We start from the raw sequence: 115,343 nt of genomic DNA, 5'->3' as shown, positions 1-115,343 counted from the left end.
GTGCGTTGTCATATTGTCAGTTCCGGTTATCCTCACAATGGCTTGCTGGGTTTTCGCAGGCAGCGTATTACCGGCCCAGATAACCTCTTTCGCAGCCAGTATTCCCCACAGGAAAAACAGCAGGACTAATCCAGCGTAATGCATATATCGATGAGGAATGAGACAAAGCAGACACGCCAGACCAAATACCAAGCTGACACACAGCATGTCAGGTAATACGGGTAATACCGTCAGCGGGAGAATGCCGCATAACGCACACGTACTGATTGTTGTTAGTTTCATATGACACCTCCCTGTGACAGGGAGTGTGCAGGACAACTCAGCAGATGTCTGGCAACTATTTACCGGTAAACGAGGTGCGTTCCGATGTTATTTAACTGCAGATGTAACATACAAATATGTTGGGAGAGAGATTCCAGAACAGGGAGGTGAAAATGAAAAAAGCACCCATACAGGTGCTTTTCTCGGGGCTAAGTCTTGCTGAGGACTTAACCGTAAATATTGGCGCGATCGCGCAGTTCTTTACCCGGCTTAAAGTGCGGAACATATTTTCCTTCCAGATCCACTTTATCGCCAGTCTTCGGATTACGTCCGGTGCGTGGTGCGCGGTAATGCAAAGAAAAACTGCCGAAACCGCGGATTTCAATACGCTCGCCCTGCGCAAGAGTCGAGGCCATATGTTCCAGCATCTCTTTTACTGCATCTTCAACCGCTTTCGCGGGAATATGAGGTTGCTGGGTTGCAAGTCTTTCAATCAATTCTGACTTGGTCATGATTCCTCCGGTTCCTTAAAGGCAAAATTAGCTGCTGCATTGATTAAGGGCGGCCGTAGCCGCCCTTTGTCATTGATTACAGGACGAATCCTGTAATCTGTCAAGCTACTCGTTACCCTTTGTGCTGTTAACAGCACAAAGGATTTATACCCGTCATACTTCAAGTTGCATGTGCGGATATAGAGTACTCGATATTACTCGCCTTTAGCTGCTTTGAAAGCTTCAGCCATTGCGTTGTTAGAGAAGTTTGCATCTTCCTGTTTGTTAACAGTTGCGATTGCATCTTTCTCATCAGCTTCGTCTTTAGCACGAACAGACAGGCTGATTGCACGGTTCTTACGATCAACGCCGGTGAATTTAGCTTCAACGTCGTCGCCTACGCTCAGAACCAGAGTTGCATCTTCAACGCGGTCGCGGGAAGCTTCAGAAGCGCGCAGGTAACCTTCAACGCCGTCAGCCAGTTCTACGGTTGCGCCTTTAGCGTCAACTGCAGTGACTTTACCGTTTACGATTGCGCCTTTCTTGTTCAGTGCAACCCAGTTGTTGAACGGATCTTCTGCGAGCTGTTTAACGCCCAGAGAGATACGCTCACGCTCTGCGTCAACCTGCAGAACAACTGCTGCGATTTCGTCGCCTTTTTTGTATTCACGAACTGCTTCTTCGCCTGCAACGTTCCAGGAGATGTCAGACAGGTGAACCAGGCCGTCGATGCCGCCGTCCAGGCCGATGAAGATACCGAAGTCAGTAATAGACTTGATTTTACCTTCAACACGGTCGCCCTTGTTGTGGGTTTCCGCGAACTGCTGCCATGGGTTGTTTTTGCACTGCTTCAGACCCAGGGAGATACGACGACGTTCTTCGTCGATATCCAGAACCATAACTTCCACTACGTCGCCAACGTTAACAACTTTGGACGGGTGGATGTTTTTGTTGGTCCAATCCATTTCGGAAACGTGAACCAGGCCTTCAACGCCTTCTTCGATTTCAACGAAGCAGCCGTAGTCGGTCAGGTTGGTCACGCGACCAGTCAGTTTGGTACCTTCCGGATAACGCTTAGCGATAGCTACCCATGGATCTTCGCCCAGCTGTTTCAGGCCCAGAGATACACGAGTACGCTCGCGGTCGAACTTCAGCACTTTAACAGTGATTTCGTCGCCAACGTTTACGATTTCGCTCGGATGCTTAACGCGTTTCCATGCCATGTCGGTGATGTGCAGCAGGCCGTCAACGCCACCCAGATCAACGAATGCACCGTAGTCAGTGAGGTTCTTAACGATACCTTTAACTTCCATGCCTTCCTGCAGGTTTTCCAGCAGCTGATCGCGTTCTGCGCTGTTTTCGGATTCGATAACGGCACGACGGGAAACAACAACGTTGTTACGCTTCTGATCCAGCTTGATTACTTTGAATTCAAGCTCTTTGCCTTCCAGGTGCAGCGTGTCGCGGACCGGACGAACGTCTACCAGGGAACCCGGCAGGAACGCGCGAATACCATTCAGCTCAACAGTGAAGCCACCCTTGACTTTGCCATTGATAACACCAGTAACGGTTGCAGCTTCTTCGTAAGCTTTTTCCAGCGTGATCCAAGCTTCGTGACGTTTAGCTTTTTCACGGGACAGCAGGGTTTCACCGAAGCCGTCTTCTACTGCATCCAGAGCAACGTCAACTTCGTCACCAACCTGGATTTCCAGCTCGCCCTGGGCGTTTTTGAACTGCTCTGCCGGAATGGCGGACTCAGATTTCAGACCGGCGTCAACCAGTACTACGTCTTTGTCGATAGCAACAACAACACCACGAACGATGGAACCCGGGCGGGTTTCGATTTCTTTTAAGGATTCTTCAAACAGTTGAGCAAAAGATTCAGTCATGTTTAATCTTCAGGTTTCATATTTAACGTCCACCTGGCTCCATGCCGGATGGGGTTGTTTAACATACCCGCTGTCAATCCATTGCAACGGGGGTACTGCAAATTCGGTCGCACTTATGCGAGAGCCAGTTTTTGGCGCGCGTATTGTAACGCTTTTTCAATCACTTGCTCAATGCTTAATCGGGTTGAATCTAAAACTAAAGCATCAGCAGCGGGAACCAGCGGCGCTACAGCACGGTTACGATCGCGGTAATCACGTTCTTCGATCTCGGCCAAAAGGCGTTCAAAGTTAACACTAAAGCCTTTCTCCTGCAACTGTAGCATACGTCGATGCGCACGTTCTTGCGAGGAGGCGTCCAGAAAAATTTTTACTGGCGCATCAGGGAACACCACCGTGCCCATATCACGTCCGTCGGCAATCAGGCCGGGCGCTTCACGAAACGCGCGTTGGCGACGTAACAGCGCTTCGCGTACGCGAGGAAACGCAGCGACCTGAGAGGCGGCATTCGCCACTTCCTGGGTGCGGATTTCGCCGCTGACATCTTCGCCTTCCAGAATGACTTCCAGGTTGCCGTCCGTTGAGATAAAACGCACATCCAGGTGTGAGGCAAGCGGTACCAGAGCATCTTCAGAAGTGACATCAACATGGTGATGTAACGCTGCGAGCGCCAGTACGCGGTAGATCGCGCCTGAATCTAACAGATGCCACTGCAATGCTTCCGCCATTGCCTTGCACAAGGTGCCTTTTCCTGCACCACTTGGGCCATCAATGGTAATAACCGGGGCAATTGCCGTCATCTTTTTCTCCTTAAACGGGCATACGTTAACGTGAACGCCGCGCATTATACGCGCCAACGCTAATAATCGTTAACACAGAGTGTAAAAACCCGATTAGTCTGTAACGATATGAGGAAGAATTGCGCAATTATAGCGGGCTGGCGAGAAACCAGCCCGGAAGATGACACTGTTTTACTTTTTATCTGCAGCGATACGTTCACGCATATGCTGAGCACGATCGTCAGATGCCGGATGAGAATCCATCAGTGATTTTGCATGGCCTGCGTCCATCGTGGCAAACTTATCAAACGCAGTCACTAACCCCTGACGGTCAATACCGCGTTTTTTCAGCAAATCATAGGAAAAGTCATCCGCATCCGATTCCTGGCTACGGGAAAACGCTGAGTTAATCACACCTTCCGCCAGATCGCCCAACTGAGACTGGGAAAGCTGAGAAGCGACGCCGCTGGTCGCAGAAATAGCATCGCGCGCAGCGAGTGTGGCATACGCAGTCTGCATTGCTTTACGTGAGTGTCCTAAAGAAACATGGCCCAACTCATGACCCAGCACACCTTCAACCTCATTGTCGGTCATCTGGTCCATCAAACCCGAATAAACACGTACGCATCCATTCGCCATTGCCCAGGCATTGATATCACTGGTCATATAAACCTTATAGTTGACCGGCGTTCCATCAATGTTATTACCCAACGCTTTCGCAATTTTATTCAGACGCTTAGTGTATTTGCTTTTTGCGCCCGCTAGCTGGTTTTCGCTATCCATCTGCTTACATGAACTGTTAGAGAGAGATTTGACATCAGCGTCGGAAAGCGTCGCAGCTTTATAAGCCGCCATACCGGAACTGGCAACAAGGTCGCCATTTACGCCATTTTTACAACCTGCCAACAACGTAGCGGAAACCGTCAACGCCAAAAAGAGTGATTTATTTTTCATGCTAATCTTCCGATGATATTTATAATAAAAACAAATAAATAAGTTAAATCATCAACAAATTAGCATTAGTTGTAAGCGTAAAAACAGTGCGGTTACGGACATCGAAACGCCAGTCCAGGGACCGGCGTTTCGTGAGGATCAGGCAGGAGTACTAATACGGGCCAACTGTTCGAAATAATCCGGGAAGGTTTTGGCGGTGCATTTAGGGTCCAGAATGGTTACCGGCGTGTCAGACAACGCCACCAGCGAGAAACACATCGCCATACGGTGATCGTTATAGGTCGCAATATCCGCAAACTGCAGCTTAACCGGCGGAGTGATACGGATAAAATCATGCCCCTCTTCAACTTCCGCGCCCACTTTCCGCAACTCTGTTGCCATCGCAAACAGACGGTCGGTCTCTTTGACGCGCCAGTTGTAAATGTTCCGTAAAGTCGTTGTGCCCTTTGCAAACAACGCGGCGGTCGCAATGGTCATTGCCGCATCAGGAATATGGTTCATGTCCATATCGACAGCGTTCAACTCACCGCGAGTACAGGCAATAAAATCATCACCCCATGTCACGGTCGCGCCCATTTTTTCCAGCACATCAGCAAAGCGAATATCACCCTGCATGCTATGACGCCCAATCCCGGTAACCTTCACCGTACCGCCTTTGATCGCGCCAGCCGCAAGAAAATACGAGGCCGATGAAGCGTCGCCTTCTACCAGATAGGCGCCCGGAGACTGGTACTGTTGGTTGCCCTGCACGACAAAGCGCTGGTAGTTCTGATTCTCAATTTCAACACCAAACGTTTTCATCAGGTTCAGTGTGATATCAATGTAAGGTTTGGATACCAGCTCACCTTTAATGGCGATCGTCGTGTCCTGCGGCGCCAGCGGCGCAGTCATCAGCAATGCAGTGAGGAACTGGCTGGATACGCTGCCGTCTACCTCAACTTGCCCTCCGGTGAAACCACCGCGCAGACGTAGAGGCGGATAATTTTCCTGCTCCAGGTATTCAATGTTGGCTCCGCCCTGGCGTAACGCATCAACCAGATGACCAATCGGGCGCTCTTTCATGCGCGGTTCGCCCGTCAGCACGATGTCATTGCTGCCCAGGCACAGCGCTGCGGCCAGCGGGCGCATTGCGGTTCCGGCATTGCCAAGGAACAGCTCTACAGCGCCTTCTGCATGCAGCGCGCCGCCGTTACCGATTATCTCGCAACGCGTGCGATCGGCAGAAAGGGTATAGCTAATCCCTAACGCATTCAGAGCATTAAGCATATGGCGGACATCATCGCTGTCCAGTAGGTTGGTCAGGACAGTGGTGCCATTTGCTAATGCAGCCAGCAGCAAAGCGCGGTTAGAAACACTTTTGGATCCAGGCAGATTGATGGTGCCATCCACCCGCGCAATGGGTTGTAACGTCAGGGATTCCATGAAACTCAACTCTCAAAAACAGACATAAAAACCCCACAGACTGACTGTGGGGATGAAAATACAGCAGATTAGCCGCGGCGGCGCTCGAAATCGACCATGAAATCGGTCAGTGCTTTTACGCCTTCCAGCGGCATAGCGTTATAGATTGAAGCCCGCATTCCGCCAACTACACGATGTCCCTTCAGTGCATGCAGACCGGCAGCAAACGACTCTTCCAGGAAAAGTTTATCCAGCGCGTTGTCAGCCAACTGGAACGGGACGTTCATGCGTGAACGGTTCGATTTCGCCACATCGTTGCGGTAGAAATCGCTGTTATCAATCACGCCGTACAACAGTTCCGCTTTTTGCTGGTTAATTTTATCCATCGCGTTAACACCGCCCTGCTCTTTCAGCCATTTAAAAACCAGGCCAGACAGATACCAGGCAAAGGTCGGTGGCGTATTGAACATGGAGTCGTTGTCATTCAGCACGGTATAGTCGAGGATTGACGGGCAGGACACATGGGCCTTACCCAGCAAATCTTCACGTACGATGACAATGGTCAGCCCGGCCGGGCCGATGTTTTTCTGCGCCCCGGCGTAAATTACGCCATAACGACTAACGTCAAGCGGTGCGGAAAGAATGGTCGAGGACAGATCCGCCGTAACCACCACGTTGCTGGCAAAATTCGGCGTTTCATCAATCGCGATACCGTCGATGGTTTCGTTCGGACAATAGTGCAGATACGCCGCATTGTCAGAAAGCTGCCACTCACTCATCGGTTTAACAGCACGCAGTCCGTCAACGGTGACTTTGGCATCGATAACATTTGGCGTGCAGTACTTTTTCGCTTCTTTAATTGCACTGGCGGCCCAGTAACCGGCATCGACGTAATCCGCCGTGGTTTTGTCACCCAGAATATTTAATGGGATACCCGCAAACTGCCCACGGCCACCGCCATGACAGAACAACACTTTATAGTTGGAGGGGATACTGAGAAGATCGCGAAAATCCTGCTCCGCTTCCTCTGCGACCTGGATGAACTCTTTGCCACGGTGGCTAATTTCCATCACCGACGTACCAAGACCGTTCCAGTCGCGAAGATCCTGTTGAGCCAGTTTAAGTACTTCTGCCGGTAGCATTGCCGGACCTGAACTAAAATTGAAGACCTGAGCCATTTCCCCTCACCACGTTGTGTTGTTATCCGATCAACATCCTGTCGTTTACGATAATTCCTGTGACAGACATTGGGTATAAGTTATTCCTGTGGATATCGGTTTTATCATTCAGTGACACGCGCCGCAATGGGTAAAACTGGCCAGGGCAAAAATGAGCGGTGCATCACACAAAAGAATCTATCGGATTGACGGATAAAAACCGAGATTTTCGCTATCAGGAGGCGCATTTGGCCCAGCCAACCTTCGACCATTCTGGTTTTGCATAGCGCAGAGATATATAAAGAAAGAAGCCCCCTTCCCTTCAGCAGATAGTCCGCAGACATTCGACTGAACACGCTACGGTGTGAATCAAATGCTTTATTTACGCCGAGGCTCGGGCGGCGATAGCGCCATTCATTGAAAACCCGTATCATTGCGCGCTTTCCGTACGACAAAAGTGATTTTCATGACGCAAACATTTATCCCCGGCAAAGATGCCGCACTGGAAGATTCCATCGCTCGCTTCCAGCAAAAATTACTCGACCTCGGTTTTCAAATTGAAGAAGCCTCGTGGTTGAATCCCGTTCCTAACGTCTGGTCTGTGCATATTCGCGACAAAGAATGCGCGCTGTGCTTTACCAACGGTAAAGGTGCGACGAAAAAAGCGGCGCTGGCCTCCGCACTGGGCGAATATTTTGAGCGTCTGTCCACGAATTACTTCTTTGCGGATTTCTGGCTGGGCGACACCATCGCTAACGGCCCGTTCGTACATTACCCGAACGAAAAATGGTTCCCACTGACAGAAGATGATGACGTACCTGAAGGTTTGCTGGATGCGCGTCTGCGTGCATTCTACGATCCAGACAATGAACTGACCGGTAGCATGCTTATCGATCTGCAATCCGGCAATGAAGAACGCGGCGTTTGCGGCCTGCCGTTTACCCGTCAGTCAGATAATCAGACCGTTTACATTCCGATGAACATTATCGGTAATCTGTACGTATCTAACGGTATGTCTGCGGGTAACACACCGAATGAAGCCCGCGTTCAGGGGCTGTCTGAAGTTTTTGAGCGCTATGTGAAAAACCGCATTATCGCGGAAAGCATCAGCCTGCCGGAAATTCCGGCCGAAGTGATGGCGCGTTACCCGGCAGTCGTTGAATCCATTGCAAAGCTGGAAGCCGAAGGATTCCCAATCTTCGCATACGACGGCTCGCTGGGCGGCAAATACCCGGTTATCTGCGTTGTACTGTTCAACCCGGCTAACGGTACCTGTTTTGCCTCTTTCGGCGCGCACCCGGATTTCGGTGTTGCACTGGAGCGTACCGTCACCGAACTGTTGCAGGGCCGTGGCCTGAAAGATCTTGATGTCTTCACTCCCCCAACCTTCGACGATGAAGAAGTGGCTGAGCACACTAACCTCGAAACGCACTTCATCGATTCCAGCGGTCTGATCTCCTGGGATCTGTTCAAGCAAGATGCCGATTACCCGTTCGTTGACTGGAATTTCTCCGGCACCACGGAAGAAGAGTTCGCAACCCTGATGGCCATCTTCAAAGCGGAAGATAAGGAAGTCTACATCGCCGACTACGAGCATCTGAGCGTTTACGCTTGCCGCATTATCGTCCCGGGCATGTCTGACATCTACCCTGCAGAAGATTTGTGGTTAGCCAACAACAGCATGGGAGCGCACCTGCGTGAGACCATTCTCTCTCTGCCAGGCAGCGAATGGGAAAAAGATGACTACCTCAACCTGCTCGCACAGCTGGATGAAGAAGGATTTGACGACTTCACTCGCGTACGTGAGCTGCTGGGTTTGGCGACCGGTGCAGATAATGGCTGGTATACCCTGCGCATTGGCGAGCTCAAAGTAATGCTGGCTCTGGCGGGCGGTGACCTTGAGCAGGCACTGATCTGGACGGAATGGACAATGGAATTTAATGCATCCGTCTTTAGTGCTGAACGCGCAAACTATTACCGTTGCCTGCAAACTCTGCTGCTGCTCTCTCAGGAAGAAGATCGTCAGCCGCTGCAGTATCTTAACGCATTTGTTCGTATGTACGGTGCAGAGGCAGTTGAAGCAGCAAGTGCAGCAATGAGCGGAGAAGCGCCATTCTACGGATTACAAACGGTTGATAGCGATCTGCGGGCTTTCCCGGCACATCAGTCTCTGCTGAAAGCCTATGAGAAGCTGCAACGCGCGAAAGCAGCACACTGGTCAAAATAGTGGCAAACAGCCCGCGTTGAGTAGGCTAAACGTATTGTCTGGGCTATATTACGGGGCGCTCTAAGCGCCCTGTTTTTTTATTTTTGTGTACTCAAAAATAAATGTAAAAACAAGGTTAAATATTAGTAGTTGATATTAAAATTTTTGGTTTATTAATATCGCTATTTATCTCAATTACTCCATTTTAATTAACCGTCCGACTGGAGGCATAAAGAAAAATTTCAACTCACTTTATAATTTTTAAAATTTATTTTTACATGGATAATCAACAAGTTACACCGTAATTGCATAAAAACCATGCGTCTTACGGGCCTATAAGCCAGGCGAGATATGATCTATATCAAATTCTCATCTATAATGCTTTGTTAGTATCTCGTCGCCGACTTAATAAAGAGAGAGTTAGTGTGAAAGCTGACAACCCTTTTGATCTTATACTTCCTGCTGCTATGGCCAAAGTTGCCGAAGAAGCAGGCGTCTATAAAGCAACGAAACATCCGCTTAAGACGTTCTATCTGGCAATTACTGCCGGTGTGTTCATTTCAATTGCCTTTGTTTTCTATATCACTGCCACAACCGGTACCGGCACAATGCCTTTCGGCATGGCAAAGCTGGTGGGTGGTATCTGCTTTTCCCTGGGGCTGATCCTTTGCGTTGTCTGCGGCGCTGACCTCTTCACTTCAACCGTACTGATTGTCGTCGCTAAAGCCAGTGGTCGTATTACCTGGGGTCAGTTAGCGAAGAACTGGCTTAACGTTTATGTCGGTAACCTGATTGGTGCGCTGATTTTTGTGTTACTCATGTGGCTTTCTGGCGAGTATATGACCGCCAACGGCGCGTGGGGACTCAACGTCCTGCAAACTGCCGACCACAAAGTGCACCATACTTTTGTTGAAGCTGTAAGCCTTGGTATTCTGGCTAACCTAATGGTGTGCCTGGCGGTATGGATGAGCTACTCTGGCCGCAGCCTGATGGACAAAGCGTTTATCATGGTATTACCGGTCGCAATGTTTGTTGCCAGCGGTTTTGAGCACAGTATCGCAAACATGTTTATGATCCCTATGGGTATCGTAATACGCGATTTCGCCACCCCGGAATTCTGGACCGCTGTCGGTTCTTCTCCGGAGAATTTTTCTCACCTGACCGTGATGAATTTCATCACCGATAACCTGATTCCGGTTACGATCGGTAACATTATCGGCGGCGGTTTGTTGGTCGGGTTGACATACTGGGTCATTTATCTGCGTGGTAACGATCATCATTAATCTGTTGATGCTCATTACACGCAGTAAATAAAAAATCCACTTAAGAAGGTAGGTGTTACATGTCCGAGCTTAATGAAAAGTTAGCCACAGCCTGGGAAGGTTTTACCAAAGGTGATTGGCAGAATGAAGTAAACGTCCGTGACTTCATTCAGAAAAACTACACTCCGTATGAGGGTGACGAGTCCTTCCTGGCTGGCGCAACTGAAGCGACCACTGCACTGTGGGACAGCGTAATGGAAGGCGTTAAACAGGAAAACCGCACTCACGCGCCTGTTGACTTTGACACCTCCGTTGCTTCTACCATCACTTCTCACGACGCTGGCTACATCAACAAAGCACTTGAGAAAATTGTTGGTCTGCAAACTGAAGCTCCGCTGAAACGTGCGATTATCCCGTTTGGCGGTATCAAAATGGTTGAAGGTTCCTGCAAAGCGTACAATCGCGAACTGGACCCGATGCTGAAAAAAATCTTCACCGAATACCGTAAAACCCACAACCAGGGTGTATTCGATGTTTATACCAAAGACATTCTGAACTGCCGTAAATCCGGTGTTCTGACTGGTCTGCCAGATGCGTATGGCCGTGGCCGTATCATCGGTGACTACCGTCGCGTTGCGCTGTACGGTATCGACTACCTGATGAAAGACAAATACGCTCAGTTCGTCTCTCTGCAGTCCGATCTGGAAAATGGCGTAAACCTGGAAGCAACTATCCGTCTGCGTGAAGAAATTGCTGAACAGCACCGCGCTCTGGGTCAGATCAAAGAAATGGCTGCTAAATATGGCTGCGATATCTCTGGTCCGGCTACCAACGCTCAGGAAGCTATCCAGTGGACTTACTTCGGCTACCTGGCCGCGGTTAAATCTCAGAACGGCGCAGCAATGTCCTTCGGTCGCGTATCCACCTTCCTGGATGCTTACATCGAACGTGATATCAAAGCAGGCAAAATCACCGAGCAAGACGCACAGGAAATGATCGACCACCTGGTCATGAAACTGCGTATGGTTCGCTTCCTGCGTACTCCTGAATATGATGAACTGTTCTCCGGTGACCCGATTTGGGCAACTGAATCAATCGGCGGTATGGGCGTTGATGGCCGTACTCTGGTTACCAAAAACAGCTTCCGCTTCCTGAACACCCTGTACACCATGGGTCCTTCTCCGGAGCCGAACATCACTGTTCTGTGGTCTGAAAAACTGCCTCTGAACTTCAAGAAATTCGCCGCTAAAGTGTCCATCGACACCTCTTCTCTGCAGTACGAGAACGATGACCTGATGCGTCCGGACTTCAACAACGACGACTACGCTATCGCTTGCTGCGTAAGCCCGATGGTTGTTGGTAAACAAATGCAGTTCTTCGGTGCGCGTGCAAACCTGGCGAAAACCATGCTGTACGCAATCAACGGTGGCGTTGATGAAAAACTGAAAATGCAGGTTGGTCCTAAATCTGAACCGATCAAAGGCGACGTTCTGAACTTCGACGAAGTTATGGACCGCATGGATCACTTCATGGACTGGCTGGCTAAACAGTACGTCACTGCACTGAACGTTATTCACTACATGCACGACAAGTACAGCTACGAAGCCTCTCTGATGGCGCTGCACGACCGTGACGTTATCCGCACCATGGCGTGTGGTATCGCTGGTCTGTCCGTTGCTGCTGACTCCCTGTCTGCAATCAAATATGCGAAAGTTAAACCGATTCGTGACGAAGACGGTCTGGCTATCGACTTCGAAATCGAAGGCGAATACCCGCAGTTTGGTAACAACGACTCTCGCGTTGATGACATGGCGGTTGACCTGGTAGAACGTTTCATGAAGAAAATTCAGAAACTGACTACTTATCGTAACGCTATCCCGACTCAGTCTGTTCTGACCATCACCTCTAACGTGGTTTATGGTAAGAAAACTGGTAACACCCCAGATGGTCGCCGTGCTGGCGCGCCGTTCGGACCGGGTGCTAACCCAATGCACGGTCGTGACCAGAAAGGTGCTGTTGCCTCTCTGACCTCCGTTGCTAAACTGCCGTTTGCTTACGCTAAAGATGGTATCTCTTACACCTTCTCTATCGTTCCGAACGCGCTGGGTAAAGACGACGAAGTTCGTAAGACCAACCTGGCTGGTCTGATGGATGGTTACTTCCACCACGAAGCGTCCATCGAAGGTGGTCAGCACCTGAACGTGAACGTCATGAACCGTGAAATGCTGCTGGACGCGATGGAACATCCGGAAAAATATCCGCAGCTGACCATCCGTGTTTCTGGCTACGCAGTACGTTTTAACTCCCTGACTAAAGAACAGCAGCAGGACGTTATTACTCGTACCTTCACTCAGACCATGTAATTGGTTTTGACTGAAATCGTACTTTAAAAAGCGTACAATAAAGGCTCCACGTAAGTGGGGCCTTTTTAATAGCCTGCTTTGTCAGCTATCTATACTTATATACTCGATGGATTTCGAGTTGCATTGAGGCAGCAACGGAGTGAATCCCCTGGAACGTACAGAAGTACGTGACTGGGGTGAGCGAAGGAAGCTAACAAAGATGCAGCTTGAAAGACAAAAAGTATGGATAACAGCCAAAACAGACTCGACACAGTTAATAACTGTGCACTAACACTGGCCCCGGATGGGCCACACCTGGAGAAACACCGCAATGTCAGTTATTGGTCGCATTCACTCCTTTGAATCCTGTGGCACTGTAGATGGCCCGGGCATCCGTTTTATTACCTTCTTCCAGGGCTGCCTGATGCGCTGCCTGTACTGCCACAACCGTGACACATGGGATACGCACGGCGGTAAAGAAGTCACCGTCGATGAATTAATGAAAGAAGTCGTGACCTATCGTCACTTTATGAACGCATCCGGTGGTGGCGTAACGGCATCCGGCGGAGAGGCCATTCTCCAGGCTGAATTCGTCCGTGACTGGTTCCGTGCCTGTAAAAAAGAAGGGATTCATACCTGTCTTGATACTAACGGTTTTGTTCGCCGTTACGATCCAGTGATTGATGAACTGCTGGAAGTCACCGACCTGGTGATGCTCGATCTGAAACAGATGAACGACGAGATCCACCAGAACCTGGTCGGCGTATCTAACCATCGTACGCTGGAGTTCGCTCGTTACCTGTCTAACAAAGACATCAAAGTGTGGATCCGCTACGTTGTCGTGCCTGGCTGGTCCGATGATGATGATTCAGCACACCGTTTGGGCGAGTTTACCCGTGATATGGGCAATGTCGAAAAAATTGAACTGCTGCCATACCACGAACTTGGCAAACACAAATGGGTGGCAATGGGTGAAGAGTACAAACTCGACGGCGTGAAGCCGCCGAAAAAAGAGACCATGGAGCGCGTGAAAGGTATCCTTGAGCAGTATGGTCACAAAGTGATGTACTAAGCTTTGTGGTGGGTAACGAGCCTGTTACCCACCCCATTTCCCCTTAACGCCCTCTTCTTGCCAGCAGCGGGAAAATCAATCCCAGCCCAACCAGCACAAACGGCGTCACAATGTTCAACGTGAGCTGGAATGTCCACTCTGGAGTAAAGGCTTCCATTTTCGGAAAGATCCCCGTGAGGCAAGCAAACGCAGTAAACGCAAAACACCAAATTCCCACCGTCATCGCCAGAGAGCGGTTACGAATGAAGACATATTCCGGTTTATATTTCTGCGCCAAACGAATAACGGCAATAAATGCCACAAACACCCACAGATAGCGCAGAGGCATCACCACTGAATTCAAATTCAGTAGCCATTTATACAAATTGTTCATGTCTCCGATACCCAGCGTTGGCAACATAATCAAAATGGCCACCAGCACCAGTGTCAGAATATAGCCATTCACCGGTGTACCAGAGGCATTGGTTTTACACAGGCTTTCAGGGATATATTTGCGATCAGCATCGCCCAGTAAAACTTTAAGCGGAGCATCAATAGAAAACACCAAAGCCGCAATTTGACCTAACGTGTTGGCAACTGCATAAATAACCATCAATGTGTTACCCATGCCGTAATACTCCCCGAGTTTCTGGAAAGCGTAATACTGGCCATTAGTCATTAAGTCATCAGGAATATGCTGAGAGTCAAACATCATCCCCATTACCAGAGAACCCAGGATCGCGCACACCGCCACCATAACCGCCAGAACTAACATCCCTTTCGGGAACTCTTTGCCAGGGTTACGCGTCTGGTTAACGTATGGAGAGATTTTCTCCGCGCCACCGACCGCAAAGACCAGCATCGAGATCGTTGTGATATAGGTAAAATCGATGTGCGGGATAAAAGATTCCCAGGTGATATTGGTTGTGGCGATTTGCACATCAGTAATCGCCGGGGCGGTGACGGCCATTACGACATACAGAATGGACATCACAAACATCGCGATCCCCGCAACCGATCCAACGATTTTAAGCGATTTCATGCCACGGGATGCAACCCACATGAAAAAGACAAACAGCGCTAACGTCAGCCCCTGCAACGCCACCACGGTATACTCTTTAATCAGCGAACCATCGCCTTTCAGAGCCCATCCCAGCGCAATCAGAATAGCCTGTGGCTTTTGCGCCAGATAAGGGATATGCACCACCCAATAGGTCCACGCTGCGAGATAAGCCAGTCCCGGTCCCATTGTGTGTTTAATCCATGTACTAACCCCACCCTTACCGTCTTTAAACGTGGAGCCAAGTTGTCCGACAATCAGTGCATAAGGGATAAAATAGAGGGCGAAAATAAATATCCATGAAGAAACAACCACCAATCCCTGATTAGCATAGTTGTTTACAACGTTGCCGAATCCCCATACGGTAATAAAAGACATCAATGCGATGTTGTACCACCGCAATTGTTTTTCCTGCACACTTGCCATTGGCGATCCTTCGTAGACGCTATTTTTGATAATCAATAAATGAAGCGAGGGATTATGCGCGGTAAAATGGCCAAGCGGAAATGGCAGAATGTAAAACTATAATCTTCTGCACATTTTATTTTCAGGAAAGAATAGCGATGATTAAATAAAACAGGCTCCCATAAAGTATACATAAACAACATGTATGGGAACCTGTTTTTATCCTGTTAAATCAAATCAGATATGCGCCACAGAATTCGGTGTATGCCCTGTCTTACGCAGCAGCATCAGTAAATAAATAAACGATACGCCGGCAATCATGATAAACAGTAAACTGTCAGAATAATTTTGCATCAGCATGGCGGTAAATGACGGCCCAAGCAGGCTACCCACGGTATAGCTTAATAACAATGCCTGGTTCATAGCGACCAACTGATGATGTTCTACTTTCTCGCAGGCCCAGGCCATCGCAACCGGATAAAGGGTGAAACCTGCCGCGCCCAGCATAAACAATGCAGGTGCCATTGCCGCCTGATTCAGCATAGCGATACTCCCGACGATCACCACAAAGACCTGAACGCGCAAAACCAGCAAGCGACCTAACTTATCGGCCAGACGACCAATTGGCCATTGTCCCAGAATACCTGCACTGACCAGTACCGCCATCCAGAAACCAATGCTGGCATTGCTGACACCCTGATGGTTGAGGTACAGCGGCATCAGGCCATACAGCGACCCCAGCACAATCCCGGAAATAATGCAGCCATTCACGCCCAGACGCGCCTGGCGAAGCTTCAGCATAGAGACAATGGGGGTTGACTGTTGTTCATCACCCTGCTGATTCACAATGCGGGTAAAGAGCAACGGTAATACTCCGGCAAGGATAGTGCCGGTCACCCACGGCAGAACATTCATTAATTCTGTCGAGACTTTACTGACCAATAATTGTCCTAAAAACGTCCCTACGTAATAGACCATCATATAGGCGGCAAGTAAGCGTCCACGGTTACGCGACGTCCCGCTGCACATCAACGCACTTTCCACCACCACCCAGATCATGGCACAACCGATACCCGCAATAAAACGCCAGGTCATCCAGCTCCAAAAACCTACCATGACGCCCAGTCCGACACAGCCCGCAGCAAAAATAAGCGAGGCTATGTAATAGCTGCGGTTAAAACCGAGGTGTTTAATTAAGTACCCGGTCAGTAACGTCCCAACCAGATTTCCGGTGAAATAGGACGAACTGACCACTCCTACCTGCCAGGTTGGCAGATTTTCATGGGCGAGCCAAAGCGGGACGAGCGTGTTTAACACGGCGATCGCCAGGGTCAACAGAAGCAGCCCGCACAGCAATAGCATAACGGGACGGGTATAGGTGGACATGAATAAAAACCGTGAGGAAGTTCAAATTTCATGCGCATCATGCCACTGCAAAAAACATTGTCAATCGGCGCAATCAGGGGCCTGAGGCGCTTTCAGGGGGATCGATTCGTATTACTGATTCTTAATGCGGATTGATAAAAAATGGGAAAATACATCTATTTGTTTTAATTGATCTAAAACAAAATTGCCCCGCTACGTTCAGTCGAAAAAATTCATGGATAATAGGCATCTTTTATTTGTGGGATGACCATATTAACGCCTTATCCGACCTACACGTTCAGTACTGTAATGTGTAGGCCGGACAAGCGCGATGCCATTCGGCATTTTCAGGTTAGCTGGCGACCGCCATGCCGACCGTCATATGCAGACCATAGAACACGCCGCGGCCAATCAGCTCACCGACTAACAGCAGAATAAACGCGACGGAAAGCAGTGGTATTGCCGGCTGGTAACCTTTCACCTGCGGAACAATCCAGCAGCACAACGCTAAAGCCAGTGCCACAATCCGCCATGCCATCAGCGAACCGTAATCGGGCACCAGCGCAGATGCCTGCTGAATTGAGCTGTGGATTGTCGCCAGCTCGGCACCCTGCATCACGGACATGATGCCGCTCACAACCAGAGCAAGCACTGAAATAGCAGGCAGCAGTCGCATAGCCCAGCCGTCAATTCCGGCAACGCGTAATAGCAGATATCCCAGCAGCGGACCTCCCATGAACAACGTCAGGAAGAACCCAACCGGCGTCCAGACACTATACCAGGTAGGCACCGTATCAATAGTGTTATATACGCGCACCATCATCCAGACAAAAACTACGCCCAGCACCATGGTGAGAACTAACCACAGATTGCGTAATGCTGGTGACATTTTTTTCAACACCGCCAGTAACCAGCCAATACCACCAACGGCAAAGAAGATCGAGCCGCTGGCGATTTCGTTACTTAGCGCGGAAGAACCGACACGGTTGAGGGAGTTAAACGCCCGCATCGGTGAGCCCAGATGAAGCATGGAAGCAATAAAACCGATGCCCATCAATACCCACAGGCCAAACATGCAGGCAATCACACGCTGTTGTGAATCAGGGCGTAAGTCCCCTTTCATCAGCGCCAGCGCCAGAACGATAAAGCCACCCACAACACACTGCCCGAAAACAGTGAAGATCATCAGCGGCCATTCATGCCATCCACTTCCCATCTTACACCTCCTTCGGATTAGCCAGATAACCCGTGGTATCCCCGGTCGGGCGGCTATTGGCATTTGGTTTGATGACGATGCTCGGTTTGGTAAAGTGCGCGCCAGGGAGCGGCGCAACCGCGGCCAGGGTGCCGTGTTTTTTACGCAGTTCCTCTATCGGGCCGAAGTCCAGCGCACGCAACGGGCAGGATTCGACACAGATGGGTTTCTTACCCTCAGCAACGCGTTCATGACAGCCATCGCACTTGGTCATGTGTCCTTTGGCGGCATTGTATTGCGGCGCGCCATACGGGCAGGCCATGTGGCAATAGCGACAGCCAATGCACACATCTTCATCCACGACCACAAAACCATCTTCACGTTTGTGCATCGCGCCGCTTGGACACACCTTGGTACAGGCCGGGTCTTCACAGTGGTTGCACGCAATGGAGAGGTAGTAGGCGAAAACGTTCTGGTGCCAGACACCGTTATCTTCCTGCCAGTCACCACCGGCGTATTCGTAAATACGGCGGAAACTGACGTCAGGCGTTAAATTTTTGAAGTCTTTGCAGGCCAGTTCGCAAGTTTTGCAACCGGTGCAACGGCTGGAATCAATAAAAAATCCATACTGGGTTGTCATCGGTTACTCCTTACACCTTTTCAACCTGAACAAGGTTCGTATGTGATGGGTTCCCCTTAGCGAGAGGAGAAGGTCGCTGGGTCGTCAGCACGTTAATACAACCGCCCTGATCCACACGTTTCACATCCGGGTCATACCAGGCGCCCTCACCCAGCGCTACAACGCCAGGCATCATACGTGGGGTAACTTTAGCCTCAATATGCACTTCGCCACGGTCGTTAAAGATACGTACCTTGTCACCGTTGTTAATACCACGTCGTTGTGCATCCATCGGGTTAATCCACATTTCCTGGCGACAGGACGCTTTCAGAACGTCAACGTTGCCATAGGTCGAGTGGACGCGAGATTTATAATGGAAGCCCGTTAATTGCAGAGGGAATTTTTCCACCAGTGGATCGTTTAAGCTTTCAAAGCCCGGTGTATAAATCGGTAATGGATCGATCACATCGCCTTCCGGCAGTTCCCAGGTTGCAGCGATTTCTGCCAGCGCTTGAGAATAAATTTCAATCTTACCTGACGGCGTGGTAAGCGGATTGGCTTTGGGGTCCTCACGAAATGCTTTATACGCCACGTGATGTCCTTCAGGATCACGCTGCTTAAAGATGCCCTGCTTACGGAACTCTTCAAATGTCGGCAGTTCCGGTATAGCCTTGCGCGACTGTTCATACAGATGACGCATCCACTCTTCCTGAGTACGGCCTTCCGTGAACTGTTGCTCGACGCCAAGGCGTTTCGCCAGCTCGCTGGTCATTTGGTAGATAGTCTTGCATTCAAAGCGTGGTTTGATCGCCTGATCGGTGAAAATCACGTAGGACATATTCCCGCAAGATGCATCCAGCGCGAAGTCCATCTGCTCAGAGGCCGTGCAGTCCGGCAGCAGAATATCGGCATATTTCGCCGAGGAGGTCATATGACAATCAATAACGACGATCATTTCACACTTCTTATCATCCTGCAGGATTTCATGCGTGCGGTTGATATCAGAGTGCTGGTTAATCAAGCAGTTACCGGCATAGTTCCAGATCATCTTAATCGGAACATCGAGCTTATCCTTACCACGAACACCGTCGCGCAGCGCCGTCATTTCCGGACCACGCTCAATCGCATCCGTCCACATAAACATTGAGATACTGGTTTCGACGGGGTTTTCCAGCGTTGGCATACGCTCAAACGGTAAATCGTATGATCCCTCACGTGCACCGCTGTTGCCGCCGTTAATACCAACGTTGCCGGTGAGAATGGCCAACATCGAAATGGCACGGGTCGCAATCTCACCGTTGGCGTGACGCTGCGGCCCCCAACCCTGGCTAATGTAGGCGGGTTTCGCGCTACCAATTTCACGCGCCAACTTAACAATTCGTTCAGCAGGAATACCGGTTATCTGCGCAGCCCATTCCGGGGTCTTCGCGATACCGTCTTTACCCTGACCGAGAATATACGCCTTATAATGACCGTTCTTCGGCGCGCCCGCCGGGAGAGTTTTTTCGTCATAGCCCACGCAGTACTTATCGAGGAACGGTTGATCAACCATATTCTCGCTGATCAGTACATAGGCAATACCGTTAACCAGCGCTGCATCTGTACCCGGTCGAATGGGAATCCATTCATCTTCACGACCCGCACCGGTATCCGTGTAGCGGGGATCGATTATGATCATGCGGGCATTAGATTTCTGCCGCGCCTGTTCAAGGTAGTAGGTCACCCCACCACCGCTCATACGAGTTTCGCCTGGGTTATTACCAAACAGGACAACGAGCTTACTGTTTTCAATGTCAGACGGGCTGTTACCGTCAGCCCATCCGCCATAGGTATAGTTCAGTCCTGCCGCGATTTGCGCAGAAGAATAATCCCCATAGTGGTTCAGGTAACCGCCGCAACAGTTCATTAAACGTGCCACCAGCGTTTTACCCGGCGGCCATGAGCGCGTCATCGTGCCGCCCAGCGTGCCGGTACCGTAGTTCAGATAGATAGACTCGTTACCGTAGTCTTTAATCAGACGCTGCATATTGCTGGCGATGATATCGTAGGCTTCATCCCAACTGATGCGCTCAAATTTACCTTCGCCGCGTTTGCCGACACGCTTCATTGGGTATTTCAGACGATCGGGATTATAGACGCGACGGCGCATAGAGCGCCCACGCAGACAGGCGCGTACCTGGTGCAGACCGTCATAGTTGTCATCACCGGTGTTGTCGGTTTCGACATACTTTATTTCACCGTCTACCACATGCATACGCAGCGGACAGCGGCTACCACAGTTCACCGTACACGCGCTCCAGATCACTTTCTCATTAATCTGTGTTGGATTGAGGGCTTCTGCGGCATTTGCGATACGGGTAAATGGCAGGGTAAACGCGCTACTGGCCACCGCCAGTCCGCCTATCGCCGTCGTTTTCACCAGACCGCGGCGACTAACCTCAGCTGCCAGTACGGCATCGGGGATCTTAGTTTTCATAGTGGCTCACTCTGCTGCTCACAATAAACAAAAAGGGAATGTTCGTTGTATAGTCGTTTATATATCGATACTATCGTTATACAGACCGTTATATATCGAATTTATGCAAAGACAGAGATAAATACTGACTTTCATTCGAAGGCAGTATTACCACTAATGGAGTAAGGGTTATTGTCCGGCATCAAACGGGCGTAAAAAAAGCGCCCTGAGGCGCTTTTTTAGCAAGGAAAAATGACTTAACCGATGAATTCCAGACCATTCATGTACGGACGTAATACTTCCGGTACCTGAATACGGCCATCAGCTTGCTGGTAGTTTTCCATAACGGCAACCAGCGTACGTCCCACTGCCAGACCAGAGCCGTTCAGTGTATGCACTAAACGTGTTTTCTTGTCAGATTTGCTACGACAACGCGCCTGCATGCGACGAGCCTGGAAATCCCACACATTGGAGCAGGAGGAAATTTCACGATAGGTATTCTGTGCAGGGATCCACACTTCCAGATCGTAGGTTTTGCATGCGCCGAAGCCCATGTCGCCTGTGCACAGGATGATCTTGCGATACGGCAGCCCCAGCAGTTGCAGGACCTTCTCAGCATGGCCGGTCATCTCTTCCAGCGCGTCCATCGAATCTTCCGGACGAACAATCTGCACCATCTCGACTTTATCGAACTGGTGCATACGGATCAGACCACGAGTGTCACGACCGTAAGAACCCGCTTCGGAACGGAAGCACGGCGTATGCGCAGTCATTTTGATCGGCAGCGCATCTTCGTCGATGATTTCGTCGCGTACCAGGTTGGTCAGCGGCACTTCCGCCGTTGGGATCAGCGCATAGTTGCTGCTGTCAGCTTCTTCATCCAGCGGACGCGTATGGAACAAGTCACCAGCAAATTTCGGCAGTTGGCCAGTGCCGTACAGCGTGTCATGGTTAACCAGATACGGGACGTAGTTTTCGCTGTAACCATGCTGCTCAGTGTGCAGATCCAGCATAAACTGAGACAGCGCACGGTGCATACGCGCGATCTGCCCTTTCATGACAACAAAACGAGAGCCGGTCAGTTTAACCGCAGCGGCGAAATCAAGACCCGTGTGCATTTCACCCAAGGTAACGTGATCGCGCACTTCGAAATCGAACTCGCGCGGTGTACCCCAGCGGCTGACTTCAACGTTGTCATTTTCATCTTTACCCACCGGAACTTCGTCCGCTGGCAGGTTAGGAATGGTCAGCGCAATATCGCGGATCTCGGCCTGTAAGGTATCAAGTTCAGCTTTCGCGGCATCCAGCTCTTCGCCCAGTTTGTTCACTTCCAGACGTAAAGACTCGATATCTTCCCCGCGCGCTTTTGCCTGGCCGATGGATTTCGATCGAGAGTTACGCTCTGCCTGCAGGTTTTCAGTTTGTACCTGCAGAACTTTACGACGCTCTTCAAGAGCGCGCAGCTTATCTACATCCAGCTTAAAGCCCCGGCTTGCCAGTTTTTCTGCGACTGCGTCTGGCTCATTACGCAGCAGATTGGGATCGAGCATGCTTATCCTGTGCTTATCGAATTAAAATAGGAGAAAGTGACCACAGCCTGCGGTCACAGGGATACATCGACAACATTACCGCAACGATAACACTAACGGTAGCGTTTTATAGGGCTATTTTGATCCTGTCCGGCGAGCCAGGCGAGCTTTTCGCCAATCTTGCCTTCAAGACCTCTGTTTGTCGGGTGATAATAGCGCGTTTGCGCCATTTCCTGCGGGAAGTACTCTTCTCCGGCAGCATAGGCATTTGGCTCATCATGAGCGTAACGATATTCCTGACCGTAGCCCATCTCTTTCATCAGCTTCGTCGGCGCATTACGCAGGTGGACAGGCACGTCGTAATCCGGACGTTCCCGGGCATCAGCCAGCGCGGCTTTAAAGGCGGTGTAAACCGCATTACTCTTCGGCGCACAGGCCAGATAAACAATCGCCTGAGCAATCGCGCGTTCACCTTCCGCTGGCCCCACGCGGGTAAAGCAATCCCATGCGGAAATCGCCACCTGCATGGCGCGAGGATCGGCATTGCCTACATCTTCAGAGGCAATCGCCAGACAACGACGGGCAACGTACAGCGGATCGCCGCCAGCGGTGATGATACGCGCATACCAATAAAGCGCCGCATCCGGAGCGCTTCCGCGAACTGACTTGTGTAATGCGGAGATGAGATCGTAAAAACGATCGCCTTTATTATCGAAACGCGCGCTGCGTTCACCAGCAATTTCAGTGAGCAACTCTGCTTTCAATACGCGCTTGCCGGAATCATCAACTTCGGCCATATCGGCCATCATTTCCAGCGTATTCAGCGCCCGGCGCGCATCACCATTAACCAGTTCGGCAATCGCCCGACGCGTCTCCGGCGGCAGTACGATATCCTGGCCGCCGTAACCCCGCGCTTTGTCTGACATCGCCTGGTCCAGCACCTGTTCAATATCGTCGGTGGTTAATGATTTCAGTAAGTAAACGCGTGCGCGTGACAGCAGCGCCGAGTTCAGCTCAAACGAGGGGTTTTCAGTGGTCGCGCCAATAAACGTGATGGTACCGTCTTCAATATGCGGTAAAAACGCATCCTGTTGGCTTTTATTAAAACGGTGAACTTCGTCCACAAACAGGATCGTACGCCGGCCAGCGTTACGGTTCTGACGCGCACGCTCAATCGCTTCACGAATTTCTTTTACACCAGACGTAACCGCCGAAATACGTTCAACATCGGCGTTGGCGTAACGGGCAATCACTTCGGCAAGCGTGGTTTTGCCCGTCCCCGGCGGCCCCCATAAAATCATGGAGTGCAGGTGCCCGGCCTCAATAGCACGTGGCAAAGGTTTGCCCGCAGCCAGCAGATGCTGCTGGCCGATATACTGCGCTAAATTTTCTGGCCGCATACGCGCGGCCAGTGGCTGAAAAGTATTATCAGAAAAGTCGAGCGACAGATTGCTCACTCACACGCCTCTACTTACGTTGATCGTCAACCGTTACACCTTGCGGCGGGGTAAAGGTGAATTTGGAAGGTTCGATCGCACCATTCTGCTGAGATTTCAGCTGATAGCTGCTGCGCTGATCGTCTTGTTCAACGGCGCTAAACTGGTGGATCGTCCCGTCACGCCCAACATTGATCGTAAACTGCTTCAGGTTACCGCTGCTGGTTTTAGGTGTCAGCACGAAATCATCGCCGTTTTGCTTAATGTTGTACTGCTGCCAGTCGCTGGCCTGGTTACGCGCGATCAGCATGAACGGCGTATTGCCCGTGGCGTCTTTCAGCCAGGTCGCCGTCGCCTGTTCAACAAACGGGTTAAAGAACCACAGCGTTTTCCCATCGGAAACCAGGATGCTTTCGTCAGGCTGTGTCATATGCCAGTTAAACAGATTCGGACGTTTAACCCATAAATCACCCTGGCCTTCCTGCACCGCTGCGCCGCTACCATCCGTTACCTTCTGGGTAAAACTGGCGTGGAAGCTGCTGACTTTATCCAGACGGCTTTTCAGGTCGCTGGCGGCGTCAGCCCAAACGCTGCTCACCACAAAGCTCGACAGTAATGCACAGGTGATTGCGATTCTTTTCATCGTTATTCCTCAAAATACGTCACTCCCAACGGGGAGCTCCTTCTGCTATCCATTTCAGGCCAAAAATCAGCATGAGGAAAGTAGAAAATACTGAATTACTTAACTTTGCAATCAATCAAAGGGCGGTGGAGCCAGCACTTCACGATTGCCATTATGTCCCTGCTCACTGACAATTCCCTGCGCTTCCATCTGTTCAATGATGCGCGCCGCACGGTTATAGCCAATGCGGAACTGGCGCTGGACGCCTGAGATGGAGGCTTTGCGCTTCTGGGTAACAAAATTCACCGCCTGATCGAACAGCGGATCCAGCTCTTCCCCACCGTCAAAACCACCACCACCACCTTCACTCTCGGTGTCTGAGGTGATGCCTTCCACGTACTGTGGACGACCACGCGCTTTCCAGTCCTGCACGACCGCGTGAACTTCCTCATCGCGCACAAAAGCACCATGTACACGCACTGGAATCGTTGAGTTTGGCGCAGAATAGAGCATATCACCCATGCCTAGCAGGGATTCAGCCCCCCCCTGATCAAGAATGGTACGAGAGTCAATCTTACTCGACACAGTAAACGCTATACGCGTCGGGATATTTGCTTTGATAAGCCCAGTGATAACGTCAACCGAAGGACGCTGGGTTGCCAGCACCAGGTGGATACCTGCCGCACGCGCTTTTTGCGCCAGACGGGCAATCAGTTCTTCCACTTTTTTACCGACAGTCATCATCAGGTCAGCAAATTCATCGACCAGAACCACAATATACGGCTCTTTTTTCAGCACCGGATGGGTGACATCCATGCTATCGCCTGGTTTCCAGTACGGATCCGGGATTGGACGTCCCATACGATCTGCTTCCGCAATCTTCTCGTTGTAGCCCGCAAGGTTACGCACTCCCAGCGCTGACATCAGCTTATAGCGGCGTTCCATTTCATTAACGCTCCAGCGCAAGGCATTGGCTGCGTCTTTCATATCCGTAACGACTTCAGTCAGCAGATGCGGGATACCTTCATAAACCGACAGCTCGAGCATTTTCGGGTCGATCATGATAAAGCGAACATCTTCCGGCTGCGCCTTGTAGAGCATGCTGAGGATCATGGCGTTGACCCCAACAGATTTACCCGACCCCGTGGTACCTGCCACCAACAGATGCGGCATCTTGGCCAAATCGGCAGTCACAGGTTCACCAGCAATGTCCTTGCCGAGAACGACAGTAAGCGGTGACGGATTATCACGGAATTTCGCGTTATCCAGTACTTCACGCAGATAGACGGTCTGGCGTTTTTTGTTCGGTAACTCCAGTCCGACATACGGTTTACCTGGAATAACCTCCACTACACGAACTGCTGCGGTTGATAGCGAGCGCGCCAGATCTCGGGAAAGGTTAGAAATACGCGCAGCTTTAACACCCGGTGCCAGATTTAGCTCAAAACGGGTAATCACCGGTCCGGGCGAGTAGTTCACCACATCGGCTTTAATACGGAAATCAGCCAGGCGCGCTTCCACCAGACGCGCCATTTGCTCCAGCGCGAATGTATCTATTGGCTCAACTTCCGCCGGTGGTGGGGTGAGCAGATCCAGCGATGGCAGCAGTGTCGTCGGACGCTGTACAGGGCGACTGTCGCCATTACGCATCAATAACGGATGGATCAGGCTTTCCTGCGGCGGCGGTGTGACAGGCTGTGGCGGCTGCTGATAGTGCTGCTGCGGTGCRACAGGCTGCGGYGGCTGCTGATARTGCTGCTGCGGTGCRACAGGCTGCGGCGGCTGCTGATARTGCTGCTGCGGTGCRACAGGCTGCGGCGGCTGCTGATAATGCTGCTGCGGTGCAACAGGCTGTTGATACTGTGGCGCAGGTTCCGGCATCACGCTGGGGGTAAACAGCGGCTCATGCGGCCCCTCATCCACTAACGCTTTCATTGGTGAGAATTCAAAATCATCAAGCGAGAATGGATTCGCCCCGGCAGGCTGTGCGCCGGAATAACGTTGCTGTTGGGAAGAAGCGAACTGACGCGCCAGTTCCGCTTCTGCGGCTGAATCTTCGTCATCAGTGTGATTGGTATCATCCTGATACTCTTCGCCATAGCGGTGCTGCTGCGACTGGGCAAACTGACGCGCCAGCTCATCCTGCTGCATTGCATCAATTTCATCGTCACTGTATTGCGCGTCCGAATCAAGCTGCTCTTCGCGCGCTTTCTCTTCCGCCATACGTTGTGACGGCAACTTAATGCCATATGAAGCCAACTCACGGCGTGTCGGGACACGCACACGATTAGGGCGCGGCAGTTGAGGGCCAATTCCCTCTTTCACCTGCGGACGCGGCGCACCACCACCCGCAAGGCTAAAGACAGGCGCTGCGGCAGCGGCTCCCGCTCCCAAAGCGGCACTTTTTACGCCTGCGGCCAGCGGCGCAACGGCAGCAACAGACTCAACGGGAGGTATGGATGCTGTTGGCATAGACGGTGCAGCGGGTTTCACCCGCTCAGGCTCTTGCACGGGTTCTGGAATCGGCTGATACCAGGCAGCTAGCTGCTCACGCTCACGCGCGCGTTTTTCTTCCACTTCTTCAAAATAGTAGAGCGGTGGACGTGCTGGCTTCACCTCTTCAACGACAGGCTCAGGCTCGGCAACCGACGGCTGTTCCACCACGGGCTGCTGATGAACCACGGGTTGTTGCTGCACGGTGTCTTGCTGATAGACAGGCTGCGGTTCAAGCGGCGCACTCTGCTGGTAAACCGGTTCTGGTTGCCAGGCGGGCTCCACCACTGGCTCAGGTGCTTGCCACGGCATTGCCGGTTGCGGCATCGTCGGCTGTTCATAGCCAGCTTCGGCAACTGGCGGTACAGAATATGGCATCTGCGGTTCAACCGGGGCAGGTTGCTGCCAGGGTTCATAAGGCTGAACCGGCGGCTGCGCGTACTGAACGGGCTGTGGGTAACCTTCCGGCGCTGGCGCGATAACCGCTTCACCGGTTTGCGGAGCCGGTGCGGATTGCCATGCCACTGCAGGAGTGGGTTGCTCTAAAACGGTTCCCGGTACTGACGCAGGTTGCAACAGCGGGTCGACTGGCGCACTCCAGGCCTGAGTTGTCGCAGTGGCAGTGGCGGCCGCCGCCACGGTGACCGGCTCAGTCACTGAATGGCCGTTTAATAGCGGGTCGAATTCATCGTATTCAGGCAATGTGGCACGATTGCCAGAGAACAACACATCATCAGGATCGGCTACAACGCCACGCGCGCTGTATTCAATTTCGTCTTCATCATCCATGCGCTTGCCGGAGAACAGCGCGGCATCAGTGTGACGCCCAAGTGGATTGGTAAACTTCTCTGCCAGCCGTTTACGGCGCGCTAACGCTCCGCGCAGAATACGTGTCCGTCGGGATTCATGTGGGGTGCCATCAACGGCGTCGACCGACTCTTCATCATCTTCATATTCTTCGTCATCGACCCAGGTATCATCGCGACGAGTACGATTGCTGGCAAAAGTCAGAATATTCAGTAACCAGCCACCCAGTTTTTCGGCAATGCTCACCCATGACCAGCCAGTAAACAGCGTTAAACCCGCGGCCCAGATACATAACAGCGCAAGCGTACCGCCACTGCTGTGCAGCAGGGGTTGCAGCGTAGTACTGAGCAGGCTGCCAATAACGCCGCCAGAGGCAAAATACCAGATGTCATCGGCATTGATTGCGGCAAGCCCGCAAGAGGTGAGGATCAGCGCCAGAACGCCAATAATACGCAGCGATACGGCGAAGTAATCGACGTATTCGTCGCTGGCCTGATGTCGCCAGGCAAACCAGCAGCCACCGACGATTATCACGGGGATAGTGTAAGCCATGACACCAAAAATGAAGAACAGCGTATCCGCCAGCCATGCTCCGGGTATTCCGCCCAGATTATGGATAGGCTCGTGCCATGCGGTTTGCGACCAACTGGGGTCCGAAGGGTTAAAGCTGAGTAATGCTGCCATCAACCAGACGGCAAAAAGGGCAATAAGAATCAGCAACGCTTCCAGAAGTCGGCGCCCGCTGCTTAACTTCGTCAATGTGACGTCTTTGTCTTCAGTGTATTCCTGGCTCAAAAACGGCTCTCCAGGTTTCAGGCTTTTCCTGCCCGATGCTAAAACGGACAACAGCACCGGGTTACCCCGGCACTGTTGCTGTATGGATTAACAGGAGTGTAATCAAACTGCGTCGATTTTGCACCTGTTCCGTGTTAGCGCGTCTTAATTACCAGACGATTGCTCTGTTTGACTTCTTCCATTACCACGTAAGTACGTGTGTCATTCACGCCAGGCAGACGCAGCAGGGTTTCCCCCAGCAGCTTACGGTATGCCGACATATCCGGTACGCGTGTTTTCAGCAGATAGTCGAAATCACCGGAAACCAAATGACACTCTTGAATTTCTTCAAGTTTTTGTACTGCAGAGTTAAATTGCTCAAACACATCCGGGGCGCCACGATTCAGAGTAATCTCAACAAAAACCAGAAGTGATGCATCCAGATAATGCGGGTTCAACAGCGCTGTATAGCCCTGAATAAAACCCTGTCTTTCCAACCGACGCACACGCTCAAGGCAGGGCGTTGGAGAAAGTCCCACTCGTTTTGAAAGCTCGACGTTAGAAATACGCCCATCCTTTTGCAGCTCATTAAGAATGTTACGATCGATACGGTCGAGATCTTTGCCAGGGCGCTTCTTACTATCTACCATTATTATTGTCTCTCTGTATTCCTTCCCTACTCCTGCCTGACTCTATTAACATCACTGTTCAGAGTCGCTACCCATCACAATAAACCGCAACCCAGAGGGATTTACGGTGCGCAATGCCTGGGTTTATGGTGAGAAGACCGTTGCCTGTCGGCGGCTATCGACATCACGAATGGCATCTGTCCACACCATGCGTAGATTTCACTAACCCGGTAAACATGGTATCTACATGCATGATTATGCAGCATATACATGACACAGTTTTTTTCTTCCTTGAATGTTTTCGCAAAACAGCAGGTGATTGTCAAAGCAAAACATCGATTTTTAGTACAACATGCCAGTTATTCATTGGGAGTGATGGAAAATCGTCATTTTATCACCTTATAACTGACCGATTTTAAGTAGAAATCATTATATCTCCGTCATAGTTCACGTCACCTGTGCGTTGGCTTCACGCGGGCCCCCCAACTCGAATAAATTAGAGAGGCGCATTACCCTCAATTTTGCCCATCATCGGTTTCCGCTATTACACATATTGTTAACAAAATCGCCATACTCTTTTTTTACGACTGCAAATTCCCTACAATCCTGCCCATTGCCTACCAACAACTATGGGGATCTCATGGGCACGACCAAACACAGTAAACTTCTTATTCTGGGTTCAGGCCCTGCGGGCTATACCGCCGCCGTCTACGCTGCGCGTGCAAACCTGCAGCCGGTGCTGATTACCGGTATGGAAAAAGGTGGTCAGTTGACCACGACAACAGAAGTGGAGAACTGGCCTGGCGATCCAAACGATCTCACTGGCCCGCTGCTGATGGAGCGCATGCACGAGCACGCAACGAAATTTGAAACGGAGATCATCTTCGATCACATCAGCAAGGTAGATCTGCAACACCGCCCTTTCCGTCTCACCGGAGACAGTGGCGAGTACACCTGTGACGCACTGATCATCGCCACTGGTGCTTCAGCACGCTATCTGGGCTTACCTTCAGAAGAAGCCTTTAAAGGCCGCGGCGTCTCCGCCTGCGCAACCTGCGACGGTTTCTTCTATCGTAACCAAAAAGTTGCGGTGATCGGCGGCGGCAACACCGCTGTGGAAGAAGCGTTGTACCTGGCGAATATCGCCTCCGAAGTTCACTTGATTCACCGCCGCGACAGTTTCCGTGCTGAGAAAATCCTCATCAAACGTTTGATGGATAAAGTTGAAAACGGCAACATCGTGCTGCACACGCATCGCACACTGGAAGAAGTGACTGGCGATCAAATGGGTGTAACCGGATTGCGTCTGCGCGATACGCAAAATACTGACAACGTTGAATCTCTCGACGTCGCCGGATTGTTTGTCGCCATCGGCCACAGCCCGAACACGGCTATTTTCGATGGTCAACTTGAACTGGAAAACGGCTATATCAAAGTTCAGTCCGGTATTCACGGCAATGCGACACAAACCAGTATTCCTGGTGTGTTCGCTGCCGGTGACGTGATGGACCATATTTATCGTCAGGCGATTACCTCAGCTGGCACAGGTTGTATGGCCGCCCTTGACGCTGAACGTTATCTCGACGGTTTGGCGGACGCCTGCAAATAGTTTTACAAATCAGTAACAAAAGTAAAAAAGGCGACTATAAGTCGCCTTTATTTTTGCCCCGTTGTAACATTGTCCTGCCCAAAAATTCCAATAACTCACCTGCTAAGCGTGCAATGAATAAAACCCGTCAAAAAGAGCTTACCCGCTGGTTAAAACAGCAAAGTGTCATTTCTCAACGCTGGCTGAATATTTCACGCCTGTTGGGGTTCGTGAGTGGCCTGTTAATTGTCGCTCAGGCCTGGCTCATGGCTCGGATTCTGCAGCACATGATCATGGAAAATATTCCCCGTGAAGCGCTGCTGTTCCCTTTCGTCGTGCTGGTCTTGATTTTTATCCTGCGGGCGTGGGTTGTCTGGTTACGTGAGCGAATAGGGTTTCACGCGGGTCAACATATTCGTTTTGAGATTCGTCGCCAGGTTCTGGACCGTCTGCAACAGGCGGGGCCAGCATGGATACAGGGGAAGCCTGCCGGAAGCTGGGCCACGCTGATTCTGGAACAGATTGACGATATGCATGACTACTATGCGCGTTATTTGCCGCAAATGGCGCTTGCGGTATGCGTCCCGCTATTGATTGTGGCTGCCGTTTTCCCGTCAAACTGGGTTGCAGCCCTTATCCTGCTGGGAACCGCACCACTGATCCCTCTGTTTATGGCAATGGTCGGTATGGGCGCTGCCGATGCCAACCGGCGTAACTTTCAGGCACTTGCCCGACTCAGCGGTCATTTCCTCGATCGCTTGCGCGGCATGGAAACACTGAGAATTTTTGGTCGCGGCGAAGCGGAGACGGAAAGCATCCGGGCTGCATCGCAGGATTTCCGTCAGCGCACGATGGAAGTGCTTCGCCTTGCATTCCTGTCTTCGGGCGTGCTGGAGTTTTTCACTTCGCTCTCTATTGCACTGGTAGCCGTGTACTTCGGTTTTTCTTATCTCGGCGAGCTTGATTTCGGCCACTACGGAACCGGCGTCACGCTGGCGGCAGGTTTCCTGGCGCTGATTCTGGCACCGGAATTTTTCCAGCCGCTGCGCGATCTGGGGACGTTTTACCATGCCAAGGCGCAAGCGGTAGGCGCTGCCGACAGCCTGAAAACATTCATGGAAACCCCGCTCGCGCATCCTGAGCGTGGCGATATTGAGCTGGCAACCAAAGACGCGGTTTCAATTGAAGCCGAAGATCTGATCATCACCTCACCCGAAGGCAAAGTCCTGGCTGGTCCGCTTAACTTCTCCCTACCCGCAGGCCAGCGCGCGGTGCTGGTTGGGCGTAGTGGTTCCGGTAAGAGCTCGTTGCTGAATGTCCTGTCCGGTTTTCTCTCGTATCAGGGCTCATTGCGTATTAATGGCTTTGAACTTCGTGACTTGTCGCCTGATGCCTGGCGTAAACAACTCTCATGGGTCGGGCAAAACCCGCAGCTTCCGGCTGCTACATTGCGCGAAAATGTGCTGCTGGCATGCCCTGATGCCAGCGAAGAACAGCTACAGGCCGCGCTTGATAGCGCCTGGGTCAGTGAGTTTTTACCGCTGCTTCCTCAGGGTGTGGATACCCCTGTGGGCGACCAGGCAGGCCGACTTTCTGTCGGGCAAGCGCAGCGTGTTGCCGTTGCCCGTGCCTTACTCAACCCGTGTCAGTTACTGCTGCTCGACGAACCCGCAGCCAGTCTTGATGCTCACAGCGAACAACGTGTGATGCAGGCGTTGAATGCGGCATCGCGCCGCCAGACCACGCTGATGGTTACTCACCAGTTGGAAGATCTTGCCGACTGGGACGCTATCTGGGTCATGCAAGACGGTCAGATTGTCGAACAAGGTACCTACGCGCAACTTAGCGCAGCCAGCGGGGCTTTTGCGACATTACTGGCTCACCGTCAGGAGGACATCTAAATGCGCGCTTTGCTACCCTATCTGACGCTGTATAAACGTCATAAATGGATGTTAACACTGGGGATCGTTCTGGCGATCGTTACATTATTGGCAAGCATTGGTTTACTGACACTTTCAGGCTGGTTCCTGTCTGCTTCGGCCGTTGTCGGTGTCACCGGGATTTACAGTTTTAACTACATGCTTCCGGCGGCTGGCGTTCGCGGGGCGGCAATTACCCGAACCGCAGGTCGTTATTTCGAACGACTGGTCAGTCACGACGCGACGTTTCGTGTATTGCAGCATCTGCGTATTTACACCTTCAGCAAATTGCTGCCGCTCTCCCCTGCCGGGCTCGCCCGATACGGCCAGGGCGAACTGCTCAACCGCGTTGTGGCGGATGTCGACACGCTCGATCATCTCTATTTACGCGTGCTCTCCCCGCTGGTTGGCGCGTTTGTCGTTATTGTAGTAGTCACGCTAGGGTTGAGCGTTCTCGATCTCACGCTCGCCATCACCCTTGGCGGTATTATGCTGCTGACTCTGTTTATCTTGCCTCCGTTGTTTTACCAGGCGGGTAAAAGCACCGGGCAGAACCTGACGCATCTGCGCGGGCAATATCGCCAGCAGTTGACCTCCTGGTTACAGGGTCAGGCTGAGCTGACCATTTTTGGCGCCAGTGAACGCTACCGCGCTCAAATGGAAGCCACCGAGCTACAATGGCATGAAGCCCAGCGTCGTCAGTCCGAATTAACGGCCTTATCTCAGGCTGTCATGCTGCTGATTGGCGCTCTGGCTGTGGTGATGATGTTATGGATGGCTTCAGGTGGCGTAGGCGGAAACACTCAACCAGGCGCACTGATAGCGTTGTTTGTGTTCTGCGCGCTGGCTGCTTTCGAAGCGCTGGCCCCTGTTACCGGCGCATTTCAGCATCTCGGCCAGGTGATTGCTTCAGCACTACGTATTACCGAACTGACAGAACAACAACCAGAAGTCACCTTCCCGGATACGGAAGCTACCGTTTCGCAACAGATTACTCTGACATTGCGTGAGGTGTCTTTCAGCTATCCAGGGCAAACACAAAAAGCTCTGGACACCCTTTCTTTGCTCGCTAAACCTGGTGAACACATTGCGATTCTGGGTCGGACAGGCTGTGGGAAATCAACGTTACTGCAATTATTGACCCGTGCATGGGATCCACAACACGGCGAAATCCTGATTAACGATCGTCCGATTTCAACGCTGAACGAAGCCGCATTGCGCCAATGCATCAGCGTCGTACCACAGCGAGTGCATCTGTTCAGTGCGACATTGCGCGATAACCTGCTGCTGGCTGCGCCACACGCCAGCGATGAAGCGTTATCCGGGATGCTGTGTCGTGTCGGTCTGGAAAAACTGCTTGAAGGTGATGGTCTCAATGCCTGGCTGGGTGAAGGCGGTCGTCAGCTTTCAGGCGGAGAGCTACGCCGTTTGGCTATCGCACGAGCTTTGCTGCACGATGCGCCGCTGATGCTTCTGGATGAACCTACTGAAGGTCTGGATGCGACAACGGAAAGCCAAATGCTTGAATTGATTAACGATGTGATGCGCAATAAAACCGTACTCATGGTCACACATCGCCTGCGCGGACTGTCGCGATTTAATCAAATAATAGTGATGGACAACGGACGCATAATTGAGCAAGGTAATCACGCAGATCTGTTAGCCAGGCATGGGCGTTATTACCAGTTTAAGCAACGTCTGTAAGCTATTATTGAACGATCCAACTCGCGTAGTGGAGTTTTGCTGTCATGCGCCTGGTGCAACTGTCCCGCCATTCTATCGCCTTCCCCTCACCGGAAGGCGCTTTACGCGAGCCTAACGGTTTGTTGGCGCTGGGGGGCGATCTCAGCCCTGCCCGCCTGCTAATGGCCTACCAGCGCGGTATTTTCCCGTGGTTTTCTCCTGGCGACCCTATCCTCTGGTGGTCGCCCGACCCACGCGCCATTCTCTGGCCTGATAAATTTCACATAAGTCGCAGCATGAAGCGCTTTCATAAAAATTCGCCTTATCGCGTGACGCTCAATTACGCGTTTGGTCAGGTCATTGAAGGATGTGCAAACGACCGGGAAGAAGGCACCTGGATAACGCATGATGTCGTGGATGCCTATCATCGGCTGCATGAACTTGGACATGCGCACTCTATTGAAGTATGGCGGCAAAATGAATTAGTCGGCGGGATGTACGGCGTTGCGCAAGGTACTCTTTTCTGCGGTGAATCGATGTTCAGTCGCCGGGAAAATGCCTCCAAAACCGCACTGCTTGTTTTTTGCGCTGAATTTATCCGTCAGGGCGGAAAATTAATTGATTGTCAGGTGTTAAATACCCATACCGCGTCGCTGGGAGCCATTGAGACTCCGCGCAGGGACTACCTTGAACATTTAAGCAGGCTACGCCAGCAGCGCCTACCGAGCCACTTCTGGGTGCCCAGGACGTTATTTTCGCCTCAGGAGTGAATGTTTTCGGCACATTTTTTGTCGGGGTGTTATAATTGGTGCCGCAGAGTCGGTTTAGCCCATTACCCCGCCGCCGTTAAGGAACAGTTCGCGTCAGGCAACGCCTATCGTTTATCTCATCGTTCCCTTACACGTTGCGCTTTTAGTGCGGCTTTGTTGTGTGCGGTTAGAGTAATGCGCCAAACCCGATTTGCTGCGTTTTAAACGCACAAATCTTTACTTATTAAAAGAACTTCGGCATTATCTTGCCGGTTCAAATTACGGTAGTGATACCCCAGAGGATTAGATGGCCAAAGAAGACAATATTGAAATGCAGGGTACCGTTCTCGATACGTTACCTAATACCATGTTCCGCGTAGAGTTAGAAAACGGTCACGTGGTTACTGCACACATCTCCGGTAAAATGCGTAAAAACTATATCCGCATCCTGACGGGCGACAAAGTGACTGTTGAACTAACCCCGTACGACCTGAGCAAAGGCCGCATTGTCTTCCGTAGTCGCTGATTGTTTTAACGCCCGAATGGCGTCCAGATAATAAAAGGTCGGTTTAACCGGCCTTTTTTGTGGACTGATATTACGTATTTAATCCTCGATCATTCGTGCATATTCTTCCGTGAGGAAATCCACCAATGCACGAACCGACGGCAATAACCCCCTGCGCGATGGAAAAACCGCGTGAATGATCTCTCGCTTTGGTTCCCAACCGTCGAGTAATGCCACCAGCTCGCCTGCGGCTAATTGATCTTTTACCATCAACTGCGGAAGTTGCACAACTCCCACACCGGCAACGGCAGCTTCACGTAGCGCCAGCATATCGGTGGTGATCATTCGTGGCGTGAAATGTACCTCCGCACGAGCTTCCTGCGGGCCAAATAGCTCCCAACGATGCACATGTTTACCCGAGGCCAGGCTCAGCCCCGGCCAGCGAGTCAATTCAGCCGGAGAATGTAGCGCGCCCATTTTCTCGATTAGCTGCGGACTGGCATACAAACGATGCCCCCTGTCCGCCAGCACCCGCATCACCAGGTCGCTATCTTCAAATGGTCGAGGCCTGACACGAATCGCCACGTCCAGACCTTCTCCAACGACGTCAACACGGCGGTTCGTGGCCTCGAGTTGCACAGATACATCAGGGTAACGCGCCATAAAACGGGCAAGCATGGGTCCGATATGCACGTGCAGCAACGTAACCGGGCACGTCAGCTTCACAATTCCACGCGGTTCAACCTGTAGCGCAGCAATGGCATCCTGCGCTGCCTGCGCTTCCACCAGCATTGCCTTACAGTGTTCGTAGAACGTTTGCCCAACTTCAGTAACATTAAACTGCCGGGTGGTTCGCTGAATCAATCGCACCCCCAGCCTCTCCTCCAGTTGTGCAATTCGGCGGCTCAGCTTTGATTTCGGTTCATCGAGCGCCCGACCGGCCGCAGCGAATCCTCCTTCTTCAACTACGTGAACAAACCACGCGAAATCATTGAGATCCGGCTTAGTCATCTTATTGTCCTATTTATGAGACTGTGAAGGCTATTTTAGCTACTACTCAGTTCTCTGTCATGAATATAAGCTTATTCACATCAAGATAACGCCACTGAGGAGACACATATGAAACAAGTAACAGGCGTCTACACCGCACCTCGCCCACACTGGGTTGGCGATGGATTCCCGGTTCGCTCGATGTTCTCTTACCAGTCTCACGCTGAACAATTAAGTCCGTTCCTGCTGCTGGATTACGCCGGGCCACATACTTTCACCCCAGGTAATGAAAAACGTGGCGTGGGCGAACACCCTCACCGTGGTTTCGAAACGGTGACCATCGTTTACAGCGGTGAAGTTGAACATCGTGACTCAACCGGTCGCGGTGGGATTATCGGCCCAGGCGACGTGCAATGGATGACTGCAGGTGCAGGCATTTTACACGAAGAATTCCATTCTCCGGAATTTACCCGGAAGGGTGGCGAGCTGGAAATGGTGCAACTTTGGGTCAACCTACCAGCGAAAGACAAAATGGCCGTACCCGGATATCAGGGCATTAGTAGTGATGTTATCCCTACTGTCGCGCTGCCAGATGACGCCGGCACTCTCCGTGTCATTGCGGGCAGCTATCAGGAGACAAAAGGTCCGGCACATACCTTCTCGCCGCTGAATGTCTGGGATATGCGTCTGCAGCGTAATCATCAGTTCACGCTGTCTCAGCCGGAAGGATGGAGCACCGCGCTGGTCGTACTGAAAGGCAACATCACCGTAAACGGCACCACGCCCGTCAGCGAGGCACAGCTGGTGGTGTTAAGCCAGCAGGGTAAAACATTGCATATTGAAGCCAGTAGCGATGCCAGCGTATTGCTGTTGTCAGGCGAACCGTTGAATGAGCCGATTGTGGGTTACGGTCCGTTTGTCATGAACACGAAACAAGAGATCGCAGAAGCCGTACGCGATTTTAACTCCGGCCGCTTTGGCCAAATCTGAATCAAAGGAGAATACTATGTCCAGCCCTGCAAACTTTAATGGTTCACGCCCGGTCATTGATGTAAATGATTCCGTTATGCTGCTTATCGATCACCAGAGCGGACTTTTCCAAACCGTAGGCGATATGCCAATGCCAGAACTGCGAGCACGTGCTGCCGCGCTGGCTAAAATGGCCTCCCTGGCGAAGATGCCGGTGATTACCACCGCATCAGTACCGCAGGGACCGAACGGCCCGTTGATCCCTGAGATCCACGCCAATGCGCCTCATGCTCAATACGTGGCGCGTAAAGGCGAAATCAACGCCTGGGATAACGAAGACTTCGTGAAAGCGGTCAAAGCAACAGGTCGTAAGACGCTGATTATCGCCGGTACCATCACCAGTGTTTGCATGGCTTTCCCAGCCATCAGCGCGGTTGCGGAAGGCTACAAAGTTTTCGCAGTGATCGACGCTTCCGGTACTTACAGCAAAATGGCGCAGGAAATTACCCTGGCACGTGTCGTTCAGGCTGGCGTAGTTCCGATGGATACCGCCGCCGTTGCTTCTGAACTGCAGGGAACATGGAACCGTGAAGATGCAGCAGAGTGGGCAGAAGTGTACACGAAAGTATTCCCGGCATATCAGTTGCTGATTGAGAGCTACAGCAAAGCCCAGGAAGTCGTCACCAACGGTGAAAAACTGGACTCTCAGCGCTAATCCTCTCCCCCACGCCTGTCCGGGTGGGGGAATATGTACATTGCGTGACCAAACGAATATGAACATGTAAATTCTGCTTGACCGTTTTAGCGCAACTCCCTATAGTAGCGCCCCGTTGCCCCCCATGTGGTCAGGCAGCAATACAATATGGTGAGGTGTCCGAGTGGCTGAAGGAGCACGCCTGGAAAGTGTGTATACGGCAACGTATCCGGGGTTCGAATCCCCGCCTCACCGCCATATTCGAGAAAGAGCTCGTACGCAAGTACGGGCTTTTTTTTCGCATATTGCATTTGCCGGATGCGGTGCAAGCACCTTATCCGGCCTACGAATGACGAACAACTTGTAGGCCTGATAAGCTGCGCGCCATCAGGCATAGCAGTTATTGTCGGCTGAGTAGCGTTAACACTTCATAATGCGAGGTGTGCGGGAACATATCGAAAAGCTGAACGCGTTCAATGCGATAGCCAGGCAACTCACGAATATCCTTCGCCATGGTTTGCGCATTACAGCTGGAATAAACAATAAAACGCGGTGCCATGCGGGAAAGAAAATCGCATAGCGGTTTCCCAATCCCGCGACGCGGCGGATTCACCAGCACCAGATCCGGAACTTCGCCCTGAGCGGTAGCAAACTGAGTTGAATCCAACGCCTGAAAATGCAGATTCTGCAACCCAAGCTCCTGCGCAGACTGTTTCGCGCAGGTAATCGCCTCTGGCGCGATTTCAATCCCCGTCAGTTTCATTTGCGGTGTAGCACAGTGCAGACCAAACCCCCCAACGCCGCAAAACAGATCCCACATGTGATTAACCGGAAGCTGACGCACCCAGTCGCGCGCCGTGGCATACAACTGCCCTGCCACCACCGGGTTAGTCTGGAAGAAACTCTGCGGGCGGATCCACAACGGTACATCGTTAAAGCGTTCCGCCAGCGCCTGATGTTCCGTCAGGAAGATTTCTGTCTCCCCTTCCATAATCGCCATATGCACCGGCTGAATATTGGCAGTGATTACTTTTAACTGTGGGAGTTGTGCCTGCAGCCAGGGCAGCGCCGCGCGCAGCTGTGCCAGTTTCGCGTCGGAACGCAGGACAAAACGCAGCATTATACTGCCATCAAACTGGCTTTCCGTTAACAGCAGATACTTCAGCTCCCCGCGTTTACGCGCCACGTTATAGGGCGTCAGCCCCGCGCGGGCGATAAACGGTTTGAGTGTGGCAAACACGGGCGCAAAAGACTCAGGATAAAGCGGGCAGTCGCACAAATCCTCCGGCGTACCGTCACGATGCAGCATGCCCAACAGCGGTTTCTCCACGCTGCCGCTAACCACCATTTTAGCTTTATTACGAAAAGCGCTTTCCGGGCCGCTGACCGGCGCGCACCATTCTACGACCGGATAATCGGCCAGCAGATTTTGCAAATCGGCTGTTTTGGCGAAGAGTTGATCGGCGACAGGCTGTGCTATCCACTGACAGGAGCGACAGCGTTCGGCGTCATAAAGTGCGCACTGCATACAAAAACCTACAAATTAACCGGGGGCCAAAATTATACACGTTATTGCAAGCGGAAGAACCGCCTGCTGGACGCAGGAACAAAAAGCAGTAGCAACACCAGCATATCCGGCAATTTTTGCATCACCAGCGTATGCAGGATTTCGCGTCTGGACTCCCCCGCAATACTGAACAGTTCCGGATATCCGTAGCCCAGCGAAGCTGCCCACAGATAGACGCTGGCGATAATCTGGGTCAGCAGATAGATCCAGCGGGCCCAGCTCCGTCCTTTGACCAGCGAAAATGCGCAGAAAATTTCGATAAACAGCAGCACCAGACTGCCCAGAAATACCAGCGTCAAATTCCAGGTCTGCACACTGCGATGAATAAACTCACTGGTTCCACGAAACCCAAGCGTATTAAAAATCATCAACAGATCGAGACAGCGGATCATAATGATAGCCAGCGCCGCCACCTGCACCAAAGCAGGGACGTTTAAGCGGGCATGTGATGTGGATGATTTCTTAAAAAATCCCAACGCGTCGTCTTCCATGAAAACGGCGCAACCACCACAGCTGCGCCGTATAGACAGATTGGCAGATTTTAGTTTTTTCAGCCGCGTCTTGCACGTTGGATATCGCGTATCCGTTGTTTTTCTGTTCGCGCCATCAGATACCACGCGATAAATCCGATAATTCCTACCACGCCAAGGATCAGCGTCGCCAGTGCGTTGATCTCCGGGTTAACCCCCATACGTACGCTGGAGAACACCAACATCGGTAACGTTGTGGCCCCAGGACCAGAGACAAAGCTAGCGATAACCAAATCATCCAGCGATAGCGTAAAGGCCAGTAACCAACCGGAAATGACCGCCGGCATAATCATCGGCAGCGTAATGACGAAAAAGACCTTCAGCGGCGTCGCGCCAAGATCCATCGCCGCTTCCTCAATGGAGTGATCCAGTTCGCGCAAACGCGAGGAAATCACCACCGCTACATACGCCGTACAGAAGGTGACGTGCGCCAGCCAGATGGTCAACATACCGCGATCCGCTGGCCAGCCAATGGCGTGCGCCAGCGCCACAAACAGGAGCAGCAGCGACAAACCGGTAATGACATCCGGCATAACCAGCGGCGCGGTGATCATAAAGGCGAAACCATTCGAACCACGAAAACGGCCAAAACGCACCATCACCACGGCAGCTATGGTGCCGAGGATCGCCGCCATCGTCGCAGCACAGGCAGCAATCGTTAAACTCATGCCGACGGCACTCATCATTGCAGTATCGTGGAAAAGTTCACCGTACCAGCGTGTTGACCACCCCGCCCACACCGTCACCAGCTTGGAGCTGTTAAACGAATAGATAACTAACATCAGCATGGGGGCGTACAGAAACGTAAACCCCACGACCAGGATAAAGATCCGCCACGGCGAGCGGACAACCGGTAAGTTATTCATCCGTGTTCCCCCACGCTTTTCTGCTGATACTTATGGAACCACATGATTGGCACAATCAGTAACAGCAACATGATGATGGCAACCGCAGACGCCACCGGCCAGTCACGGTTATTGAAAAACTCCTGCCATAGTACGCGGCCGATCATAATGCTGTCCGGCCCCCCAAGCAGTTCCGGAATAACAAATTCCCCTACCGCCGGGATAAACACCAGCATTGAGCCAGCGATAATCCCGCCTTTGGTCAACGGCACGATCACGCTAAAGAAGGTTTTTAATGGTCGGGCACCTAAATCCAGCGCAGCTTCCACCAGCGAATAGTCAATGCGCGTCAGTGCGGTATAAATCGGCAGCACCATAAAGGGCAAATAGGCATAAACAATGCCAATATAAACCGCCAGGTTGGTATGCAGGATCGTCAATGGCTGATCGATAACGCCCAGCCACATCAGAAAGTTGTTCAGCACCCCGTTATTTTTCAGGATCCCCATCCAGGCGTACACGCGAATCAAGAAAGAGGTCCAGGAAGGCAGAATCACCAGCAACAGCAAAATATTGCGCGTCGAGGGTTTGCTGTGCGCCACCGCCCACGCTAGTGGATACCCCAACAACAGACAGCAGATCGTCGAAATCCCCGCTACCTGCAAAGACTGCAGGTAAGCATCGAAATAGAGCGGGTCATCCGTCAACTGCAGGAAGTTACCTAAATTGAGCGTAATAGATAGCTGACCATCGGCCCATGCCACAAGGTCAGTGTACGGCGGTATCGCCCGTGCCATTTCTGACAGGCTAATCTTGAAGACAATCAGAAACGGCAATAAAAACAAGAGAACCAGCCACACATACGGCAACGCGATCACCAGCTTGCGACCATGTTTCATTTGCAACTGCGACATATACAGCGTGAAACGGCTCGCTTTTTCGGCACGTGCCGGAGGTTCAAGTGTACTCATCTTTACTCCTTAAACCGTCAACACCACACAGCTGTCCGCATCCCAACACAAACGTACCTCGTCACCCCAGGTCGGTAGCCCCTTGCGATAGCGATGTTCGTTTTGCAGCTGGGCACTCAACATCTGGCCGCTTTTTAAACGCACGTGATACACAGACAAATCACCCAGGTAGGCAATGTGCACCACTTCACCCACCGCAAAGTTATAGCCATCCGGCGGAGGGGCATCACAGAGCATGATTTTTTCCGGACGAAGCGCGACATACACCGGTACGTTATCGACGATGGAAGTATCAGCATCCACTTTTAGCGGATGTACCAGCCCCGGAGAATCAATCACCAAACCGTCCTCCTGACGCTCCTTTAGCAGCCCCTCAAAAACGTTTACCGAACCGATAAATTCAGCGCTGTAGCGGGTGGTCGGGTGCTCGTAGATCTCTTCCGGCTCGCCAATCTGCACAAATTTCCCGCGGTTCATGATGGCTATACGACCCGCCATGGTCATGGCTTCTTCCTGGTCGTGCGTCACCATCACGCAGGTCACCCCTACACGCTCAAGAATATCAACCACTTCCAGCTGCATGCGGTCGCGCAGTTTTTTATCCAAAGCGCCCATCGGTTCATCCAGTAACAGCAGCTTAGGGCGTTTGGCCAGGCTCCGGGCCAGTGCCACGCGTTGACGTTGACCGCCTGAAAGCTGATGCGGCTTACGTTTGGCGAACTCCTGCATGTGCACCAGTCCGAGCATCTCATTCACCCGGCTGGCGATTTCCGCTTTCGGCAGCTTGTCCTGCTTGAGTCCAAAGGCAATATTCTGTTCCACCGTCATATGTGGAAACAGAGCGTAGGACTGAAACATCATATTAATTGGGCGCAGATAAGGTGGAACGTGCGCCAGATCGACACCGTCCAGCATGATTTGCCCGGTAGTCGGCAGTTCAAACCCCGCCAGCATGCGCAACAGGGTTGATTTACCACAACCGGACGCACCCAGCAGGGCAAATATTTCGCCTTTGTAGATAGTGAGATTGACGTCATCGACGGCGTGCTGACCGTCAAATGACTTCGTCAGGTTGCGAATTTCAAGCAGCGGGGTCAGCGCCTTGCGGATTTTCGCTTGTGGGCGTGGGGTTGCATCATTCACTCAAGTGCTCTCCGGCATAAATAAAGAAACAGTGCAAATAACGCACCTTATTGGTGCGTATTGCCGGGTTTTATGTGTTCGGGATCGCGACATCCCCGGCAGGCACAAGCACCGCCGGGTCATGTCCCGAACATCGGGTTATTTCCCGCTTTTCACCTTCGTCCAGGCACGGGTGCGTACACGATCGATCTTCGGATCCTGTACTTTCAGTGTGAACAGTTTGGCGCGTACGTCCGCTGGCGGATAGATACCCGGGTTATCACGAACTTCCGGGCTAACCAGAGCCGTCGCTTCTTTGTTCGCATTGGCGTAGAACACGTGGTCGGAAATATGCGCAATCACATCAGGGCGCAGCAGGTAATTAAGGAACTGGTAGGCTTCGTCTTTGTTTTTCGCATCTGCAGGCATCGCGAACACATCAAAGAACGCCATCGCCCCCTCTTTGGGAATCGAGAAGGAGATATTGACGCCATTTTTCGCTTCTTTCGCACGGTTTGCCGCCTGCCATACATCCCCTGCCCAGCCAATCGCTACACAGGTATCTCCATTTGCCAGATCGTTAATGTATTGCGAGGAGTGGAAATAACGGATATTCGGACGCAGTTTCAACAACAAATCGGTTGCCGGCCCGGTGTAATCATCCGCTTTGGTACTGTTTGGATCTTTACCCAAATAGTTCAGCACAGTAGCAAACACTTCTTCAGGCGCATCGAGGAAAGAGACACCGCAGCTTTTGAGTTTTTCCAGATTCTCCGGTTTGAGGATCAAATCCCAGCTGTTAACCGGCGCATCCGCACCCAGCACCGCTTTAACTTTATCTACGTTGTAGCCAATACCGGTGGTTGCCCACATATACGGCATAGCAAACTTATTGTCTGGATCGTGTTTACCCACCAGTTTCAGCAGTTCAGGATCAAGGTTTTTCCAGCCTGGCAGTTTGCTCTTGTCCAGGGGCTGGAAAACGCCCGCGGTCAGTTGCCGTTCGAGGAAACTGGCTGACGGGACAACGAGGTCAAAACCGGTGCTGCCAGCCATGAGCTTACCTTCCAACACCTCATTGGAGTCAAATACATCATAAATGACTTTAATACCGGTCTCTTTCTCAAAATTAGCCACCGTGTCCGGAGCAATATAGTCAGACCAGTTATAAATATGCAGTGTTTTTTGTTCAGCAGCGAGCGTGCCAGCAGAGATGGCCATCAGAGCACCTGCAACCAGGCCTGATAACCATTTTTTATTTAAGGCGGTCATAATCTCTTTCCTTCTGAAAGTTCGTTAACAAACGAACAAAAAAGTCACACTCTAATGATATGCAAGAAACGTGCATATTATTTCATGCGGCATCAATGAAAGAGAGGTCTCTCTCCCCGCCGCTATTGCTCGCTGATATCCGCTGACTTATTCAACATGCATACAGCTACAGATAGCTCATAATAGGCAAATTGAACGGTGGCGTTTACAAGCCTTGCAAGAATAACTTTAGCCAGGATTCGAGGATATAGCCCAGATAAAAAAACGTCTTTTATCAATTTTTTATGCAGTTTTTGTCTATGACGTAAAGCGGAAGGGGCGGAACCGAAGTGAATAATTCTTTAAGAAAAGGTTAAATGCAGAATAAAAACGTGAAATACGCAACCGCTCTGGCAGCGGCTGCGCTATAAATACCCAAAATCAGGAACGATTAATGGAGGAAATGAACCTCTGCATTGCCGTTTTGCCCGTCTTCTTCGGCATTAAACAACAATTGATGTGCCCCGGCTTCAAGGATCACCATCGATATCTGTTCTTCGCTCTGACGCACAAAACATTCAAACTGTTCAAACGTCACACCCGGCATCACGGATAAAGACTGGCAAACCACCAGTTTTGGCAGATTATCATCCTGCATATCCAGAAAGGCTTTTACCGTCAGTGAGCTGGCATTGATAGCGGATAGATCGGCGGCCAGCGGCAGCAGCGCTGAAGGTCTGACTTCCGCCATCGCGGAAAATAGAATGACGTTATCCACCAGATCAATTTTTGCATCAAAAATGCCATCGAAGTTCTGCATGTGCGGTAGATGCAACGCCTGACAGGTATCACATTCAAAAAAACTCATGCCCAGGTCGTCGAGCCATTGACGCAACGTATCCAGAGTGGGAACGACCAGTGATGTCATAATAATGTGCGACCTCTATTGATGAAAAAATTACCGGCACAGCTTACGCAAAAAGACCGTGTCATACCACGATCGCTATCGATATTGCGTTTAGCCGCCGATTTTAAGACAAAATTCAGGAGTAGCATGACGCTCGATCCACTGGATCATTCGCGCAGCAATATCTATCCCTGTGGTTTTCTCCACGCCTTCCAGCCCTGGAGAGGCGTTGACCTCCATAACCAGCGGTCCGCGTTCTGCACGCAGAATATCGACACCAGCAACATCAAGCCCCATCGTACGGGCGGCTTTAAGCGCAATGTCCCTTTCCTGCAGCGTGATATTGGCAATCGTGGCAACTCCGCCGCGATGCAAATTAGAACGAAAATCGCCCTCTTTGGCCCGCCGCTCAATAGCCGCGACCACCTCATCACCCACAACGAAACAGCGAATATCTCGCCCCTTCGCCTCTTCGATATATTCCTGGACCAGAATATGGGCATTCAGACCACGAAATGCATCCACTACGCTCTCTGCGGCCTGGCGCGTTTCGGCCAATACCACACCGATCCCTTGAGTCCCCTCCACCAGCTTCACCACCAGCGGCGCACCGCCGACCATATCAATCATATCGCTGGTATCATCCGGCGAGTGGGCTATTCCGGTAATGGGCAGGTCAATTCCCTGTCGCGCCAACAGTTGTAACGAGCGCAGCTTATCGCGTGCGCGGGTAATCGCTACTGACTCATTCAGCGGATAGCTACCCAGCATCTCAAACTGACGTAATGCCGCCGTACCGTAGAAGGTAATGGCTGAGCCAATTCTTGGAATGACCGCGTCAAAATGGGGAAGCTGGCGGCCTTTATAATGGATAGAAGACGCTGCCGGGCTAATGTTCATATAGCAAGAAAGGGGATCGATAATTTCTACCAGGTGACCGCGTTGCATCGCTGCTTCACGCAGGCGTTTGCAAGAATAGAGCGTTCCATCCCGGGACAAAATGGCAATTTTCACCCTGCACCTCTCTAAAAGACCTGGTAAAAGCTGGCGTATCATACACCGGGTTAAACGCTTTAGCGCGTCGCCCACCCCTGTTTATGTAAATATTCCAGGATAAAGGGACGGCTTTCTTTAATGATGGTGCGGCGAATGTGATCGCTCCAGGTATCGCGACGCGTGTTGCTGCCACGGGTCAGATAGTATTGCGCAAGCTGTTCATCATATTGCGACAAAATATCCTGATCGAGCGGCTGGTAATGGTTTTCATGCACCACCAGTGTTGCTGGCAGCCGGGGCTTGATGTCCGGGTTATCCGCAGGCCAGCCGAGACACAGACCAAACAGTGGCAAAACATGCTTCGGCAGCGTCAGTAATTCCGTTACCGGCTCAATATTGTTGCGCAGACCGCCAATGAACACACCGCCAAGTCCCAGCGATTCAGCCGCTGTCAGCGCATTTTGCGCCATCATCGCCGTATCAACCACGCCAAGCAACAGTTGCTCAGCCAGCCCCAGTTGCGCATCGGGGCAAATCTGCAAATGGCGATTAAAATCGGCGCAAAAAACCCAGAACTCGGCGGCCTGTGCGACATGTTTTTGTCCGCCGGATAAGGTCACCAGGGACTCCCGCAGACTTTGATCGGTAATACGAATTATCGTCGTGCACTGCAAAAAACTTGAACTTGATGTCCCTTGAGCGGCAGCAATGATCGCCTCACGCTGTGCGTCCGAAATACTTTCATCGGTGAAATGGCGAATGGAACGGTGGCTGCGAAGTAAATCAATGGTTGGCGTCATCTTTTTTTTCTCTGGCTGAATGGGAAGAAGCGTCGGGAGCACGCGACATCAGCTGCGGTGCCAACAGTTGCGCAATGCGCAACATCAACACCACCGCGGCGGGAAGCATTAACAGTACACCCAGAAATATCATTACCACACAGGCCAATGGCCCGTTCAGCGGTGCGGGTAAGGTGAGATAATCGTCAAGCGACAGCAGCGCCAGCGATAACAAAACCATCCCGATGATTTCCAGAATCAATACGCTTTTGGGTAACACGCCCACTGTGCGCATAGGTGCCTCCCGATAAATGGCGCTTAGTGTAAAACGTTCCGACAGCCCATGTTTAACAAAAATGCGGATTGAAAAACGAAGGCATAGACTAAGGATATCAAAGCAACAGGCTGAACCTGCTTTCCATCCGTCACAAATCGCGGCATCATAACAACATTCGCCATCCGGCCTGATAAGTTCGAGGAGATAGAGATGTTTGCCGTTATTTTTGGTCGCCCAGGGTGCCCGTATTGCGTGCGCGCAAAAGAATTAGCAGAAAAATTAAGCAATGAGCATGACGATTTTAACTTCCGCTACATTGATATCCATGCCGAAGGTATTACTAAAGCAGATCTGGAAAAAACGGTAGGAAAGCCAGTTGAGACCGTTCCGCAGATTTTCGTTGATCAACAACACATCGGCGGCTGCACGGATTTTGAAGCGTGGGCAAAAGAGAATATGAATCTGTTCGCCTGATAGCTGTTTCTACGCCCTCCGCTGGAGGGCGTAATCAGTTTTTTTTCCGCCGCTGACGCTGGTTGAATAAGCTACTGATAAATAAAAAACACAATGCCCCAAGCGCACACCAAAACACTGCACTGAACAGCCATGCCAGCTCTTGCCACAGCGAACGCGTCGGCATAAAAACGAACCGCATCAGTAACAAGCAGCACGGCGCTGCCAGTATTGCACCAAGAAGGGGTTTGAGCACCTCGCGACGGTGGGAGAAAAAGCTTGCCACAGCGCCAGGCAGTATAAAAAACAATAACCCGACCTCAGGATGCCCAGCCGCTCTAAATGCGCCTTTCATATTCAGCGTTAATGAAAGACACACTACAATAAAGAGCACAAAGCAGCAGATCGCACCCGCCCAACTTTGCTTATGTTTCAATCGTTCCTCCTGACATCTTCTCTATCGAACACTCTTTTCGCCCGCAGGCGTCCAGTCAGATAAAGTTACTCGGCATTCCATGCCAAAAACACACCCACACGATTCTTATAGCCGTTGATACGTAATGAGATTAAACTAGCCGCATATATTGTCGTGCTGCATTATTTGGGGCTGTGTACGATGCTGTCGCCCCTTAATTTCTGGCAAAAACATTAGCGTAAATTGCCATTTCTTTCAATAGCTTACTAGTAAACAAGAAGTTAGCCTCCGTGAATATAAACGTCGCAGATTTGTTAAATGGGAATTACATCCTGTTATTATTTGTGGTCCTGGCTCTGGGCCTGTGTCTGGGTAAATTACGCCTGGGTTCAGTCCAACTCGGTAATTCCATTGGCGTTTTAGTGGTCTCCCTATTATTAGGTCAGCAGCACTTTAGTATTAACACTGACGCATTAAATCTTGGCTTTATGCTGTTTATTTTTTGTGTCGGGGTGGAAGCCGGTCCCAACTTTTTTTCGATTTTTTTTCGGGATGGGAAAAATTACCTGATGCTTGCACTGGTGATGGTCGGTAGCGCGCTGCTGATCGCCCTGGGACTGGGTAAGCTATTTGGCTGGGATATTGGCCTGACGGCAGGCATGTTGGCTGGTTCAATGACGTCTACGCCCGTTCTGGTCGGCGCGGGCGATACGTTGCGCCATTCAGGGATGGAAGGTACACAGCTATCCACCGCCCTTGATAACCTGAGTCTGGGTTACGCCCTCACCTATTTAATTGGGTTGGTCAGTCTGATTGTGGGTGCGCGCTATCTGCCAAAACTGCAGCATCAGGATCTGCAAACCAGCGCCCAACAAATTGCGCGTGAGCGCGGGCTGGACACTGACGCCAACCGTAAGGTTTATCTACCGGTGATCCGCGCCTACCGTGTCGGCCCAGAGCTGGTTGCATGGGCTGACGGGAAAAATCTGCGCGAGCTGGGCATCTACCGCCAGACCGGTTGTTATATTGAACGTATCCGCCGCAACGGTATTCTGGCCAACCCGGACGGTGATGCAGTGCTGCAAATGGGCGATGAAATTGCCTTAGTGGGCTATCCGGATGCACATGCTCGCCTCGACCCCAGCTTCCGTAACGGTAAAGAGGTGTTCGATCGCGATCTGCTCGATATGCGTATCGTCACCGAAGAGATTGTGGTGAAAAACCACAATGCCGTAGGTCGTCGTCTGGCCCAGTTGAAGCTGACTGACCATGGCTGCTTCCTGAACCGCGTGATCCGCAGCCAGATCGAAATGCCCATTGACGACAACGTCGTACTTAATAAAGGCGATGTATTACAGGTCAGTGGCGATGCGCGCCGTGTGAAAACCATTGCCGATCGTATCGGCTTTATTTCCATTCACAGCCAGGTCACCGATCTGCTTGCTTTCTGCGCATTCTTTATCATCGGCCTGATGATCGGGATGATCACTTTCCAGTTCAGTAATTTCAGCTTTGGCATTGGAAATGCGGCTGGACTGTTGTTCGCCGGGATCATGCTGGGCTTTCTGCGTGCTAACCATCCAACGTTTGGCTACATTCCTCAAGGTGCGCTGAACATGGTCAAAGAGTTTGGCCTGATGGTCTTTATGGCTGGTGTCGGTTTAAGCGCAGGTAGCGGCATTGGTAATGGCCTCGGCGCAGTGGGTGGCCAGATGCTGATTTCGGGCCTGATTGTCAGCCTGGTTCCAGTGATCATCTGTTTCTTGTTTGGAGCTTATGTATTGCGCATGAACCGGGCCCTGCTGTTCGGGGCGATGATGGGGGCGCGTACCTGTGCGCCAGCAATGGAAATCATCAGCGATACCGCGCGCAGCAACATTCCTGCTTTAGGCTATGCGGGCACATATGCGATTGCTAACGTTCTGTTGACGCTGGCGGGGACACTCATCGTCATCATCTGGCCTGGCATCGGTTAGAGCTGTTTTTTGCTTTTAATGAAAATTTTTTGCAGGTAAGCAGAACTTTTCTTAAAGGCGTCAGTCATAACTATTGCCACTGCTTTTCTTTGATGTCCCCAATTTGTGGAGCCCATCAACCCCGCCGTTTTGGTTCAAGGTTGATGGGTTTTTTGTTGCCTGGATTTTAACTCCCGCCCTCCTCCCCCGAAATTCCGCCCAAAATTTGCAGCATGCTGGTTATGGAACATACTTTTACTCAGTGCTTAAAGGTAACGGGAGTTGCTATGTTACTTACTGACAAAGTCGCGGTGATCTTCGGCGGCAGCGGGGCTATTGGTAGTGCGGTTGCGCAGACCATGGCGCGCGAAGGTGCCCATGTGTACCTGGGCGCACGCCGTCAGGAAAAGCTTGATTGGGCAGCCAGTCGCCTGCGAATGGCGGGTGGCACTGTCGATACGTTTATCACCGATGTGCTCGACGAGCACGACACCTCAACACAAGTTACCCGCCTGGTACAGCGAATCGGTGGAATTGATGTGGTGGTTAACGCGACCGGCTTTATGCATGAACAGGGCAAGCGCATCGAGGCATTAGCCCTCTCTGAGTTTATGAGCGGTATCACTCCTTTCCTCTCGGCACAGTTCAATATCGCAAAATCCGTAACGCCACACATGGGCGGCAATCGAGCGGGCGTCATTCTCACCGTTGTCGCGCCCGCGGCCCCGATGGCAATGCCTGGGCATTTGGGGCACATCGTCGGCTGTGCGGGAACAGAGGCTTTTATTAAAGCGCTAGCCAGCGAACTGGGGCCGGCAAATGTTCGAGTCGTCGGCGTGCGCTCACATGCGATTGTGGACGCGGTAGCGGCCGGTTCCTATACCGGGGAGATTTTCACCGCTAAAGCGCAATCAATGGGTTTAACCGTCGATCAATGGTTAGCGGGCGCGGCGCAAGGCACCATGCTCGGACGCCTGCCTACGCTTGCACAAATCGCTGAGGTTACAGCCTTTCTGGCTTCAGACCATGCCGGAGCAATGACCGCTACGGTGGTAAATATTACCGGGGGCGCAACCGTAAGCTAATTTACCCGCTCTTTCACGCCGTGCGCTGCTGCGAGCTTTTTTTTGCACTCGTGCGGGAACACAATGCTATGCCACACATAATAACCAACGCGCTCACCAGATGATATGAATGCAGAGTGACGTGCATAAACATCACGCTAAATAATCCGCCACTCAGTGGAATCAAGTGTGAATAGATCTCTCCGCGCGTTGCGCCAATGGCGCTAATCCCTTTGTTCCATAACAGATATGACAGCCAGGAAGGAAAAATAACAAGGTATGCCAGCCCAGTAATAACACCTGTATTTGCATAGCTATTCCAGCCCGGCATACCATTGCGTATCAACGCCAGAGCCAGTACCGGAATAAGTACAATCGCACCTAACAACGCGCTCACGGCAACAAATGCGTTTCCCTTCACCTCACACGGTTTAACGCGTAGAAAGGCACAATAAACAGCCCAACTCAGCGCTGACCCCATGGTCCAGACATCGCCCCGATTGAGATGTTCCAATACCTGTGCGTGCATCAACCCGCCTTGCGACACCAGCCAGATAACACCAACGGTACTCAGGAGCACACCTGCTATATTTCGCGCAGAGATCCGCTCTTTAAAAAAGAACTTATTGATTAACAAAACGAGTGCCGGTGTGGTGGACATATAAATCGCGGCATTGAGCGAGGTTGTATATTGCAGGCCGATATATAACGTTAAGGGGAAAAGAACCTGACCACAAAGCGCGAGGAAGACGATAGTACCAAAGGATTTTCTCATCGCTGGCCACTGCATGGCGATCTGTCGGAAATAAAGCGCCATCAATAGCAATGCGGTAAATACCCAGCGTGCTGCTGATAAAACGATGGGATTAACTTCGGCAACCAATATATGGCCGACCACATAGTTGCCGCCCCAAAAACAGGCAGCCAGACTGAGTAAAAGATAGGGCATATTTGCGCCTTATTGTCAGTTGTACGGTATGACCACAAGGCTACGGCGGCGTGAGAATGAATGCTAATATAACGTTTTCATCCATGTGCATAGATTAAAACTATGAAATTCACGCTAAGGCAACTTGAGTTTTACATCGCACTTGCAGAAACATTACAAATTTCCAAAGCTGCTGCGCGCTGCCATATTTCTCAGTCATCAATGACCATTGCCATGCGGAATCTGGAAGAATCATTAGACGTGCAGCTATTTGTACGTTACCCCAAAGGCGTGAAGCTCACCGCCGAGGGCGAGCGCTTTCTGGCACATGCCTGCAACATCATCAACAGTAGCCACTCGGCTGTTGACGCCCTGCATGACAGGAGTGAAATTCTCACCGGCACGGTGCGCATAGGCATTGCCGAAACGCTCTCAGCCTATCTCATCCCGGATATACTCAACGATCTTGAACGACGTTTCCCTTTGCTGGAGATCGTATTTTATGAAGCTACTGCACCGGAACTGGTACAGGCGCTACGGGAACAAAAGGTCGATTTTTGCCTGCTTCTGACCTCAAATATCAGCCATGATAACGACCTTGAGATCGAAACATTCATTCGTTCACAGCGCCGCCTGTGGACGTCTATTGGGCATCCGCTACAGAGCCGGGCATCGATCCGTTTAATAGACGTCGAAAAGCTACCATTTTTACTGCTGGAAACCGATAAGTACCCTGACGTAATCATCGATTACTGGCAGCAGCGTGGCTATACGCCCAATATCAGTTTTCGTAGCAACTCTTTTGAAGCAATAAGAAGCCTGGTTGCAAAAGGCAGAGGAATAACCATTTTATCCGACCTGGTGTATCGCCCGTGGTCACTGGATGGTCTGCGCGTCATGCACAGAACGATTGATGATTTTATTACTTATATGGATGTCGGGACGGTAAAAAAAGCCGCCCGGCCGTTGACGCCAGAGGCGATGAAAGTCATTGATTTTTTACGTCAGGCCGTTACCCGCCTCGACAAACCATTTTGATGATTTCATCTCTGAGGTAATCCGGCAATACGCTCCACCATCACCAGAATACCTTCCCGCGAGAGCGGTTTTTTATCTGTGACAAAATGCAGCGTCATCCCTTCAATAAATGCATCCAGCGCCCGCGCCGTAACCGGCTCGAACCACTGCTCAAGCGTTTGTTGGCTGCGTAGCATCCAATTTTGCATCACTGTTTTTAGCGCCGGTTTACGGCTGGCGAAGGCATATAACTGATACATAAGCTCCATGTTGTCAGGCGTTGTGACCTGAGAGCTATAGATCATATCGGTAATCGCATGGCAGGCCTGTGGCGCATTTTCAACACCGGCAAAAAATGCCTGATATTGCACAGACATGGTGTCAGTAAAACGCTCGAATGCCTCCATTAAAAGCTCATCTATTCCCGAAAAGTAATAGGTCATTGAGCCCAGCGGCACCTCGGCAATCATGGCGATTTTCCGGTGTGTAACCCCATGAATACCATGGATTATAACCGCATCCAGCGTGGCCTGGACTATTTTATCCCGTCGTTGTGGGTCGTTCGCGCGTCGCACTGCTTTACCTCTTCTTGCATTTGTGTACAAATGTACACAACCTTGCTAATGTTGTCTTCTTCCCTCTTTTCTTTGGCTCGAATTCATGACTGGCATCTCATCACGCAAAGCCTTAAGACGTCGCACCTGGGCGCTGTTCACGTTCTTCTTTTTACCAGGATTATTAATGGCCTCCTGGGCAACGCGTACCCCTGCCATCAGAGATATTCTCTCCATCTCTACCGCCGAAATGGGTGCGGTGCTGTTTGGACTCTCAATTGGTTCGATGAGTGGCATTCTTTGTTCGGCCTGGCTGGTGAAACGATTTGGCACACGCAACGTCATCCGCGCCACCATGTCATGCGCGGTTCTGGGAATGACAATTCTCAGCCTCGCATTATGGTTGCATTCCGCCTGGCTGTTTGCGTTTGGTCTGTGCGTGTTTGGCGCCAGTTTTGGCGCGGCAGAAGTGGCTATCAACGTCGAAGGTGCAGCGGTTGAGCGTGAAATGAAAAAAACTGTTCTGCCGATGATGCATGGTTTCTACAGCCTTGGAACGCTGGCTGGCGCAGGTGTTGGCATGGTACTTACCGCCGTCAGCGTCCCCGCGACAGCACATATTCTGCTGGCGGCGATGGTGGCTATTACCCCTATTTTTATCGCTATTAAGGCTATCCCCGACGGCACAGGTAAGAATGCTACTGACGGTTCGCACGCCGTTGAAAAAGGGTTGCCATTCTATCGCGATATGCAGTTGCTGCTGATTGGCGTCGTGGTGCTCGCAATGGCATTTGCCGAAGGTTCCGCCAACGACTGGCTTCCATTACTGATGGTTGATGGACATGGATTTAGCCCGACATCCGGATCGCTGATTTATGCCGGCTTTACGCTCGGTATGACCGTCGGGCGCTTCACCGGTGGCTGGTTCATCGACCGCTACAGCCGTGTGGCAGTAGTACGCGCCAGTGCACTGATGGGCGCGCTCGGTATCAGCCTGATCATTTTTGTCGACAGCTCATGGGTGGCAGGTGTCTCGGTGATCCTTTGGGGGCTAGGGGCTTCTCTCGGCTTCCCGCTGACCATTTCAGCCGCCAGCGATACCGGCCCTGATGCGCCAACCCGCGTGAGCGTTGTTGCGACTACTGGCTATCTGGCATTCCTGGTCGGTCCGCCGCTGCTGGGCTATTTGGGTGAACACTATGGCCTGCGCAGCGCCATGTTGGTTGTGCTGGCGCTGGTGCTTGTCGCAGCCATCGTAGCGAAGGCTGTGGCTAAACCGGATGTCAAAAATACCACTGTGATGGAGAACGGCTAATGGGTATCAAGTTAATTGCAGTAGACATGGACGGTACGTTTTTAAGTGACCAAAAGACCTATAACCGCGAGCGGTTTATGGCGCAGTACCGTCAAATGAAAGCACAAGGGATCCGCTTTGTAGTCGCCAGCGGCAATCAGTATTACCAGTTGATCTCTTTTTTTCCCGAACTGGCCAATGAAATCTCATTTGTGGCGGAAAACGGTGGCTGGGTGGTCAGCGAAGGGGAAGATATTTTTAACGGTGAACTGGCAAAAGACGATTTCCAGACCATCGTAGAATATCTGCTGACCCGCGCAGACGTTGATATTATCGCCTGTGGTAAAAACAGTGCCTACACCCTGAAGCAGTACAGCGATGAGCATAAATCCATCTCTGCCATGTATTATCACCGTCTTGAATTTGTCGATAACTTCGACAATATCAACGATGTATTCTTCAAATTTGGCCTGAATATCTCCGACGATCGCATTCCCCAGGTGCAGGCCGATCTTCATGAGGCGATTGGCGACATTATGGTACCAGTGCATACTGGATACGGCAGTATCGATTTAATTATTCCGGGTGTTCATAAAGCCAACGGCCTACACCTGCTGCAACAACGCTGGAATATTACCAACGATGAGGTTGTCGTGTTTGGCGATGGCGGAAATGATATCGAGATGCTGCGCCAGGCAGGATTTAGTTTTGCAATGGCCAACGCCCATGAGCCGGTTATCCAGGCGGCGAAATATCGCGCGGGTTCGAATAACGAAGAGGGCGTGCTGGATATTATCGACCGCGTGTTAAACAATGAAGCACCGTTTACACATTAACGCCTCAGCACAGACGGCAACAAAATGATGGCATGATCTATTCATAATCCGCCTCAAATTAACCCACTGGATTATTACTTCCAGTGAATATTTCAGGTGAGCAGATTATGAAGAAAAGTGTACTGATGGCAACAGTGTTGCTGGGATTTGCAGGAACAGCATTTGCACAGAATGTTACCGTTGATGTACCAAGCGGATACAAAGTAGTGGTTGTTCCTTCTTCCGTCAATGTTCCGCAGGCGGTCAGTGTCGCTACTGCCCCGCAAACGGTTTATGTTGCTCCGGCAGCCACTCCAGCCCCTGTTTACCGCGCACATCCGTATGCGCGTCATGTTGCCAGCGTAGGTGAAGGGATGGTCATTGAGCATCAGATTGATGACCATCACTAATGATTGCAAAGCCCGGAAACCGGGCTTTAACCTTCCCGGGAATTCCCTACCCGCTTATCTTTCAGAAAGATAACCATCAGAATCAGCCACAGCACACCGCTGGCCAGATTAAACAGACTGAACAAGCCGTTTCCACCCAGCAGATAAGCATGTTTACTCAGCTCAATACCAACGGTAAATATCAGCATTTGCAGCATACCCATTGCTGCTGAAACTGTCCCTTTGCTCATTTCACTGGCAAACAGCGTCAGGCGCACCAACCCGGCATTCGCCACACCAATGCCAAATGCATAAAAACTTAAACCTGCCGTCATCCACAGATACGCATGAGAAGAAACAACCGTGGCCGCGGCGGCAATGATCAATCCCACGGAGATTGGCCAGCCCCCCATGATGATCAGCGAGCGCACCGTGCGGCGGGATGTCAGACGCGCCAGCACCAGGTTACCTGCAATCAGTGCACCAAAAATCGGCACCTGCAGCAGGCCATATTCGTAGCTGCTGAGATGTTCGCCACTGATAATAATGATCGGGGACTGCGCAATCCACGCCAGCAATGGCAGACTGACAAAGCCCAATGCCAGTGCGCCTGCGACAAAACGCACATTTTTTAGCACCAGCTTATAATCTTTGCCCAACTCTTTGATAGAAAGCTTCTCGCCCAGACGGGTAGCCGTTTCCGGCATCGCGCGCTGCAGGCCAAAAAAGGCAATTGCAGCCAGCGCGGCAAACAGGACAAACATGCCTTCCCACGGAAGGACATGTACCCAGGCGGCCCCAACCAACGGTCCCAAAAGCGGTGCAATCAATGCTACGTTTGCCATTAGCGCAGTGATTTTAATGCACACCGCTTCTTCAAAGGACTCCTGAATTGCGGCGTAACCTACCGCGCCAATAAAGCACAGGCTAATCCCCTGTAAAAAACGCAGGAAAGTAAATTGCTCAATATTTTGTGCAAACAGCGTTGCGAGGCAGGTCACAATGAACCAAACCACCCCGGTTAACATCACCGGACGACGACCAACACGGTCCGACAGCGGCCCTAACAACCACTGTAAAAACATGCCGCCTGCCAGATAAGCGGTCATGGACGTTGGAACCCAATCTAAACCGGCCTGATATTGCTCCACCACCGCCAACATTCCGGGTTGGATCATATCGTTACCGATATATGTAGAGAATTCGTAAAGCACCAGACAGAGAGGGAAAAGTAATGCCTGACGCCCCAAGCGGGCGCCTGAAGATAAACGGTTCTGCATGCAATCTCTTAACAAATGAAAAAACGCGCAAAGTGTAATAAATGCGCCTTACTGGTGATAGTGAATTATGTGATTTGAAAGCAAAATGCGCACATTTTTACACTCAATTGCACGATAGCTTTTTGTTTTAAGGTTAATTTAAGTTGAGACCGCTATCATGCTCAATAAGCCTCATTAATTGTCTTAAAAAGAGTCAGTTAACAGACAAATAGGACAAGACCGCTTTTTATCGCCTGAAAGCAATTTTATGATCCCCAATATGGGCCTTTTTAACGATTACATTGAGTCTGGATGTTATGCTGGAAAATCTGAACAACTCGCTTTTTTACCTGATCAACGCCACGCCGGACTCTGCGCAATGGACGATCTCGCTCGCCATTTTTATTGCCAAAGATCTGATTAGCATCGTACCGCTACTGGCGATCATTCTCTGGCTTTGGGGGCCGCAAAACCGCGTGACCATCCAGCGCCAGTTGGTCATAAAAATGGCGATTGCGCTGGCAGTCGGCTTGACCATTTCATGGCTCATGGGACATTTATTCCCTCACGACCGGCCATTCGTCAATCATATCGGCTACAACTTCCTGCACCATGCTGCAGATGACTCTTTCCCGAGCGACCACGGTACGGTTATCTTTACCTTCGCGTTGGCCTTCCTGTTCTGGCACCGCCTGTGGTCCGGAGCACTGTTGATGGTCGTCGCCGTGGCGATTGCCTGGTCGCGTGTTTACCTCGGCGTACACTGGCCGCTGGATATGCTGGGGGGGTTACTGGCAGGTCTGATCGGCTGCCTGAGCGCCCAGATGATCTGGCAACGATTCGGCACAACCCTGTACCACGGTTTGCAGACCTGCTATCGCACCTGTTTTGCCCTGCCTATTCGTAAAGGCTGGGTACGTGACTAACCCACGGTAAAGAGAGTAGTATTAAGCGCGAAACTGAGCACGTATTCTACTCTCCAGGGGAACTATGGAAACTCGACGCGACGAGCGTATTGGTCAATTACTGCAGGCGCTAAAACGCAGCGATAAATTACACCTTAAAGAAGCCGCGACACTGCTGGGTGTATCAGAAATGACCATTCGTCGCGATCTGAATAATAACACGGCCCCGGTCGTACTGCTTGGGGGCTATATTGTTCTGGAACCCCGTAGCGCCAGCCACTATTTAATCAGCGATCAAAAATCCCGCCTGGTTGATGAAAAACGCCGGGCTGCGCAACAGGCAGCCAGCCTCGTCCAGGCGCATCAGACCGTTTTCTTCGACTGCGGAACAACAACGCCGTGGATCATTGAAGCGATCGATAATGAATTACCGTTCACCGCAATCTGCTATTCACTGAATACGTTTCTGGTGTTACAGGAGAAACCACAGTGCCGCGTCATTTTATGTGGCGGCGAATTCCATGCCAGTAATGCTATTTTCAAGCCACTCGATTTCCAGGAAACCCTGAATAACGTCTGCCCGGATATCGCTTTTTATTCCGCAGCCGGCGTGCATATCGATAAAGGCGCAACCTGTTTTAACCTTGAGGAATTACCGGTTAAACACTGGGCGATGTCGATGGCGCAGTACCATGTTCTGGTGGTCGATCACAGCAAGTTTGGGAAAGTGCGTCCCGCGAGGATGGGCGAATTAAAACGCTTTGATACCATCATCAGCGATAACCGCCCGGATGATGCGTTTGTCGAGTATGCCAAAGCGCAGCATATCAAATTGATGTACTAAATTTGTGCCGGATGACGGTGCTTTCATATCGTCATCCGGCATCAGCGATTAAGAGAACCAGCCACCAAACCACTGGTGGAATTTCATCATAACGAAGTCCCACATCCGGCTAAAGAATCCCCCCTCGTCCACCGCTTCCATCACCATCAACGGACGCTGTTCAATAGATTTTCCGTTCAACTGGAAGTCGATTGTCCCCACAACCTGGCCCTTCTTCAGTGGCGCGGTCAGTTGTGGCTCTGTCAGGGTAAAGCTCGCCTTCAGGTTTTTCAGCTGACCGCGCGGAATGGTCACAGACCCACCTTCTCCAGCGCCCAGATTGACTTCACTCTTATCGCCAAACCAGACTCGTTGGGTAACAAAGGTGGCGTCCGGTTTAATCGGCGTAACGGTTTCAAAGAAGCGGAAACCCCATGTCAGCAACTTTTCGGATTCATTAAAGCGAATACGATCGGTTTTTGCCCCCAGCACCACGGAGATCAAACGCATATCGCCCTGTGTCGCGGATGCAACCAGGTTATAACCGGCTCCCGCCGTGGTGCCCGTTTTCATACCATCCACATTCAGGTTGGTACTCCACAGCAGGCGGTTACGGTTAGGCTGGCGAATTTTATTAAAGGTAAACTCTTTCTCTTTATGGATGGCGTACTCTTCCGGCACATCGTGGATTAACGCTTTACCCAACAATGCCATATCACGCGCGGTACTGAACTGCCCTGCTGCATCCAGACCATGTACTGTCTGGAAAGTCGTGTTGGTCAATCCCAGTTTTTGCGCATAGCCGTTCATCAAACCGATAAACGATTCCTGGCTGCCGGCAACATAATCAGCGAGCGCAATACAGGCGTCATTACCAGACTGAATGATCACGCCTTTGTTCAGATCGGACACCGCAACCTGATCGCCAGGCTTGAGGAACATCACCGAAGAGCCGCGCAGGGCCGGATTCCCGGTCGCCCAGGCATCTTTCCCGACGGTAACCATGTCATTCAGATTAATTTTCCCGGCTTTTAGCGCCTGACCGACCACATAGCTGGTCATAATCTTGGTCAGACTGGCGGGATCCAGTTTCTCATCGGCATTACCTTCCGCCAGCACTTTGCCGCTGGCGTAATCCATTAAGATCCACGCACGTGCGTCAACGCTCGGCGGGGCCGTTGGTTGTTCCGCCGCCTGTACGGTCGGCGCCAAAAGGATTAAGAGTGCTGAACCTGCAGCAAGGCTGCGTAGGGAAGAGAAGTATTGCGTCATAAATGCCACCCGAGTATCCATTCCAAAAAACCACGTCATACCACACCGTGTTTACACAAAACCGGCCAAGTTGCCTCAGCCAACCATACAGAAAAGTTCTGATGGATGACGTGTAAAATAAGTGCGGTGAGTAATAACGCACTAACGAGCTTAAAGAAACCGTAAGTTGGTAAAGTTTTTAAAGTTTATGCAATAACGCCGCGCTGCGCTGCTCTCATCACGATTTTTTTGCGCCTTGTTGCGTAAATATTAGGTTTACCCCACCATGTGAGCGAGTCAGATAGAGAATGCAGCCATAAAGCTGCTCAATTAATTTGCGGGGTTACTATGATTACACTGTGGGGTCGCAATAATTCGACCAACGTAAAAAAAGTATTGTGGACACTCGAAGAACTGGAACTGCCGTATAGCCAAATTCTGGCTGGGGGACAGCATGGCGTAAATCATGACGCAGACTATCTGGCGATGAACCCTAACGGACTGGTTCCACTGCTACGCGATGACGAAACAGACGTATTGCTGTGGGAATCCAATACCATTGTCCGCTACCTGGCGGCCCAGTACGGGCAAAAACGACTGTGGGTTGACGCTCCGGCGAAACGTGCCGAGGGTGAAAAATGGATGGACTGGGCTAACCAGACGCTGAGCCCTGCACATCGGGTTATCTTATTTGGTCTGGTCAGAACCCCTGCCGATCAACGCGATCAGGCAGCCATCGAGGCCGGTGCGAAGGTCTGCGATAACCTGTTTGCCATTCTCGACAACGCGCTGGCCGACCGGGCGTGGTTTTCTGGCGCTGAATTTGGCACTGCGGACATCGCCGTCGCACCGTTCATCTATAACCTGTTTAATGTCGGCCTGAGCTGGACGCCACGCCCTCACCTGGAACGTTGGTATCAACAGCTCACCGAGCGCCCGGCATTCCAGAAAGTCGTGATGATCCCGGTCAGCTAATCCTGTCAGGGACTCACTTTCAGCAATTCCCCGTCGGACTCGTCGGTTAATACATACAAATAACCGTCTGGTCCGACGCGCACATCGCGGATTCGCTGCCCTCTGTCATGCAAAATACGTCCGTCTTCCGTCACTGTATTACCTTTCACGCTTAACACAATCACCCCCTGTTCTTTCAGCGCACCAATAAACAGTTTGTGTCTCCACTGTGGGAACGTATCGTGATTATAAAAGGCCATCCCACTGACAGCAGGTGATTTTTCCCAGTAAAAGATAGGCTGCTCGGTGCCCGCCACAATTGAGCCTTTTGCTTCGGGGATGTTGAAACCACTGTAGTTAACACCCCATGTCGCGATTGGCCATCCATAGTTTTTACCTTTCCCGGGGATATTGATCTCATCTCCGCCACGCGGGCCATGCTCATTAAGCCACAACGCATCGCTCCAGGGATTCATCGCCATCCCCTGCGGATTGCGGATGCCATACGACCATATTTCAGCCCGCGCGCCAGTCTGGTTCACAAACGGGTTATCCGGTGGAATTTTGCCCTCGTCTGTTAGTCGAACCACTTTGCCCTGTAATTTGTCCAGTTCCTGAGCGGTTATGCGCTGGTTATTCTCGCCAAGGCCTATAAATAAATAACCTTTGCCATCAAATACCATACGCCCGCCAAAATGATTCCCGGTTGATAACTTAGGCATTTGGCGGAACACCGTCCGGAAGCCCTGCAGGTGTTTACGATCGTCACTTAACCGCCCGTAGCCTACTGCTGTTCCGGCTTTCCCTTCACTGTCAGCTTCCGCGAAGCTTAGCCACACCCGCCGGGATTGGGCAAAATCCGGTGCCAACGCCACATCAAGCAGTCCCCCCTGACCATTCGCCCAGACTTTGGGTACGCCGGTCAGCGGGTCGGAAAGCCCCTTATCGGGTTGCCAGAGCCTAAGTTGCCCTCCTCTGAGCGTAATCAGCATACTGCGATTATCGGGTAAAAAGGCCAGCGACCACGGGTGGTCGAGTTTGGTTTGCAGGATCTCCACCTTGACGGCAGCGGCATAGGGGGAAAGCAACGCCAGTGAGGCAACACAGAGAAAGAGTCGACGCATAGCACCTCCTTAATGGCTCTGCTTAAAGCGTAGCCAGCAAGGGGAATTATCCCGCCACTTTTACATAATCTTAACGAAAAGGGGGAGCGCCCTCCCCCTGGTTCAGATGTGTTCCAGCGTTGAATAAGCTTGCAAACTCTGGATACTCAGCGTCAGCGTTGTCAGGCAGTTTTCCAGTTTCTCTGCATTAACGGCAATAAAGTTCGGACAATCATGATGTCCACTCATCAGACAAACAGCGGTGGCGGCTAACGCCCCTTCAGCACGACGAAGGGCATTCCACTCTTCCTGATCAAGATGCATACCGTGGAGCTGTGATTGATCGTGCAATTCGCGATTCAGTTCAAAAAAGTTATCACGCAGACGATCGCTCTCGCTGACTGACATATAGCCTTTCGCTTTTCTCAACTGCAGATAAGCGGCAAGTTCGATACGGGCGTTTATCAATTTGTTGAGAAGATCGGTTCTCAGTCTGTCAACAACCATACCTTGTTCCTCCTCTTTCCAACTATGGTGCAACTTAATAGTATGGTTATTTTTTGAACAAAGTCGTGTCCAGGATCAATCCATCACTTAAAATTAACATAATTTACAAATAATCTTTAATTCCGCGCCCGGCAGGCCGCTGATGATTTGAGATTGCGATACAATTTTTGTTCAGAACTCTGTAGAATCCCTGCCCTGAATATTCCAATAACTGAACACTTTTTACGCTATGAGCAATGTAACCCACCAGCCGAAAATCGGCTTTGTCTCCCTCGGCTGCCCGAAAAACCTTGTCGATTCTGAGCGCATCCTGACCGAACTTCGTACCGAAGGCTATGATGTCGTACCAAGCTACGACGACGCGGATATGGTCATCGTTAACACCTGCGGCTTTATCGACAGCGCAGTTCAGGAGTCACTGGAAGCCATTGGTGAAGCGCTGAACGAAAACGGCAAGGTGATCGTCACTGGCTGTCTGGGCGCGAAAGTCGATCAGATCCGTGAGGTCCACCCGAAGGTACTGGAAATTACCGGACCGCACAGCTACGAACAGGTTCTGGAGCACGTTCACCACTATGTTCCCAAACCAAAGCATAATCCTTTCCTGAGCCTGGTTCCTGAACAGGGCGTCAAGCTAACGCCGCGCCATTATGCTTATCTGAAGATTTCTGAAGGCTGTAACCACCGCTGTACGTTCTGCATTATTCCGTCGATGCGTGGCGATCTGGTGAGCCGTCCGATTGGCGATGTTCTCAGCGAGGCTAAACGTCTGGTCGATGCGGGCGTGAAAGAGATTCTGGTGATCTCCCAGGATACTTCTGCTTACGGTGTGGATGTGAAGCATCGTACCGGTTTCCATAACGGCGAGCCCGTTAAAACCAGCATGGTTGACCTGTGCGAACAGTTGTCAAAACTGGGGATCTGGACCCGTCTGCATTACGTCTACCCGTACCCGCACGTTGATGATGTGATCCCGCTGATGGCGGAAGGGAAAATCCTGCCGTATCTGGACATCCCACTGCAGCATGCAAGCCCGCGAATTCTTAAACTGATGAAACGCCCAGGCTCTGTGGACCGACAGCTGGCACGTATTAAACAGTGGCGTGAAATCTGCCCTGAACTGACCCTGCGTTCAACGTTTATTGTTGGCTTCCCGGGCGAAACCGAAGAAGACTTCCAGATGCTGCTCGATTTCCTGAAAGAAGCGCGTCTGGACCGCGTCGGCTGCTTTAAATACAGCCCGGTAGAAGGTGCAGGAGCCAACGATCTGCCAGATCAAATCCCGGAAGAGGTAAAAGAAGAACGCTGGAACCGCTTTATGCAGCTGCAGCAGCAGATCTCTGCTGAACGTTTGCAGGAGAAAGTGGGCCGCGAAATTCTGGTCATCGTGGACGAAGTTGACGAAGAAGGCGCGATTGGTCGAAGTATGGCTGATGCCCCTGAAATCGACGGTGCGGTGTACCTGAATGGCGAAACCAACGTGCAGCCTGGCGATATCCTCCGCGTGAAAGTCGAAAACGCAGATGAATACGATCTGTGGGGCACTCGCGTTTAATAAGCGTAACTCAACCGTAGGCCGGATAAGGCGTTACGCCGCATCCGGCAACGCCTGATGACGACGCCAGCGCGTCTTATCAGGCCTTGTATTATCCTTTGATCTTCGGATCCAGCGCGTCGCGCAACCCATCCCCCAGCAGGTTAAACGCCAGCACGGTCAGGAATATCGCCACCGCCGGGAAAATCGCCACGTGCGGCGCGATCACCATATCAGCCCGCGCTTCATTGAGCATGGCCCCCCATTCTGGCGTCGGCGGCTGTGCCCCTAAACCGAGGAAGGACAGGCTCGCGGCAGAGATAATCGACGTGCCGATTCGCATAGTAAAAAAGACCACGATCGATGAAACCGTCCCCGGCAGGATATGGTTAAAAATGATGGTCGCGTCACTGGCACCAATGCTGCGTGCTGACTCAATAAATGTTTGTTGCTTGAGAACCAACGTATTGCCACGAACCAGTCGCGCAAAAGCCGGAATGGAAAACACCGCAACCGCAATAATCACGTTCGCAATGCCGCTGCCCAGCACGGCGACCACTGCTATTGCCAGCAAAATCCCTGGAAAGGCAAACAGCACATCACAGATACGCATAATCAGCCGATCCCACCAGCCTTCGTAATATCCAGCCAGCAGACCCAGTACCGTGCCAATCGCCGCGCCAATAAAGACGGCAAAGACCCCGGCCGCCAGAGAAATTTGTGCGCCAACCAGTACGCGGCTAAAAATATCCCGCCCAAGCGAGTCAACGCCAAACCAGTGCAGCATCGAGGGACCATCATTCAGTCGGTCATAATCGAAGTAGTTCTCGGCATCAAATGGCGTCAACCAGCGAGCAAAAATCGCCACCGCGATCAGGACCAGGACAAATACACCCGCAATCATCGCCATGCGCTGGCGGCGAAAACGACGCCAGAACTCATGCCACGGCGTGCGTATCTGCTCTGGCTTAACAAGGGGCATTGCATTCAAAATCGCCTGTCGGCGCCAGTTAAAAAATCGCATCCTTACTTGTACCTGATAGCCGGGTTAATGGCGGCGTAAAGCACATCCACCACTAAGTTGATAAGAATAAACTCCAGAGAAAACAACAGCACCTCGGCCTGGATCACCGGGTAGTCGCGCATTTCAACTGAGTCGACCAACAATCGCCCAAGACCAGGCCAGTTGAACACCTTCTCAACCACAATAGAACCGCCCAACAAAAAGCCAAACTGCAACCCCATCATGGTGACCACCGGGATCATCGCATTACGCAAGCCATGTTTTAATACCACCCAGGTTTCACTCACCCCTTTGGCCCGCGCGGTACGCATATAGTCTTCACTGAGCACATCGACGAACGATGCGCGAGTAAACCGGGCTAACACCGCGGCCACCGCCGCACCCAGCGTAATTGACGGAAGGATATAGTGCAGCCAGGTGTCAGCGCCAACGGTGGGCAACCAGCCAAGCTCAACGGAGAATATCTGCATGAGCAGCATGCCAAGCGCAAAGGCCGGGAAAGAGATCCCGGTTACTGCCAGCGTCATACTCAACCTGTCAGGCCAGCGGTTGCGCCAAACGGCGGCAATGATCCCCGCCGTCATACCAAACAAAACCGCCCACGCCATACTGGCGATCGTCAGCCATAGCGACGGCATAAAACGACTGGCTATCTCTTCTGAAACCGGACGACGAGAAACCATCGAGGTCCCGAAGTCACCTTGCAACACGTTGGTCATGTAGTGCCAGAACTGAATATGCAGCGGCTGGTCCAGACCCAACTGCGTACGCACCAGTTCAATCACCTCGGCGTCGGCTTCCGGTCCGGCAATCAGCCGCGCCGGATCGCCGGGTAGCAGGTGAACAAATAAAAATACCAGCACCGCCACAATTAACAGCGTCGGAATCAACCCCAGCAGGCGCTTGAAAACATAGTTGAGCATCAGACTCCCTTCGCCGGCCCCGTCCATGCAGGGCCGAATGAATAGCTTATTTCAAATCCGCGTCATCAAAACTAAACCCGGTGTCGGGCATGATCCAGAATCCGGTCAAATTCGTACTGTGCGCCGAGATCAGTTTCTCCACCACCAGCGGGATCCACGGCGACTCTTTCCAGATGATATCCTGCGCGTCCTTGTACAGCTTCGCTTTCTGCGCCGGATCGTTGGTTTGCAAGGCCGCCGCTAAATCACTGTCCACCTGCTTATTGCTGTAGAACGCGGTATTAAACAAGGTTGGTGGCCAGTTCTGTGACGCAAACAGCGGCGACAACGCCCAGTCCGCTTCGCCTGTAGACGCCGACCAGCCGGTGTAGAACATCCGTACCCCGCTTTCTTTCTGCGCCTTACCCTCGACTTCCGCCGCCCGCTGCCCGGCATCCATCGCCGTCACCTGAGCCTTCACGCCCACCTGCGCCAGTTGCTGCTGGGTAAATTGCAGCACTTTCTGCGCGGTGCTGTGGTTATGGGATGACCACAGCGTGGTGGTAAAGCCGTTGGGATAACCCGCTTCTTTCAGCAATTGGCGTGCTTTTGCCGGATCGTAAGGCCACGGCGTGTAGCTTTGCGCATAGGCTATTGATGGCGGAAGAACGCCCGTTGCCGGCGTGGCGTAACCGGCAAAAGCCACTTTCACCAGCGCCTGACGGTTGATGGCATAATTCAACGCCTCGCGCACCTTCGGATTATCGAACGGTTTTTGCGTGACGTTCATGCTGATATAACGCTGCATAATAGACGGGCTGGCGACCAGTTCCAGGTTTTTATTCTTCGCCAGTAACGCCGCCTGCTCGTACGGAATAGGGAAAGCAAACTGCGCTTCCCCGGTTTGCAGCATTGCCGCACGCGTGTTGTTGTCCGTTACCGGACGCCAGGTAATCGTATCCAGCTTTGGCAACCCTTGCTGCCAGTAACCCGCGAACTTCTTAACCTTCACAAAATCCGTCTGATTCCAGGTATCAAGCTGATATGGCCCGGTGCCGACAGGATGGAAACCAATCTCCTTGCCATATTTCTCCAGCGCGGCGGGAGAAATCATCGCCGTAGCCGGATGCGCCAGAATATTGATAAAGGCAGAGAATGGCTGCTTCAGCGTAATCTTCACTGTAGCAGGATCAACCACCTCGGTTTTATCGATATTCTTATACAGGTTATAGCGTTTAAGGTGATTTTCCGGATTGCTGGCGCGATCAAGGTTGGCTTTTACCGCAGCCGCATTGAAGTCAGTCCCATCCTGAAACTTCACGCCCTGTCGCAGTTTAACGGTGTACGTCAGGCCATCATCAGAAACGGTATAGCTTTCCGCCAACACATTTTTCAGCTTCATCTCTTTATCAAGGCCGAACAGCCCCTGATAAAACGACTTCGCTACCGCCTGCGACAACGTGTCGTTCGCGTCATAGGGGTCGAGCGTGGTGAAATTAGACCCTACAGCAACCACCACATCTTTGGCGGCCCAGCCAGGCGATGCGGCCAGCGCAGAGGCCACTCCCACAGCAACCAGCCATTTCCGAGCAACAATTTTTGTCATGTTATTCTCCTTAAACCCTGCCTGCCTGTCATAAACGCGAAAGCGCACTTTCCGCTGGCACGCGCGCAACGTAATGCCCCGGTTCCACTAACTGTAGTGAAACCGGGGGGATCTCTTCACCGCGTTTGCGGATATTACTGGGGATATCATCCGACAACAGCACGCGCTGTGGTCTTTGATGCGATGGATCGGCAACCGGGACTGCCGCCATAAGTTTTCGCGTGTAGGGATGCTGTGGATTTTCAAACACCGCCCGTCGGGTGCCGATCTCAACAATCTGCCCCAGGTACATCACCGCCACGCGGTGACTAATACGCTCCACCACCGCCATATCGTGGGAAATAAACAGGTACGCAATACCCATTTCCCGCTGTAGGTCGAGCAACAGATTAATAATTTGCCCGCGAATCGAGACATCCAGTGCCGAGACGGACTCATCGGCAATAATCACTTTAGGATTGAGCGCCAACGCCCGGGCTATACAGATACGCTGACGCTGACCACCGGAAAATTCGTGCGGATAGCGCCAGGCGTGCTCAGGTAGCAACCCGACACGCTCGAGCAACCATGCGACCCGTTTTGTCGCCGCATCGCCTTGCAACAAACCGTGCACCCTCAGTGGCTCTAAGATGGAATATCCCACCGTCTGTCGGGGGTCGAGCGACGCATAAGGGTCCTGGAAGATAAACTGGATATCCCGACGCAGCGGCTGCAACTTGCTGGCGGCCAGGGTATCAATGCGTTGTCCCTTGAAGAAAATCTCCCCGCGCTGGGACTCCACCAGACGCAACAATGCCCGCCCGGTCGTTGATTTACCACACCCCGACTCGCCTACCAGTGAAAGCGTTTCGCCGGGCCAGAGATCAAAACTGACGTTTTCCACCGCATGCACCTCGCGGGTCACGCGATTAAGGATGCCGCTACGCAGGGGAAAACGTGTCACCAGGTTGCGAACCCGCAGAATCGGCTCTCCCTCAACTACCGTGTCCTGCTCGGTTTGAGGTTCAACATGATGAGGATCGTGCAGAGAAATAAGCGGGAAGCGTCGCGGAAGGTCATGCCCGCGCATCTCCCCAAGTTGCGGCACTGCTGCCAACAGCGCTTGAGTGTAAGGATGCTGCGGAGCATGAAAAATTTGCTCAACGCTGCCCGTTTCGACCGCTTCACCCTGGTACATCACCAGCACCCGGTCAGCGATATCTGCCACCACGCCCATATCGTGGGTGATAAAAATAACGCCCATCGACATCTCTTGCTGCAGCACTTTTATCAGTTGCAGGATCTGTGCCTGAATCGTGACGTCCAGCGCGGTGGTCGGCTCATCGGCAATCAACACCGCAGGGCGACACGACAGCGCCATGGCGATCATCACCCGCTGGCGCATACCGCCGGAAAGCTGGTGTGGATAACGCGATAAAATCGCCTTCGCCTCGGGGATACGCACCTGATCGAGCATTCGCTTCGCTTCTACCATCGCCTCTTCGTGACTGGCACCCTGGTGCAAGCGGATAGACTCGGCAATTTGCTCGCCGACGGTAAACACCGGGTTAAGCGATGTCATAGGCTCCTGGAAGATCATCGCGATATCCGCGCCACGCACATGGCGCATCCGGGCTGCGCTCTGCTCGCCGAGTTCAATCACCTGCCGATTACGCCGCCGTAGCAGCATCGCATCACAGCTTACCTCGCCGCCCGCCTGTTCAATCAGACGCATCAGCGACAAGGCCGTTACCGATTTTCCGGAACCGGACTCGCCAACAATCGCCAGCGTTTCGCCACGCTTCAGGCGAAATGACAGATTGCGCACAGCGCTAACGCGTTGCTGCTCCTGTTCAAAGGCAATATTCAGGTTGCTGACGGACAGCACATCACGGGCATCAAGCTCATCACTGTGTGGCAACGGTATCTCCTTTTTCCCGATAAATACCAGTGGTGGGCGTGTCGCCTGCGTATCCCCAGGCGCGGTACATGCCTTCGCTGTTAAACGGCAAAGCCACATTCCCTTCATGATCGATAGCAATTAATCCACCGCTGCCGCCCAGCGCCGGTAATTTTTCCATCACCACGCGTTCACACGCCTCTGATAAACTCAGGCCGCCATAATCCATCAATGCCGCAATGTCATAGGCCGCCAGCGCACGAATAAAAACTTCGCCTGTTCCGGTGCAGGAGACGGCCACACTTGCGTTATTGGCATAACAGCCTGCGCCGACCAGCGGACTATCCCCCACCCGACCCGGTAATTTGTTGGTCATCCCGCCAGTCGATGTTGCTGCCGCCAGATTGCCAAACATATCCAGCGCAACCGCACCCACGGTACCCATTTTATTGTTTTCATCCAGCGGGGTCGCACTGTGATCCAGCACCGTTTCACCCGCTGCTTGCGCCGCCAGCAGCTGTGCATAGCGTTCTGGCGTCGAGAAAATATCCGCCGAAACGCGCTCCATACCCTGGGCAATGGCAAAATTTTCTGCCCCTTCACCAATCATCATGACGTGGGGGCTGTGTTCCATCACCAGGCGCGCCGCGAGGATCGGGTTGCGCAGATGACTGACTCCGGCGACAGCACCCGCTTGCAGGGTATTACCATCCATGACGCAGGCATCCAGTTCATGGGTTTCATCACGGGTATACACAGCACCAATTCCGGCGTTAAACAGAGGGCACTCTTCCAGTAGGCGCACAGCCTCAGTGACAACATCCAGTGCGTTTCGGCCCGCTTCTAGCATACGTTGTCCGGTTTCAACGATATCTGACAGCGCCTGTATATAACGCAACTCCTGCTCCTGGCTTAGCTCTGCGCGGGTTATTGCCCCAGCGCCGCCGTGAATTGCAATGACTGCTTTGCCCATTTTTTTCATCCATTAAGGTGGCAGGTAACGGGGTTATAAATATCAGAATTTCTGTGAGTTATTGATTCGATTTTTGAATATAGAAAGATGCAGACGTCATGTAAAGGTAAAGGCCCGCCCCTCACACTTCTTCGCATCAGGTCATGCAGCAGTGTTCAACAAACAGGAGATTCCCCGACGTTATTGAATAAATTAATTCAACCGATCGGTAATCTGTTTTTTTGCATAAAACACAAAGCGTTCAACAGACGGCATGCATGCGGCCCAGTTCTCTTTGGTTAACCCCAGATATTCCGCACGCGCAGCCTGCAACGTGGCGGCATGTTCAGTGGGCAATTGCGGTATCAGCCAGGACGCAGCCTCATCTTTAGCGACAATATTGCCCGTAACCACGCTATACCAGATGCGTGCCAGAGCAAGGATAATATTCCGCTCGTCCCCTTCTAAATCGGCCGGTTTCTGCCACATATCAAGGATATGTCGAAATGTTTGTACGATATCGCTAAAAGGGATGACATTGAATAATCTCTCAGCGGGTTCACCGAACAACGGTACGCTGGCACGCCGGGCCTGGGTCAGCAGAATGGAAAGGTCGGGATCCACCTGCGCCGGTTCATACACACCAGCGCAGATATCTTCACGCAACCATTCACCAAACTGCATCTCTCGCGCCGGTGGAAATCGCCACGGTACAATCTGCGAGAACAGTACAACGGTCACTTCCAGCGCACGATACCGCACGCAGACGCCGGGAGGCGCAGAAATAGCCAGCAAATCCTGCATCAATTTTTTTCTTTGCTGCATATCCAGCGGTTGCCTGATGGTAACCAGTAAATCGATGTCGCTTTGGGGTTTTAATCCCCCTTCAACAGCAGATCCATACAAATGAATGGCAACGAGATTCCCCTCAAAAATCTGGCGGATGAGCGCACTGGCGGCATCCACCTGGCGTCGAATGGCGTCCGGGATATTATGAGTCATTTAGCCCCCAGGGAAAAAAGCGGAAATAGTGAGTTTATACGGCATTTTTCCTGTCGCGCTATCCTCTGGAAGAAAACCGTTATCAGATCCGATCCTAAGCCTGAGGTGGCATACTGTCCGCGTCCATTTTCTGACATAATAACCGGATTCGATTTTGCCCCGCAGGAGTCTTCACATGGAATTTACCGCCGGACTGATGCCGCTTGAAACGGCTCTCTCTCAGATGCTTTCGCGTATTACCCCACTCACCGCCGTCGAAACGCTGCCCCTGGTTCAATGCTTTGGTCGTATTCTGGCGACCGACATCGTCTCCCCGATTGATGTCCCTGGATTCGATAACTCGGCAATGGATGGTTATGCGGTGCGTTTGGCCGATCTGCAATCCGGCCAGCCGCTCTCCGTTGCAGGTAAAGCCTTTGCCGGTCAGCCTTTCCATGGCGAGTGGCCTGCGGGAACCTGCATCCGTATTATGACCGGTGCCCCGGTTCCTGTCGGTTGCGAAGCGGTAGTGATGCAGGAGCAAACGGAACAAACTGACGACGGTGTGCGTTTTACCGCCGACGTCCGCAGCGGACAAAATATTCGTCTGCGCGGTGAAGATATTGCCAACGGCGCGGTGGTATTTCCCGCCGGGACTCGCCTGACCACCGCCGAGCTTCCCGTGCTGGCTTCGCTCGGTATTGCCGATGTCCCCGTCGTGCGCAAAGTCCGCGTGGCGTTGTTCTCCACCGGTGATGAACTGCAACTGCCGGGTCAGCCGCTGGGCGACGGACAGATTTATGATACTAACCGTCTGACCGTACATCTGATGCTGCAGCAGTTGGGCTGCGAGGTGATCAACTTAGGGATTATTCGTGACGATCCCAACGCGCTGCGCGCCGCGTTTATCGAAGCCGACAGCCAGGCCGATGTCGTTATCAGTTCCGGTGGTGTTTCTGTTGGCGAAGCGGATTACACCAAAACCATTCTGGAAGAACTGGGAGAAATTGCCTTCTGGAAATTGGCCATCAAACCCGGTAAACCGTTCGCCTTTGGCAAACTGAGCAACAGCTGGTTTTGCGGCCTGCCGGGTAACCCGGTGTCAGCGGCCCTCACCTTTTATCAACTGGTCCAACCGCTACTGGCGAAACTCAGCGGTAACACCGCCTGCGGACTGCCGCCACGCCAGCGCGTGCGCAGCGCATCACGTCTGAAGAAAACGCCTGGCCGTCTGGATTTTCAGCGCGGTGTATTACAGCGTACCGCAGAAGGCGAACTGGAAGTCACCACTACCGGACATCAGGGCTCGCATATTTTTAGCTCCTTTAGCCTGGGCAACTGTTTTATCGTGCTGGAACGCGACCGTGGTAACGTCGAAGCCGGAGAATGGGTTGAGGTCGAGCCGTTTAACGCACTGTTTGGAGGCCTGTAATGGCAGAACTCAGCGACCAGGAGATGATGCGCTATAACCGGCAAATCATTCTGCGCGGCTTCGATTTCGAAGGTCAGGAAGCGCTCAAGGAGGCGCGGGTACTGGTCGTTGGTCTGGGAGGGCTGGGATGCGCGGCAACTCAGTATCTGGCGGGCGCGGGCATCGGACATTTAACCCTGCTCGACTTTGACACGGTCTCCGTGTCGAATCTCCAGCGCCAGACGCTGCACAGCGATGCGACCGTTGGACAGCCGAAAGTGCTCTCCGCCCGCGACGCCCTGGCGCGAATCAACCCCTATATCGCCATTACGCCAGTGAATGCGCTGCTGGACGAGAGCGAGATTCACTCGCTTATCGCCGAACACGATTTGGTGCTGGACTGTACGGATAACGTCAGCATCCGCAATCAGCTGAATGCAGGATGCTTTGCCGCCGGGGTTCCGCTGGTTTCCGGTGCGGCAATTCGCATGGAAGGGCAAATTACCGTCTTTACGTATCAGGAAGGCGAGCCCTGCTACCGTTGCCTGAGCCGTCTGTTCGGTGAAAACGCCCTGACCTGCGTCGAGGCAGGCGTGATGGCCCCGCTAATCGGCGTGATCGGATCGTTACAGGCGATGGAAGCCATTAAGCTGCTGGCAAGCTATGGTAAACCGGCGTCTGGAAAAATCGTCATGTACGACGCCATGACCTGCCAGTTTCGCGAAATGAAGCTGATGCGTAATCCGGGGTGCGAGGTTTGTAGTCGGTAAAAAAGTCGGGTGGCGGCTTCGCCTTACCCGACCTACAACGGCTCGAACGTAGGCCGGGTAAGCGTTAGCGCCCCCCGGCAACAGCATCAGATCGACGTGCGACCAAATGCGCTCTGCCAGTCGTGCTCAAACTTCGCCACGGCAGCATCAACGGCTGGAGAGCTAATCATCTGCTGAGCGACATCCAGCGGCAGCGTGATGGACTCACAGCCGACCAGCAGGCAATCCAGCGCCTGACGCGGCGTTTTGAAACTGGCTGCCAGCACTTTGGCGTGCGGGGCATGCATTTTCAATAAGGCCTGCAGATCGGTCACCGTCTGAATGCCGTCGCCCCCCTGAGCGTCCACGCGGTTAACGTATGGCGCAACATATTCGGCGCCAGCCAGCGCAGCTAAAAGCCCCTGAGCAGCACCGTAAACCGCGGTCCCCAGCGTCGGGATGCCCTCTTCTTTCAGCAATTTAATTGCTGCCAGACCCTCTGCCGTGACCGGCACTTTCACGACGATATCCGCGATGATTGCCCGCAGTTTACGCGCATCGCTGACCATCCCTTCGGCGGTGGTCGCCATTACCTGTGCAAACAGGCGGCCTTGCCCACCCATCGCGTCCTGCAGTTGCGGCAGTAACACGTCCAGCGTCTGCTTACCTGCCGCCACAATGCTTGGGTTAGTGGTCACCCCTGCCAACGGAAAAACACGCGCCAGCGCTTTTACCGCGGCAACATCAGACGTATCTAAATAGAGTTCCATCACCTTTCCTCAAACGAATAATTAGCATGAATAAAAGGTAGCACGGCGAAACCTCGCGGTTAGTTGACGCACGTCAATATAACTTTCATTCGAAAGTAATTTAATCTTTATACGAAAGAAAAGAGGCCGCTTATGATTTTCAATATCCAGCGCTATTCCACGCATGATGGTCCAGGTATCCGCACCGTGGTGTTCCTTAAGGGATGCTCACTGGGCTGTCGGTGGTGCCAGAATCCGGAAAGCCGCGCCCGGACGCGGGATCTGCTCTATGACGCACGTCTGTGCCTTGATGGTTGCGATCTTTGTGCTCAGGCGGCACCGGAGGTGATTGAGCGGGCACTGAGCGGGTTGCTGATTCATCGCGAAAAACTGACCGATGATGCTCTGACGGCGCTGACCCACTGCTGCCCTACCCAGGCGCTGACCGTCTGTGGAGAGGTAAAAAGCGTGGACGAAATCATGGCGACCGTATTGCGGGATAAACCGTTTTACGACCGCTGCGGAGGGGGACTCACGCTTTCCGGCGGCGAACCGTTTATGCAGCCAGAGCTGGCGGCTGAATTGTTCCAGGCCAGCCACGAAGCAGGCATTCATACGGCAGTAGAAACCTGTTTGCATGTTCCCTGGAAGTATATTGAGCCGTCATTACCCTACGTTGATCTGTTCCTGGCCGATTTAAAGCATGTCGCCGACGCGCCGTTTAAACAGTGGACCGATGGCAGCGCCTCTCGCGTGCTGGAAAACCTGAAAAAACTGGCCGCCGCCGGTAAAAAAATAATTATCCGCGTCCCGCTGATTCAGGGATTCAACGCTGACGAAGCAGCTATTCAGGCCATTACCGATTTTGCCGCCGACGAACTCCACGTCGGAGAGATCCATTTTTTGCCCTACCACACGCTGGGCATCAACAAGTACAACTTACTCAATCAACCCTACAACGCCCCGGATAAACCGCTTGATGCGCCTGCGCTGCTCGAATTTGCCCAGCAGTACGCCAGCCTTAAAGGTTTAACCGCGACCCTACGAGGATAATCGCCATGACTACTCTGAAACTGGACACACTCAGCGATCGTATCAAAGCGCATAAAACGGCCCTGATCCACATCGTGAAACCGCCGGTTTGTACCGAGCGCGCGCAGCACTATACCGAGATGTACCAACAGCATCTGGATAAACCCATCCCGGTACGCCGTGCGCTGGCACTGGCTCATCACCTGGCGGAACGCACTATCTGGATCAAGCATGACGAGTTGATCATCGGTAACCAGGCAAGCGAAGTACGCGCCGCGCCAATCTTCCCGGAATACACCGTCTCCTGGATTGAAAAAGAGATCGATGATCTCGCCGACAGGCCCGGCGCAGGCTTCGCGGTTAGCGAAGAGAACAAGCGCGTATTGCATGAGGTGTGCCCATGGTGGCGCGGTCAGACCGTACAGGACCGCTGCTACGGCATGTTTACCGACGAACAAAAAGGGCTGCTGGAAACCGGCATTATCAAAGCTGAAGGTAATATGACCTCCGGCGACGCACACCTGGCGGTGAACTTCCCGCTGCTGCTGGAAAAAGGTCTCGACGGTCTGCGCCACAAAGTCGATGAACGTCGTTCCCGCATTAATCTGACTTGTCTGGAAGACCTCCATGGCGATCAGTTCCTGAAAGCGATTGATATCGTGCTGGAGGCCGTCGGCCTGCACATTGAGCGCTTTGCCGCGCTGGCGCGTAAAATGGCGTCCACAGAAACGCGCGCCAGCCGCCGTGATGAACTGCTGACCATGGCGGAAAACTGCGATGTCATCGCCCATGAGCCGCCAAAAACGTTCTGGCAGGCGCTGCAGTTGTGCTACTTCATCCAGTTGATCCTGCAAATTGAATCGAACGGTCACTCCGTATCGTTTGGCCGTATGGATCAGTACCTCTATCCGTTCTACCGTCGTGACGTAGAACTAAACCAGAGTCTCGATCGTGAGCACGCCATTGAGCTGTTGCACAGCTGCTGGCTGAAATTGCTGGAAGTAAACAAAATTCGCTCTGGCTCCCACTCGAAAGCCTCAGCAGGCAGCCCGCTGTATCAGAACGTGACCATCGGTGGCCAGAACCTGGTCAACGGTCAGGCGATAGATGCCGTCAACCCGCTCTCCTATGCCATTCTGGAATCCTGTGGCCGACTGCGCTCTACTCAACCGAACCTCAGCGTGCGTTATCATGCGGGGATGAGTAATGACTTCCTGGATGCCTGCGTGCAGGTGATCCGCTGCGGCTTCGGGATGCCAGCCTTTAACAACGATGAAATCGTCATTCCGGAATTCATTAAGCTGGGCATTGAACCGCAGGACGCCTATGACTATGCAGCTATTGGTTGCATCGAAACCGCCGTTGGCGGGAAATGGGGCTACCGTTGCACCGGCATGAGCTTTATTAACTTTGCCCGCGTGATGCTGGCGGCGCTGGAAGGTGGACGCGATGCCACCAGCGGCAAAGTATTCCTGCCGCAGGAAAAAGCGCTTTCAGTCGGCAACTTTAATAATTTCGATGAAGTGATGGAGGCCTGGGATACGCAGATCCGCTACTACACGCGCAAATCCATCGAAATAGAGTATGTTGTCGACACCATGCTGGAAGAAAACGTACACGATATTCTGTGCTCTGCGCTGGTAGATGATTGTATTGAGCGCGCGAAGAGCATTAAGCAAGGCGGCGCGAAGTATGACTGGGTATCCGGTCTGCAGGTGGGTATCGCCAACCTCGGCAACAGCCTGGCAGCAGTGAAGAAACTGGTCTTTGAACAGGGCGCTATCGGTCAACAACAACTGGCCGCCGCGCTGGCTGATGATTTTGATGGTCTGACCCACGAGCAGTTGCGTCAACGCCTGATCAACGGCGCGCCAAAGTACGGCAACGATGACGATAGCGTTGATGCGCTGCTGGCTCGCGCTTATCAGACCTACATTGACGAACTTAAGCAGTATCACAACCCGCGTTACGGCCGTGGTCCGGTTGGCGGCAACTACTATGCCGGGACCTCGTCTATCTCCGCAAACGTACCATTTGGCGCGGCAACCATGGCAACGCCGGATGGCCGTAAAGCGCATACTCCGCTGGCAGAAGGCGCCAGCCCGGCCTCCGGTACGGACCATCTCGGTCCAACGGCGGTAATTGGCTCTGTAGGTAAACTGCCTACCGGCTCAATCCTCGGCGGCGTACTGTTAAACCAGAAGCTGAACCCGGCTACGCTGGAAAATGAGTCTGATAAACAGAAGCTGATGATTCTGCTGCGTACCTTCTTTGAAGAGCACAAAGGCTGGCATATTCAGTACAACATCGTTTCTCGTGAAACGCTGCTGGAAGCCAAAAAACACCCGGATCAGTACCGTGACCTGGTGGTGCGTGTCGCGGGTTATTCCGCCTTCTTCACCGCGCTGTCTCCGGATGCGCAGGACGATATCATCGCGCGCACTGAACATATGCTGTAACCCCCTCCCGCCCGGTGGCACTGTGCTTACCGGGCCTACATACTCTCCCTTTAGCCGGGTAAGGCGAAGCTGCCACCCGGCCTTTTACTTTCATTCGAAATTAAATTTGTGCTACAGGTCACATTGTTATTAGAATGTTTCTGGTTGCAGTTATAAGCCAGGAGCATATATGACCATCAACGTTATCGTCACCGATATGGACGGAACGTTTCTCGACGACGCCAAGCAATATGATCGCGAACGCTTTATGGCGCAGTACCAGGAACTGAAAAAAAGAGACATTGAATTTGTCGTGGCCAGCGGCAATCAGTACTACCAGCTTATCTCCTTCTTCCCCGAGCTGAAAAATGAGATCTCCTTTGTTGCCGAAAATGGAGCATTGGTATTCGAACATGGTAAGCAACTGTTTCACGGCGAGCTGACCCGCCACGAATCCCGCATTGTCATTGGCGAACTGCTCAAAGATAAGCAGCTCAACTTTGTGGCCTGTGGACTGCAAAGCGCCTACGTGAGCGAAAATGCCCCAGAGTCCTTTGTCGCGTTGATGGCAAAACACTACCATCGCCTGAAACCCGTAAAGGATTACCAGGATATCGACGATGTGCTGTTCAAGTTCTCGCTGAATTTACCTGACCAACAGATCCCATTAGTTATCGATCATCTTCATTCTGCTCTCGACGGCATTATGAAGCCCGTCACCAGCGGCTTTGGGTTTATCGACCTGATCATTCCCGGCTTACATAAAGCCAACGGGATCAGCCGTCTGTTAAAACGCTGGAACCTGTCACCACAAAACGTGGTCGCCATTGGCGACAGCGGCAACGACGCGGAAATGTTGAAAATGGCGCACTACTCTTTCGCCATGGCTAATGCAGCCGAGAACATCAAATTTATTGCCCGCTATCAGACCGACGATAATAACCATCAAGGCGCGCTGAACGTGATTCAGGCGGTGCTGGATAACACTTCGCCTTTTAACGCCTGATCCTGCCAACCGGAGTACTTGCTCCGGTTCTCACCGTTTTTGCATTCCGTGCACACCATCAAGTTTTTAAACTTGCATTAACTTATTTTTAACTTATATTGCACTTGTAAGTTATATAAGTTTCAAATGAAAGTTATGCGAGGTGGTTATGGCTTTTACTTTTACCAGCGACACATTGCCCGCCGATCACAAAGCGGCAATCCGTCAGATGAAACAGCAACTGCGGGTACAGCTTGGGGATGTTCAGTTGATCTTCAATCAACTGAGCGATGCCATTGCCACCCGCGTGGCGGAAATCAACGCCCTCAAAGCGCAAGGCTCCCCGGTATGGCCGGTGTTGTCCTATACGGATATCAAAGCGGGTCGCGTGAGTGCAGAGCAGCGTGAAGAAATTAAGCGTCGCGGATGCGCGGTCATTAAGGGGCATTTCCCCCGCGAACAGGCGCTGGCATGGGATCAGTCGATGCTCGATTACCTGGATCGCAACCATTTTGATGACGTCTACAAAGGACCGGGCGATAACTTCTTCGGCACCCTGAGCGCATCGCGACCTGAAATCTACCCCATTTACTGGTCCCAGGCGCAGATGCAGGCCCGCCAGAGTGAAGAAATGGCCAATGCCCAGTCGTTCCTCAATCGTCTTTGGACATTTTCAAGCGAAGGTAAACAATGGTTTAACCCGGATGTCAGCGTTATCTACCCTGACCGTATACGCCGCCGTCCGCCGGGAACCACGTCCAAAGGGCTGGGCGCGCATACGGATTCCGGCGCGCTGGAACGCTGGCTGCTGCCTGCGTATCAGCGGGTATTTGCTCATGTTTTCAATGGTAAACTGGACGATTACGATCCGTGGCAGGCAGCGCATCGCACCGAAGTAGAAGAGTACACGGTGGATAACACCACCAAATGTTCAGTGTTCCGTACCTTCCAGGGTTGGACAGCACTGTCCGATATGCTGCCAGGTCAGGGATTGTTGCACGTGGTCCCTATTCCAGAAGCGATGGCATATGTGCTGTTACGCCCATTGCTTGACGATGTGCCGGAAGATGAACTGTGCGGCGTCGCGCCCGGCAGAGTCCTGCCGATTTCCGCGCAATGGCATCCGCTGCTGATTGAAGCGCTAACCAGCATTCCACAGCTGGAAGCCGGAGACTCAGTGTGGTGGCATTGTGATGTCATTCACGCCGTCGCGCCGGTAGAAAATCAACAGGGTTGGGGCAACGTGATGTACATCCCTGCCGCACCGATGTGCGAAAAGAATCTGGCCTACGCTCACAAAGTGAAAGCCGCGCTGGAAAAAGGCGCGTCGCCGGGTGATTTCCCGCGCGAGGATTATGAAACGAACTGGGAAGGACGCTTCACGCTGGAGGATTTGAATATCCACGGTAAACGCGCGCTGGGGATGGAATAATCCTTCCCCTTTCATCGCTTTTAAAATAGTCCGGTTTTCTTCATTATATGATAAAAACCGGGTATTTTTTTATTCTACTGAAATTGCTGCCAGTTTCCATTTATCCTTTTCTTTGAGCATAGTAACGTTAATCTCGCCAGACTCTCCGTTTTTAAACTCTACGCTTCCAGACAAAGAACCAACATCATTTACTACATTGAAACTATCGAAACTGTATTCACTAATATCATCAAAATGAACAGACTCGGTTACAAGCTTAAAATCCTCGCTGTTCATTTTTCTTTGCAAAGAAGAAGAGCTTGCCTGATAAGCCTGAATATATTTTCCATCACGGAGCAAATCTATCTCTGTTCGCGCAGCATCCTTCAAATCACCCATCGTGGAAAAAAGGAAAGTGCCAAGGCCGATAAAAATAATCAGTGCGGCAATCACTGCTCCCGCAATAACAAATTTCCTTTTCTTCTTGTCTGCTAACAGACCACGAACCTGCCATCCCGCATCACGAACAATATCAAAAATAGGATCGGTAATTTCCGTTGATACAAATTTATAGCCATCAATTTTACCGAAGCTACCATCTTCTTTTTTACCCCAGGATCCCCCAGCAGAAAACTCAAGGCATTTCCCGATCTGGACAGATTTGCTTAATCTGAACCCACCCAAATCTGCATCCCACTCCACATCGGTCGTTTTTTCACGATAAGTAATTTGCTTTTTGCTTTCATTGAAAAACAGTCTTAACTCATATTGTTTTTGCAATCCGTATTGACTGAAATAATCTATCCACTCAGCATCTTCGATATTCCAGGATGCAACAATATCATCACCATCTTCACGTAAAATGAAAGGATGCTCGTTGCTGTTGTTTAAATTTAGTAATTTTAATTTAAGATTGGCTAAAGAGAGTGGTTCCATCTGACTCATTTTCTTTCCTTGCATAGGTCGTTATGGAAAGTATCTTAGCCACAATTGTGGCTAAGATTAATCAGTAGAACTTTTTTTCAGAAAAGTGCGGGGAGAGAGACTTATTCGACGCCTTTACTTCGCAGGTAATCTTCGTAGTTGCCGGTGAAGTCGATCACGCGTTCCGGCGTAATTTCAATCACGCGGGTTGCCAGCGAACTGACGAACTCACGGTCGTGAGAAACAAAGATCAGCGTGCCCTGGTACATTTCCAGCGCCATGTTCAGCGACTCGATAGATTCCATATCCAGGTGGTTGGTTGGTTCATCCATCACCAGAATATTCGGTTTCTGCATCATCAGCTTACCGAACAGCATGCGTCCTTTTTCACCACCGGAGAGCACTTTTGCAGGCTTCTTGATATCGTCCTGGCTGAACAGCAGACGACCGAGGAAGCTGCGCACAACCTGCTCATCATCGCCTTCTTGTTTCCACTGGCTCATCCATTCGAAAACGGTCAGATCGTTTTCAAACTCGTATTCGTGATCCTGCGCGTAGTAACCAACCTGGGCGTTTTCAGACCACTTAACGGTACCGTTGTCCGGCTGCAAATCGCCAACCAACGTTTTCAGCATGGTGGATTTACCCACGCCGTTGGCACCAATGATGGCAACCTTCTCCCCCACTTCCAGCAGCAGGTTGAAGTTTTTAAACAGCGGGCCTTCATCAAAACCTTTCGCCAGCGCTTCCACTTCCAGCGCGTTACGGAACAGTTTCTTATCCTGCTCGAAACGGATGAACGGGTTCTGACGGCTGGAGGCTTTCACTTCGTCGAGCTTGATCTTATCAATCTGGCGCGCACGAGAGGTCGCCTGACGAGATTTAGATGCGTTGGCGCTAAAGCGGCTGACGAAGGATTGCAGATCGGCAATCTGTGCTTTCTTCTTGGCGTTATCGGCCAGCAGACGTTCACGCGCCTGGGTTGCCGCCGTCATGTATTCGTCGTAGTTACCCGGATAAACACGCAGTTCGCCGTAGTCCAGATCCGCCATGTGCGTGCAGACCATGTTCAGGAAGTGACGATCGTGCGAAATGATGATCATGGTGCTGTCACGCTCGTTCAGCGTCTGCTCCAGCCAGCGGATGGTGTCGATATCCAGGTTGTTGGTTGGTTCGTCGAGCAGCAGAATGTCCGGGTTAGAGAACAGCGCCTGTGCCAGAAGCACACGCAGTTTCCAGCCGGGCGCGACTTCGCTCATCGGGCCGTAATGCTGCTCTACCGGAATACCGACGCCCAGCAGCAGTTCACCCGCACGCGCTTCCGCAGAGTAGCCGTCCATTTCGCCGTACTGAACTTCAAGGTCAGCCACTTTATAGCCGTCTTCTTCGCTCATCTCGGCCAGAGCGTAGATACGGTCGCGCTCCTGCTTCACTTCCCACAGTTCAGCGTGCCCCATAATAACGGTGTCGAGAACAGTGAACTCTTCAAAGGCGAATTGATCCTGACGCAGCTTACCGATGCGCTCATTCGGATCGAGGGAAACGTTGCCCAGCGTCGGTTCGAGGTCGCCGCCGAGAATTTTCATAAAGGTGGATTTACCGCTACCGTTCGCGCCAATCAGGCCGTAACGATTGCCGCCGCCAAATTTGACGGAAATATTTTCAAACAGCGGCTTACTGCCGAACTGCATAGTGACGTTGCTGGAAACTAACACTGGCGTATCCTGAAAGAGAAAGAAATATGTGACAAACCGCTTATTATGCCATAACTCTGCAATAAGATCGCGCCGTTCATGCAGCACAGATAAAGTGAAAGCAAAAGGAAAAAAATGTGATTTAGTACACATCCGAATTCCTTGTTGCTCAGAATGCACATATAATGCCTGCCCAACACTACATAAATCTCAACCCACTAGCCTGCCTGGCACTGAATCTCGCATACATGAACATGAATATGAAATTAACAACGCTTTTCGCGGCGGCACTCGCAATAGTTGGTTTTTGTAACACCGCTTCTGCCGTCACGTACCCGCTGCCTACCGATGGCAGCCGTTTGATTGGCCAGAACCAGGTCATCACGATTCCTGAAGGCAACACCCAACCGCTGGAATATTTTGCGGCGGAGTATCAGATGGGTCTGTCTAACATGCTGGAAGCTAACCCGGGCGTGGATACCTTCCTGCCGAAAGGCGGCACCGTGCTGAACATTCCTCAGCAGTTGATCCTGCCGGATACCGTGCATGACGGTATTGTGATTAACAGCGCCGAAATGCGTCTGTACTACTACCCGAAAGGTACTAACACCGTCATCGTTCTGCCTATCGGTATCGGCCAGTTAGGTAAAGACACCCCTATCAACTGGACCACCAAAGTTGAACGTAAGAAAGCGGGTCCAACCTGGACGCCAACCGCGAAAATGCATGCGGAATACCGCGCTGCGGGCGAACCGCTGCCAGCCGTTGTTCCGGCAGGTCCGGATAACCCGATGGGTCTGTACGCGCTGTATATCGGTCGCCTGTACGCCATCCACGGCACCAATGCTAACTTCGGCGTCGGCTTACGCGTCAGCCACGGCTGCGTGCGTCTGCGTAACGATGACATCAAGTTCCTGTTTGAAAATGTGCCGGTCGGTACTCGCGTCCAGTTTATCGATGAGCCGGTAAAAGCCACTACCGAACCAGACGGCAGCCGTTACATCGAGGTACATAACCCGCTGTCTACGACTGAAGCACAGTTTGAAGGCGGGGAAATCGTACCAATTACGCTGAATAAGAGCATTACCAGCATCACCGGTCAGTCTGACGTCGATCAGGCCGTCGTTGAGCAGGCGGTACAGAACCGTTCTGGTATGCCGGTTCGTCTGAACTAATCGGCTATACATGCCCGATGGCGCTACGCTTATCGGGCCTACCAGCACTGTAGGCCGGATTAGGCGCCAGCCGCCATCCGGCACACCACATCAATTACATCATCAACAGCAAGCCATATCCCACCAGCGCCGCCCATATCAGCATCGGCACCGAATACAGATGAAAACGCCACCAGATGCGTCGGTCATTTGCCATGCGTAAAGCAATCAGATTCGCCAGCGACCCCGGCAACAGGCCAAACCCTCCGATATTAACTGCCCAGGCCAACAATAGCGTCGGCGGAACATAGTTGAGCAACAAAATCGTGCTGGGAACGTTACTGATAAACTGCGACAAGCCGATTGCCGTCAACCACAGCCCCGGTGCTGAAAGCGTGCCAATCTGACTGGTTATTCCGTGTAACACCGGCAACTGCGTCAGCAAATGCACATCAATAAACATCGCCATAAACACTAACAGCAACGTCCAGTCAACGCTGAGGATCACACGGCGAGCCAGTACCATGAACCCCGCGGCGACGATCGCCAGGCCCCACAGCTCTTGTTTTAACTCCAGTGCCGTCAGGAAGATGATATACAACGCCAGACAGCTCCACACCAGACGCGGTTGCCAGTCAGGCGCGGACGTACCGGTGTGATAATGCAATGCTTTATTCGGGAAACTGAACCAGCACAGCACCACCAGCGTCAGCATCATGGTCCCGGCAAGCGGCGCCATTTGCGAGGTAAACGCGGCAAATGACAAGCCAGAACGCCCCCACATCAGAATGTTTTGCGGGTTACCTATTGGCGTGAGCAACGATCCGGCGTTAACCGCCAGCGCCTCAAAGATAATCAGGCGATTCACCGGAATAGCGCACAATTTTTTCAGGGTGATCGTCAGCGGAACAACAATAAACAGCGCCACATCATTGGTCAGAAACGTCGACAGCAGCGCCGCCGCCAGCACCATAAATATCGCCAGTTGGCGTTCTGTGTTGAAGCGGCGAGTCATCTTGCGCCCTAACACATCAAAATAGCCGCTGAGCTCGACGCCTTTGGTCAGTAACATCAGACCGCTAAGCGTAATAATCGTGTGCCAGTCAATGGCTCCCGGCCACAGCCGGGGCGCAAATGACGTGAAAAGGCTCAGTGCAACCCCAACAATGATTAACAGTTGGAAAAAGCGATCGCGCTGTAAGGCGCGTAGCAAAGGGAAACTCATTCAGAGCCTGTTCCTTGCTGTTGCGTAAACCGGCTAAAAGCCTCCAGCGTTTCCTTACTGACGTGATGCTCCATCCCCTCCGCGTCGCGACGGGCAATTTCCGGACTGATACCTAACATCAACAGGAAATTCTCCACAATCTGATGACGCTCCCGACTCTCCTGAGCTAATCGCTCACCTTCTGCGGTTAAAAACACGCCCCGCCAGGGGATCATTTCAATCAACCCAACGGAGGCAAGGCGTTTAAGCATTTTGGCAACCGTCGGCTGGGAAACCCCAAGCCGCGCGGCCATATCTACCTGGCGTGCTTCACCCACCTCGATAATGAGATCGGAAATCAGCTCTACGTAGTCATCAATCAGCTCACGGCGATGCGCCTCCCGGACCTGACGAAATCCTTCAACGTGTTCTTCGACATTCACCAATTGCGTCACTTTTTTTGTTGTTGGCATACCTGCGCGACGACTCATTCTGCTTCCTCGTTACTGTGACGCGTTAACGGCATCTGATTAGAGAACGCTCATTGTAAACCAGAGTTGCGTGGGCACAAAAAATTAACGTTTTAGCAATAGCTATATAATATAGCCTGTGCTATATCTGTATATAATAAAGACATCCCTCAAGGACTGATGGGATCGTGAAGTCAGGAGGTTTATATGAATGAATTTAAGAGGTGTATACGCGTGTTTAGCCACTCTCCCTTTAAAGTACGGTTGATGCTGATCTCTATGCTGTGTGACATGATTAACGGCAAACCAGAGCAGGATAAATCCTCAGCAAAATAATGCGGCGTCGCGGTACGCCGCTTCATTTCTTTGCCGTAACCTGATTACGGTGATAGGTTTCGTCCGAATAACCCTTCTTTTTGTCTGTTTTGCAGTTGCCCTCTCAAAACAATTTCTTTGTAGTAGTTGACCTTCTCTTGCACACACTCTATCTTTTCGCAGCCCTGCATATATTGCGGCTCGCGGATGCGGACCCATTCCCTCTTCTCGCTCTCTCAGGCAGGCATGACCCTTTGCGCCAGGGGTAGCACATGGCGTTTTTGTAACAGTGGCATATGAATTTAACCCTCAAAGATTCAATCATTGCTCGCAGCCGGGCGATTAGTCCGTGGACTGGCTTTTACTTTTTACAGTCTTTGCTGATCAACCTCGCGCTGGGCTACCCACTAAGCCTTCTTTATAGCGTTGCCTTTACCTGTGTATTGATGCTGTTGTGGCGTACTGCGCCGCGCGCGCAAAAAGCACTGATTGGCGTCTGTTCGTTGATTGCGGCAATGTATTTTCCGTTTGGCCAGGCTTACGGCTCGCCAAACTTTAATACGTTGTTAGCGCTGCACTCGACCAACATGGAAGAGTCAACCGAAATCCTGACCATCTTCCCCTGGTACAACTACCTGGTTGGCGTGTTTATTTTTGCGCTCGGCGTTATCGCCGTACGGCGTAAAAAAGACGAGCAGAAACGTCGCTGGAACAAGTACGACAGCCTGTGCTTGCTGTTCAGCATCGTTGCATTCTTTGTTACTCCGGTACAAAACCTGGCATGGGGCGGCGTTTTCAAGTTAAAAGATACCGGTTACCCGGTTTTCCGCTTTGCCAAGGACGTTATCGTCAATAACAACGAAGTGCTTGATGAGCAAGAGCGTATGGCGAAGCTGTCGAGCGTCAAAGACAGCTGGACAGTCACCGCCGTGAAGCCGAAGTATCACACCTATGTTGTGGTGATCGGTGAAAGCGCCCGTCGTGATGCGTTAGGCGCGTTTGGCGGTCACTGGGATAACACGCCGTTTTCCAGCACCGTTAATGGCTACATTTTTGCTGATTACATTGCCGCCAGTGGTTCTACGCAAAAATCGCTCGGCTTAACGCTAAATCGGGTCGTCGATAATAAGCCTCAGTTCCAGGATAACTTTGTCACGCTGGCCAACCGCGCTGGGTTCCAGACGTGGTGGTTTTCCAATCAGGGGCAGATCGGTGAATACGATACGGCAATCGCCAGCATTGCGAAGCGAGCAGATGAAGTTCAGTTCCTGAAAAACGGTGATTTCGAAGCGGACAAAAACACCCGTGACGAAGCGCTGTTGAAAATGACCGCCCAGGTGCTGGCCACCGAACGCACCCAGCCGCAACTGATTGTGCTGCATTTAATGGGTTCTCACCCGCAGGCCTGCGACCGTACACAAGGAAAATATGAGACTTTCGTCCAGTCCAAGGAGACCTCCTGTTACCTGTACACCATGACGCAGACGGATGACCTACTGCGCCAGCTTTACGAGCAGTTGCGTAACAGCGGCAGTAGCTTCTCGATGGTCTATTTCTCCGATCATGGCCTCGCCTTTAAAGAGCGCGGAAAAGAGGTGCAGTACCTGGCGCATGACGACCAGTTCCAACAGAACTTCCAGGTGCCCTTTATGGTACTGTCCAGCGATGATAAAGCGCATCGGGTGATTAAAGCCCGCCGCTCCGCCAATGATTTCCTGAGTTTTTTCTCACAGTGGACGGGGATCAGCGCGAAGGAAATTATCAACAGCTACCGCTTTATCTCTGAGAAAAAAGCCGGGCCAGTGTATATCACCAACTTTAAATTGCAGAAGGTGGACTACAACCATTTGGGCACTGATATCTTCGAGACCAAATCTCGTTAACAGCTCATAATTGCAGGCAAAAAAAATCCGCCCCTGGAGGCGGATTTTTTATATCACCGAAGTGATTAGAAGCGGTAACCAACACCCGCGATCCAGGTACCTACGTCAACGCTACGAATACGGCTCTGCTCGTAAGAGAAGTCCAGAGCAACGTTTTCGATCGGGTTGAACTGCACACCGGCACCGTAAGAGAAACCGTAGTCGCTGGTGTCGTGTTTGTCAGCAGGCGTTGCTGCATCCTGGAATTTACCGTAGCCAACACCTACAACACCGTAGACGCTTGCCCAGTCATTCAGACGGTAAGCCGGACCTGCAGTGATGCCGTAGTATTGGGTTTTGTTGTAATCGCCAAACGAGTCGGTACGATCTTTTTCAGTGTAAGTGAAGGAACCGATCACGCCCAGCGGGCTGTTGTCCTGCTCGTAACGATACTTCAGGTTGAAACCGTTCATTTTGTTCGCTGCGCCCTGAGCATCGCTCTGAGCGTAACCACCAGTAACGGTAGAAGTAGCAGCTACAGCGGTACCTGCGGAGAAAGCCAGAACAGCGACCAGTGCTGAAAGACATGCAATTTTTTTCATAACCACCTCAAATGTGCTTCAAGTAAATCTTAAGTTTTAAATATACCAAAAACTGATGGGAAACTCTTTGCGATTCGCGATGTCTAACGAAGCTTTTCATGTAACAGAACGTTTCATAAACCCGCTATCTCTTTCAATTAACATCACTTTTCTAATGATTTATGCCATTATTGCGCGCACAACACGGCACATTCATCCAGATGATTCCTAATCGCGCAGATTATTAATCCATCGTTTTCATGCCATTGTACGGATCTCAGTAATTTTTTTTTCAACGAATACTCAACCAGCCGAGCGTATTTCCATTACACTCGCTGTTTTACTTTTCTATACACATACTCACGCGCATCGCAGCAAATCTGCGGCGTCCCGCGGGGCAAGGTGTGTAACCATCATTTGACAGGAGAAAGGATGCCGGGGTCGTCACGTAAAGCGCCAGTCTGGTTGCCTATTTTGGTTTTGCTGATAGCTATGTCCTCGATTCAAAGCGGCGCATCGCTGGCGAAATCGCTGTTCCCTCTCGTCGGTGCGCCAGGCGTTACCGCCCTGCGCCTCGCACTGGGAACGCTCATCCTTATCGCATTCTTTAAACCCTGGCGTTTACGTTTTGCCAAAGAGCAACGTCTTCCCCTGCTGTTTTATGGTTTGTCTCTGGGTGGGATGAACTATCTCTTTTACCTGTCAATTCAGACTGTACCGCTGGGTATTGCCGTAGCGCTGGAATTTACCGGGCCGCTCGCGGTAGCGTTGTTTTCCTCCCGCCGCCCGGTGGATTTTATCTGGGTTGCGCTGGCCGTGCTCGGACTGTGGTTCCTGCTACCGTTAGGTCAGGATGTTTCTCACGTTGATTTAACCGGTGCCGCGCTGGCATTAGGTGCTGGCGCCTGTTGGGCTATCTATATTCTTACTGGGCAACGCGCAGGCGAAGAGCATGGCCCGGCAACGGTCGCAGTTGGTTCATTAATCGCAGCGCTGGTTTTCGTGCCGATTGGCGTCATTCAGGCAGGCGATGCGCTGTGGCACTGGTCTATTCTCCCGTTGGGCTTAGCGGTAGCAGTCCTCTCTACTGCGCTCCCCTATTCGCTGGAAATGATCGCATTAACGCGACTGCCTACACGTACCTTTGGGACACTGATGAGCATGGAGCCTGCACTGGCTGCAGTGTCTGGAATGATTTTCCTCGGGGAAACGCTGACGTTTATCCAGACGCTGGCTCTGGGAGCGATTATTGCTGCGTCTATGGGCTCTACGCTCACCATCCGTAAGGACCCGCAAATTAAGCAAATTGACGTGAATTAACCTGCCAATATTCTGCATGGTTTGCATAATCATGCAGAATATCTTGTTATCTATCCCCACTATTATTATCGCCCTCTACCTCCCTGTTGAAGCACGCTATTTATGCTGAGGCATAGCATTAACACAATAATAACAACACGCTGTGCTAAAATAATTTATTACATTGATTTATATCGATATTTTATATTTTCATTCGCCTCGCTATTAAAGCAATAGGCAACACCAGAAAAATAAAACTGAAATTAGCGCTATACTTATCCTCGTTGAAGATTTGGGACGTAAACATCAAGAGGATATGAGATTATGAGTACTGCAAAACTGGTAAAAACAAAAGCATCAGCCCTCCTTTATACCCGTAACGATGTAACCGACAGCGATAAAAAAGCGACCGTTGAACTGCTGAATCAGCAGGTGATCCAATTCATCGACCTGTCATTGATCACCAAACAGGCACACTGGAATATGCGCGGCGCAAACTTCATTGCCGTACATGAAATGCTGGATGGTTTCCGGACAGCACTGACCGATCACCTCGATACCATGGCTGAGCGTGCCGTACAGTTAGGCGGTGTGGCACTGGGGACAACGCAGGTTATTAACAGCAAAACGCCACTGAAAAGCTACCCGCTGGATATCCATAACGTACAGGACCACTTAAAAGAGCTGGCCGAACGTTATGCCGTGGTTGCTAACAGCGTACGTAAAGCGATAAGTGAAGCAAAAGATGAGGATACAGCAGATATCTTCACTGCGGCCTCCCGTGACCTCGACAAATTCTTGTGGTTTATCGAAGCGAACATCGAATAACAGACATATAAGAAATACCTATATTACCCTCGCATTTGCGGGGGTTTTGCACTTCTATGGTGCACAACATTGATCATTCGTCACTCCAAAGTAAATTATTTGTAATAATCACCTCACACAATCGTTAACGAAAGATTGTTTTATCAACAATTTTTACGCTAAATAGTCATACCGTTTGCACCGCGCCCGTCATGCACCAAATGAGTGCCCTGAAACGGTGCAAACAGCCCGCTTTGCCCTACTTATTGTGCAACAAAATGAGACGCCCTCTTGTTAAAACAATGAGTTGCAAAATTGGCACGATTCTTTCATTAAGCCATATGTTCTCGCAGGGGATCGCCCCGTGGATATAAAAGGAAATCCTATGAAGTCTGTATTAAAAGTTTCACTGGCTGCACTTACCCTGGCTTTTGCGGTGTCCTCCCATGCCGCAGATAAGAAACTGGTTGTCGCAACCGACACCGCCTTTGTTCCCTTTGAATTCAAACAGGGTGACAAATACGTTGGTTTTGATGTGGATCTGTGGGCTGCCGTCGCCAAAGAACTAAAGCTGGATTATGAACTGAAACCAATGGATTTCAGCGGCATCATCCCGGCTCTGCAAACCAAAAACGTCGATTTGGCGCTGGCAGGTATCACTATTACCGAAGAGCGTAAAAAAGCCATCGACTTCTCTGACGGCTACTACAAAAGCGGCCTGTTAGTGATGGTCAAAGCGAACAATAACGATGTGAAAAGCGTAAAAGATCTGGACGGTAAAGTCGTCGCAGTGAAGGGCGGCACCGGTTCCGTTGATTACGCAAAAGCGAACATCAAAACTAAAGACCTGCGTCAGTTCCCGAACATCGATAACGCGTATATGGAACTGGGTACCAACCGCGCAGACGCCGTACTGCACGATACACCAAACATTCTGTATTTCATCAAGACTGCGGGCAACGGTCAGTTCAAAGCTGTAGGTGATTCCCTGGAAGCCCAGCAGTACGGTATCGCCTTCCCGAAAGGCAGCGATGAACTGCGTGAGAAAGTGAACGGCGCGCTGAAAACGCTGAAAGAGAACGGTACTTACAACGAAATCTACAAAAAATGGTTCGGTACTGAACCTAAATAATAATCTACAGCACAGGCCCGGTAGCGTGATGCTTGCCGGGTCTACGCCAGCATTTTTGAGACCTGTAGGCCGGATAAGTACATCCGGTAAAACGGGCAATTGACTCTTTTCACCACGGTAACAGGAACGACATATGCAGTTTGACTGGAGTGCCATCTGGCCCGCCATCCCGCTTTTGATAGAAGGCGCCAAAATGACCCTGTGGATTTCAATCCTCGGTCTGGCTGGCGGTCTGATTATCGGGCTTGCAGCAGGTTTTGCGCGTACTTTCGGCGGTTGGATAGCCAACCACGTAGCGCTGGTGTTTATCGAAGTCATCCGCGGTACGCCAATCGTTGTACAGGTGATGTTTATCTACTTCGCCCTGCCAATGGCGTTTAACGATTTGCGTATTGACCCCTTCAGCGCCGCTGTTGTCACCATCATGATTAACTCCGGTGCCTATATCGCGGAAATCACGCGTGGCGCGGTACTCTCAATCCACAAAGGATTCAGCGAGGCTGGCCTGGCGCTTGGACTTTCACGCACGGAGACCATCCGCCACGTAATTTTACCTCTCGCGCTGCGTCGTATGCTGCCACCGCTGGGCAACCAGTGGATCATCAGCATCAAAGATACCTCGCTGTTTATCGTCATTGGCGTCGCTGAACTGACGCGTCAGGGTCAGGAAATCATTGCTGGTAACTTCCGCGCCCTGGAAATCTGGAGCGCCGTTGCAGTGTTCTATCTGATCATTACGCTGGTGCTGAGCTTCATTCTGCGTCGTCTGGAAAGAAGGATGAAAATCCTGTGATTGAATTTAAAAACGTTTCTAAGCACTTTGGTCCAACCCAGGTGCTACATAACATCGATCTGAATATTAAACAAGGTGAAGTCGTGGTGATTATCGGGCCATCTGGCTCCGGTAAATCTACCCTGCTGCGCTGCATTAACAAGCTGGAAGAAATTACCTCCGGTGACCTGATTGTTGACGGCCTGAAAGTGAACGATCCGAAGGTAGACGAGCGGTTAATCCGCCAGGAAGCCGGGATGGTGTTTCAGCAGTTCTACCTGTTCCCGCATCTGACGGCGCTGGAAAACGTCATGTTTGGGCCGCAGCGCGTACGCGGGGCAAATAAAGAACAGGCCGAGAAACTGGCGAAAGAACTGCTGGCGAAAGTAGGTCTGGCCGAACGTGCGCATCACTACCCTTCTGAACTGTCCGGCGGTCAACAACAGCGTGTGGCTATCGCCCGTGCGCTGGCGGTGAAGCCGAAAATGATGCTGTTTGATGAGCCAACCTCAGCGCTGGATCCAGAACTGCGCCACGAAGTTCTGAAAGTTATGCAGGATCTGGCGGAAGAAGGAATGACCATGGTGATTGTGACCCATGAAATCGGTTTTGCCGAAAAAGTGGCTTCACGCCTGATTTTTATCGATAAGGGACGTATTGCCGAGGACGGTAATCCGCAGGCCCTGATTGAAAATCCGCCCAGCCAACGCTTACAGGAATTCTTGCAGCACGTTTCCTGATAGCCCTGCCTCCCTTCGCCCGAAGGGAGGTTTTTCACCAGAATCCTCTCATTTCAATTCTCTCCCGCCCTGACATCTATACTTATCCTTTTGAATTTATTTTCTCATGGGAGGAGTGATGCGCGGGATCCTGTTCATCATTGTTTGTCTGTTGAGTCTTCCGACCCAGGCGGTGACGATCCCTGGCGTCACCACGCCAACGTCAACCAACGCGCAAACCACACCGGCGAAAGAGCCGGATATTGAACAGAAAAAGGCGGCTTACGGCGCCCTGGCCGATGTGCTGGAAAATGACGCCTCGCGTCAGGAGCTGATCGGCCAGTTACGCAAAGTGGCCACTGCCCCTCCTGCCGAGCCGGTGCCGACCATTGTCCCGCCCACGTTAACGGAAGAAAAAACGGTACTGGAAAACGTCACGGATGTCACCCGCCACTACGGTGAAGCCCTCTCCAGCCGCTTTGCCCAGCTTTATCGCAATATTACCGATGCCCCGCATAAGATCTTTAACCCGCAAACATTCACCAATGCCCTGACGCATTTTTTAATGCTGGCGGTGTCAGTGTTCGGTTTTTTCTGGCTGGTTCGCCTGTGCGCGCTGCCGCTGTATCGCAAAATGGGACAATGGGCACGACGCAAAAACCGTGAGCGCAGCAACTGGCTCCAGCTTCCGGCGATGATCGTTGGCGCATTCGTTATCGATTTGCTTCTACTGGCGCTCACCTTGTTTGTCGGGCAGATACTGAGCGACAAAATGAACGCCGGCAGTCGCACGATCGCCTTTCAGCAAAGTTTGTTTCTCAATGCCTTCGCCCTGATTGAATTCTTCAAGGCCATTTTGCGCCTGATATTTTGCCCGGCGGTGACCGAGCTGCGCCCGTTTAACATTCAGGATGCAGGCGCACGCTACTGGAATCGCCGTTTGAGTTCATTGAGCAGCCTGATTGGCTACGGGCTTATCGTTGCCGTACCCATTATTTCGAATCAGGTTAATGTGCAGGTCGGCGCGATGGCAAACGTCATCATCATGCTGTGCATCACGCTGTGGGCGCTGTACCTGATTTTCAGAAACAAGAATGAGATTACCCAGCACTTACAGAATCTTGCCGCACGCTCTTTAGCTTTCTTTAGCCTGTTTATCCGTGCTTTTGCGCTGATATGGCATTGGCTGGCCAGCGCCTACTTCATTGTGCTGTTTTTCTTCTCGCTGTTTGATCCAGGCAACAGCCTGAAATTCATGATGGGCGCCACGCTGCGCAGCCTGGTGATCATCGGGATAGCCGCCTTTGTATCCGGCATGTTATCCCGCTGGATTGCCAAAACCATTACCCTGTCGCCGCACACGCAGCGCAGCTATCCGGAATTACAAAAGCGGCTAAATGGCTGGCTGTCAACGGCGTTAAGCGTGGCCAGGATCCTGACAGTGTGCGTCGCGGTCATGCTGCTACTCAACGCCTGGGGACTGTTCGACTTCTGGAACTGGCTGCATTACGGCGCCGGCGAAAAAACGGTGGATATCCTGATCCGTATCGCGCTGATTTTATTCTTCTCCGCCATCGGCTGGACGATCCTCGCCAGCCTGATTGAAAATCGTCTGGCTTCCGATATTCATGGTCGCCCGTTACCCAGCGCGCGTACTCGCACCCTGTTGACGCTGTTTCGCAACGCACTGGCGGTGATCATCAGCACGATCACTATCATGATTGTGCTGTCCGAAATTGGCGTCAATATCGCCCCTTTACTGGCCGGGGCCGGAGCGTTGGGGCTGGCTATCTCTTTCGGCTCACAAACACTGGTAAAAGATATTATTACCGGGATTTTTATTCAGTTCGAAAATGGCATGAACACCGGCGATCTGGTGACCATCGGTCCACTCACCGGTACGGTAGAACGGATGTCCATCCGCTCAGTGGGCGTGCGTCAGGACACCGGGGCGTACCATATCATCCCGTGGTCATCGATAACGACCTTCGCCAATTTTGTGCGTGGAATTGGATCGGTCGTCGCCAATTACGATGTAGACCGCCATGAGGATGCGGATAAAGCGAATCAGGCATTGAAAGACGCGGTTGCTGCGGTGATGGAAAAAGAAGATATCCGCGGGCTTATCATTGGCGAGCCGTCGTTTGCCGGGATTGTGGGGTTAACCAATACGGCCTTCACGCTGCGGGTTTCGTTTACCACCCTGCCGCTGAAGCAGTGGACGGTACGTTTTGCGCTCGACAGCCAGGTAAAGAAACACTTCGATCTGGCCAACGTACGCGCGCCGGTACAGACCTATCAGGTGCTGTCTGCACCGGGGTCAGGCCCACAATCAACGGCAGCAGAACCGCTGCCGCCGGGCGAGCCCACGATTTAGCGTTGACGCGCCATAAAACGACGACGCTGATCGTTATCCATAAAGGTCCAGGCAATAAAGCGACTCTGCTTTTGCCCCTGGGCCATCTCTTTTTTAACCACTTTCACCGCGCCCGCATCGGTTAACGCATGGTACAACGGAGGCAGATTCTCCCCCCGTGATACCAGCGTGGTGAACCACATCACCTGACGACCAAAGGCCTGGCTTTCGGCGATCATTTTCTTGATGAACGCCACTTCCCCCCCTTCACACCACAGCTCCTGCTGCTGTCCGCCAAAGTTCAGCGCATCATCTTTGTCCTGGCCCAGATTGCGGCGTTTGCGCTCGCTTCCTGCGCGGGCTGAGGCTGCAGAATCATGGAATGGCGGGTTACACAATGTGGCTTCATACTGCTCATTTTTGTGAATGATACCGTTGAAGATTGCCGAAGCATCTTTCTGACGACGCAGACGAATAGCACGGGTTAACCCCGGATTGCCGTTTATGATCGCCTGAGCACTGGTAAACGCTTCGCTACTGCTCTCACTGCCCGTGAATCGCCAGCCGTATTCATGCACGCCGATCAGCGGATAAATACAGTTTGCCCCTACGCCTATATCCAGGATGCTCGCATTTGCAGGGATGGTTCCGGTGGTTTCACCCAACAGGTCGGCCAGATGGTGAATGTAGTCCGCACGACCCGGAACCGGTGGGCAAAGAAAACCTTCCGGGATATCCCAGTTTGCCACCGCATAATAATGCGCCAGCAGTGCTTTATTGAGCGCCTTAACTGCCTGCGGATTGGCGAAATCAACACTCTGCTCGCCGCCGGGCGTGAGGGTGAGAAATTGCGTCAGCTCGGGGGTAACCTGGCATAACGTCGCAAGATCATAACGGCCATTGTGGCGGTTGCGTGGATGTAATCCCGGTTTCTGGGGGGGCATAGCATTCTCCTTTTAACAGCGGCGTAAGATACCCGCATAACGCCACGGGGTAAACATACACAGCAGGGAAATTTCATTTTTTATACGAATTGCATCGTTCAAAAAATAGCCTGTTGTTGGTCGATTTTTTGCGGCAAATGCCCTGCAATGACGACCTAAACTTATCAGGCACGATCTGTTGTTTCTCAGAGGATATCATCATGAAGAAATGCCTCACATTCCTTGCCGCTACCATACTTACCGGCATGACATTTGCGACTTTTGCTGCCCAGCCCAATACCAGTCCTGCCAACGGTCCACTACAAGCCTCCGGTACGATTTCCGTGAGCGGAGCATCAAGCCTGGATGACCTCGAAGGTAAGCTGGCAGAAAAAGCCAAAGAGCAAGGCGCGAAAGGTTTTGTGGTTAATTCCGCTGGCGGTAAAAATCAGATGTACGGTACAGCAACTATTTATAAGTAACTCTCACTCAGCTCAACTGCATTCGCCCTGAATGCAGTTTGCTGTCCTTTCTTTCTGAAATCCCCTGCATGAACTGTAACCGCCATGTTGGAATTTTGAATTCAATGTAAATAAATGTATTTATTTTTGAAGTAATGAATGCTAAAACGTCACACTTATTGATAATGCTTATCAAAATTATTATCAATTACGCATTTCATTCAGGCGAGGCCTGCAGGGTATAACGTCCACAGAGATGTCCCTTCGTTTGAGTGAAACCTTCTACTCAAAAATAATAAGTCATTCATTAACATGGATAAAAATCGCAACTTGCCGTCCAGTAGTTTTCATTCACTGACTTTTTTTGCCGGTCTGTGCATTGGCCTGTCTCCGGCAGCCCAGGCTGTAGCCGCAGGCGATCAGGATAAAAAACAAGAAGATACGTTGGTCGTTGAAGCGGCCAAACCTTCGCTGTACGCCCCAACACAGTCTGCCGACCCTAAATTCTCCCGCCCGGTGGCGGATACCACTCGCACCATGACGGTCATTTCTGAGCAGGTTATTAAGGATCAGGGAGCAACCAATCTTACTGATGCGTTGAAAAACGTGCCGGGTGTTGGCGCATTTTTTGCGGGTGAAAATGGTAACTCCACCACCGGCGATGCGGTGTATATGCGAGGTGCTGACACCTCAAACAGCATTTATATCGACGGTATTCGTGATATTGGTAGCGTCACGCGTGACACCTTCAATACGGAACAGGTTGAAGTGATTAAAGGCCCTTCCGGTACCGACTATGGTCGCAGTGCCCCCACTGGCTCCATCAATATGATCAGCAAGCAGCCGCGCACCGATTCAGGTATTGATGCCTCAGCCAGCGTCGGTAGCGCCTGGTTTCGCCGGGGAACGCTGGATATCAATCAGGTCATCGGTGACACCACCGCAGTACGCTTAAACCTGATGGGTGAAAAAACACATGATGCCGGTCGCGACAACGTGCAGAATGAACGTTACGGCGTGGCCCCCTCTCTCGCTTTTGGCTTAGGTACCGAGAACCGACTGTATCTGAACTATCTACACGTTACTCAACACAACACACCGGATGGCGGTGTCCCCACCATCGGCCTGCCGGGTTACTCCGCGCCTTCCGCAGGTACTTCTGCACTGAATCATTCAGGAAAAGTGGATACGCATAATTTCTACGGTACAAACTCGGATTACGACGATTCGACGACCGATACCGCGACGATGCGTTTTGAACATGACCTGAACGACAGCACCACGATTCGCAACACCACCCGCTGGTCGCGCATTAAACAGGATTATCTGATGACAGCGGTAATGGGCGGCGCATCTAACATCACCCAACCCACCAGCAGCGTCGACACCTGGACCTGGTCACGCCTGGCAAATACCAAAGATGTCAGCAATAAAATCCTGACCAACCAGACCAACCTGACCTCAAAGTTTTACACGGGATCCATCGGTCATGACATCAGCACCGGTGTGGAGCTGACGCGCGAAACGCAAACCAACTATGGCGTAGTCCCGATCACCCCGCCGCCGGTCAATATTTACTCACCGAACAGCAACGTGAACATTGGTGGATTATCCCGTAATGGCGCCAACGCCAACGGCCAGACCGATACCTTCGGTATTTACGCCTTCGATACTCTGCAAATTACGCGTGATATTGAACTGAACGGTGGTATTCGTCTGGATAATTATCGTACCGAGTATGACAGCGCCACCGCGTGCGGTGCTTCTGGCCGTGGTGCAGTTGCATGTCCGACAGGCGTCGCCAAAGGTTCTCCGGTTACGACCGTGGATACTGCCAAATCAGGCAATCTGGTGAACTGGAAAGCGGGCGCGCTGTATCACCTGACCGATAACGGCAATGTCTACATTAACTATGCCGTTTCTCAGCAACCGCCGGGCGGCAGTAACTTTGCCCTTGCACAGGGCGGAAGCGGTAACAGCGCCAACCGGACCGATTTTAAACCGCAGAAAGCGAAAACCAGCGAGCTCGGCACCAAATGGGAGGTGCTGGATAAGCGCCTGCTGTTAACCGCCGCGATTTTCCGTACGGATATTGAAAATGAAGTAGAGCAGAACGACGACGGAACATATTCCCAGTACGGGGAGAAACGCGTTGAAGGCTACGAACTCTCTGTAGCTGGCAACATCACTCCCGCATGGCAGGTTATTGGGGGATACACCCAGCAACGCGCCACGATCCACAGCGGCAAAAACGTTGCTCAGGATGGTTCTTCTTCCCTGCCCTATACGCCGGAACATGCCTTCACGCTGTGGAGCCAGTATCAGGCTACCGATGATATTTCCGTTGGCGCGGGCGCACGTTACGTGGGCAGTATGCATCGCGGCTCGGACGGCGCCGTGGGTACGCCATCTTATACTGAAGGCTACTGGGTTGCGGATGCCAAGTTAGGCTATCGCGTAAACCGCAATCTCGATTTCCAGCTGAACGTCTATAACCTGTTCGACACCGATTATGTATCCTCCATTAACAAGAGTGGATACCGTTACCATCCGGGCGAGCCAAGAACTTTCCTGCTCACCGCCAATATGCATTTCTGATCCATCTCGTGGGGCGTAAGCCCCACTTTCAGGAGAAACACTGATGATGTACCACATTCCCGGCGTTCTGTCGGCGCAGGATGTCGCCTGGTTTCGCGAACAACTGGACGCTGCCGACTGGGTTGATGGCCGCGCAACCACCGGCACTCAGGGCGCGCAGGTAAAAAACAACCAGCAGGTGGATACGCAAAGTGAGCGTTACGGCATTTTGCAACAGGCGGTACAAACCGCGGTGAATAACAGCCCGCTTTTCTTCGCCGCAGCATTACCGAAAACGCTCTCCACACCGCTGTTTAATCGCTACCAGAACAACGAAACCTACGGTTTTCACGTTGATGGCGCGGTGCGTAGTCACCCGGAAAACGGCTGGATGCGCACAGACCTTTCCGCCACCTTATTCCTCAGTAATCCCGACGATTATGCGGGAGGAGAGCTGCTGGTCAATGACACCTACGGCCAGCATGCGGTGAAACTTCCGGCAGGCGATCTGGTGCTTTACCCTTCCAGCAGCTTGCACTGCGTTACGCCGGTAACCCGTGGGGTTCGTGTGGCATCGTTTATGTGGATCCAGTCGATGATCCGTGATGACAAAAATCGCGCCATGCTTTTTGAACTGGATAAAAACATTCAGTCCCTGAAGGCTCGTCATGGGGAGAGCAACGAGATCCTGTCATTACTCAATCTCTACCATAACCTGCTGCGCGAATGGTCTGAAATCTGATACTGCTGGCGCATGGTCGTTTTTCAGCCATCACCTTCGCTATACTTAGTCTGTAGACATCAGCAGGAGGTTCATATGGCATCCGGATGGGCAAATGACGACGCTGTTAACGAACAGATCAACAATACGATTGAAGATGCTGTTGCCCGCGCCCGCGGTGAGTTACCGACGGGGGAAAGTCTGCATGAATGTGAAGAATGTGGCAATCCTATCCCGCAGGCGCGCCGTGAAGCGGTGCCTGGTGTACGCTTGTGCATCACTTGCCAACAGGATAAAGATTCACATAGCGCGGCATTTTCAGGATATAATCGCAGAGGTTCGAAAGACAGCCAGCTACGTTGACTCATCTTTACCAAAAGTTTCAGCGCATACGATTTCCTTTACGAGCACGCTTTTTCACTCGCGGTGTAGCAAAATGTGCCGTTGTCACTTTCTCTGTAAAGCGCTATGACAAGAACTGTAAATCCCTCTTCTGAATTTATTAATATTCAATAAGTTATTTGTCATTCAATTTTTTTGATTGATGTCGTCAATTCTATTCGATTTTCTCTCACCGAAAAAAACGTGATACTTCTCACATCGACAGAACAACGTCTGCTGAACAGAACATCGACTAACCGAATAAACCTGCGAGAGAAAAATCATGAAAAACATTAAATTTGCTGTTGCTGCTATTGCCCTGTCTACCCTGTCATTTGGTGTTTTCGCTGCTGAGCCGGTTACCTCCACTCAGGCGCAAAGCATGAATAAAATGGGTGTGGTATCTGCTGATGGCGCCACCACGCTGGACGGCCTGGAAGCAAAACTGGCTGAAAAAGCAGCTGCTGCTGGTGCAAGTGGTTACAGCATCACCTCCGCTGTCGGCAACGACAAAATGAGCGGCACCGCGGTTATCTACAAATAACCAACAGAATTCCTGTACGACCCAATGCTCCAACCCTCATTGACCCTGTTTGTTACCCTTTGTTTGCCCGTCCGCCACTGGACGGGCTTTTTTTATCTAACGTTCAAGCCGTTGGCGAAACGCCTGCAATACCGCATCCGGCATACCGATTTGCTGTGCTGCCTCACATATCGCTTGCCAACTTCCGGCATCAAGCGGGATACCCTGCGCCAGGCGCTCTTCACGGGTATTCACTTCCCACTCACCCGGTAACAGGATAGGCGTATCCTCAGCATGCGGCGACGCTTTGACCCATTCAGCAAATGCCGAAACCTGATTGTCACAGTCCGGGGCACCGAATAGTGTTGGGTTAATGATGATCGTGGTCATGCAGTTAATAATGGCGTCTGCGCTGTTCTGCAAACTGGCTTCGTGGGTCGTTTTACCGCCAGAAAGCGCACCGCCCATGATTTCACACATTGCCGCCAGCGCGTAGCCTTTATGCTGGGCAAAGGTGAGCAGCGAGCCCAATGGCGATTCCTGCATAACGGCAGGATCGGTAGTAGGAGCCCCCTGAGCATCAATCAGACAGCCCGGCGCAACCGGCTCACCTTTGTGCCACGCCACGCGCGTTTTGCCAAAAGCGATGGCGCTGGTCGCATAGTCCAGCAGCAACGGGAAATCATTTTTACGTGGAAACACAACGCAGAAAGGGTTGGTGCCAAAACGGCTATCACGACCATGGAACGGGGCAACCATCGGGATCCCCACCACATTCACAAAGTGTATAGAGACAAAGCCCGCCGCCGCACACTGCTCCGCCCAGTAGCCAATGCGCCCAATGTGGTGAGAATTATGCAGTGCTACCGCAGCAATTCCATACTGCTGTGCTTTCTCAATCCCCAGCGCGATAGCTTCATGCGCGGCTACCTGACCAAATGCGCAATCCCCATCCAGCGTAACCACTGCGCCCGCATCTTTGACCACTTTGGCATGACGATTGATCTGCAGATGTCCCTGCGAGAATGAGCGAATGTAGCTTGGGATCATACCGATACCGTGTGAATCATGCCCGGCGAGATTTGAGGCTATCAGATGATCGGCCACCAACTGCGCCTCCTGCTCGTCACTCCCCATCTGTCGGAAAACGGCCTGAATAAACGCATGTAGCGTTGGCGCGTGAAAGCGATGTCCACTGTCCATTGTTATCTCCTGTTGTGTTGCGTGTTTGTTGTGTTTCTTATTTTTCAACAAACTATGCTGCGCTACGGTCGCCAGGAGGTCAATAATCGTGCAGAAATTTCACGTTGTAGAGGGTGCAGGACAGGAACGACTGACGGGCCAGATGACAGGCCCGTCGGGATGAAGAAAGGGTCAGAAGCTTTGATCGACGCGAGCAAGCCCGTCTGCCAGCGTGGCGGATTCTCCGGTGGCCACCAGACAGCAGGCCATCTGAATTTTCAATGAGGCCGGTATCGGCTCGCTTCCGGCCAGACAGCGTTCTATCCAGCGGGCAGTGGTTTCCGGATCTTTTGCTACCGGCAGTGGGACTGGCTCGTCAGGCATCTCACTCTGGCGGTCCTGTAGCACTCGCACGCCGGACGAATCTATCAGGCTTATCTGCGGACAGCGCTGCGGGTTGGCGTACACCTCGCCTTCGGTACCGTGCATCAGCAGACCACGGCCGCCGATGTCGCCAAAAAATTTCGCCACTCGCGAGACATATTCAGGATGAGAAACACTGGCAAGACGCAGCGCGGCATCTTCTGCAAACGGCGTAGCCAACTTCGCCAGCGTATGTGCACTGTTGCGCACCCCCATTCTCCAGCGCATCGCCAGTTGCTTATCCAGAGGCGGACACAGCGCGCGCACCGGAATAAATACCGGTTCATGACCATCCAGTTTTGCCTGTGCCTGGCCGGCATGCAGCGTGGGCATGATCCCCATCAGCTCAAAAATGGTTTCTGTCAGCACGCGGGTAGGATCCTCGCTGACGCCGTGCACCACCACCGGGAAGCCCAGCTTATGCAATAAGATAGCCAGCAGCGGCGTCAGATTGGCCTGCTTGCGCGCGCCATTGTAGCTGGGAATGACAATGGGCATGGGTTTGGCAACCGGCGGCGTCAGGCGAATGGTGTGGTTTTGCATCGCTTCGTAAAAGCCCAGCATTTCCGCTTCTCCCTCGCCTTTAATGCGCAACGCAATCAGCACGCCGCCCATTTCAAGATCCGGTACATCGCCATTCAGCATATGGGTATACAGTCCGCGAGCAGTATCCTGGTCCAGGTCACGCGCGTGATTTTTACCTCGCCCAATCTCTTTGATGATTTTGCGGTAATCCATCGATAACTCCTTTCCTGTTGCTCGCATCGTTAACGCCGACGGCGGCGCGTGGGTTTCGTTTTTTCTTTTGGTTTTACTATAACGTCTGGCACAGCAGGTTGCTCTATCGGAAATATGGGTAACGCGTTCAGTAAACGCTTGCCATAGTTTTTGGTCAATAAACGTTTGTCATAAATAACCACTTCTCCCCAGCAGCCATGGCTACGGATGAGTCGCCCAACCTGCTGGATCAAATTGAACGACGCCGCGGGCAGGCTCTGCACCTCGAAGGGGTAGCGGTTCAGGCTTTTCAACCACTCGCCCTCGGTGATCACCACCGGGCTGTCGATCGGTGGAAAAGCAATTTTGTGAATATGCACCTGAGTCAGCAGGTCGCCTTTCAAGTCCAGACCTTCCGCAAAAGATTGCAACCCAACCAGCACACTGCGCTCGCCGTTGGTCACCCGTTTGCGGTGCAACTCCACCAGACGATAGCGCGGCTGATCGCCCTGCACCAACAACAGCAGGCGCAGATCGGTAACATGCTCAAGAAAACGCTGCATCGCCCGACCGCTGGCAAAGAGTACCAGCATCCCCTGATGCTTTTTACTTTCCAGCTGTTCGCGAAAATAGGCGGCCATTTCCGCGATATGCTGCTCTTCGTTATCAATTAACGGTTCGTAGCGCATCTGCGGAATGACGATTTTGCCCTGTTCAACGTGATTAAACGGTGAATCCAGCGCGACAAACCGGTCTCCGGCTTTTTCCTTCAGACCACTCATCTCTTGCAAACGCGAGAAGCTGTTGAGCGAGCGCAGCGTTGCGGAAGTGACAATAATATGCGGGACGCTACGCCACAGCAGTCGTTCGAGCTGATCGCTCACGCGGATCCCCACGCAGTGGAACCAGACGTGGATCTGCCCGTCACGCACCTCGCGCGTCGCCCATTTACTCACTGGCGCGCCTGACGACTGCGCAAGCGATGCCAGCCGCCACAGTTTGCTTTGCGCCTCAAACATGCCCAGCGCCCGGTTCATCTGCAAAATAACCCGATGCAGACGCACAATATCGTGAGTGCCGGTTTTTTCGCTGAGATCGTTGAGGAACAGTTCCGCCAGACCGCGCAGCATTTCCGTAAGTTTTGCCAGACGCTGACAAATCTCCATCACTTCTGCAGGCAGTTCGCCCATCGCAAAGCGGTGTTCCGCCTCCTGAGTAGCAGGCATATACAGATTAAGAATGTTATTGAGCGATGAAATCAGTTCATACAGCTCTTCACAGTGACCGTTCAGACGCTCGGCATTCGCCAGCGGCGGCGTGGTTTTCGGGCGAAACTGTTCCAGGCAAGTTGCCACTAATTTGCAAAACAGATCCAGCTGGAGCCGATACCAGGGGGCGCTGATTTCCGCGCTCATCTCCAGCGCATCGCGCGCGACATCCGGCAAATGGTGGCCTTCATCAAGGACTAACAGCAGGTTTTTCGGCTCCGGCAAAACGGCTTCGCTTTCCATTGCCGCCATCACCAGCGCGTGGTTGGCTACCACCACTTCGGCTTCCTGAATCTCGCGGCGGGCGACAAAAAAAGGGCATTCACGATAGTAGTGACAGTTGCGATTCAGACAGCTGGCTTTATCGGTGCTCAGACGCTGCCAGAGTCCGTCATCAATGGCGATATCGGTGTGATCGCGCAGTCCGTCCCATTTATAGCTGTCGAGATCGCCTTTCAACCTGGCGCAGCGCTTTTGTTCTTCCTGATTATTTGGCGTCAGGTCATCGTCGAGAAAGGCAAGCAGATCCTGTTGATTGGGTTCGGTACTGGCCAGCGCGGCCAAATTGCGCGGGCAGACATAACGACCACGACCAAAAGCAGCGGTAAAACGCAGATCGGGGATGATTTTACGCAGCAACGGCAGGTCTTTGCTGTAGATCTGATCCTGCAACGCAACGTTAGCGGTACTGACCACCAGCGTTTTCTGTTCTTCACGCGCGATGGCAATACCGGGAATCAGATACGACAGGGTTTTCCCCACTCCGGTCGGCGCTTCAATCGCCAGATGCCGCCCTTCTTCACCTGCCAGCGTTTTCGCGACGTCAGCAATCATCTGCCGCTGCGGCGCACGGGGGATAAAATCGGGGATCTGTTCCTGAAGCGCCTTATACCAGGCGGCGATTTGCGCTTTTAACGCAGCCGTAAGTGCCATGAGAAAACCTGAAATACTGTATAAACAGCCACTATTGTGGCACTTTCTGGGACGTGTCGCAAAAAGAAAAGCCCGACCTTTCGGCCGGGCTCGCAATTACTGCGCTGAGGACGGTTTGCGCGGACGGCGCGGCGGACGAGGCTTATCGCCTGCCGGTTTGCCTTCGCCATTACGCGGCTTCGCTTTTGGCGCACCGCCATCCTGACGACGCGGCTGCTGGCCACGCCCTGCTCCGCCCTGCCCGCGACCACCACCGCCGCCACGCTGCTGGCGACCGTTCTGGATCGGCTCAGCTTTAATGGAGGGATCCGGCTCGTAGCCTGGCGTTGCAATACGCGGGATCTCTTTTTTCAGCAGCTTCTCGATGTCACGCAACAACTTGTGTTCATCGACGCACACCAGAGACAACGCTTCGCCAGTAGCAGCGGCACGCCCGGTACGACCAATACGGTGCACATAATCTTCCGGGACGTTTGGCAGCTCGTAGTTCACCACGTGCGGTAACTCTTCAATGTCCAGCCCGCGCGCGGCAATATCGGTCGCTACCAGCACGCGTATATCACCGGATTTAAAATCAGCCAGCGCACGGGTACGCGCTCCCTGAGATTTGTTACCGTGGATTGCCGCGCTGCGGATGCCGTCTTTATTCAACTGTTCAGCCAGATGGTTCGCACCGTGTTTGGTACGGGTAAACACCAGCACCTGCTGCCAGTTGCCCTGACCAATCATCTGCGACAGCAGCTCACGTTTACGTTTTTTATCGACGAAATGAACGTGCTGAGTCACCTGCTCTGAGGCGGTATTACGGCGCGCCACTTCGATTTCCAGCGGGTTGTGCAGCAGCTTTTCGGCCAGCGACTTAATATCGTCAGAGAACGTTGCTGAGAACAGCAGGTTCTGGCGTTTTGCCGGCAGCTTCGCCAGAACGCGACGAATGTCGTGAATAAAGCCCATATCCAGCATGCGGTCAGCTTCATCCAGTACCAGGATCTCCACCTGATCCAGTTTCACCGCATTCTGGTGTTCCAGATCGAGCAAACGACCAGGTGTGGCAATCAACACATCCACACCACCGCGCAGCTTCATCATCTGCGGGTTGATACTGACGCCGCCGAAGACCACCAGCGAGCGGATGTTCAGATACTTACTGTAATCACGTACGTTTTCGCCAATTTGAGCAGCCAGTTCGCGGGTTGGCGTGAGGATCAGCGCACGCACCGGGCGACGGCTTTTACCATGCGGCTGATGGGTAATCAGGTGCTGCAACAGCGGCAGGGTAAAACCTGCCGTTTTCCCCGTACCGGTCTGGGCGCTGGCCATCAGATCGCGGCCTTCCAGCACGGCAGGGATCGCCTGTTGCTGAATAGGGGTAGGTTCACGGTAACCCTGTTCGGCAACGGCACGTAAAATTTCAGGGTTTAAACCAAGGGAATCAAAAGACATAACAACTCCGAACCGCCCTGACCGTTACCGGTGTCGTTTTCAGGGAGATACATACAATAGAGATGACAAAAACCACAATGTCATGAAGGGGCGGAGTGTAGCAGTTTTTGTGATGTGCCGCATAAATTATCCCTGCGAGGAAAATAACGATCCGGACTGGACAAGGTTGCACATCAGTCATAATCTTAATCAATCGATTGATTAAGATCAGGTCGTGCCATGAATACACCCACCATGACAACCAAAGGTGAACAGGCGAAGAACCAGCTCATTGCCGCAGCATTGGCGCAATTCGGCGAGTATGGTCTGCACGCCACGACGCGCGATATCGCTGCACAGGCCGGGCAAAACATTGCGGCTATCACCTACTATTTTGGCTCAAAAGAGGATTTATATCTCGCCTGCGCCCAGTGGATTGCAGATTTTATCGGCTCACAGTTTCGTCCGCACGCTGAAGAGGCTGAGCGTTTATTCGCTCAGCCAGAACCGGATCGTGGCGCGATGCGCGAACTGATCCTGCGCGCCTGCAAAAATATGATCATGCTGTTAACCCAGGACGACACCGTTAACCTGAGCAAATTTATCTCGCGGGAACAGCTTTCCCCCACCGCGGCTTATCAACTGGTGCACGACCAGGTTATCAATCCGCTGCATACACACCTGACGCGCCTGATTGCCGCCTATACCGGCGGCGATGCCAACGATACCCAAATGATTCTGCATACCCACGCCATCCTCGGCGAGGTGCTGGCCTTTCGTCTGGGGAAAGAAACCATTCTGTTGCGTACGGGTTGGTCACAATTTGATGAGGATAAAACCGCGCTGATTGACCAAACGATCACCTGTCACATCGATCTTATTCTGCAAGGTTTAACGCAAAGGAGTCTGGAGTCATGAAAAAACCTGTCGTTCTCGGGCTGGTTATCGCGGCCCTCGTTGCCGTGATTGCCGGTGGAACGTGGTGGTATCAGAGTCGGCAAGATAACAGCCTGACGCTGTACGGCAATGTCGATATCCGTAGCGTCAACCTAAGTTTTCGCGTCGGCGGCAGACTGGCCTCGCTGGCGGTTGATGAAGGCGATGCGATTACCGCCGGTCAGGTGCTGGGCGAACTGGACCGCGCACCGTATGAAAACGCATTGATGCAGGCCAAAGCCAATGTTGCCGCCGCGCAGGCGCAATACGATCTGATGCTGGCCGGGTATCGCGCTGAAGAGATCGCCCAGGCGGCAGCGGCCGTCAAACAGGCACAGGCCGCCTATGATTACGCACAGAACTTTTATAATCGACAGGTTGGATTGTGGAAAAGCCGCACCATCTCCGCTAACGACCTGGAAAACGCCCGTTCATCACGTGACCAGGCACAAGCCTCGTTGAAATCCGCACAGGATAAACTCAGCCAATATCGCAGCGGTAATCGTGTGCAGGACATCGAGCAGGCAAAAGCCACGCTCGAACAGGCTCAGGCCGAGCTGGCACAGGCAGAGCTTAATTTGCATGACACCACGCTGACCTCGCCGTCTGACGGTACGCTGCTTACCCGTGCAGTCGAACCCGGCAGTATGCTAAGCGCAGGCGGTACGGTACTGACGCTGTCGCTCACGCGTCCGGTATGGGTCCGCGCCTACGTTGACGAACGCAATCTGAGCCAGGCACAGCCGGGACGTGAGATCCTGCTCTACACCGATGGCCGTCCGGACAAACCGTATCACGGTAAAATCGGCTTCGTGTCGCCTACTGCCGAGTTTACGCCGAAAACAGTTGAAACCCCTGACCTGCGCACCGACCTGGTTTATCGCCTGCGTATTGTGGTGACCGACGCGGACGATGCGCTGCGCCAGGGAATGCCGGTAACGATCAAATTCAGTGACGAGGCACGGCATGAATGATGCCGTTATTACGCTCAAAGGGCTGACAAAAAACTTTGCCGGAATGGAAAAACCGGCCGTTGCCCCGCTCGACTGCACCGTGCATGCAGGCTACGTGACCGGACTTGTCGGGCCGGACGGCGCGGGGAAAACCACGTTGATGCGCATGCTGGCGGGATTGTTAAAACCCGATGCCGGAAGTGTTGCGGTGATTGGCTTTGACCCTATCAAGGACGACAGCGCGCTGCATGCGGTACTGGGCTATATGCCGCAGAAATTTGGCCTGTATGAAGATTTAACCGTCATGGAGAACCTCAATCTCTATGCTGATTTACGTAGCGTCACCGGTGAGGCGCGAGAAAAAACCTTTGCCCGCCTGCTGGAATTTACCTCGCTGGGGCCATTTACCGGACGACTGTCCGGCAAACTTTCCGGTGGGATGAAACAGAAGCTCGGGCTGGCCTGTACGCTGGTCGGCGAACCCAAAGTATTGTTGCTGGATGAGCCGGGTGTCGGTGTCGACCCCATCTCCCGTCGTGAACTGTGGCAAATGGTGCACGAACTGGCGGGGGATGGCATGTTGATCCTCTGGAGCACCTCGTATCTGGATGAAGCAGAGCAGTGCCGCGATGTACTGCTGATGAACGAAGGCGAACTGTTGTATCAGGGTGAACCGACGCGACTGACGCAAACCATGGCGGGTCGCAGCTTCCTGATGAGCAGTCCGCAGGAAAATAACCGCCGACTGCTGCAACGCGCGTTAAAACTACCGCTGGTCAGCGATGGGATGATTCAGGGGAAATCGGTACGCTTAATCCTGAAAAAAGCAGCCACTGCGGACGATATTCGTCGGGCAGACGGCATGCCGGAGATTAACATCAGCGAAACGACTCCCCGCTTCGAGGATGCCTTTATCGATTTACTCGGCGGAGCCGGAACATCGGAATCCCCGCTGGGCGCTATCCTGCATACGGTTGAAGGCACGCCTGGCGAAACGGTGATCGAAGCCAAAGCGCTGACCAAGAAGTTTGGCGATTTTGCCGCGACCGACCACGTAGACTTTTCCGTACAGCGCGGCGAGATTTTTGGTCTATTAGGACCCAACGGTGCCGGCAAATCCACCACCTTTAAAATGATGTGCGGCCTGCTGGTCCCCACCTCCGGCAAAGCGCTGGTGCTGGATATGGACCTGAAAGTCAGCTCCGGCAAAGCACGCCAGCATCTGGGCTATATGGCGCAAAAATTCTCCCTGTACGGCAACCTGACCGTTGAGCAGAACCTGCGCTTTTTCTCCGGCGTCTACGGTCTGCGCGGTCGGGCGCAGAAAGAGAAAATCGATCGTATGAGCGAGGCATTTGGCCTGAAGAGTATCGCTTCCCACGCCACCGACGAACTGCCGCTGGGGTTCAAGCAGCGTCTGGCGCTGGCCTGCTCGCTGATGCATGAACCCGACATTCTGTTCCTTGATGAACCCACTTCCGGGGTCGATCCCCTCACCCGTCGTGAGTTCTGGTTGCATATCAACAGCATGGTGGAAAAAGGCGTCACGGTGATGGTGACCACCCACTTTATGGACGAGGCGGAATACTGCGATCGCATCGGGTTGGTGTATCGCGGCAAACTGATTGCCAGCGGTACGCCGGACGATCTGAAAGCTCAGGCTGCCGACAGCGACACGCCGGACCCGACCATGGAGCAGGCGTTCATTACGCTAATCAATGACTGGGATAAGGAGCACGCGCATGAGTAACTCCGCTCTCTCCTGGCGTCGCGTACGCGCGCTGTGCGTGAAAGAAACCCGCCAGATCGTCCGCGATCCCAGCAGTTGGCTGATTGCGGTGGTGATCCCGCTGCTGCTGCTGTTTATCTTCGGCTACGGGATCAACCTCGACTCCAGCAAGCTGCGGGTCGGGATTTTGCTCGAGCAGCAAAGCGAAGAGGCGCTGGATTTTACCCATACCATGACCGGCTCGCCGTATATTGACGCCACCATCAGCGATAACCGTCAGGAATTGATTGAGAAAATGCAGGCTGGGCGCATTCGCGGGCTGGTGGTGATCCCGGTGAATTTTGCCCAGCAGATGGCGCGACCCAACGACGTGGCGCCGCTCCAGGTGATCACCGACGGCAGCGAACCGAATACCGCCAACTTTGTACAGGGTTATGTCGAAGGTATCTGGCAGATCTGGCAACAACAGCGGGCGGAAGACCGGGGAGAATCATTCAAGCCCTTGATCGACGTGCAGACCCGCTACTGGTTTAACCCGGCAGCCATCAGCCAGCACTTTATTATTCCCGGAGCGGTGACCATCATAATGACGGTCATTGGCGCAATCCTCACCTCATTAGTGGTAGCGCGCGAATGGGAACGCGGAACCATGGAGGCCCTGCTGTCTACCGAAGTCACCCGCGTCGAGCTGCTGCTGTGCAAACTGATCCCGTATTACTTTCTGGGCATGCTGGCGATGCTGCTGTGTATGCTGGTGTCGGTATTTATTCTTGGCGTGCCCTATCGCGGCTCGTTGCTGATCCTGTTTTTCATTACCAGCCTGTTTCTGCTGAGTACGCTCGGCATGGGCCTGTTGATTTCGACTATTACCCGCAACCAGTTTAACGCCGCGCAGGTCGCGCTGAACGCCGCTTTCCTGCCCTCGATTATGCTGTCAGGTTTTATCTTCCAGATAGACAGCATGCCCGCGATTATCCGGGCGGTAACCTACATTATTCCGGCGCGTTATTTCGTCAGCACCCTGCAAAGCCTGTTTCTGGCGGGAAATATTCCAGTGGTGCTAATTATCAACGTGCTGTTTTTAATCGCTTCGGCGGTAATGTTTATTGGCCTGACGTGGCTGAAAACCAAACGTCGGCTGGATTAAGGGGACGGGCATGTTTCATCGCTTATGGACGTTAATTCGTAAAGAGCTGCAATCGCTGCTACGCGAACCGCAAACGCGAGCCATTCTGATTTTACCGGTACTGATTCAGGTGATCCTGTTCCCGTTTGCGGCAACGCTGGAAGTGACCAACGCCACTATCGCTATCTATAACGAAGACAACGGTAAACATTCGGTGGAGTTAACCCAACGCTTCGCCCGCGCCAGCGCCTTTACCCATATTCTGCTGCTAAAAAGTCCCCAGGAAATCCAACCCACCATCGACACGCAAAAAGCACTGCTACTGGTGCGCTTCCCGGCAGACTTCTCGCGTAATCTGGATACTTTCCAGCAGGCACCCATGCAGCTAATTCTCGATGGGCGCAACTCCAACAGCGCGCAGATTGCCGCAAATTATCTGCAGCAGATCGTTAAGACGTATCAGCAGGAGTTGATGGACGGCAAGCCGAAACCAAACAACAGCGAGCTGGTCGTGCGTAACTGGTACAACCCGAATCTGGATTACAAATGGTTCGTGGTTCCGTCGCTGATCGCCATGATCACCACTATCGGCGTAATGATCGTCACCTCGCTCTCGGTTGCTCGCGAGCGCGAGCAAGGCACGCTGGATCAACTGCTGGTTTCCCCGCTTACCACCTGGCAGATTTTCATCGGTAAAGCGGTGCCGGCACTGATTGTTGCCACCTTTCAGGCCACCATCGTACTGGCAATCGGCATCTGGGCCTATCACATCCCGTTTGCCGGTTCACTGGGGCTGTTCTACTTCACGATGGTGATTTACGGACTGTCGCTGGTGGGATTTGGCTTGCTGATTTCGTCACTGTGCGCGACACAGCAGCAGGCATTTATCGGCGTCTTTGTCTTTATGATGCCGGCGATTTTGCTGTCCGGATATGTCTCTCCGGTCGAAAATATGCCTGTGTGGTTGCAGAATCTGACATGGATAAACCCGATCCGTCACTTTACGGACATCACAAAACAGATTTACCTGAAGGATGCGAGTCTGCAGATTGTCTGGGGAAGTTTGTGGCCGCTATTGGTGATAGCGGCCACAACAGGCTCAGCGGCGTATGCGATGTTTAGACGCAAAGTGATGTAACTTTTTGTCTTTCGCCAACAGCGAGACCACTGCGGGTCCGGCAAGGATCGCCAGCCCCGCCAGCGCCAGTAACACGTTGTTTTGCAGCACGCGCGACAGTAACCACAGTACGATCATTGCCGCACCGAAATACCACGTGGTCGTCAGCTCTTCCAGCACGTCAGCCACATCACGCCAGCGCTGTTCATGGTGACGTTGCAATGCCAGCATTAAGATAACCGTTACGCCATACACGACGCATAATCCCAGGCCGACGTGCACCAGCTTGCCGCTCATCCAGCCCATTACCAGCAACGCCACTACCAGTAAATGCAACACAATCTGCCAGCAACTTAGACCCGTTGCGACACGAACACGTTGTTGCCACCTCATGGCTTTTCTCCTGAAGGATTTTTAACTAATTATTCAGAGTACCGGACTTTACGGAAAATTCCGCAACACCGCATCTTTTTGTGACGGCGACTACACTATTTATTTCGCCACAGAATTCGCGATACGGTCAAAACCCTCATCCCGAAGGATGATGGAGAGAGTCAGGAAAGTGACGCCAACGGGAGAATCATGAGCGAATCAGCAGACCGATTTTCATTCAATGTGCTCACCATTAATACTCACAAGGGTTTCACCGCCTTTAACAGACGCTTTATTTTGCCCGAGCTGCGGGATGCCGTCAGGGCAGTTGGCGCAGATATTGTGTGCCTGCAGGAAGTGCTGGGCGCTCACGACGTACACTCACTGCAGATAGAAAACTGGCCGGATACCAGCCATTACGAGTTTCTGGCCGACACCATGTGGCGCGATTTCGCCTACGGGCGCAATGCCGTGTATTCACAGGGGCATCACGGCAACGCCGTGCTATCGCGCTACCCCATTGAGCATTATGAAAACCGTGATGTATCCGTTGGCACGAGTGAAAAACGCGGTGTGCTTTACTGTCGCATTGTGCCGCCGATGCTTTCCCGCCCGATTCATGTGATGTGCGTCCACCTCGGTTTGCGTGAAGCCCATCGCCAGGCACAGCTCAGCATGCTGGCAAATTGGGTCAATGCCCTGCCCAACGCGGATCCCGTGGTGGTTGCTGGCGATTTTAACGACTGGCGGCAAACGGCCAATCGCCCGTTGAAAAGCCAAGCAGGCCTTGACGAGATTTTTACCCGCGCTCACGGTCGCCCGGCGCGAACATTTCCGGTGCAGTTTCCCCTGCTGCGTCTGGACAGGATCTATGTGAAAAACGCGAATGCCAGTACCCCAACGACGCTGGCGCTGCGTCACTGGCGACATTTGTCCGATCATGCCCCTCTGAGTGCGGAGATTCGTGTATGAAAACTGGCTGGCGTGAAGGCAATCAAATTCAGCTACTGGAAAATGGCGATCAGTACTATCCCGCCGTATTTCACGCGATTGAGCACGCGGAGCAAAAAATCATTCTGGAGACCTTTATCTGGTTTGAAGATGCGGTCGGGAAACAGCTACATGCCGCACTGCTCGCTGCCGCACACCGCGGGATCGCCGCAGAGGTGTTGCTGGACGGCTACGGCTCACCGGATCTTAGTGACAGTTTTGTCGAAGAGCTCACCGCGGCGGGTATTGTTTTCCGCTACTACGATCCGCGTCCGCGTCTGTTCGGGATGCGCACTAATCTCTTTCGCCGTATGCATCGCAAAATTGTGGTCATTGATGATCGTGTTGCCTTTGTTGGCGGCATCAATTACTCCGCTGAACACATGTCTGATTACGGTCCGGAGGCCAAGCAGGATTACGCCGTGCGCGTTGAAGGTCCG

The 115,343-nt window shown here is 52.2% G+C and carries 102 protein-coding genes, 1 tRNA gene and 2 pseudogenes (2 of these 105 running past the window's edge); 52 read left to right on the top strand and 53 right to left on the bottom strand.

The annotated features are described in order from the left end of the window. The 7 genes from JTI85_RS08550 to serC form a co-directional block, all read right to left on the bottom strand. Positions 1-282, bottom strand: the 5' portion of a protein-coding gene (locus JTI85_RS08550; RefSeq protein ID WP_219352431.1) for a ComEC family protein. The gene continues 1,983 nt to the left of window position 1, outside the view; only the first 282 of its 2,265 coding nucleotides appear in the window; it begins with the start codon at positions 280-282; its stop codon lies beyond the left edge, outside the window. Positions 283-488: 206 nt separating this feature from the next. Next, positions 489-773 (bottom strand): integration host factor subunit beta, encoded by a 285-nt coding sequence (gene ihfB / locus JTI85_RS08545; protein ID WP_003035780.1) that lies wholly within the window; start codon positions 771-773, stop codon positions 489-491. Positions 774-967: 194 nt separating this feature from the next. Further along, a complete protein-coding gene (gene rpsA, locus JTI85_RS08540; protein WP_003035776.1) occupies positions 968-2,641 on the bottom strand; it encodes a 30S ribosomal protein S1 in 1,674 nt (557 codons plus the stop codon). Positions 2,642-2,754: 113 nt separating this feature from the next. Beyond that, positions 2,755-3,438 (bottom strand): (d)CMP kinase, encoded by a 684-nt coding sequence (gene cmk, locus JTI85_RS08535; protein ID WP_005123561.1) that lies wholly within the window; start codon positions 3,436-3,438, stop codon positions 2,755-2,757. Positions 3,439-3,609: 171 nt separating this feature from the next. Further along, the gene (locus JTI85_RS08530; protein ID WP_219352429.1) at positions 3,610-4,371 is read right to left on the bottom strand and encodes a M48 family metallopeptidase; all 762 of its coding nucleotides are present in this window, start codon (positions 4,369-4,371) and stop codon (positions 3,610-3,612) included. A 138-nt stretch (positions 4,372-4,509) separates the two neighbouring features. Beyond that, positions 4,510-5,793, bottom strand: a complete 1,284-nt coding sequence (aroA, locus tag JTI85_RS08525; protein ID WP_061067616.1) for a 3-phosphoshikimate 1-carboxyvinyltransferase — start codon at positions 5,791-5,793, stop codon at positions 4,510-4,512. Between the two features lie 68 nt (positions 5,794-5,861). After that, positions 5,862-6,950: a 3-phosphoserine/phosphohydroxythreonine transaminase gene (serC, locus tag JTI85_RS08520; RefSeq protein ID WP_048212142.1), complete on the bottom strand. Its 1,089-nt coding sequence runs from the start codon at positions 6,948-6,950 to the stop codon at positions 5,862-5,864. A gap of 445 nt (positions 6,951-7,395) precedes the next feature. Here serC and ycaO point away from each other — a divergent pair, with 445 nt between their 5' ends. From ycaO to pflA, 4 genes are all read left to right on the top strand, one after another. Then, positions 7,396-9,156 (top strand): 30S ribosomal protein S12 methylthiotransferase accessory factor YcaO, encoded by a 1,761-nt coding sequence (gene ycaO / locus JTI85_RS08515; protein ID WP_124021525.1) that lies wholly within the window; start codon positions 7,396-7,398, stop codon positions 9,154-9,156. A gap of 404 nt (positions 9,157-9,560) precedes the next feature. After that, complete coding sequence (gene focA, locus JTI85_RS08510; RefSeq protein WP_003831909.1) at positions 9,561-10,418, top strand: formate transporter FocA; 858 nt, start codon at positions 9,561-9,563, stop codon at positions 10,416-10,418. 59 nt (positions 10,419-10,477) lie between these two features. Next, positions 10,478-12,760 (top strand): formate C-acetyltransferase, encoded by a 2,283-nt coding sequence (gene pflB / locus JTI85_RS08505; protein WP_048212143.1) that lies wholly within the window; start codon positions 10,478-10,480, stop codon positions 12,758-12,760. A gap of 310 nt (positions 12,761-13,070) precedes the next feature. Further along, the gene (gene pflA, locus JTI85_RS08500) at positions 13,071-13,811 is read left to right on the top strand and encodes a pyruvate formate lyase 1-activating protein (protein ID WP_003035751.1); all 741 of its coding nucleotides are present in this window, start codon (positions 13,071-13,073) and stop codon (positions 13,809-13,811) included. A gap of 43 nt (positions 13,812-13,854) precedes the next feature. Here pflA and JTI85_RS08495 read toward each other — a convergent pair whose 3' ends face one another. The 10 genes from JTI85_RS08495 to lrp form a co-directional block, all read right to left on the bottom strand. Further along, the gene (locus JTI85_RS08495; protein WP_219352427.1) at positions 13,855-15,276 is read right to left on the bottom strand and encodes an amino acid permease; all 1,422 of its coding nucleotides are present in this window, start codon (positions 15,274-15,276) and stop codon (positions 13,855-13,857) included. Between the two features lie 216 nt (positions 15,277-15,492). Further along, positions 15,493-16,641, bottom strand: coding sequence for an MFS transporter (locus JTI85_RS08490; protein WP_219352426.1), 1,149 nt, complete (start codon positions 16,639-16,641; stop codon positions 15,493-15,495). A gap of 331 nt (positions 16,642-16,972) precedes the next feature. Further along, a complete protein-coding gene (locus JTI85_RS08485; protein WP_048212144.1) occupies positions 16,973-17,836 on the bottom strand; it encodes a dimethyl sulfoxide reductase anchor subunit family protein in 864 nt (287 codons plus the stop codon). Position 17,837: 1 nt separating this feature from the next. Continuing rightward, positions 17,838-18,455 (bottom strand): DMSO/selenate family reductase complex B subunit, encoded by a 618-nt coding sequence (locus JTI85_RS08480; protein WP_005123570.1) that lies wholly within the window; start codon positions 18,453-18,455, stop codon positions 17,838-17,840. Positions 18,456-18,465: 10 nt separating this feature from the next. Further along, on the bottom strand, positions 18,466-20,910 hold the full coding sequence (gene dmsA / locus JTI85_RS08475) for a dimethylsulfoxide reductase subunit A (protein ID WP_121584417.1): 2,445 nt from the start codon (positions 20,908-20,910) through the stop codon (positions 18,466-18,468). Positions 20,911-21,146: 236 nt separating this feature from the next. Continuing rightward, entirely contained in the window at positions 21,147-22,439 is a 1,293-nt protein-coding gene (gene serS / locus JTI85_RS08470) for a serine--tRNA ligase (RefSeq protein WP_003836908.1), read from the bottom strand. A 92-nt stretch (positions 22,440-22,531) separates the two neighbouring features. After that, on the bottom strand, positions 22,532-23,875 hold the full coding sequence (gene rarA, locus JTI85_RS08465) for a replication-associated recombination protein RarA (protein ID WP_048212145.1): 1,344 nt from the start codon (positions 23,873-23,875) through the stop codon (positions 22,532-22,534). Between the two features lie 10 nt (positions 23,876-23,885). After that, the gene (lolA, locus tag JTI85_RS08460) at positions 23,886-24,497 is read right to left on the bottom strand and encodes an outer membrane lipoprotein chaperone LolA (protein WP_003831898.1); all 612 of its coding nucleotides are present in this window, start codon (positions 24,495-24,497) and stop codon (positions 23,886-23,888) included. A gap of 111 nt (positions 24,498-24,608) precedes the next feature. Further along, the gene (gene ftsK / locus JTI85_RS08455; RefSeq protein ID WP_219352425.1) at positions 24,609-28,571 is read right to left on the bottom strand and encodes a DNA translocase FtsK; all 3,963 of its coding nucleotides are present in this window, start codon (positions 28,569-28,571) and stop codon (positions 24,609-24,611) included. 134 nt (positions 28,572-28,705) lie between these two features. Next, complete coding sequence (gene lrp, locus JTI85_RS08450) at positions 28,706-29,200, bottom strand: leucine-responsive transcriptional regulator Lrp (protein ID WP_002439523.1); 495 nt, start codon at positions 29,198-29,200, stop codon at positions 28,706-28,708. Between the two features lie 619 nt (positions 29,201-29,819). On the opposite strand from lrp, the gene trxB reads away from it, so the two are divergent. The 7 genes and pseudogenes from trxB to infA all read left to right on the top strand — a co-directional run bounded on the left by trxB (position 29,820) and on the right by infA (position 35,644). Beyond that, complete coding sequence (trxB, locus tag JTI85_RS08445; RefSeq protein ID WP_137345638.1) at positions 29,820-30,788, top strand: thioredoxin-disulfide reductase; 969 nt, start codon at positions 29,820-29,822, stop codon at positions 30,786-30,788. Between the two features lie 113 nt (positions 30,789-30,901). Then, entirely contained in the window at positions 30,902-32,668 is a 1,767-nt protein-coding gene (gene cydD, locus JTI85_RS08440; RefSeq protein WP_048212148.1) for a cysteine/glutathione ABC transporter permease/ATP-binding protein CydD, read from the top strand. Beyond that, positions 32,669-34,390: a cysteine/glutathione ABC transporter ATP-binding protein/permease CydC gene (gene cydC / locus JTI85_RS08435; protein ID WP_219352424.1), complete on the top strand. Its 1,722-nt coding sequence runs from the start codon at positions 32,669-32,671 to the stop codon at positions 34,388-34,390. It begins immediately after the preceding gene. 44 nt (positions 34,391-34,434) lie between these two features. Continuing rightward, positions 34,435-35,139 carry a leucyl/phenylalanyl-tRNA--protein transferase gene (gene aat, locus JTI85_RS08430; RefSeq protein WP_219352422.1) on the top strand — a complete coding sequence of 235 codons (705 nt, stop codon included), beginning with the start codon at positions 34,435-34,437 and terminating at the stop codon, positions 35,137-35,139. Further along, positions 35,140-35,281: pseudogene (locus tag JTI85_RS21745) on the top strand (hypothetical protein); the annotation flags it as partial. Positions 35,282-35,321: 40 nt separating this feature from the next. Next, a pseudogene (locus tag JTI85_RS21355) lies at positions 35,322-35,498 on the top strand (hypothetical protein); the annotation flags it as partial. Beyond that, positions 35,426-35,644, top strand: a complete 219-nt coding sequence (infA, locus tag JTI85_RS08425; RefSeq protein ID WP_002211347.1) for a translation initiation factor IF-1 — start codon at positions 35,426-35,428, stop codon at positions 35,642-35,644. The pseudogene JTI85_RS21355 and the gene infA, both read left to right, overlap by 73 nt. 78 nt (positions 35,645-35,722) lie before the next feature. Here the strand turns inward: infA and JTI85_RS08420 are convergent, their stop codons facing one another. Then, on the bottom strand, positions 35,723-36,634 hold the full coding sequence (locus JTI85_RS08420) for a LysR family transcriptional regulator (RefSeq protein ID WP_048212151.1): 912 nt from the start codon (positions 36,632-36,634) through the stop codon (positions 35,723-35,725). 108 nt (positions 36,635-36,742) lie between these two features. Between JTI85_RS08420 and JTI85_RS08415 the strand changes: the two genes are divergently transcribed. The 3 genes from JTI85_RS08415 to JTI85_RS08405 all read left to right on the top strand — a co-directional run bounded on the left by JTI85_RS08415 (position 36,743) and on the right by JTI85_RS08405 (position 38,534). Next, a complete protein-coding gene (locus JTI85_RS08415; protein ID WP_061067609.1) occupies positions 36,743-37,603 on the top strand; it encodes a pirin family protein in 861 nt (286 codons plus the stop codon). Between the two features lie 16 nt (positions 37,604-37,619). Further along, complete coding sequence (locus tag JTI85_RS08410) at positions 37,620-38,297, top strand: isochorismatase family protein (protein ID WP_061067608.1); 678 nt, start codon at positions 37,620-37,622, stop codon at positions 38,295-38,297. Positions 38,298-38,446: 149 nt separating this feature from the next. Next, positions 38,447-38,534, top strand: a tRNA-Ser gene (locus tag JTI85_RS08405). A gap of 142 nt (positions 38,535-38,676) precedes the next feature. Here JTI85_RS08405 and rlmC read toward each other — a convergent pair. The 10 genes from rlmC to JTI85_RS08355 all read right to left on the bottom strand — a co-directional run bounded on the left by rlmC (position 38,677) and on the right by JTI85_RS08355 (position 47,539). Then, complete coding sequence (rlmC, locus tag JTI85_RS08400; protein ID WP_219352420.1) at positions 38,677-39,804, bottom strand: 23S rRNA (uracil(747)-C(5))-methyltransferase RlmC; 1,128 nt, start codon at positions 39,802-39,804, stop codon at positions 38,677-38,679. A gap of 41 nt (positions 39,805-39,845) precedes the next feature. After that, complete coding sequence (locus JTI85_RS08395) at positions 39,846-40,334, bottom strand: YbjO family protein (protein ID WP_048212154.1); 489 nt, start codon at positions 40,332-40,334, stop codon at positions 39,846-39,848. 59 nt (positions 40,335-40,393) lie between these two features. Next, positions 40,394-41,239: a putrescine ABC transporter permease PotI gene (gene potI / locus JTI85_RS08390; RefSeq protein ID WP_048212155.1), complete on the bottom strand. Its 846-nt coding sequence runs from the start codon at positions 41,237-41,239 to the stop codon at positions 40,394-40,396. Beyond that, the gene (potH, locus tag JTI85_RS08385) at positions 41,236-42,189 is read right to left on the bottom strand and encodes a putrescine ABC transporter permease PotH (RefSeq protein WP_005123598.1); all 954 of its coding nucleotides are present in this window, start codon (positions 42,187-42,189) and stop codon (positions 41,236-41,238) included. Before potH ends, potI begins: the two co-directional genes overlap by 4 nt. A gap of 9 nt (positions 42,190-42,198) precedes the next feature. Continuing rightward, a complete protein-coding gene (gene potG / locus JTI85_RS08380; RefSeq protein WP_061067606.1) occupies positions 42,199-43,332 on the bottom strand; it encodes a putrescine ABC transporter ATP-binding subunit PotG in 1,134 nt (377 codons plus the stop codon). A gap of 138 nt (positions 43,333-43,470) precedes the next feature. Further along, positions 43,471-44,583 (bottom strand): spermidine/putrescine ABC transporter substrate-binding protein PotF, encoded by a 1,113-nt coding sequence (potF, locus tag JTI85_RS08375; RefSeq protein ID WP_048212156.1) that lies wholly within the window; start codon positions 44,581-44,583, stop codon positions 43,471-43,473. A 430-nt stretch (positions 44,584-45,013) separates the two neighbouring features. Beyond that, positions 45,014-45,490, bottom strand: coding sequence for a YbjN domain-containing protein (locus JTI85_RS08370; RefSeq protein ID WP_005123602.1), 477 nt, complete (start codon positions 45,488-45,490; stop codon positions 45,014-45,016). Positions 45,491-45,580: 90 nt separating this feature from the next. After that, on the bottom strand, positions 45,581-46,483 hold the full coding sequence (gene rimK, locus JTI85_RS08365) for a 30S ribosomal protein S6--L-glutamate ligase (RefSeq protein ID WP_048212157.1): 903 nt from the start codon (positions 46,481-46,483) through the stop codon (positions 45,581-45,583). A gap of 59 nt (positions 46,484-46,542) precedes the next feature. Next, positions 46,543-47,265, bottom strand: coding sequence for a nitroreductase NfsA (gene nfsA / locus JTI85_RS08360; protein WP_115643653.1), 723 nt, complete (start codon positions 47,263-47,265; stop codon positions 46,543-46,545). Then, positions 47,249-47,539, bottom strand: a complete 291-nt coding sequence (locus JTI85_RS08355; RefSeq protein WP_172741449.1) for a DUF1418 family protein — start codon at positions 47,537-47,539, stop codon at positions 47,249-47,251. Before JTI85_RS08355 ends, nfsA begins: the two co-directional genes overlap by 17 nt. A 192-nt stretch (positions 47,540-47,731) precedes the next feature. Here JTI85_RS08355 and JTI85_RS08350 point away from each other — a divergent pair, with 192 nt between their 5' ends. Beyond that, positions 47,732-47,995, top strand: a complete 264-nt coding sequence (locus tag JTI85_RS08350; RefSeq protein WP_005123606.1) for a GrxA family glutaredoxin — start codon at positions 47,732-47,734, stop codon at positions 47,993-47,995. Positions 47,996-48,029: 34 nt separating this feature from the next. Here the strand turns inward: JTI85_RS08350 and JTI85_RS08345 are convergent, their stop codons facing one another. After that, positions 48,030-48,410, bottom strand: a complete 381-nt coding sequence (locus tag JTI85_RS08345) for an inner membrane protein YbjM (RefSeq protein WP_040233923.1) — start codon at positions 48,408-48,410, stop codon at positions 48,030-48,032. A 269-nt stretch (positions 48,411-48,679) separates the two neighbouring features. Between JTI85_RS08345 and JTI85_RS08340 the strand changes: the two genes are divergently transcribed. Then, positions 48,680-50,365, top strand: a complete 1,686-nt coding sequence (locus JTI85_RS08340; protein ID WP_040233921.1) for an aspartate:alanine antiporter — start codon at positions 48,680-48,682, stop codon at positions 50,363-50,365. A 266-nt stretch (positions 50,366-50,631) separates the two neighbouring features. Beyond that, on the top strand, positions 50,632-51,429 hold the full coding sequence (locus tag JTI85_RS08335; protein ID WP_219352419.1) for an SDR family NAD(P)-dependent oxidoreductase: 798 nt from the start codon (positions 50,632-50,634) through the stop codon (positions 51,427-51,429). 13 nt (positions 51,430-51,442) lie between these two features. Here the strand turns inward: JTI85_RS08335 and JTI85_RS08330 are convergent, their stop codons facing one another. Continuing rightward, positions 51,443-52,357: a DMT family transporter gene (locus tag JTI85_RS08330; RefSeq protein ID WP_101741835.1), complete on the bottom strand. Its 915-nt coding sequence runs from the start codon at positions 52,355-52,357 to the stop codon at positions 51,443-51,445. A 102-nt stretch (positions 52,358-52,459) separates the two neighbouring features. Here JTI85_RS08330 and JTI85_RS08325 point away from each other — a divergent pair, with 102 nt between their 5' ends. Then, complete coding sequence (locus tag JTI85_RS08325) at positions 52,460-53,374, top strand: LysR family transcriptional regulator (protein WP_061067601.1); 915 nt, start codon at positions 52,460-52,462, stop codon at positions 53,372-53,374. Between the two features lie 5 nt (positions 53,375-53,379). Here the strand turns inward: JTI85_RS08325 and JTI85_RS08320 are convergent, their stop codons facing one another. Further along, positions 53,380-53,928 carry a TetR/AcrR family transcriptional regulator gene (locus JTI85_RS08320; RefSeq protein WP_137345599.1) on the bottom strand — a complete coding sequence of 183 codons (549 nt, stop codon included), beginning with the start codon at positions 53,926-53,928 and terminating at the stop codon, positions 53,380-53,382. Between the two features lie 85 nt (positions 53,929-54,013). Here JTI85_RS08320 and JTI85_RS08315 point away from each other — a divergent pair, with 85 nt between their 5' ends. The 3 genes from JTI85_RS08315 (at position 54,014) to JTI85_RS08305 (ending at position 56,426) form a co-directional block, all read left to right on the top strand. Continuing rightward, positions 54,014-55,222, top strand: coding sequence for an MFS transporter (locus JTI85_RS08315; RefSeq protein WP_219352417.1), 1,209 nt, complete (start codon positions 54,014-54,016; stop codon positions 55,220-55,222). Continuing rightward, entirely contained in the window at positions 55,222-56,037 is an 816-nt protein-coding gene (locus JTI85_RS08310; RefSeq protein WP_219352416.1) for a Cof-type HAD-IIB family hydrolase, read from the top strand. The genes JTI85_RS08315 and JTI85_RS08310 overlap by 1 nt, the downstream gene beginning before the upstream one ends. A 107-nt stretch (positions 56,038-56,144) precedes the next feature. After that, the gene (locus JTI85_RS08305) at positions 56,145-56,426 is read left to right on the top strand and encodes a hypothetical protein (RefSeq protein WP_048212166.1); all 282 of its coding nucleotides are present in this window, start codon (positions 56,145-56,147) and stop codon (positions 56,424-56,426) included. 26 nt (positions 56,427-56,452) lie between these two features. On the opposite strand, the gene JTI85_RS08300 is transcribed toward JTI85_RS08305, so the two are convergent. Then, on the bottom strand, positions 56,453-57,685 hold the full coding sequence (locus tag JTI85_RS08300) for an MFS transporter (protein ID WP_121584408.1): 1,233 nt from the start codon (positions 57,683-57,685) through the stop codon (positions 56,453-56,455). A gap of 296 nt (positions 57,686-57,981) precedes the next feature. Here JTI85_RS08300 and ybjG point away from each other — a divergent pair, with 296 nt between their 5' ends. Both ybjG and deoR read left to right on the top strand, forming a co-directional pair. Then, entirely contained in the window at positions 57,982-58,590 is a 609-nt protein-coding gene (gene ybjG / locus JTI85_RS08295) for an undecaprenyl-diphosphate phosphatase (protein WP_219352414.1), read from the top strand. A gap of 64 nt (positions 58,591-58,654) precedes the next feature. Further along, entirely contained in the window at positions 58,655-59,413 is a 759-nt protein-coding gene (gene deoR, locus JTI85_RS08290; protein ID WP_048212169.1) for a DNA-binding transcriptional repressor DeoR, read from the top strand. 48 nt (positions 59,414-59,461) lie between these two features. Here deoR and dacC read toward each other — a convergent pair whose 3' ends face one another. Then, a complete protein-coding gene (dacC, locus tag JTI85_RS08285) occupies positions 59,462-60,664 on the bottom strand; it encodes a serine-type D-Ala-D-Ala carboxypeptidase (RefSeq protein WP_048212608.1) in 1,203 nt (400 codons plus the stop codon). A 327-nt stretch (positions 60,665-60,991) separates the two neighbouring features. On the opposite strand from dacC, the gene JTI85_RS08280 reads away from it, so the two are divergent. Then, positions 60,992-61,618: a glutathione S-transferase family protein gene (locus JTI85_RS08280; protein WP_048212170.1), complete on the top strand. Its 627-nt coding sequence runs from the start codon at positions 60,992-60,994 to the stop codon at positions 61,616-61,618. 5 nt (positions 61,619-61,623) lie between these two features. Here JTI85_RS08280 and JTI85_RS08275 read toward each other — a convergent pair whose 3' ends face one another. After that, positions 61,624-62,721 (bottom strand): PQQ-dependent sugar dehydrogenase, encoded by a 1,098-nt coding sequence (locus tag JTI85_RS08275; RefSeq protein WP_048212171.1) that lies wholly within the window; start codon positions 62,719-62,721, stop codon positions 61,624-61,626. Positions 62,722-62,823: 102 nt separating this feature from the next. Then, a complete protein-coding gene (gene bssR, locus JTI85_RS08270; RefSeq protein WP_048212172.1) occupies positions 62,824-63,207 on the bottom strand; it encodes a biofilm formation regulator BssR in 384 nt (127 codons plus the stop codon). Between the two features lie 229 nt (positions 63,208-63,436). On the opposite strand from bssR, the gene rimO reads away from it, so the two are divergent. Then, positions 63,437-64,762: a 30S ribosomal protein S12 methylthiotransferase RimO gene (rimO, locus tag JTI85_RS08265; RefSeq protein ID WP_101741841.1), complete on the top strand. Its 1,326-nt coding sequence runs from the start codon at positions 63,437-63,439 to the stop codon at positions 64,760-64,762. A 91-nt stretch (positions 64,763-64,853) separates the two neighbouring features. Here the strand turns inward: rimO and gsiD are convergent, their stop codons facing one another. The 6 genes from gsiD to JTI85_RS08235 form a co-directional block, all read right to left on the bottom strand. After that, on the bottom strand, positions 64,854-65,765 hold the full coding sequence (gsiD, locus tag JTI85_RS08260) for a glutathione ABC transporter permease GsiD (protein WP_048212174.1): 912 nt from the start codon (positions 65,763-65,765) through the stop codon (positions 64,854-64,856). Between the two features lie 2 nt (positions 65,766-65,767). Then, entirely contained in the window at positions 65,768-66,688 is a 921-nt protein-coding gene (gene gsiC / locus JTI85_RS08255; protein WP_048212175.1) for a glutathione ABC transporter permease GsiC, read from the bottom strand. Between the two features lie 46 nt (positions 66,689-66,734). Continuing rightward, positions 66,735-68,273: a glutathione ABC transporter substrate-binding protein GsiB gene (gene gsiB / locus JTI85_RS08250; RefSeq protein ID WP_048212176.1), complete on the bottom strand. Its 1,539-nt coding sequence runs from the start codon at positions 68,271-68,273 to the stop codon at positions 66,735-66,737. Positions 68,274-68,301: 28 nt separating this feature from the next. After that, positions 68,302-70,173, bottom strand: a complete 1,872-nt coding sequence (gene gsiA, locus JTI85_RS08245) for a glutathione ABC transporter ATP-binding protein GsiA (RefSeq protein ID WP_137345317.1) — start codon at positions 70,171-70,173, stop codon at positions 68,302-68,304. Next, positions 70,160-71,125: a beta-aspartyl-peptidase gene (gene iaaA / locus JTI85_RS08240; protein WP_115643660.1), complete on the bottom strand. Its 966-nt coding sequence runs from the start codon at positions 71,123-71,125 to the stop codon at positions 70,160-70,162. The genes gsiA and iaaA overlap by 14 nt, the downstream gene beginning before the upstream one ends. A gap of 192 nt (positions 71,126-71,317) precedes the next feature. Further along, positions 71,318-72,106, bottom strand: coding sequence for an aminoglycoside adenylyltransferase family protein (locus tag JTI85_RS08235; protein ID WP_101741845.1), 789 nt, complete (start codon positions 72,104-72,106; stop codon positions 71,318-71,320). 175 nt (positions 72,107-72,281) lie between these two features. On the opposite strand from JTI85_RS08235, the gene moeA reads away from it, so the two are divergent. Together moeA and moeB are read left to right on the top strand one after the other, a co-directional pair. Then, complete coding sequence (gene moeA / locus JTI85_RS08230; protein ID WP_061067596.1) at positions 72,282-73,517, top strand: molybdopterin molybdotransferase MoeA; 1,236 nt, start codon at positions 72,282-72,284, stop codon at positions 73,515-73,517. Continuing rightward, the gene (gene moeB / locus JTI85_RS08225; protein WP_061067595.1) at positions 73,517-74,266 is read left to right on the top strand and encodes a molybdopterin-synthase adenylyltransferase MoeB; all 750 of its coding nucleotides are present in this window, start codon (positions 73,517-73,519) and stop codon (positions 74,264-74,266) included. The genes moeA and moeB overlap by 1 nt, the downstream gene beginning before the upstream one ends. 86 nt (positions 74,267-74,352) lie before the next feature. Here moeB and fsa read toward each other — a convergent pair whose 3' ends face one another. After that, positions 74,353-75,015 (bottom strand): fructose-6-phosphate aldolase, encoded by a 663-nt coding sequence (gene fsa, locus JTI85_RS08220; RefSeq protein WP_048212182.1) that lies wholly within the window; start codon positions 75,013-75,015, stop codon positions 74,353-74,355. A 132-nt stretch (positions 75,016-75,147) separates the two neighbouring features. Here fsa and JTI85_RS08215 point away from each other — a divergent pair, with 132 nt between their 5' ends. The 4 genes from JTI85_RS08215 to JTI85_RS08200 all read left to right on the top strand — a co-directional run bounded on the left by JTI85_RS08215 (position 75,148) and on the right by JTI85_RS08200 (position 80,881). Beyond that, the gene (locus tag JTI85_RS08215; protein WP_219352412.1) at positions 75,148-76,047 is read left to right on the top strand and encodes a glycyl-radical enzyme activating protein; all 900 of its coding nucleotides are present in this window, start codon (positions 75,148-75,150) and stop codon (positions 76,045-76,047) included. A 5-nt stretch (positions 76,048-76,052) separates the two neighbouring features. Next, positions 76,053-78,485, top strand: coding sequence for a glycyl radical protein (locus JTI85_RS08210; protein WP_219352411.1), 2,433 nt, complete (start codon positions 76,053-76,055; stop codon positions 78,483-78,485). Positions 78,486-78,654: 169 nt separating this feature from the next. Next, positions 78,655-79,470: a Cof-type HAD-IIB family hydrolase gene (locus JTI85_RS08205; RefSeq protein WP_048212185.1), complete on the top strand. Its 816-nt coding sequence runs from the start codon at positions 78,655-78,657 to the stop codon at positions 79,468-79,470. Positions 79,471-79,618: 148 nt separating this feature from the next. Further along, positions 79,619-80,881 carry a DUF1479 domain-containing protein gene (locus JTI85_RS08200; RefSeq protein WP_115643663.1) on the top strand — a complete coding sequence of 421 codons (1,263 nt, stop codon included), beginning with the start codon at positions 79,619-79,621 and terminating at the stop codon, positions 80,879-80,881. 69 nt (positions 80,882-80,950) lie between these two features. Here JTI85_RS08200 and JTI85_RS08195 read toward each other — a convergent pair whose 3' ends face one another. Continuing rightward, positions 80,951-81,805, bottom strand: a complete 855-nt coding sequence (locus JTI85_RS08195; RefSeq protein ID WP_255575552.1) for a hypothetical protein — start codon at positions 81,803-81,805, stop codon at positions 80,951-80,953. Between the two features lie 101 nt (positions 81,806-81,906). Continuing rightward, complete coding sequence (locus JTI85_RS08190) at positions 81,907-83,499, bottom strand: ABC-F family ATPase (RefSeq protein ID WP_008784214.1); 1,593 nt, start codon at positions 83,497-83,499, stop codon at positions 81,907-81,909. A 233-nt stretch (positions 83,500-83,732) separates the two neighbouring features. Here JTI85_RS08190 and ldtB point away from each other — a divergent pair, with 233 nt between their 5' ends. Then, positions 83,733-84,653 carry a L,D-transpeptidase gene (gene ldtB / locus JTI85_RS08185; RefSeq protein WP_219352409.1) on the top strand — a complete coding sequence of 307 codons (921 nt, stop codon included), beginning with the start codon at positions 83,733-83,735 and terminating at the stop codon, positions 84,651-84,653. A 94-nt stretch (positions 84,654-84,747) separates the two neighbouring features. Here the strand turns inward: ldtB and JTI85_RS08180 are convergent, their stop codons facing one another. After that, on the bottom strand, positions 84,748-85,857 hold the full coding sequence (locus JTI85_RS08180; protein WP_219352408.1) for an anion transporter: 1,110 nt from the start codon (positions 85,855-85,857) through the stop codon (positions 84,748-84,750). Continuing rightward, positions 85,854-86,327, bottom strand: a complete 474-nt coding sequence (gene mntR / locus JTI85_RS08175) for a manganese-binding transcriptional regulator MntR (protein ID WP_003831586.1) — start codon at positions 86,325-86,327, stop codon at positions 85,854-85,856. The genes JTI85_RS08180 and mntR overlap by 4 nt, the downstream gene beginning before the upstream one ends. A 186-nt stretch (positions 86,328-86,513) precedes the next feature. Between mntR and mntS the strand changes: the two genes are divergently transcribed. Beyond that, complete coding sequence (gene mntS, locus JTI85_RS08170) at positions 86,514-86,642, top strand: manganase accumulation protein MntS (RefSeq protein WP_061067589.1); 129 nt, start codon at positions 86,514-86,516, stop codon at positions 86,640-86,642. Between the two features lie 275 nt (positions 86,643-86,917). Further along, a complete protein-coding gene (locus tag JTI85_RS08165; RefSeq protein ID WP_061067588.1) occupies positions 86,918-88,504 on the top strand; it encodes a phosphoethanolamine transferase in 1,587 nt (528 codons plus the stop codon). A gap of 65 nt (positions 88,505-88,569) precedes the next feature. Here the strand turns inward: JTI85_RS08165 and ompX are convergent, their stop codons facing one another. Further along, positions 88,570-89,085: an outer membrane protein OmpX gene (gene ompX / locus JTI85_RS08160; protein WP_219352407.1), complete on the bottom strand. Its 516-nt coding sequence runs from the start codon at positions 89,083-89,085 to the stop codon at positions 88,570-88,572. A 411-nt stretch (positions 89,086-89,496) separates the two neighbouring features. On the opposite strand from ompX, the gene rhtA reads away from it, so the two are divergent. The 6 genes from rhtA to ybiO all read left to right on the top strand — a co-directional run bounded on the left by rhtA (position 89,497) and on the right by ybiO (position 96,170). After that, complete coding sequence (gene rhtA / locus JTI85_RS08155) at positions 89,497-90,384, top strand: threonine/homoserine exporter RhtA (protein ID WP_048212191.1); 888 nt, start codon at positions 89,497-89,499, stop codon at positions 90,382-90,384. Between the two features lie 303 nt (positions 90,385-90,687). Further along, positions 90,688-91,191: a DNA starvation/stationary phase protection protein Dps gene (gene dps, locus JTI85_RS08150; protein WP_005123679.1), complete on the top strand. Its 504-nt coding sequence runs from the start codon at positions 90,688-90,690 to the stop codon at positions 91,189-91,191. A 364-nt stretch (positions 91,192-91,555) separates the two neighbouring features. Beyond that, positions 91,556-92,302: a glutamine ABC transporter substrate-binding protein GlnH gene (gene glnH, locus JTI85_RS08145; protein WP_048212192.1), complete on the top strand. Its 747-nt coding sequence runs from the start codon at positions 91,556-91,558 to the stop codon at positions 92,300-92,302. A 133-nt stretch (positions 92,303-92,435) separates the two neighbouring features. Continuing rightward, positions 92,436-93,095: a glutamine ABC transporter permease GlnP gene (gene glnP / locus JTI85_RS08140; protein WP_005123684.1), complete on the top strand. Its 660-nt coding sequence runs from the start codon at positions 92,436-92,438 to the stop codon at positions 93,093-93,095. Beyond that, on the top strand, positions 93,092-93,814 hold the full coding sequence (gene glnQ, locus JTI85_RS08135; protein ID WP_042309588.1) for a glutamine ABC transporter ATP-binding protein GlnQ: 723 nt from the start codon (positions 93,092-93,094) through the stop codon (positions 93,812-93,814). The genes glnP and glnQ overlap by 4 nt, the downstream gene beginning before the upstream one ends. A gap of 118 nt (positions 93,815-93,932) precedes the next feature. After that, positions 93,933-96,170: a mechanosensitive channel protein gene (gene ybiO, locus JTI85_RS08130; RefSeq protein WP_219352405.1), complete on the top strand. Its 2,238-nt coding sequence runs from the start codon at positions 93,933-93,935 to the stop codon at positions 96,168-96,170. Here the strand turns inward: ybiO and rlmF are convergent. After that, the gene (rlmF, locus tag JTI85_RS08125) at positions 96,167-97,093 is read right to left on the bottom strand and encodes a 23S rRNA (adenine(1618)-N(6))-methyltransferase RlmF (protein WP_137375922.1); all 927 of its coding nucleotides are present in this window, start codon (positions 97,091-97,093) and stop codon (positions 96,167-96,169) included. The genes ybiO and rlmF overlap by 4 nt on opposite strands. Before the next feature lie 200 nt (positions 97,094-97,293). On the opposite strand from rlmF, the gene mcbA reads away from it, so the two are divergent. The 5 genes from mcbA (at position 97,294) to ybiJ (ending at position 101,756) form a co-directional block, all read left to right on the top strand. Then, entirely contained in the window at positions 97,294-97,554 is a 261-nt protein-coding gene (gene mcbA / locus JTI85_RS08120) for a DUF1471 family periplasmic protein McbA (protein WP_219352404.1), read from the top strand. Positions 97,555-97,845: 291 nt separating this feature from the next. Next, a complete protein-coding gene (locus JTI85_RS08115) occupies positions 97,846-100,131 on the top strand; it encodes a catecholate siderophore receptor Fiu (RefSeq protein ID WP_219352403.1) in 2,286 nt (761 codons plus the stop codon). A gap of 43 nt (positions 100,132-100,174) precedes the next feature. After that, complete coding sequence (ybiX, locus tag JTI85_RS08110) at positions 100,175-100,852, top strand: PKHD-type hydroxylase YbiX (protein ID WP_116361013.1); 678 nt, start codon at positions 100,175-100,177, stop codon at positions 100,850-100,852. A 75-nt stretch (positions 100,853-100,927) separates the two neighbouring features. Beyond that, complete coding sequence (locus JTI85_RS08105; RefSeq protein ID WP_116361012.1) at positions 100,928-101,194, top strand: DksA/TraR family C4-type zinc finger protein; 267 nt, start codon at positions 100,928-100,930, stop codon at positions 101,192-101,194. 301 nt (positions 101,195-101,495) lie between these two features. Further along, positions 101,496-101,756, top strand: a complete 261-nt coding sequence (ybiJ, locus tag JTI85_RS08100) for a DUF1471 family protein YbiJ (RefSeq protein WP_048212199.1) — start codon at positions 101,496-101,498, stop codon at positions 101,754-101,756. Between the two features lie 96 nt (positions 101,757-101,852). Here ybiJ and JTI85_RS08095 read toward each other — a convergent pair whose 3' ends face one another. The 4 genes from JTI85_RS08095 to rhlE all read right to left on the bottom strand — a co-directional run bounded on the left by JTI85_RS08095 (position 101,853) and on the right by rhlE (position 107,701). Further along, positions 101,853-102,938 (bottom strand): malate/lactate/ureidoglycolate dehydrogenase, encoded by a 1,086-nt coding sequence (locus JTI85_RS08095; protein ID WP_061067581.1) that lies wholly within the window; start codon positions 102,936-102,938, stop codon positions 101,853-101,855. A gap of 171 nt (positions 102,939-103,109) precedes the next feature. Continuing rightward, complete coding sequence (ybiB, locus tag JTI85_RS08090; protein WP_219352402.1) at positions 103,110-104,078, bottom strand: DNA-binding protein YbiB; 969 nt, start codon at positions 104,076-104,078, stop codon at positions 103,110-103,112. Between the two features lie 29 nt (positions 104,079-104,107). After that, positions 104,108-106,258 (bottom strand): ATP-dependent DNA helicase DinG, encoded by a 2,151-nt coding sequence (gene dinG, locus JTI85_RS08085; protein ID WP_162648418.1) that lies wholly within the window; start codon positions 106,256-106,258, stop codon positions 104,108-104,110. Positions 106,259-106,354: 96 nt separating this feature from the next. Beyond that, positions 106,355-107,701 (bottom strand): ATP-dependent RNA helicase RhlE, encoded by a 1,347-nt coding sequence (rhlE, locus tag JTI85_RS08080; protein ID WP_061067578.1) that lies wholly within the window; start codon positions 107,699-107,701, stop codon positions 106,355-106,357. A 219-nt stretch (positions 107,702-107,920) separates the two neighbouring features. Here rhlE and cecR point away from each other — a divergent pair, with 219 nt between their 5' ends. Genes cecR through JTI85_RS08055 form a run of 5 tightly spaced genes read left to right on the top strand, consistent with a single transcriptional unit; the run spans position 107,921 to position 113,562 of the window. Then, the gene (gene cecR, locus JTI85_RS08075) at positions 107,921-108,598 is read left to right on the top strand and encodes a transcriptional regulator CecR (RefSeq protein ID WP_003035216.1); all 678 of its coding nucleotides are present in this window, start codon (positions 107,921-107,923) and stop codon (positions 108,596-108,598) included. After that, complete coding sequence (gene hlyD / locus JTI85_RS08070; RefSeq protein WP_115602339.1) at positions 108,595-109,590, top strand: secretion protein HlyD; 996 nt, start codon at positions 108,595-108,597, stop codon at positions 109,588-109,590. The genes cecR and hlyD overlap by 4 nt, the downstream gene beginning before the upstream one ends. Next, complete coding sequence (locus JTI85_RS08065; RefSeq protein ID WP_219352400.1) at positions 109,583-111,319, top strand: ATP-binding cassette domain-containing protein; 1,737 nt, start codon at positions 109,583-109,585, stop codon at positions 111,317-111,319. The genes hlyD and JTI85_RS08065 overlap by 8 nt, the downstream gene beginning before the upstream one ends. Then, the gene (locus JTI85_RS08060; RefSeq protein ID WP_115643674.1) at positions 111,312-112,445 is read left to right on the top strand and encodes an ABC transporter permease; all 1,134 of its coding nucleotides are present in this window, start codon (positions 111,312-111,314) and stop codon (positions 112,443-112,445) included. Before JTI85_RS08065 ends, JTI85_RS08060 begins: the two co-directional genes overlap by 8 nt. A 10-nt stretch (positions 112,446-112,455) precedes the next feature. Beyond that, positions 112,456-113,562, top strand: a complete 1,107-nt coding sequence (locus tag JTI85_RS08055; RefSeq protein WP_061067575.1) for an ABC transporter permease — start codon at positions 112,456-112,458, stop codon at positions 113,560-113,562. Here JTI85_RS08055 and JTI85_RS08050 read toward each other — a convergent pair. After that, positions 113,524-113,934 carry a YbhQ family protein gene (locus JTI85_RS08050; protein WP_048212208.1) on the bottom strand — a complete coding sequence of 137 codons (411 nt, stop codon included), beginning with the start codon at positions 113,932-113,934 and terminating at the stop codon, positions 113,524-113,526. The two genes, JTI85_RS08055 and JTI85_RS08050, sit on opposite strands and share 39 nt — an antisense overlap. 189 nt (positions 113,935-114,123) lie before the next feature. Here JTI85_RS08050 and JTI85_RS08045 point away from each other — a divergent pair, with 189 nt between their 5' ends. Next, the gene (locus tag JTI85_RS08045; RefSeq protein WP_219352399.1) at positions 114,124-114,885 is read left to right on the top strand and encodes an endonuclease/exonuclease/phosphatase family protein; all 762 of its coding nucleotides are present in this window, start codon (positions 114,124-114,126) and stop codon (positions 114,883-114,885) included. Then, positions 114,882-115,343 carry part of the coding region annotated (gene clsB / locus JTI85_RS08040; protein ID WP_219352398.1) for a cardiolipin synthase ClsB on the top strand (this coding region is incomplete at its 3' end). Its footprint extends 694 nt past the window's final position, so 462 of the 1,156 annotated nt are shown. The genes JTI85_RS08045 and clsB, both read left to right, overlap by 4 nt.

The organism is Citrobacter sp. Colony219 (genome assembly GCF_019382635.1).
Classification (GTDB): domain Bacteria; phylum Pseudomonadota; class Gammaproteobacteria; order Enterobacterales; family Enterobacteriaceae; genus Citrobacter; species Citrobacter youngae.
This window is presented reverse-complemented; position numbering and strand designations above follow the sequence as displayed.

Coding starts and splice junctions, on each gene's coding strand:
- ihfB (WP_003035780.1), bottom strand. CDS start 773: ATGACCAAGTCAGAATTGATTGAAAGACTTGCAACCCAGCAACCTCAT.
- rpsA (WP_003035776.1), bottom strand. CDS start 2,641: ATGACTGAATCTTTTGCTCAACTGTTTGAAGAATCCTTAAAAGAAATC.
- cmk (WP_005123561.1), bottom strand. CDS start 3,438: ATGACGGCAATTGCCCCGGTTATTACCATTGATGGCCCAAGTGGTGCA.
- JTI85_RS08530 (WP_219352429.1), bottom strand. CDS start 4,371: ATGAAAAATAAATCACTCTTTTTGGCGTTGACGGTTTCCGCTACGTTG.
- aroA (WP_061067616.1), bottom strand. CDS start 5,793: ATGGAATCCCTGACGTTACAACCCATTGCGCGGGTGGATGGCACCATC.
- serC (WP_048212142.1), bottom strand. CDS start 6,950: ATGGCTCAGGTCTTCAATTTTAGTTCAGGTCCGGCAATGCTACCGGCA.
- ycaO (WP_124021525.1), top strand. CDS start 7,396: ATGACGCAAACATTTATCCCCGGCAAAGATGCCGCACTGGAAGATTCC.
- pflB (WP_048212143.1), top strand. CDS start 10,478: ATGTCCGAGCTTAATGAAAAGTTAGCCACAGCCTGGGAAGGTTTTACC.
- pflA (WP_003035751.1), top strand. CDS start 13,071: ATGTCAGTTATTGGTCGCATTCACTCCTTTGAATCCTGTGGCACTGTA.
- JTI85_RS08495 (WP_219352427.1), bottom strand. CDS start 15,276: ATGGCAAGTGTGCAGGAAAAACAATTGCGGTGGTACAACATCGCATTG.
- JTI85_RS08490 (WP_219352426.1), bottom strand. CDS start 16,641: ATGTCCACCTATACCCGTCCCGTTATGCTATTGCTGTGCGGGCTGCTT.
- JTI85_RS08485 (WP_048212144.1), bottom strand. CDS start 17,836: ATGGGAAGTGGATGGCATGAATGGCCGCTGATGATCTTCACTGTTTTC.
- JTI85_RS08480 (WP_005123570.1), bottom strand. CDS start 18,455: ATGACAACCCAGTATGGATTTTTTATTGATTCCAGCCGTTGCACCGGT.
- dmsA (WP_121584417.1), bottom strand. CDS start 20,910: ATGAAAACTAAGATCCCCGATGCCGTACTGGCAGCTGAGGTTAGTCGC.
- serS (WP_003836908.1), bottom strand. CDS start 22,439: ATGCTCGATCCCAATCTGCTGCGTAATGAGCCAGACGCAGTCGCAGAA.
- lolA (WP_003831898.1), bottom strand. CDS start 24,497: ATGAAAAGAATCGCAATCACCTGTGCATTACTGTCGAGCTTTGTGGTG.
- lrp (WP_002439523.1), bottom strand. CDS start 29,200: ATGGTAGATAGTAAGAAGCGCCCTGGCAAAGATCTCGACCGTATCGAT.
- trxB (WP_137345638.1), top strand. CDS start 29,820: ATGGGCACGACCAAACACAGTAAACTTCTTATTCTGGGTTCAGGCCCT.
- cydD (WP_048212148.1), top strand. CDS start 30,902: ATGAATAAAACCCGTCAAAAAGAGCTTACCCGCTGGTTAAAACAGCAA.
- cydC (WP_219352424.1), top strand. CDS start 32,669: ATGCGCGCTTTGCTACCCTATCTGACGCTGTATAAACGTCATAAATGG.
- aat (WP_219352422.1), top strand. CDS start 34,435: ATGCGCCTGGTGCAACTGTCCCGCCATTCTATCGCCTTCCCCTCACCG.
- infA (WP_002211347.1), top strand. CDS start 35,426: ATGGCCAAAGAAGACAATATTGAAATGCAGGGTACCGTTCTCGATACG.
- JTI85_RS08420 (WP_048212151.1), bottom strand. CDS start 36,634: ATGACTAAGCCGGATCTCAATGATTTCGCGTGGTTTGTTCACGTAGTT.
- JTI85_RS08415 (WP_061067609.1), top strand. CDS start 36,743: ATGAAACAAGTAACAGGCGTCTACACCGCACCTCGCCCACACTGGGTT.
- JTI85_RS08410 (WP_061067608.1), top strand. CDS start 37,620: ATGTCCAGCCCTGCAAACTTTAATGGTTCACGCCCGGTCATTGATGTA.
- rlmC (WP_219352420.1), bottom strand. CDS start 39,804: ATGCAGTGCGCACTTTATGACGCCGAACGCTGTCGCTCCTGTCAGTGG.
- JTI85_RS08395 (WP_048212154.1), bottom strand. CDS start 40,334: ATGGAAGACGACGCGTTGGGATTTTTTAAGAAATCATCCACATCACAT.
- potI (WP_048212155.1), bottom strand. CDS start 41,239: ATGAATAACTTACCGGTTGTCCGCTCGCCGTGGCGGATCTTTATCCTG.
- potH (WP_005123598.1), bottom strand. CDS start 42,189: ATGAGTACACTTGAACCTCCGGCACGTGCCGAAAAAGCGAGCCGTTTC.
- potF (WP_048212156.1), bottom strand. CDS start 44,583: ATGACCGCCTTAAATAAAAAATGGTTATCAGGCCTGGTTGCAGGTGCT.
- JTI85_RS08370 (WP_005123602.1), bottom strand. CDS start 45,490: ATGACATCACTGGTCGTTCCCACTCTGGATACGTTGCGTCAATGGCTC.
- nfsA (WP_115643653.1), bottom strand. CDS start 47,265: ATGACGCCAACCATTGATTTACTTCGCAGCCACCGTTCCATTCGCCAT.
- JTI85_RS08355 (WP_172741449.1), bottom strand. CDS start 47,539: ATGCGCACAGTGGGCGTGTTACCCAAAAGCGTATTGATTCTGGAAATC.
- JTI85_RS08350 (WP_005123606.1), top strand. CDS start 47,732: ATGTTTGCCGTTATTTTTGGTCGCCCAGGGTGCCCGTATTGCGTGCGC.
- JTI85_RS08335 (WP_219352419.1), top strand. CDS start 50,632: ATGTTACTTACTGACAAAGTCGCGGTGATCTTCGGCGGCAGCGGGGCT.
- JTI85_RS08330 (WP_101741835.1), bottom strand. CDS start 52,357: ATGCCCTATCTTTTACTCAGTCTGGCTGCCTGTTTTTGGGGCGGCAAC.
- JTI85_RS08325 (WP_061067601.1), top strand. CDS start 52,460: ATGAAATTCACGCTAAGGCAACTTGAGTTTTACATCGCACTTGCAGAA.
- JTI85_RS08315 (WP_219352417.1), top strand. CDS start 54,014: ATGACTGGCATCTCATCACGCAAAGCCTTAAGACGTCGCACCTGGGCG.
- JTI85_RS08310 (WP_219352416.1), top strand. CDS start 55,222: ATGGGTATCAAGTTAATTGCAGTAGACATGGACGGTACGTTTTTAAGT.
- JTI85_RS08305 (WP_048212166.1), top strand. CDS start 56,145: ATGAAGAAAAGTGTACTGATGGCAACAGTGTTGCTGGGATTTGCAGGA.
- JTI85_RS08300 (WP_121584408.1), bottom strand. CDS start 57,685: ATGCAGAACCGTTTATCTTCAGGCGCCCGCTTGGGGCGTCAGGCATTA.
- ybjG (WP_219352414.1), top strand. CDS start 57,982: ATGCTGGAAAATCTGAACAACTCGCTTTTTTACCTGATCAACGCCACG.
- deoR (WP_048212169.1), top strand. CDS start 58,655: ATGGAAACTCGACGCGACGAGCGTATTGGTCAATTACTGCAGGCGCTA.
- dacC (WP_048212608.1), bottom strand. CDS start 60,664: ATGACGCAATACTTCTCTTCCCTACGCAGCCTTGCTGCAGGTTCAGCA.
- JTI85_RS08280 (WP_048212170.1), top strand. CDS start 60,992: ATGATTACACTGTGGGGTCGCAATAATTCGACCAACGTAAAAAAAGTA.
- JTI85_RS08275 (WP_048212171.1), bottom strand. CDS start 62,721: ATGCGTCGACTCTTTCTCTGTGTTGCCTCACTGGCGTTGCTTTCCCCC.
- bssR (WP_048212172.1), bottom strand. CDS start 63,207: ATGGTTGTTGACAGACTGAGAACCGATCTTCTCAACAAATTGATAAAC.
- rimO (WP_101741841.1), top strand. CDS start 63,437: ATGAGCAATGTAACCCACCAGCCGAAAATCGGCTTTGTCTCCCTCGGC.
- gsiD (WP_048212174.1), bottom strand. CDS start 65,765: ATGCGATTTTTTAACTGGCGCCGACAGGCGATTTTGAATGCAATGCCC.
- gsiC (WP_048212175.1), bottom strand. CDS start 66,688: ATGCTCAACTATGTTTTCAAGCGCCTGCTGGGGTTGATTCCGACGCTG.
- gsiB (WP_048212176.1), bottom strand. CDS start 68,273: ATGACAAAAATTGTTGCTCGGAAATGGCTGGTTGCTGTGGGAGTGGCC.
- iaaA (WP_115643660.1), bottom strand. CDS start 71,125: ATGGGCAAAGCAGTCATTGCAATTCACGGCGGCGCTGGGGCAATAACC.
- JTI85_RS08235 (WP_101741845.1), bottom strand. CDS start 72,106: ATGACTCATAATATCCCGGACGCCATTCGACGCCAGGTGGATGCCGCC.
- moeA (WP_061067596.1), top strand. CDS start 72,282: ATGGAATTTACCGCCGGACTGATGCCGCTTGAAACGGCTCTCTCTCAG.
- moeB (WP_061067595.1), top strand. CDS start 73,517: ATGGCAGAACTCAGCGACCAGGAGATGATGCGCTATAACCGGCAAATC.
- fsa (WP_048212182.1), bottom strand. CDS start 75,015: ATGGAACTCTATTTAGATACGTCTGATGTTGCCGCGGTAAAAGCGCTG.
- JTI85_RS08215 (WP_219352412.1), top strand. CDS start 75,148: ATGATTTTCAATATCCAGCGCTATTCCACGCATGATGGTCCAGGTATC.
- JTI85_RS08210 (WP_219352411.1), top strand. CDS start 76,053: ATGACTACTCTGAAACTGGACACACTCAGCGATCGTATCAAAGCGCAT.
- JTI85_RS08205 (WP_048212185.1), top strand. CDS start 78,655: ATGACCATCAACGTTATCGTCACCGATATGGACGGAACGTTTCTCGAC.
- JTI85_RS08200 (WP_115643663.1), top strand. CDS start 79,619: ATGGCTTTTACTTTTACCAGCGACACATTGCCCGCCGATCACAAAGCG.
- JTI85_RS08195 (WP_255575552.1), bottom strand. CDS start 81,805: ATGAGTCAGATGGAACCACTCTCTTTAGCCAATCTTAAATTAAAATTA.
- ldtB (WP_219352409.1), top strand. CDS start 83,733: ATGAATATGAAATTAACAACGCTTTTCGCGGCGGCACTCGCAATAGTT.
- JTI85_RS08180 (WP_219352408.1), bottom strand. CDS start 85,857: ATGAGTTTCCCTTTGCTACGCGCCTTACAGCGCGATCGCTTTTTCCAA.
- mntR (WP_003831586.1), bottom strand. CDS start 86,327: ATGAGTCGTCGCGCAGGTATGCCAACAACAAAAAAAGTGACGCAATTG.
- mntS (WP_061067589.1), top strand. CDS start 86,514: ATGAATGAATTTAAGAGGTGTATACGCGTGTTTAGCCACTCTCCCTTT.
- JTI85_RS08165 (WP_061067588.1), top strand. CDS start 86,918: ATGAATTTAACCCTCAAAGATTCAATCATTGCTCGCAGCCGGGCGATT.
- ompX (WP_219352407.1), bottom strand. CDS start 89,085: ATGAAAAAAATTGCATGTCTTTCAGCACTGGTCGCTGTTCTGGCTTTC.
- rhtA (WP_048212191.1), top strand. CDS start 89,497: ATGCCGGGGTCGTCACGTAAAGCGCCAGTCTGGTTGCCTATTTTGGTT.
- dps (WP_005123679.1), top strand. CDS start 90,688: ATGAGTACTGCAAAACTGGTAAAAACAAAAGCATCAGCCCTCCTTTAT.
- glnH (WP_048212192.1), top strand. CDS start 91,556: ATGAAGTCTGTATTAAAAGTTTCACTGGCTGCACTTACCCTGGCTTTT.
- glnP (WP_005123684.1), top strand. CDS start 92,436: ATGCAGTTTGACTGGAGTGCCATCTGGCCCGCCATCCCGCTTTTGATA.
- ybiO (WP_219352405.1), top strand. CDS start 93,933: ATGCGCGGGATCCTGTTCATCATTGTTTGTCTGTTGAGTCTTCCGACC.
- rlmF (WP_137375922.1), bottom strand. CDS start 97,093: ATGCCCCCCCAGAAACCGGGATTACATCCACGCAACCGCCACAATGGC.
- mcbA (WP_219352404.1), top strand. CDS start 97,294: ATGAAGAAATGCCTCACATTCCTTGCCGCTACCATACTTACCGGCATG.
- JTI85_RS08115 (WP_219352403.1), top strand. CDS start 97,846: ATGGATAAAAATCGCAACTTGCCGTCCAGTAGTTTTCATTCACTGACT.
- ybiX (WP_116361013.1), top strand. CDS start 100,175: ATGATGTACCACATTCCCGGCGTTCTGTCGGCGCAGGATGTCGCCTGG.
- JTI85_RS08105 (WP_116361012.1), top strand. CDS start 100,928: ATGGCATCCGGATGGGCAAATGACGACGCTGTTAACGAACAGATCAAC.
- ybiJ (WP_048212199.1), top strand. CDS start 101,496: ATGAAAAACATTAAATTTGCTGTTGCTGCTATTGCCCTGTCTACCCTG.
- JTI85_RS08095 (WP_061067581.1), bottom strand. CDS start 102,938: ATGGACAGTGGACATCGCTTTCACGCGCCAACGCTACATGCGTTTATT.
- ybiB (WP_219352402.1), bottom strand. CDS start 104,078: ATGGATTACCGCAAAATCATCAAAGAGATTGGGCGAGGTAAAAATCAC.
- dinG (WP_162648418.1), bottom strand. CDS start 106,258: ATGGCACTTACGGCTGCGTTAAAAGCGCAAATCGCCGCCTGGTATAAG.
- rhlE (WP_061067578.1), bottom strand. CDS start 107,701: ATGTCTTTTGATTCCCTTGGTTTAAACCCTGAAATTTTACGTGCCGTT.
- cecR (WP_003035216.1), top strand. CDS start 107,921: ATGAATACACCCACCATGACAACCAAAGGTGAACAGGCGAAGAACCAG.
- hlyD (WP_115602339.1), top strand. CDS start 108,595: ATGAAAAAACCTGTCGTTCTCGGGCTGGTTATCGCGGCCCTCGTTGCC.
- JTI85_RS08065 (WP_219352400.1), top strand. CDS start 109,583: ATGAATGATGCCGTTATTACGCTCAAAGGGCTGACAAAAAACTTTGCC.
- JTI85_RS08060 (WP_115643674.1), top strand. CDS start 111,312: ATGAGTAACTCCGCTCTCTCCTGGCGTCGCGTACGCGCGCTGTGCGTG.
- JTI85_RS08055 (WP_061067575.1), top strand. CDS start 112,456: ATGTTTCATCGCTTATGGACGTTAATTCGTAAAGAGCTGCAATCGCTG.
- JTI85_RS08050 (WP_048212208.1), bottom strand. CDS start 113,934: ATGAGGTGGCAACAACGTGTTCGTGTCGCAACGGGTCTAAGTTGCTGG.
- JTI85_RS08045 (WP_219352399.1), top strand. CDS start 114,124: ATGAGCGAATCAGCAGACCGATTTTCATTCAATGTGCTCACCATTAAT.